Origin of the sequence: Paraburkholderia sprentiae WSM5005, assembly GCF_001865575.2 — a bacterium.
Taxonomy (GTDB): domain Bacteria; phylum Pseudomonadota; class Gammaproteobacteria; order Burkholderiales; family Burkholderiaceae; genus Paraburkholderia; species Paraburkholderia sprentiae.
In genome coordinates this window covers 113,464-228,806 of sequence record NZ_CP017562.2, presented here as the reverse complement: position 1 = coordinate 228,806, position 115,343 = coordinate 113,464, and the positions used below count along the sequence as shown (strand labels likewise).

Genomic DNA, 115,343 nt, shown 5'->3' with positions numbered 1-115,343 from the left:
GACCGTGTCGCCGCTGCGCACGAGGCCCGGGAAATGTCGCGCGGCCAGCATGCCGCCGCGTCGCGCGCGATATTCGATCGGCGCCGCGCCGGTGCGCTTCGCGTCGTAAATCCGCGCGATCACTTCGCCGCTGTCGACCATATCGCCGAGGTCCTTGCACAATTCGAGCAGGCCGTCGTGCTCGCTCGTCGTGTAGCAGGTGCCGTCGGGCATATCGAGCAGCGTCGTCGTGCGCGGCGCGTGGCGGGTTGCCTGGTCCTGCCCGATGATGCCCGCATGTTGCAGAAAGCCGCGCACGCCGCGCTCCGTAATCGCAACGCTCTGCACGGTTGCCGTGCCACCACCGCCAAGCTCGGTCGACACGAACACCTTGCCCGCTTCCTCGACGGCCGTGTCGTAGAGGCCGACGCTATCGAGTTCGAGCATCCGCATCGAGTACGGCGCACCGAACGCGCGCATCGCCGCTTCGCAGCGCGCCTGCTGCGTCGCGTCGGGCAGAAGGTGAATCGCGGCGAACGGCACGAAGTCGAGCGTGCGCCCGCCCGCATGCAGATCGAGCACATAGTCGGCGAGCGGCAGCAGATAGCGCTGAAAATAATCGGCGATCTTCTCGGTCACCGTGCCGTCCGGCTTGCCCGGAAAGCTGCGGTTCAGATTGCCGCGATCGATCGGCGACGTGCGCGTGCCCGCGCGAAATGCCGGGAAGTTCATGAACGGCACGATGATGACTCGCCCGCATACGTCGTCGGCCTTCAAGGTGGCGGCAAGCTTCGCCAGCGCAATCGGGCCTTCGTATTCGTCGCCGTGATTGCCGCCGCTCAGCAGCGCGGTCGGCCCCTCGCCGTTGCGGATCACGGTGATGGGGATCATTTCCGCGCCCCATGCCGAGCCGTCGTGCGAATGAGGCAGCTTCAGGAAACCGTGCTGCTCGCCGTCGGCGTTGAAATCGACCGTCGGTTGAATCGGGGATGCCCGCATCTGTGCTACTCCTTCGTGAGCCGCTGGTCGCGGCGTATTGCCGTTCGTCGCGCGTCACTTCACCGGCGCGTCGTTGCTGAATATCGTTCCCGCCCTCGCGGCACGCGCGCGCTGCAATGCGAGCGCGGCAATCGCGGTGTCCTGCGCGCCGGTTCCGGTCAGGTCGCAGATCGTCACGTCCGCGTCGCTCGTGCGACCCGTGGCCTGTTTCGCGATCACCTGACCCAATTCGACGACGGGCGCATCGTCACGCATCGCGCCCGCGGCGAGCGCGTGATGCAGTTCGCCGAGCACGCGCGTTTGCTGCGCGCGGTCGCACACGTAACGCGCCGCCGCCAATGCGGCCGGCGCGATTTCGTTCTTGTGCTCGGCGTCGGAGCCCATCGCCGTGATGTGGAGGCCCGGATGCAGATCGGCGGCTTCTATCAGCGGGGTGCGGCTCGGCGTCGTCGTGATCGCCACATCGGCTTGCGCGAGTGCGTCGTGAACGCTGGCCGCGACATCGCATCGCACGCCGAGCGTGTTGTTCACTTCCGCGCAGAAACGTAGCGCGCTCGCTGCGTCGCGTGCCCACACGCGCACGTGTTCGACGCGGCGCACCAGCATCAAGGCGTGCAATTGCAGACGCGCCTGCTCGCCCGCACCGATCACCGCCACTCGCGGCGTGTGCGGCTTCGCGAGCCAGCGCGCCGCGACCGCGCCGGCGGCCGCCGTGCGTATCGCCGTCAGATAGCCGTTGTCCAGCAGCACCGCTTCGGTTAGCCCAGTCTTCGCCGACAGCACCAGCATCAGCCCATTCAGGCTCGGCAAACCGAGCGACGGATTGTCGAAAAAGCCCGGACTGACCTTGATCGCGAAACTGTCGAGGCGCGGCAGCCAAGCGGTCTTCACGTCGACTTCGCCGTTGTGCGCGGGCAGATCGAGCCGCAGGATTGGGGGCATCGCGACCGCTTCGGTCGCGAGCGCGACAAAGGCGGCTTCGATCTGGTCGATAGCGGCGAGATCGAGCGGCACGAGTTTGCGAAGCTCGGCTTCGCCAAGGAGCGTGATCGAGGTCATGATGGGCTGGGTGAGTTCGATGGCGTCGCGGCTTGCGATGTTTCGTCGCCGACGATCCGCCGATGCAGATCCATATCGATGTTCGCGCCCGTCACGACGAGCACGAGCGGCCCGCGCGCGATGCGTTCAGCGGGCAGCCCGCGGTCGAGCACCGCGGCAATCCCCACCGCCGCGGCGCCTTCGACGACGAGCCGCTCCTGCTGATACGCATGCACGATGCCGCGCGCGATCGACGCTTCGTCGAGCAGCACCGTCTCGTCGATCAGATCGCGCGTCAGCGCAAACGTATAGTGGTTTTCGAGTCCGATGCCGCCGCCCAGGGAATCGGCGAGCGTGTCGAGCTCCTCGACCAGCACCGGCTGACCGGCCGCGAGACTCGCATGCATCGCAGCGCCGCGCGCCATCGTGACGCCGGTCAAACCGATCGCGCGATTCGTGGTCTTCGCCGCGAGCGCGATGCCCGCGAACAGCCCGCCGCCCGACAACGGCACGACGATGTTCGCGACATCGGGCAAGGCCTCGACGATTTCGAGGCCGATCGTCCCCTGTCCGGCGATCACGTGCGGATCGTCGAACGGCCGCACGTACGCATAGCCTTCTTCGCGCGCGAGCCGCAACGCTTCGTGCTCGGCTTCGTCCTGGCTTTGACCGGTAATCCGCACCTGCGCGCCGAGCGCGCGAACCGCGTCGACCTTGTTCGCTGGCACGAGGCGCGATAGACACACGGTCGCTTCGATACCGAGCGCACGCGCCGCATGGGCGACCGCGCGGCCGTGATTACCGGTCGATGCGGTCACGACCCGCGTGCAGCCCCCCTCGGCCAACTGCGCGAGCGCATTGGTCGCACCGCGCAACTTGAAGCTGCCGGTCGGCTGCACGGTTTCGAGCTTCAGATAAACCGGCGTGCCCGCGTGCGCCGACAGGCTCGGCGATTCGACGAGCGGCGTACGGCACACGCGGCCGTCGATACGGCGGCGCGCGCGGTAGATCTCGGCTAACGACAGATCGGCTGACGGTGGAACAGACATGCACGAGGCCCTGCATCAAAAGAGGTCGATTCGCTATTCGATGCGGGCGCGGCTGTCGTAGATACACGCAGTCATTCGTGGCCACATCGCTTTCCATGCAGCCCAGTCTAGTGTTCTAAAAAAGAATTTTTATTGTCCTAGTTCATTTCGGGCCACGCGTGACGCAATCCGCGCAGCTGCGATTAGTTGAAATCGTGCACCTGTGGGTATTGCTCGAACACGTCGCGCATCGTTTCGAGCGCGGCCTTATAGCTGTCCTCGCCGACCTCCGCGCCGACGCACACCCGCACCGCGTTGGGACGGTCCGCGTCGCGCACGAGGAACGGATCGGGCGAGGTCACCGCGATGTCGCGGTTGCGCAGCTCGCGCACCAGCCGATCGGTGCGCCAGTGATCGGGTACCCGCAGCCACGCCGACAACGCCTGCGGATGCGAGCCGAGCACGTATTTACCGAGCGTCTGCTGCAATTGCGCCTGACGCCGCCCGAGCCGTTCGCGCTGGATTTCGACGAGCCGCGCGGCGGTGCCATCGACGATCCAGCGCGTCGCCACCTCGGCCATCGGCGGCGTCGCCATCCAGCTGCTCACGCGCAGCACGCTTTCGGCGCGCAACGCGAGCCGGCGCGGCGTGGTCATATAACCGATGCGCAAGCCGGCCATCACCGATTTCGTCAAGCTCGTGCAGTAGAACGAAAGCTCGGGAATGAGGCTCGAAATCGGCGTGGAATGTTTGGCTGGCAACGGGCCGTAGACGTCGTCCTCGATCACGTATACGCCATAGCGTTCGGCGATTTTTGCAATCGCGCGACGCCGGGAGTCGGGCATCAACGCGACGGTGGGATTGTTCAGCGTCGGCGTGCAGACGAGCGCCGAGATGCGCTCGCTGTCGCACATCTCCTCGAAATGCTCGGGATGAATGCCGTACTCGTCGATTTCCAGGCCCTTTAACGTAAAGCCCAGTACGTTGGCCGAACCTATCACGCCGTGATCCGTCAAGCTTTCGCACAGCACGGTGTCGCCCGGCCCCACCAGCGAAGCGAGCGCGAGAAAGATGCCGTGCGCGGCGCCGTTGGTGACGAGCAGCGTATCGGCCGACGCCGGCATGCCGAGCGACGCGAGCCACGCGATGCCCGCCTGGCGATGGTGCTCGAAGCCAGCGATCGGCCGGAACGCGCGAATCCACGGTTGGTCGTCGAGCGTCGACAGCGTCGCGCAGACTTTGCGCCACATCGCATCGTGCTCGGATGTGTGAATGATGCGCGCGATCGAAAAGTCGACCACCGAGCGCTCGGCCGTGTCGAGCATGTAGCTCGACATCGTTTCGGTGACGCGCGCCGCGACGAAGCTGCCGCGCCCGACCTCGCAGCGGATCAGCCCCTGCCGCTCCAGTTCCTTGTACGCGTTGGTCACGGTCTGCACGCTGATCGCGAGCCCGGCGGCAACGTCGCGCTGCGGCGGCAGGCGCGCGCCCGGCGGCAGCGACGCGCTTTCGATATCGCCCGCAATCGCCTTGACCAGCCGCTTGTACTTCGATTCCACGCCGTGCACCGCGCGCACGGCCTCGCGCCATTGCTCGATCACTGCTGCTCCTCCGTTCTGGCTGACGCTGGCTCGGTGGGGAGTCGCGCGTCGTCTCGCTTGCTCTCCATAGTGAGCCCAAAACCGGGCGGAAAGTTATTGTCCTAGAGCAATTGGTGGAAAAATGCGAATGGGATGCGGGGGTTGCGGTCTTTCTTATCGCTGCTGCGCTGGCAACTAGGCCAGCAACCGCGAAATGTCTGCAGCGTCTTGAGCGTATTGGGTTGGCGGCAGGCCGACATGTCGCGTGAATGCGGCGCTGAACGCACTTGCTGAGCTGTAGCCGACGCGCGCCGCGATCGCCGCAACGCCGTCTTCGTTCCGACGCAGCAGGTTTTTGGCGATGGCCATGCGCCACGACAATAAATACGCCATCGGCGCGACGCCGACAGCGCGGCTGAAGCGATCGAAGAAAGAGGAGCGTGAAAGCGCCGCGGCTTTCGCGAGTTGCGCGATCGTCCAGGGCTTTTCCGGGCTTTCGTGCATCTGGCGAATGGCGAGCGCGAGGCGGGTATCGGCGAGGCCGCGGACGAGCCCCGGCGACGCCCCCGTTTGGGTCGATCGCAACGCTTCAATGAAGAGCACCTCGAGCAGGCGCGCCAGCACGACCTCGCGCGCGGGCCGCTGCGCGCGCGATTCGTCCCGTACCAGTTTGACGAGCGTGGCGAGCCTGCGATCGCCGCGCACGAGCACGAGTTCGGGCAAAAGCGACACGAGCAAGGCCGCATCCGGCGAGCCGAACGCGCAGAGGCCCGCGAGCCATTGCGCATCGGCCGCGACCGCTGCGTCGCCGAACCGAAAACTGCCGTCGGGCAATGCCATGGGCGCATCGCAAACATGGTCATCGTCGGCCGGGTCGATGCTCGTCATCGCGAAGCTGAAAACTTGCGGCGCGAGCACGAAGTCATCGGCCTGAAGAATGAGCAGTTCGGAACCATTGACGGATAAGCGCAGCGATCCTTCGAGGACCACGCAATAGAACGGCTGTCCGACTTCCGTGCGGCTCGCGCGCCAGCGCCCAGCGCCGCTGAGCACTTTCGAAAACGTGGGTGTCGGTTTGAGCAACGTGACGACATCGGCGAGCGGGTCGATCATGATCGGACGATCTCGAATGAACCATGGACGTTCGATTGTAGCGAGTCCGGCCGGTCGCGAGGTATCGTGACCGGACTGTCACCGACTACAGGAGTCGACATGAAGACCGTATTGATTACCGGCTGCTCATCCGGGTTTGGCCTCGAAATCGCGCGTTATTTTCTCGATCGCGACTGGCGCGTGATCGCCACGATGCGCACCCCGCGCGAAGACGTGTTGCCGCGCTCCGATCGTCTTTCGATCCTCGCGCTCGATGTGAAGGACCCGCAAAGCATTCGCGCCGCCATCGATGCGGCCGGTCCCATCGATGTGCTGGTCAACAACGCGGGCATCGGCTTTCTGAACGCGCTCGAAGGCACGCCGATGGACACCGTGCGCGAGATCTTCGAGACCAACACGCTCGGCACCATCGCGACGGCGCAGGCCGTGTTGCCGCAGTTCCGCGAGCGTGGCGAAGGCGTGATCGTGAACGTTACGTCGACCGTCACGCTCAGGCCGTTGCATCTGCTATCGGTCTATACCGCAAGCAAGTCCGCAGTGAACGCGTTTAGCGGATCGCTCGCGCTTGAATTGGAGCAGTTCAACGTGCGCGTGCGTGTCGTGCTGCCGGGACGCGCGCCTTCGACCCGTTTCGGCGAGAACGCGCGGACGCGCATGACAGCTGGCTTTCCCGAGCCCTACGCCGAACTCGTGCAGCAGATCTTCGCTAACTGGGAGAAAGAGACAACTGTCACGCACGCGTCGGATGTTGCGCAAGCCGTATGGCTCGCCGCGACCGATGCATCGAGTCCGTTCTACATCCCGGCCGGCGAAGACGCCGTCGAGTGGTACAACGCGCGCTAAATAGCGCTGAGACAGTGTGAAACGTTCCGCACCAAATGAGTGCGGCTAACGCTTCCATGCACAACGTTGATACGGAGATCTGACGGCACGTTCGGCAGTCCTCGCGGAGATGTAAAAAATCTGAACTGCAATCCAGCAAATCGTATGAAGAAACATTCCACGCTGCCGATAACCAGTTGAGTGCAGTAGTGCGTTCGCCGTTGCCGGATGCCGAGCCCACCGAAACGCGTCCTGCGACGTGCCATCGGGCTCCATTGCCGGCCAGCGGCGGACGCCGCAGCGTGGCTGGACTGCTTTTCCGTTCCGGTTTTTATTCTCAGCGAAGCGAACTATGAATTTCGGCAATATGAAACTCGGTACCAGGCTGATCAGCGCTTTCATCCTGGTTTCGATCATCAGCGCTGTCGTCAGCGGGATCGGTCTGCGCAACATGGCGCAAATCAGCGCGAACGCGGACCAGACGTATCGGCAGGATCTCGTCGGGCTCAACCTGATACAGCAGGCGAACGCCGACGTGCTGCGAGTCGGCACCTATCTGCGCAACGCAGTGCTGGCTACGACGGCCGCACAGCGGGCTGGCTCGCTGGATCAGGCTGACAAGGCCCTGGCCTCCGCGCGTGAACACCTCAATCAGGCGGAGCCCCTCGTCTATACCGACAAAGGAAAGGCGACCTTTGCCGAGCTCGATCAGGGCTGGCAGGACTACATCCAGGCCTTCAATGAAATGAAAGGCAAGATCAACGCTGCCGGATTGGAGGATCGGGATGGCCTGACCGAATATATGCTCGGCGAGTACCACCGGAAGGGTTTCAAGACTCTCGTCCTGATGGGCAACCTGGTTGCTCTGAAACAGAGCGACGCCCAAAGAACGGCCGAATCCAACGATGCGGTGTATGACGAAGGTCGCGCTGTGATGCTCGTCCTCGTCGCGATGTCGGTGTTGATCGGCGTCGGGATCGGCATATGGATGATGCGCAGCGTCACGCGCCAGCTGGGTACGGAACCCGCGACGGCTGCTGCTGTGGCGCGAAGCGTGGCGGCCGGCGACCTGAACATCAGCATTGAGCTGCGGCCCGGTGATACGAATAGCCTCATGGCGTCGCTGAAAGCCATGTGCGATGCGCTCGTGCGGGTCGTGTCCGACGTGCGTGAGAACGCCGAAGGCGTCGCGACTGCGAGTGCGCAGATCGCACAAGGCAATCTGGATCTGTCGAGCCGCACGGAGGAACAGGCGGCGTCGCTCGAAGAAACGGCTTCCAGCATGGAGGAACTGACTGCGGCGGTCCGTCACAACACGGACAATGCAAGCCAGGCTGCCACCCTCTCGGGTACCGCGTCGGGCGTCGCGCAACGTGGTGGCGAAATCGTCGGGCGTGTGGTCGAGACGATGCGCGATATCTCCACGAGTTCGGCCACGATGTCCGAAATTATCGGTGTCATCGAGGGCATCGCCTTCCAGACCAATATCCTCGCGCTGAACGCAGCAGTCGAGGCGGCTCGCGCCGGAGAACAGGGTCGGGGCTTCGCGGTCGTTGCGGGTGAAGTCCGCACGCTCGCGCAACGCAGCGCTACTGCCGCAAAGGAAATCAAGGAGCTGATCTCCGCCTCTGTCAGCCGGGTCGAGGCGGGCTCGATGCTCGTCGAAGAGGCAGGCGGTGCGATCAAGGAAATCGTGCAGTCAGTGAAGCGTGTGACCGACATCGTGGGCGAAATCTCGTCGGCCTCGAAAGAGCAAAGCACCGGCATCGAGCAGGTCAATCAGGCAGTCAACCAGATGGACCAGGTCACTCAGCAGAACGCGGCGCTCGTCGAAGAGGCTTCGGCGGCGGCTCAGACCATGGCGCAGCAAGCGGAAAGCCTGCGCAAGGCCGTCGCCTTCTTCAAGGTCAACGGCGCGAAGACAAGCTCCTCGCGGGCGACCTCACCCAAGGCAGCGCCGCAGCGGACGGCTCCGAACCGTTCCGCCTCCTCTCCTGCGGCACCGACGAAAGCCGCGAGGACGCCAGTCCCGTCTTCAGCCAGCAGCGAGTCGGTTGCGGCCCTCGATACGAAGACATCCGACTGGCAGACATTCTGAGCAGCTCCTGTTGCTGGACGACGTCGGTCCATACCGTCGGCGTATTCCAGCCGGGCGGAAGTCGAGCGGGCGCAGACCCGCGATCCCCGCGCGCCGGGTGATCAACAACAAGCCGCGACTGCCTCCGACACGGAGGCGGGTGCGCGGGATCAAGGATGCAGCCAGGGACGTGTGATTGTGGATGGAGACATGCGGGCCCGCCGGTCAGGCAGGTTCGAGGAAATAGCTTGATGGGCAACTGCGGACGATGTGCCGCAGCGCGCTGAAGGTAATCTCGCCGTCTCCACAAACTGGCTGTCGCCGACTTCGTCTCGTGCCGCCTCGACATGCAGCGCGCGACGTCCAGATGGACAGCGGTGAGATTCGATTAACGGTATCTCGTCAGATCGTCGCCAACACTATGAGATCAAACGTTCCGCTGAATGTGTCGAAAGTGGTTGTGAAGTCGTTGGAGTCCGCAGGAATAGATCACGTGTTTCTGGTCCCGGGGAAACTGATCTACCCGCTGCTGAACGCAATCGACAATTCCCCTTTAGTTCGTGGCATTGTAGGCGCGCATGAGACCGGCAGTGCTTTCATGGCCGATGGCTATGCCCGCGCCAGCCGAAAATTCGGGGTGTGTGCCGGCATTTCCGGCCCGGGCACGATGAATTTCGTGCCTGGCATGGCTGCCGCCCACGCAGACCGGATCCCGATGCTCTATATCGCCGGAGGGATCTCATCGCGCTCGGAAGGAAAAGGGGCGTTCCAGGATGCCACGTCTGGAGGCATCTTTGAAAGCGGTGTGGTCAAAAGTCTTGTCACGGATATCGTCGAGCTCAAGAACAAGGAAAATATTCAGGCAGAGATGCGCCGTGCGACAGATGGCTTGAACTGGATGCGTCGAGCGCAGTCGTTCATCAGTATTCCCGTCGACGTTCAAAAACAGGATGTCCTGCCGGGTCAGGACACCGCACGGCAACCCTACGCCCACGGTGAATTCAACGCATGCGAGGTGCCCGCGAATCGCGCCGCTCTCGATGTGCTCTGCGATCAGTATCTGCTCCAGCCGAAGAAAGTCGCGTTTCTGATCGGCAGTCGCGGTAACGATGCAGAAACGGCCAAGGTTCTGCTCGAGGTCGCGGAAAAATTTCATATTCCAGTCGCGACGACGCTATCGGGAAAAGGCGCGTTTCCTGAGGAACATGCCCTTGCCCTAGGCGTATATGGATTCTCGAGCCATTCGCGTGCTGCGCGTGTGATCAACTCGGACGAACTGGACGCGCTCGTCGTATTTGGTTGCGACCTGAACCAGCGAGACAGCATGAACTGGAGCGGGAAGCTGACGGGCGGCAAGGAACTGCTGATCTTCGACGACAGCTTCGATTCACCGGCGATGGGGCACATTGCGCGTCAGCAGATCTTCTCCGGAATTGGCGCGAGCTTCCGGTTGCTGGCCCGCAAGGGTACGGAGGATTACCCAGGATTCCCCGGAACGCTGCAACGACGAAAGGCGTGGGTTGCCGAGGTCAACCGAACCCCGCTGTACGACCCTCAGTTCGAGCAGTTGGCGGTACGAGTCTCCGGCGACGATGGTGCGGCGCTTTACCCGGGAGACGTCGTGAAGCGCTTGTGCTCAGTGCTGCCGAAGGACAGCAACGTCGTGGTCGACTCCGGCGCTCACCGCATCTTCATGGCTCACTACTGGCTGTCGTCAGGCATCGGCAACTATTTTTCGTCGAGCTCGCTGGCGCCGATGGGATGGGCCATCGCTGCTGGAATCGGCGTGAAGCTCGCGGCCCCGGAACGACCCTGTGTCGTCGTGACCGGCGATGGGTGCATGATGATGCACGGCATGGAGATCCAGACCGCGGCTCGATACCGCGTCAAGGTGATCTATGTGGTTCTGAATAACGCTGCGCATGGCGCAATCCATATCGATGCGATCAGCAGCGGTTCGATTTCGGAGCAGTTCACCCAACTGCCTCGTCATAGCTGGTCGGCTTTTGCATCGTCGATCGGGGTGGCCGCGCGCGCGGTCGAGCAAATCGACGAGCTCGATGATGTATTAAACGAAGCATGTCGATATGACGGCCCGTTCCTGATCGAGGTCATGACCGGGGTCTTTCCCGCGCCGAATCGGTACTATGCAGAAGCCGAAACCTGTCCGTGAGATGCGTACCTATCGTCGCGTTGGTGGCCGCAAAGCGCGGCCGTCGTCACCCGGCGGGCGTCATGCAGGCGCGCTTCGCGGCGACGATCCGGTCCGCGGCGCAACGCAGGAACGCCAGGAACTCGGCGGCAGGCAACGGGCGGCTCAACAGGAAGCCCTGCATCTGATCGCAGGCAAGCTCGCTGAGCGTGCGCAATTGCGACTCCGTCTCGACGCCCTCGGCCACGACCTCGATTTGCAACGCGCGCGCGAGCGTCAGGACGGCGGATAGCAATGCGCTACCGCGCTGGCCGTCGGCGTCGAGATCGCGCATGAACGAGCCGTCGATCTTGATCTGGTCGAACCTGAAGCGCTGCAGATAGCACAGGCTCGAATAGCCGGTGCCGAAGTCGTCGATGGCGACGGTATAGCCGCGCGAGCGCAGCGCTTCGATCGTGCGGCTCGTCTTCTCGACGTTCTGCATCGCTGTCGTTTCCGTAATCTCGAACATCAGGCGGCACGGTTCGACGCCGGCTGCCCCGGTCAGCGCATCGATGCGGGCCACCAGGTCCGGCACGCTGAACTGGATCGGCGAAAGATTCACCGCGACAGAGATCGCGGGCAGGCCTTGCGCGTCCCATAGCGCAATGTTGCGGCAGACCTCGCGCAGCACCCAGTCGCCGATCTCGACGATGAGGCCTGAGCGTTCCGCGATCGGGATGAATTCGAGCGGCGCAATCTCGCCCAGTTCAGGATGACGCCAGCGGATCAGTGCCTCGACGCCAGTCACCGATTGCGATGCCACGCTGAACTTCGGCTGGAACGACATACTGAGTTCGCCACCGCTCAACGCACGATGCAGATCGCGCTGCAGGATCAGCGACTTCAGCGCCGTGTGGTTCATCTGCGGCTCGAACACGCGGAACGTATTGCGCCCGCTTTGCTTGGCGGCGTACATCGCGGCGTCCGCGCTGTGCAGCAGTTCGTCGGCATTGCCGCCATCGCGCGGATAGATCGCGATGCCGATGCTCGCACTCACGCGCAACTGCAATCCGTTGACGACGATCTCCTGGCTTAGCCGCCGCAGCACCGCGTTGGCGACCGCCACGGCGGACGACCCATCGGCCACGTTGTCGATCACGATCACGAATTCATCTCCGCCAAGCCGCGCGACCATGTCGGTATGGCGCAGGTCCTCGCGCAGACGCTCGGCGCACACTTGCAGCAAGTCGTCGCCGACGCGATGGCCGAGCGAATCGTTGATTGACTTGAAGCCGTCGAGATCGACGAAGAGCACCGCGAACGGCGATTCCTCGCGCGCGCATTCGGCGACCGCCTGTGCGATGCGCAACGAAAGTTGCTGGCGGTTCGGCAGATTCGTCAGCGCATCGTGCGTGCCGAGATAATGCAATTGCCGGTTCGCGCGCTTCAGCGAGATCGAAAGGCTGCTCGTCAGGAAGCCGAGCAAGGCGAGCGTACCCACTAGCACGGTGAACGAAGTCGCCGTGACCACGAGCGCAAGCCAGTTCGCATCCAGCTTACCGCCGGAGAGACACAGGCTGCCGGCGGCGAAGTTGGCCGCGCTCATGCCGAGATAGTGCATGCCGGTGATCGCGACCGCCATGATGACGGCCGCGCCGAGCCGCTTGACGACGAGATTTTCCACGTCCGACGTGCGCAGCCTGAAGGCGAGCCAGAGTGCCGCCATCGAAGCGGCGATCGCCACGCCCACCGAGAGCACGACTTTCCAGGTCGTGTACTCGATTGCCGGCGACATCTGCATCGCGTGCATGCCGGTGAAGTGCATCGCGGCTACGCCGATGCCCATGATCGTTCCGGCAACGCACAGGCGCCCTCGCGACAACGCGCCGCGGCTCGCGGTGGCAAGCGCGATGAGTGATACGCCGATCGCGAGGAACAGCGACGCCGCGGTGACGGAAAAATCGTAGCCGACCGTAATCGGGAGCGAGAACGCGAGCATGCCGATGAAGTGCATCGACCAGATGCCGACTCCCATCGACACCGCGCCGCCGACGAGCCATAGCGGCCGCCGTTTTGCGCTCGCGAGGGCATTCAGGCCACCGGACAGCTCCACGGCCGTGTAGGACGCAAGGAATGCGACCACCAGCGACAGGCAGACCAGCAGCGGGTTATAGACACCGGTCATCGACCCTCTCTCTCTTATTTTGTCTCTAGTTTGCGACTGTTTTTTTTCTTGCGCTCCGCCTTGGCTTCGGTGAGCCGCGCCGTGTCAATGCGCGGCACGTGCGTGCCGCTGCTTTATCGGCAGACTGACGGATAACTTTATGCTTTCGCCCGCATTTTTAGCGGTTTTCCTTTAATAGTCACCGTTTTATGCTAGGCGCATACGCAGCCGAGGCTGCCCGATGCAGCGATCGAGCCCGCTTCTTACTGCCCCATCGCCCGACATTCCTTCGCGCGACTACTGCCACGAGCCATGGCAGCGGAAGCCAGGCGGCAAATGTCCGCGCAGTCCATGTCTAACTTGATGCATTCGGCCATTTCAGCAACGTTCTGTTCCGAAAGGCATGCCGTTGCGCAATGGTCGCCCGCAAACCGAACCGCGGCCTTCACATCTTCTCCTTCACACCGGAACGGATCAGCCACCAGTTAACGGGATAGCTGGTCGCGAATCCCGCGAACATGGCGAGCTGCATCGCAAACCAGAACTCAGGGCTTGCAACCATCGCGATTCCCCCGTAAGCCCGCTTGAACCATAGGAATTGGACGATGGCCATGAGTCCATACATGCCGACCTGCCACGCCGTAATGGAGGCGACGTCCGCTTTGACGGCCGCCAGCACACCCGCGCGGACGGACAGGCCGCGCATCGGTTTGATCGTGAAGTACTGGAACACGATGCCGAGCAGAAAAGCGACGATGAAATCGGGGATCCAAACCGCAAACGTTTTTTCGTTGAACAGCGTGTGCCACCCGAACCAGACCGCCAACGCGGGGAAAGCGAAAGCTGACCATTCGACGATGATGTCGCCAAGCGTACAGCCGGCACCGCAGTGACTCGTTCCTTTCATGACTATCGCTGCGAACGGCTGCGCCTCGGTCTTGTTCCGGGCGCCCGGAACATTGCGTCCCCACGCGTAGTAGGCAGCAAGCCATAGGACGGTACCGAATAACGCGGTTAGCGGCCAAACGAGATTCATGATCCACATCTTCTGCGGGTGTCGAACTTCGTCGACTGCGATCGCCAGGGCACAGATGGCGCCGACAGCGACCGATACGAATGAAAGGGCATGCAACCAGGTTGGGAAAGTTCCGATGGTCATCGCTGTCCATGCTGTCGGGTTTATCGAGCCGATAGCAAGGCGCGTTCCGCACTGGTGACCGGTACAGTCACGATCGAAAAAGCCCACTCGGACAGCGACCCGTGCGCCACGCCTGAATCCACCATCCACGCGCACATTCCCCGCCCCGTGCGCTACAACAAGCCGGCAAAATGCACCAGCACGAACACGATCGCGCCGCCCGCGATCAATATCAATGCATTGATACGCGTCCACATCACGAGCACGGTCGCGACGGCCGCGGTGAGCCACGCGACCCAACCGCCTTCGAGTTCCTTGATCAGCACGTAGACGGCCGCGAGAATCAGCCCGGCGGCCACAGGTCGCAATCCGGCCTGCAACGCGTTCAGCCAACGCGCACCTTCGTGCCGGTTCCACACGTGCACGACGCCGTACATCAGAAACGCGGTCGGCCCGAATAGCGCGACGGTTGCGACGAGCGCGCCGCCGAGCCCGCCGACCTGATAGCCGATCAGCGTCGCAAGCAGCGAGCCGGGGCCCGGCGCGAGCCGCGCGATCGCGAAGTCGCTGAGGAACTGCGCGTGACTCATCCAGTGATGGACGTCGACGACCTGGCGCTGCACCTCGGCGATGATCCCCTGACCGCCGCCGACGGTGACCATGGACAACGGCGCGAAAACCGAAAACAGGGTGATGAGAGTTCGAGACACGACAGACGCTTTCCGGAGTTGGTCTAACGGCCATCCATGGCAATCAGGGCTGGCGCGCCTCGCGCAGGTACTCGCAGCCAACGCTCAATGCGCCCGCGATCAGCACGGTCCACACCAGCGACACGCGAAACACCGCGGCGGCCACGAACGTCCCCGCCAGCACCAGATAGGGGAACACCCGGCGCGGCAGCCGCCGCGCGGCGGTGATCGCCATCGACAGCGACAGCCCGATCGCCCCGGCCGCGGCGCCGGCGAGCGCGATATGCGTGAGCGGAAACGAGGCGATCGCCGAGAAGAACACGCCGAGCAGAATGATCACGACGGCCGGCGGAAAAATGATGCCGCAGAATCCCGCGACGGCGCCGCGCCAGCCGAGCAGCCGGTAGCCGATCCAGATCGCCAGATTCTTCACATTGACGCCCGGCAGCGCCTGCGACAACGCGAGGCCGTTGAGAAATTCGTCTTCGCCGATCCAGTGCCGGTCGTGCACGAACTCGCGCATGAACCAGCCGCTCAACCCGCCGCCGAAACTCGTCAGACCGATGCGCGCGAAGATCAGGAAGAGGCCGAGCGAGGTCACGTCGCGCGGCGCTGGTGCGTCGTGTCGCGCGTCGTGTTCGGATCTCGGTACCGGGTCGCTGACGTCTTGCCCGTGGGTGCCTTTGGCCAATGCTCGTCCTTAGTCGTTTTGATCGTGCCGCGCTGGCCGCGCGCCCGGCACGATTGCCGCAGACGTCGCCGCCGCCGGATGCCGCGGATCATGCAACTCATCGGTCGACCACCCGCCACCCAGATCGCCGAACAACGACGCCGCGTGCAGCAGCCGCGATTCCTGCACGTTCAGCGCGGTCTGCCGCGTGGTCAGCTGCGTCGCTTGCGCGACCGCGACCGTCGTGTAATCGACGGTGCCTGCCTCGTACTCGTTGAACGCGATCGCCGCGCCACGGTTCGCGTCGCGCACCGCCGCTTCGAGCACGACCGCCTGATCGGCGAGAATGCGCAGGCCGGACAGGTCATCCTCGACGTTCTGGAACGCGCCCAGCACGGTGCCGCGATAGCTGGCGACCGCCGAGTCGTAGGCTGCCTTCGCGGCGTCGACGTCGGCGCTGCGCAGGCCGCCGTCGAACAGCGTCTCGGTCGCGCTGCCGCCGAGCGACCACACGTAGTTCGCGGCCTTCAGCAGACCGGACAATGGCGACTGCGTGAAACCCGCCACCGCCGACAGCGAGACATCCGGATAGTACGCGGCCACCTCGACGCCGATCGCCGCATTCTGCGCGGCCATCTTGCGCTCGGCCGCAGCGATGTCGGGGCGACGTTCGAGCAACGTCGACGGCACGCCAACCGGCACCGACGGCAGCGCCGGCAGCGCGGTGCTATGGGTGATCGCCAGCTCCTCCGGATTCTTGCCGACCAGCACCGCAATCGCATGTGCGTACTGCGCGCGCGAAACGCCGAGCGCGATCAGATCGGATTTCGCGGTATTCAACTGGCTGCGCGCGGTGATCACGTCGCTCGGTGGAATCGTGCCCGCGCGATCCTGTTCGCTGACGACGTCGAGATAGTGCTGATACGCGACAACCGTTTCCTGCAGCAGATCGATGTTCGCATCGGTGGTGCGCAGCTCGATGATCGCGGTCGCGAGCGCGACCTGCTCGGAGAGCGTCGCATTCGCGAGCGTCGCCTCGGTGGATTGCGCGGTCGCGGCGTTTTCCTCGACCGTGCGGCGCACCTGGCCCCATAGGTCCGGGGACCAGCTCACGTCGCCCTCCAGCGAGCCCGAATTGATGATGCGCGCCGTCGTTCCATTGATGAAGCTTCCCGATGCACTGGTCGAACCGCTGCTCGCGCGCTCGCGCGTCGCCGAACCGGTCGCGCCGATCGTCGGAAACAGGTTTGCGTGCGCGGCGCGCACCTCGGCGAGCGCTTCCTGATAGTTCGCGTAGTCCGCGCGCACGGTCTGGTTCGACACCGCGACGAGCGGTTCGAGTTCATCGATCAACGGATCGTTGAATGCGGTCCACCACGTGCCCTTCGGGCCGGTCGCGTTCGGCTCGGCCTGGGTCCAGCCCGGCAGCTCCGAGTAAGTGGCGGGCACGCTGACCTGCAGCCGGTGATAGTCGGGGCCGACCATGCAGCCCGCGTTGAACAGCGCCAGCAACGCGACGGCGAGCGTCGCGACGCTCGGCAACCCGCAGCGCGACGCCCGCAAGCGGGCCGTTATCGATCGTTCAGTGGAAGTCTTCATCGTCATGCCATCGTATCGGGTTGTCCCGGCTTCGCGTCCCGGTTCCAGCGCAGACCCGCGGACCACCTGACCAGCCGCGCACGCAGCCGGTCGAGGTATAGATAAATCACCGGTGTCGTGTAGAGCGTAAACATCTGGCTCAGAATCAACCCGCCCATCACGGTGATACCGAGCGGCTGGCGCAGCGAGCCGCCCTGGCCGATGCCGATCGCGAGCGGCACCGCGCCGAGCACGGCCGCGAACGTCGTCATCATGATCGGCCGCAGACGGATCAGCGCGGCCTCGTGGATCGCGTCACGCGCGGTCATCTGTTGCTGGCGCTGCAACTGGATCGCGACGTCGACCATCATGATGCCGTTCTTCTTGACGATACCGATCAGCAGGATGATGCCGATCATTGCGATCACCGAGAACGGCGTGCCGAAAATCAGCAGCGCGAGCGTCGCGCCGATGCCCGCGGACGGCAGCGTCGACAGGATCGTCAGCGGATGGATCGAGCTTTCGTATAGCACGCCGAGCACGATGTAGACGACGGCGAGCGCCGCGAGAATCAGCAGCGGCACCACGCCCATCGACTGCGAATAGGCCGCCGCCGCGCCCGCGAACGAGCCGTGGATGCTGGCGGGCATGCCGATCTCGCGGATCGTGTCGTTGATCGCCGCGCCCGCCTGACTCAGCGACCCGCCGGCCGGCAGATTGAACGAGATCGTCGCGGCGACCAGCCCGCTCTGGTGGTTCACCTGCGTCGACGTATGGCTGCTCGCGTACGACGCCATCACGGCAAGCGGCACCATCGTTTCGGCGGCCGTGCTGTCCGCGCTGCCGGTCGAGCTGCCGCCCTTGCTGTTGGCGATGCTGTTGTTGGTCGCGTTCGACTGCGCGTCGGAGTTGCGCGAGTTCGTGGTCGACGACGTGCTGCTCGTGCTCGCGTTGGTCGAGCTCAACGCCGACACCGTGCCGTGCGGCATCTGCGTCGCGGCCGTGCCGCTCGGATTGCCCGCCGACTTGCTCAGATAGATCTGGTTCAGCGTCTGCGGATACTGCCAGTACTCGGGCGCGACCTCCATCACGACGAAGTACTGGTTCAGCGGGTTATAGATCGTCGACACGGTGCGCTGGCCGAATGCGTCGTACAGCACGTTGTCGACCTGATTGGGCGCGAAGCCGTAGCGCGCGGCGGTCGCGCGATTGATCGACACATAGGTCTGCAGGCCGTTCTGCTGCAGGTCGGAGTTCACGTCGAGCAGCCGTCCGCGCTCCTTCGACAACGCCGCGACGAGCTTCGGCGTCCAGGTAAACAGCGCGGCGGAATCGTCGCTGGTTAGCGTGTACTGATATTCGGCCGCCGACTGCCGCCCGCCGATGCGTAGGTCCTGCTGCGCCTGCAGAAACAGCCGGGCGCCCGACACCTGGTTGAGCTTCGGCCGCAGCCGGTTCACGATCTGGGCGGCGGTGGCGTGCCGCTGCGACAGCGGCTTCAGCTCGATGAACACGTTCGCGGTATTGAGCGCACGTCCGCCGGTAAAGCCCGCGACCGACTGCACCGCCGGATCTCTCTGCACGATCGACTGCAACTGCGCGAGCTTCTTCTGCATCGCCGAAAACGAAATGCTCTGGTCGGCGATGATCTGGCCGATCAGGATGCCGGTGTCCTGCTCGGGGAAGAACGTGGCCGGCACCAGCTTCAGCAGGAACACGTTGCCGACCAGCAGCGCGAACAGCAGCAGAATCACCAGCAGCGAATGATCGAGCACGGCCGTCAGCGAGCGCGCGTAGACGCCCTTGAAGCGGTCGAACTGCCGCTCGATCCACTGCGCCCAACGCGCTCGCGAATGACCGGCGTGGTCGCGGCTCAGCACGTACGCGCACATGGCGGGCGTGACCGTCAACGAGATCACCAGCGAAATCAAAATCGCGATCGACAGCGTGATCGCGAACTCATGGAACATCAGCCCGACGATGCCCGGAAACAGGATGATCGGCAAAAACACCGCGATCAGCGACAGGCTCATCGAGATCACCGTGAAGCCGACTTCGCCGGCGCCCTTCAGCGCGGCCTCTTTCGGACTCAGTCCCTGCTCGATGTAGCGCACGACGTTTTCGAGCACGACGACCGCGTCGTCGACGACGAAGCCGGTGCCGATGGTCAACGCCATCAGCGACAGATTATCGATGCTATAGCCGAGCAGATACATCGGCCCGAACGTGCCGACGATCGACAACGGCAATGCGACCGCCGGCACCAGCGTCGCGCGCGGCGACTGCAGGAAGATGAACACGACGCCAACCACCAGTAGCACCGCGATGAACAGCGTGCGCTCGGTGTCGCTGACCGACGACGTGACCGACTGCGAGCGGTCGATCGCAACGTCCACGTGCACGCTGCTCGGCAAGGTGGCCTGGATCGACGGCAGCACGTTGCGTATCTGCCGCACGGTGCTGACCACATTGCTGCCCGGCATTGGATAGACGATCACCAGAATCGCCGACTTGCCATTGAAGAGTCCCGCGTTGCGGATGTTTTCGTTCGAGTCGCGCACCTGGGCGACGTCGCGCAACTGCACCGGCGCGCCGTCGCGATACGCGACCACCAGATCCCGATACGGCGCCGCGTGCGTGATCTGATCGTTCGACGTGACCACATAGCGCTGATCGCCGACATCGAGATGACCCTTCGCGCTGTCGGCATTGGCCGCGCTGATCGCCGCGCGCACGTCTTCCATGCCGATGCCGTAGCTATTGAGCTTGCCCGGCTGCAGCTCGACGCGCACGCTCGGCAACGCGCCGCCGCCGAGCGTGATCTGGCCGACGCCCCGCACCTGCGACAACTGCTGCTGGATCACCGAATCGGCGGAGTCGTACAACTGCGCCTTCGTCAGCGTGTCGGAGGTCAGCGACAGCACCATGATCGGTGCATCGGCCGGGTTGTACTGGCGGTAGCTCGGATTGCTGCGCAGCGTGGTGGGCAGATCGGCGCGCGCGGCCTGGATCGCCGCCTCGACGTCGCGCGCGGCGCCGTTGATGTCGCGCTTCAGGCCGAACTCGACGATGATCATCGACGAGCCGACGTAGCTGATCGAGGTCAGCTCCTCGACGTCGGCGATCGTCGCGAGGCGCCGCTCGAGCGGCTCGGCGACCGTCGACGCCATGACGCTCGGGCTCGCGCCGGCCATGTTCGCCTGCACGACGATCACCGGAAACGCGATGTTCGGCAGCGGCGCGACCGGCATGCGGAAATACGCGAGCGTGCCGGAGATCAGGATCGCGATTGCGAGCAGCGTCGTCGCGACCGGCCGCCGGATGAAGATCGCCGGGATGTTCACCGGGTGCCCCCCGCGCCGCCTTCCGGCGGGCGCCCGCCCGGTTCGTCGCCGCCGTTGCGCTCAGCGCGTGCGGCGCGCCAGCGGTTCACGCGCGCGGCCATGCGGTCGAAGAACAGATAGATCACCGGCGTCGTGAACAGCGTCAGCATCTGGCTCAGCGTCAGACCGCCGATGATCGCGAGACCTAATGGCCGGCGCAGTTCCGAACCGGTGCCGGTGCCGAGCAGCATCGGCAGTGCGCCGAGCATCGCGGCGAGCGTCGTCATCAGGATCGGCCGGAAACGCAGCAGCGACGCCTCGAAGATCGCATCGCGCGGCGCCTTGCCGTGATTGCGTTCGGCGTCGAGCGCGAAGTCGACCATCATGATCGCGTTCTTCTTGACGATGCCGATCAGCAGCACGATGCCGATGATGCCGATCACGTCGAGATCCATGCCCGCGAGCATCAGCGACAGCAAGGCGCCGATGCCCGCGGATGGCAGCGTCGACAGGATCGTGACCGGATGGATGAAGCTCTCGTACAGCACGCCGAGCACGATATACACCGCAACGAGCGCCGCGATCAGCAGATAAACCTCGCTGGAGAGCGAATCCTCGAACGCCGCGGTCGCGCCTTGCAGCGACGACGTGATCGACGGCGGCAGGTCGATCGCCTGCTCGGCCTGGTGAATCTCCTTGACCGCGGTGCTCAGCGACGCGCCCTTCGCGAGATTGAACGACACCGTCACCGCCGGAAACTGCGCGAGATGGCTGATCACGAGCGGCGCCTTCCTGATCTCGATCTTCGCAATGCCGGAAAGCGGCACCTGACCGGTGCTGCTGGTCTGGCTCGGCAGATAGAGATCGCCGATCGATTGGAGAGTCGGCATCGTTTCCGGCTTCGCGACCAGAATCACCCGGTACTGGGCCGACTGCTCGAAGATCGTCGACACGATGCGCTGACCGAGCGCGTCGTACAGCGCATTGTCGATCGTCGCGGGCGTGATGCCGAAGCGCGCCGCCAGTTGCCGGTTCACTTCGACGTTCACGCTGAGGCCGTCGCTGTTGAGATCGCTTTGCACGTCCGACAGCGACGGAATCCGTTTCAGGCGCGCGACGAGTTCCGGCACGTACTTCTGGAACGCCTGCTGACTCGGTCCGCGCAACGCGAAGCTGTACTGGTTCGGCGACACGGTCGTGTCGAGCGTCAGGTCCTGCTCGGGCTGCATGAACAGCTTGACGCCCGGCACGTGCGCGACTTCCTGCGCCAGCCGTCGCGCGATTTCTTGCGCGTTGTCCGAGCGCTTGTCGCGCTCGCGCAGATTGATCAGGAAGCGGCCGTTGTTCAGTGTCGCGTTGGTGCCGTCGATGCCGACGTACGACGTCAGCGACACCACGTCCGGGTCCTTCAGGACGGCATCGGCGAGCGCGCTCTGGCGCTGCACCATCGCCGCGTACGAGACCGAGTTGTCGGCGACGCTGATGCCCTCGATCACGCCGACGTCCTGCACCGGAAACAGGCCCTTGGGAATGACCACATAGAGGATGCCGGTCAGCACGACGGTGGCGATCGCGACCATCAGCGTCAGCGTCTGATGATCGAGCACCCAGCGCAGGCCGCGCTCGTAGGCGGCGAGCGTCTTGTCGAAAAGGCCCTCGCTGATTCGCTCGAAGCGGCTCGGATGCCGCTCGGCCTGTGCGCGCAGCATCCGGGCGCACAGCATCGGCACCACCGTCAGCGACACGACCGCCGAAATCACGATCGTGACCGCGAGCGTCACTGCGAACTCGCTGAACAGGCGCCCGATCACGCCGCCCATGAACAGCAGCGGAATCAGCACCGCGATCAACGAAACGGTCAGCGACAGAATCGTGAAGCCGATCTGCCCCGCGCCTTCGAGTGCGGCTTCGAGCGGCGACATGCCCTCTTCCAGATAGCGCACGATGTTCTCGATCATCACGATCGAGTCGTCGACCACGAAGCCGGTCGCGATGATCAGCGCCATCAGCGACAGGTTGTCGATCGAATAGTTGAGCTGGTACATCACCGCGAGCGTGCCGATCAGCGAGACCGGCACCGAGATGCTCGGAATCAGCGTGGCGGGGACGTTGCGCAGGAACACGAAGATCACCGCGACCACCAGCACGATCGCGAGGATCAACTCGAACGCGGCGTCCGCGACCGACGCGCGGATCACGCCGGTGCTGTCCGACACGACGGTCACTTTCATGCCGGCCGGCAGCGTCGATTCGAGCTGCGGCAGCTCCTTCATGATCTGGTTGACCGTCTTGATCACGTTCGCGCCCGGCTGGCGCTGCACGTTCAGCACGATCGCGGGCGAGCCGTTGTACCAGGCGCCGCGCTCGACGTCCTGCGCGGCCTGGCTCACGCGCGCGACATCGCGCATGAACACCGGCGAGCCGTTCTGGTAGGCGATCACCGTGTCCAGATAGTCCTTCGGATCGGTGATCTGATCGTTGCCGTTGATCGTGTAATCGAGGTCGGGGCCGTCGAAATTGCCCTTCGGCTGGCTCACGTTCACGTAACTGAGCAACGTGCGCAGGTCGTCGATATTCAGGCCGTAGGCGGCGAGCTTGTGCGGATCGGCCTCGACGCGGATCGCGGGCACGTTGCCGCCGCTCGTCGTCACGACACCGACGCCCGACACTTCCGAGATCTTCGTGCCGAGGCGATTGTTCGCGACGTCTTCGAGTTGCGTCAGCGACATCGACTTCGACGTGACCGCTAATGTCAGGATCGGCTGGTCGGCGGGATTGACCTTCGCGTAGGTCGGCGGCGCCGGCAAGCCCGACGGCAGATAGCTGTTCGCCGCGTTGATCGCCTGCTGCACGTTCTGCTCGGCGATATCGAGGTTCAACGACAGATCGAACTGCAGCGTGATCACCGACGCACCGTCCGAGCTGTACGAGGTCATCTGCTGCAGGCCCGGGATCTCGCCGAGCTGCACCTCGAGCGGCGCGGTGACAGTGGTCGCCATCACGGTCGGGCTCGCGCCCGGATAGAAGGTCTGCACCTGAATGGTCGGATAGTCGACATTCGGCAGCGACGACACCGGCAACACCCGCATCGCGATCAGACCGACGAGCACGAGCGCGATCATCAGCAGCAGCGTCGCGACCGGGCGAAGAATGAACAGGCGGGAAATATTCATCGGCGCGGCGGTCCGTTACGACGAAGCAGCTTCGGACGTGGCGGCGGGCGCCTTCGGGCGGGTGACGGCCGCGCCGCTCGCCGCGGCGGCGGGCTTCGGATGCGCCGGCTGGATCTTCGCGCCGTCGTTCAGACGATCGGTGCCGTCCGTCACGACCTGGTTGCCGGCCGCGAGACCCGACAGGATCACCGTGTGCCTGCCGTCGCTCGGCCCGATCTTGACCTTCCGCACGGACACGGTGTTATCCGGATTGACCAGATAGACGAAGTCGCCCGGCGCGCCGGACTGCACCGCGACGGTCGGCACCAGCACCGCGTTCTGCATCGTGTCGACGAGCAGCTTCACGTTCACGAACTCATTGGGGAACAGCGCTTCGTCGTCGTTCGCGAAGGTGGCGCGCAACGTGACGGTGCCGGTCGCGGTCGCCATCTGGTTGCTGAGCGCGTACAGCGTGCCGGTCGCGATCTCGCGCGAGTTGTCGCTCGAATACGCGGTAACCGGCAGCTTCGCGCCGCTGTTCACACGCTGAACGATCGACGCGAGCGAATCCTGCGGCACCGTGAACTGCACCGTGGTCGGCTTGACGGTCGTGATGACGACGATGCCCGTCGACGACGACGCGGTCACGTAGTTGCCCGGATCGACGAGTCGCAAGCCGACCTTGCCCGCGATCGGTGCGGTAATGCGGCAATAGGCAAGGTCGAGATCGTATTGGGCGATGTTGGCGAGGTCGACCTTCACCGCCGCTTCATCCTGCTGCACGAGGAACTGCTGATCCGCGAAGGTTTGCTGCGCGATCGACTTGCGCTCGTTCAATTGCGTATAGCGCTCGAGATCGGCGCGCGCCTGCGCGAGTGACGCGCGGTCTTTCGCGAGCGTTGCCTCTGCCTGCTGCTTGCTGATCTGATACTGGCGCGGATCGATCTGCGCGAGGAACTGGCCTTTCTGCACCTCCTGGCCTTCGTGATAGCCGACCTCGGTCAGATAGCCGCTCAACTGAGGTAGCACGGTCACGGTTGCGGTGGGGGTGACCGTGCCGAGCTCGCTCAGCGTGACGGGCATCGAACCGAGGCTTGCCTGCGACACGGTGACGACGATCGCCGCGTTCTCGCGCACCGGCTTCTTGCGCGTCAGCAGATGAACCGCGACGAGCGCAACCAGTACGAGCACGATAACCGCGAAGAGGATGAGCCCGCGTCGCGAGCGCTTCGGCGGCGGGGACACGGTTTCGCTCATGTTGCTCTCCGGGAACGGATGTTGGCTTTGATATTCGGTTGGAAGGTCGTCCTCCGAGCGGACTGCGCAAAAGTGCCACGGTTCATGCGCGTTGTCATCAGTCGAGATCCATTGGACGTGTTGTTATGAAGACGTAAGGAAGTGGGCGGGGGCTTGAGCACGGGCATGCGCCAATGTACCCGGCTCGCGCCGGGCTTGAGTTACAGCGGTGCAACATGTTGGCGAGTGGAAGAGTCGGGGCATCGATCGGAGCAGCACGCGGGGGCGGGCATCCCGATGGCTCGCGTGTTGGGCGCGGCGGGTCATCGCAATACGCGGTAACAGACGACAGCCAATTGAAAAGCGGATCGTCCGTGCAGAATCGTCACAATCGTTCGCTATCCTCCCAAGCCAGCGTCGCGCGCGCCGCGACCATCACGACACTTCACAACGTCACGCCGATGTCCATCACCGTCAATTTCCCCGCCGAGGTCCGCGACTGGATCGCCGCCAATCTCACGCGAGGCGTTGCGCCGCAAGCCATCGTCAACGAGATGGTCGCCCGCAACAACGCGGCCGAGCTCGCTTCGGCGATGGTCGATGCGGTCTCGTCGGCGTTTCTATATGGCGCGCCGCTGCCCGGCGACAAGCTGGAAGTCGGCGGCGCGCCGCTCAGCTATGAGCCCGAGCCGCTGCGGGTGGCCGACGGCCCGCTGATCCAGCTCGGCGAGCGCAAGGTGCGCGTGCTGTCGCGATTGCAACGGCCCGCCGCGGTGCATCTGGCTAATTTTCTGAGCGGCGACGAATGCGAGCAGCTGATCGCGCTCGCGCAGCCACGGCTCGACCGCTCGACCGTCGTCGATCCGGTGACCGGCCGCAATGTGGTCGCCGGTCATCGCAGCAGTCACGGGATGTTTTTCCGTCTCTGCGAGACGCCGCTGATCGCGCGCATCGAAGCGCGCATCGCGTTGCTTACCGGCACGCCGGTCGAAAACGGTGAAGGTCTGCAAATGCTGCATTACGAGGTAGGCGCGGAGTCCACGCCCCATGTGGACTATCTGATCACCGGCAACGCGGCGAATCGCGAGTCGATCGCGCGCAGCGGCCAGCGCATGGGCACGCTGCTGATGTATCTGAAAGATGTCGAAGGCGGCGGCGAGACGGTGTTTCCGCAGCTCGGCTGGTCGGTCGCGCCGCAGCGGGGGCATGCGCTGTACTTCGAATATGGGAACCGCTTCGGGCTGTGCGATCCGAGCTCGCTGCACGCGAGCACGCCGCTGCGCGCGGGGGACAAGTGGGTGGCGACCAAGTGGATCCGCAATCGGCAATTTGTGCCGCGGAATCCGGGGTGACGATTTGAGCCGGCGAGTGTCGACCATACAGGTCGATTTTCGCCGCGAACGTCCCTCATCAAGCCGTTTTTAAGTGGATCGGCGCCATCGGTTGCCGAGCAGCCTGCCCGGATCGCACCCCTCCTACGTAGGCTCATATTACAATGCCGGGCCAAAACGCTGCCCGGAACGGCGGCACACAGACCAAAAGGTTCAATGTCGACCCAGCTTTCGAATCCCACGTCGCTCGCCTCGGCCTCCGACCAACCTGCCGCCGCAGGCATCGCATCACTCGGCTGGCTATTACCCTTCCACGCGCTGATCTGGACGCTGGCCGCCTGGCTGGCGCGCGGCAATCTCGACATTCAGGGCGACATGGTCGAGACCTATGTCTGGGGCATCGAGTGGCAGGCCGGTTACGCGAAGCATCCGCCGCTGTCGTCGTGGGTCGCAGCGGCCTGGTTCAGCGTGTTCCCGCATACCGATCTCGCGTATTTCGCGCTGTCGGCGGTGAACGTGCTGGTTGGCCTGGCCGGGATCGTCGCGCTCGCCGGGCGCTTCATGCCGCGCCAGATCGCGATCCTCGCCGGGCTTGCGATGGCGGTTTCGCCGCTTTACTCGAATCTCGCCATCAAATTCAATCCGAACGCGATCCTGCTGTCGGTCTGGCCGTGGACCGCCTACTTTTTCGTCCGCTACGTGCAGCCGGGCAGCCGCCTCACGCGCAGCGGCGCGGCGCTCGGTCTCGGGGCGTGCGCGGCGCTTGCCGTGCTGGGCAAGTACTTCACGATCGTGCTGCTGCTCGGCCTCTTGCTGGCATTGCTCGCGCGTCCCGCATGGCGTGCGCGCCTCGTCAGCGTCGATTCGCTGCTCGCGGTGGCGGCGGGCGTCGCTGTGCTGGCCCCGCACGTGCACTGGATGATGGTTAATCATTTCCCGACGCTCGAGTATGCCGCGCAACGCACCGGCGGCACGCTGCTCGCCGCGGTCGGGCGCTTTGGCATCTATACGCTCGCGCAAATCGGCTATCTCGCGCTCAGTTTCGTTTTCGTGCTGTTGATGGTGCGCACGCGGGGGGCTGCGCGGCTCATGGCGCTGAGCGTTGTTCGGAGCGCGTCGTACCCGGATCTCTGGTGGCTCGCGCTGGGGCCACTGTTCGCGGTGGGCCTGCTATCCGTGATCGGCAAGACGCAGATGGCCTCGGTGTGGGGCATGGCGCAGTGGTTCGCGATGGTGCCGCTCTGGCTTGCCGTGCTCGTGAAAGCGCGCTTCGAGTTCGCGCCGCAGCGTGCCATCCGCGTCATGGCGGTGTACTGGGCGCTGGTGCTCGCGGTGTCGGCCGTGGTCGGCTACACGGGGGCGCGGCGCAATACCGACGACGCGGCCGAGCCGCGCGCGGAACTCGCGGCAGCCGCGCAGGCGGCGTGGCATCAACGCACCAGCCAGCCGCTGTCGATCGTGGCGGGCTCGACGCATGAGGCCGCTTCGATGGTGTTCTATGACGGCGGCCGCGCCCGCTTCTGGGATCTCCACTGGCCGGCGGCAACGCCCTGGGTCACACCCGCCGATTTCGCGCGCCAAGGCGCGTTGATTGTGTGCCGCGGCGACGACTCGGACTGCATCGCGACGGCATCGTCGCTAAGCCATGCCGCGCCGATTGCGCTTGAGGTGAGCAAGACCCGATGGGGACGGGAGTTGCCTGCGCGTCCCTACCAACTGTTCGTGATCGTGCCGCAGTCGTGAGCCACGCGCGCACCGCGCCAACGAGGTCCATGCCACCGAGGGTCAACCTGACCGAGCGCGTGGAAAGGGGTACCATGAGTGCACCATCGAACGCTCCGCTCATCTGTGCGTGAGCGTCTAAAAGAAAAGAGGAGCACATGACGAAGCGAGTAATCGTGACCGGCGGCAGCGGCCTGGCCGGAAAATGGGTCGTCCAGAACCTGGTCGAGCATGGCTACGAGGTGATGAATCTGGATCGCGCGCCGATGGCAGCGCGCACGGCGCGCACGTTGATAACGGACATCACCGATGCGGGCCAGGTATTCAATGCGCTCGCATCGAGCACGGCGCCCGGAGAATTCGCCGACGACCTCGAGCCAAAGCCGATCGACGCGATCGTGCATTTTGCGGCGATCCCTCGCATCATGATCACGCCCGACAACGAGGTCTACCGGATCAACGTGATGGGCACGTACAACATCCTCGACGCAGCGTCGAAGCTTGGCATCCGCAAGGTGATCGTGGCATCGAGCGAAACCACGTACGGCATGGTGTTCGCGCACCGGGATCGCAGTCCGGAGTACTTCCCGCTCGACGAGGAATATCCGGTGAACCCGATGGACAGCTACGCGACGTCGAAGGTTGTCAACGAAGTGACGGCGAAGGCGTTCCACACGCGCACCGGCTCCGACATTTACTGCTTTCGTATTGGCAACGTGCTCGAACCCGACGACTACGCGAAGTTTCCGGCGTGGCTCAAGGATCCGGCACTGCGCAAGCGGATTGCGTGGAGCTATATCGACGGCCGCGATCTCGCGAACGCCTGCCGGCTCGCGATCGAAAAGGACGGCCTCGGCTTTCAGGTCATGAACGTCGCGGCCGACGACGTATCGTCCGACGTGCCCACCGCGGAACTGCTCCGACGCTACTACCCGGGCGTGCCGGTCAGGAAGCAACTCGGCGAGTTCGAGACTCTGCTCAGCAATGAAAAGCTCAAGCGCCTGCTTGGGTGGAAACAGCAACACTACTGGCGCGACGAAGCGAAAAACATCGTCCAGTAGCAGGCTTTTCGATGAGGGCTTGGGTCCACCAAGTCCCTCATTGAACCGCCACCCTCAGCGCTGGAAAACCTCATCGGCAACCCAGCCCTGGTCGGTCAGATGCACGCCTTCACGCAACTGCATCGTGCCCGCACCTTCGATCACCCGCTTGACCATCGGAAACACACGCTGCGCGTCCTGGTCCTTCGCCCACGGCGCCGGGTCGATCTTGTACGTGTAGACCACCGACGTCACCGTCTTGCCGTCCATCTGCATCGGCCGTTCCCAGCCGACCACTTTATCGAGCGACAGCGAAGCCGCGCAGAAATCGGCCGGATGCGTGACGCGCGACGCCGCGGTCGCGACCACTTCCGGAATGTGCAGATAGTACTTCTGGCCTTCCGGCGTCAGCTGATACTGCCGCGCGGACGCGGTGATCTTCTTGCCGTCCGCATCCACGCGTTCGACCAGCATGTCCTTGCCCACCACCAGCCCGAGCTTTTCGAGCACCGGCATCTGGATCGCGTCGCGCGTGCCGTTGGCGCGGTCTTCAGTCGTCGTATAGATCGGCCAGTCGTATTTGGCGAGGCACAGATGGCCGCGCTTGGCCAGATAGTCGTTGATCGTAGCCGTGAAGTTTGCCTGATTCGCGTCCTGGCTCTTGTCGTGGCAGCCGGCGAAAAGCGTCAGGGCCAGCAGGGAAAGCGCGCCGCCTGCAAGGCGGGCGGCGGTGGAGCGTCGCATCATGTCGTCGTTGCTCAGGTTGAGTTGCGGTATTGAAAGTCGTCAGTTCACGCAGGCACCGCTCGTCGGCGGCGTGGCGGGCGGTTGATAACCGTCCGTCAGCGTATTCAGGAAGCAGACCAGATCGGCGATGTTCTGCTGCGTCAGCTGCGGCGTCGAGTGAACCGGCCGCGCCTTCGCGCCGTCGGCCGCGGTCGTGCCGCCCGCATCGGTCTGGCCTTGGCCCATCGGCAGTTCTTCGTCGATGTTGCCCCGGTACGCGCTGGGCAGATCGTTGAACGGCGTGGCCGTCGCACCGGACGCGGCGCTCGGGAACAGCGCGAACGACGGGTTCTGCACCATGTTGCTGCTATCGCCGCCGCTGCTCGGATACCAGTACTCGGGGTTCGTATCGCGCGTGTTGTAGAAGTCGAGCACCTGCACGAGCGAGTGGAATACGCCGTTGTGGAAGAACGCAGTGCGCGTTGCGACGTTGCGCAGCGTCGGCACCTTGAAGCGGCCGCAATACGGATCGGGCACGTTGACGCCGGTGAACGAATCCGGACCCGCGCCGCTCGTCGCGCTACCAGGCGAGTGGATCGTGTTCAGCGGACCGCACAGACCCAGGTCGTAGTACGCGGTGTTGGTATTGCTCGGGATCGGATCGGGATTGTCCGGTATCGACGTATCGTTGCGCGGCACACCGATCGCCTGATACGTGAAGTCGGTCATCAGACCCACCGAGCCGTTGAAGTTCGCGCCCGCGTAGTGGCAGGCCACGCAACCGGCGCCCTTGTCGGTGTCGTTGAAGAGTTCGAGGCCGCGCAGTTCGGCCGCCGTCAACGTGCCGCCCACCTTGTTGGACTCGAACAGGTCGAACTTGCTCGAATATGGCGCGAAGCTCGGGTCTTCCGTCTCAAACGCCTGCAGAGCGAGGCCGATGTCGGCGAACGCGGTGTCGGCGTTGGCGAACACGCCCGAGCCGAACGCCTGCTGGAACAACGATGCATACGACGCGCCCTGCACGACCTTCACGACATCGGCTGCCGACGCGTTGTTCATTTCGAGCGGATTGAGCAGCGGCATCGACACCTGGGTGGCAAGCGTGGTCGCGCGTCCGTCCCACATGAAGCCGCCGCCGGGCGCATTCTGCGTGATGCCGTCGGGGTTGTCGGCGACGTCGTTGTACGGAGGCGTCATTGACTTGTAGCGTAGCGAGGGCACCGCGCGCTGACCCGCCAGCGACGGATCGGAGCCGAGCTGCACGGCGAGGCTGTTGGGCGGCCCGTACGCATATTGCGGGTTATGGCAGCTCGCGCAGGACATGTTCTTGTTGCCTGACAGGTTCTGATCGAAGAACAGCTGTTTGCCGACCTGCGCCGCGGCGCTCAGCGTGACCGTCGCGGGCGGCGCGATACTCGCCGTGCCGCCGCTGCCTGACGACGACGAGGTCTGGCTCGAGCCGCCGCCATCGCTGCCACCGCCGCCGCATGCGGTCAATATCAGGGAGAGCGCGCACAGCACGCTCGAAGTAAGTGTTCGCATGACGATGTCGTGGTACCTGAATCCGATTGCCGGGCGGTCCTGGCTGGGCCTCGTGCAGGGCCTGGCTACCTGCGCGTACCGCTAAGGCCGCGCGGCAATGGGACGAACGGAATGGAAAACTGCCGGACCACTCGATACGTGGGCCGGCAGCAAGCGCTGCTCGCGTCTGGCTGCGATACAAGACGGCGAACCGGCTTGTATCGCATGCGGATCGGCTCCTTACTTCGCCGACTTCAGCGACCAGATGTTGGTCTGGGTCGCGTCGGGGCCAGGGCCGCGCGATGCCAGCGACGTGCTCGTCACGTCAACCATGTTGAGCTTCTGCGTGTAGGTCGCCGGCGTAACGTACGCGTGGTTCATCGGACGGACCGAGTCGAAGTGCGTGTCGGAACTGCCCGCGAGTTCCGGCAGATTCGCGATGTTCGCAGCGATGAACGACTCCGTGTACTTCGCACGAGCGAGGTACGTGTTCGGCTGCTGCGGATCGGCGATCTGGAACATGTCCTGCAGCGTGCGAACGAACGAGAAGTGGCTGTACTCGTCGCTATCCACGACGTTCGGGTTCGCCTGGTTCGTCGCGACACCGAACACCGAGTTGCCGTGACCATGGTTGCCCTGGTTGTACAGCGTCGTCGTGACCGGCGTGTACTTGCCGCTCGCGAACGACAGCGGTTGCTGGTTCACGTTCGAGGTAACCGGATTCCAGCCGCAGCACGCGGTCGAGCTGCCTTCGCCTTCGTCGAACATCACGACGATCGCGACCTTGCGATTCGGGTTGGTCCAGATCGGCGAAGCCTGGATCTTGGCGACCACCTGACGCACGTAGTCGTCACCGCGCTGCACGATCGCGGTGCTGCCGCCCGTGCATGACGGATCCGAGCCGGTGCCGTGCATGTCGTCGCACTGGTCGGGCATGATGAAGTTCACGTTACCCACGTCGCCGGTCGCGAGGTCGGTGCTGAACTGGTCGTAGTTGTAGTTCGCCGGGATCGGGTAGGCCTGCGACTTCGCCAGGTCGGCGGCCGAGTACTGCGTGCCGAACATCGTGCGGTTGTCGGCGTGGAACTCCGGCAGGTTACGCGTCTGCTGATAGGCCATGCCCGGATGGTGCTTGGTCTTGTACAGCGCGCCCGGCATCGCGAAGGCCGTGCCGGTGCTGCCCGGACCCTTGTAGGTGTCCGAAATCGTCGGCTCGGCAACGCTGTCCGCGCGCGGGTCCTGGCCCGGGTTCATCGACTCGCTATAGGTACGCCACGTCATACCCGCTTTCGACAGCAGCGTGAAGAGGCTCGGCGCCGAGACGTTGTGATTCGCGATCGAGGTCGTCGATGCGCACGCGCCGGTCGTCGTATAGCCCGACAGGTGCGAAGTGTCTTGCGGCGGCAGTGCGCCGGTCGCAGCGAGCGGCTGGCCGTCCGAAGCGGTACCGCCGGCGAATGCCGCGTCGGTCGGTGCGTTGGCGCCGCTCGTGCCTGCGCCGCAGCCCCACCAGTTGTCGTCGACGATACCCCAGTCGTCGGCGCCGCCGAGTGCCGTGTAGTTCGGCTCGCTCGGATTGCCGGTCGAGTAGTAGGTCGTGAACTGCGCGTTGCTGCTGAGGAACTGATTGATGAACGGCGCGTTCGTCGAACCGAGAATGCCCGGCGTGCCCGTGACCGGACCCACGCTGTGGTTCTCGAGCATGATCACGAACACGTTGTCGTAACGCGGAATGCCTTCGACGTTGAACGCGGCTTGCTGCGACTGCGCGTACGTGATCGGTGCTTGCGTCTGCGTCGACTTCACGGCCGTCGACGCGCTCACGCCCGTTACGCCGACGATCGACGGATCACCGCCCGTCACCGCCAGGTTGTCCGGGTACAGGTCGCCGCGATCGAGCTTGGTCGTCGCATACGTGTAGCGGTTCGCGAGCTGGTTGTCTTCGAACAGCACGGTCTGCTGCTCGACACCGGACAGCTTGTTCACGTCGCCGAGCGCGTCGGCGGCGGTGACCGTCACCGACGAGGCGCCGAGTGCCGGACCCGTCAGGCGCGCTGCGACATTGGCCTTCTCGGTTGCGTAGCTGGTGCCGTTCGCTTCGACCAGACGCTGCACTTCGGTCGACATCGGGCTGATCACGATGTTCGCCGCGCCCTGATCGGCGATCTGCGCAGCCGAGGCGCGCAGGATCACGTGGCTCGCGACAGCCGCGCCGCTTGCGGTGTTGGTTGCCTTCGTGCTGACGTCGGCGATCAGCTGACCGCTCGCGCTCGATTGCAGCGAGAAGTGGCCGTTGCTGTCGGTCGTCGCGCTCGCTTCACCCGAATCGCACTTGCCGTTGCCGTTCGTATCGAGGCAGACGGTTGCGCCGGCGTAATAGCCCGCTTTGATGGTCGGGTTACCGGACGCGTTGCCCGGCACGAAGTTGGCGGCCGTCACGACACCCGCATAGGTCGTCGGTTGAGTGGTACCGGTGCTCGCCGTGTCGTTGTGATCGGAGCCGCCGCAGGCTGCGACAACGCAGGCTGCCGCGATTGAGGTAAGAATCAGCGTGGTGCGTGATGTGGGACTGACCGACATTGTGGGACCCCTGTTGGTTTCGATGACGACTTTCCGCCCTAATGAAACAAATCCGTATTTTTTTACGCAGCGGGATTATCTAGCGGCAATGTTCCCTTTTTATGACATGGAACTTTTGCTGAATTTTCCTATCGCCTAGTCCCATTGAATGGAAAAGCGTGGGTTTCATCGAACTGAAATGCCGGTCTGATAGCCGCGCATGCTCGCGCGCGCACGACGTGCGTCGCCGGCGCGGATGTCGCGTGAAGGGGTGTGGGTGATCGGCTAAAGCCGGGACGGCTCGGGCGAGCCGTCGTTGTCAGCGACGCGCTGCTAGCCGTGACGGGCTGCAGCGCGAAGCCGGCAGGAGGATGGGCGCGTCAGATGCCGCGCCCGGGTAGCAAAGTAGTCAGAACTGCTCGATCCACGTGGCAAGGCGATCGGCGGCGAACTCGGTGCCGTGCTGCGCCGGCCGGAACGCGATCGCATCGCCTTCGCGTGCTGGCTGCAGTGCAGCGTCATTGCCGTCGAGCCACAGAAGACTCGCCAGCCATGCGGCGTGTGCGCTCGACACCGCGTTGTTGCCCGGCTCCGCGAGAAACTCCGCGAGTGCGGCCGGCTGGTCAAACACGAGACCATCGCCTTCACCGCGCACCTTGATGCCTGCGTCTGCAAGCGCCCCGGTCAGCGCCGTCAGCGCGCCGCTCGCGCTCGCGCCGCCGTGACGGTTACGCAGCGCGGCGAGGTGCGCCGCCACCGTATGACCGAACGCGCCGCTGCGGGCACTTTCGGCCGCGATCAGATCGGAGTAGTCCTGCAACAGCCAGTCGGGCTCGGAAGTCGGCACGTCGGCGAGTACCGCCGCGGCAAGATAGGTCTCGACCGGCTGGAAGCGCTCGGGCCCGATCAGCGTGGCCGACAGCGTGCGCAGCAGACCGATGCGCGTGGCGACCACCTGCTTTTGCAGCACGCCCAGCTTCTCGCGCACCAGCGTATCGCGCTCCTTGCGCAGCTCGGCCAGCTCGAGCGCCTGCTTCAATTCCATGCGCAGCGCCGTGATGTCCCACGGTTTCTTGATGTAGCGATGGATATGACCAAGGTTGACGGCCGCGACGGTCTGGTCGATCTCCGAATACGCGGTGGTCAGAATCCGCACGACATGCGGAAAGCGCTCGCTCGCATAGCGCAGCAGCTCGTTGCCGAACTCGCCCGGCATGCGCTGGTCGGAGACAAGCACCCCCACCCTGTCGCCATGCTCGTCGAGCAGCGCCTTGCCCTCTTCCACCGAGCCGCCAGTCAGGACCGGCGCGAGGCTTCCGATGGCACGCTGGAAGTACTTGACGGCGGTCGCCTCGTCATCGACGAAGATGATCGCCGGCGCCAACTCCTCTGTGGCTTTTGCTTCGTTCATCAACAACTCCTGTGCGTTTGACCTTTGATATGGGGGAAATCCAGCACTACGGTGGTGCCTCCCCCCGGCGTGGACTCGATCCTGAGTCCGCCGCCACAGGACTGCATGACACGGTTGCATAGAATCAGGCCCAAGCCGTTCCCCCCGGATTTCGCGTGCGTCGTAATTGGGTCCGTCAACAGGCGGTCTTTGATTTCCGGCGGAATTCCCGGGCCGTTGTCGCAGATGCCGATGCTCGGATGGGGCTCCGTCGTCACGGTAAAGCGCACCGACGGCGAGCGCACCTCCGCGAGCGCGCGCAACGCGTTGGACAACAACGACGACAGCACGAGCGCCACGCAATTCGGTTGCGCGAGCACGGCAAAGTCGCTGTCGACGTCGACCTGCACCCACGAGCGCTGCGCGGTCGTAAACGGATACGTATCGAGCAACGCCGAGATCAGCCCATGCGCGGTGCTTTCGATGCGTGCTTCGTCGCCTTCCGGTTGCCGGCGCCCGTTGTGGACGGAGCGCCAGAAGGACGACACCACCGCCATGCAGTACTGCGCGCTCTCGCGCATCGATTTCGCGGCGCCGAGAATTTCGCCCTCCGCATCGCGCTGCGCGTCGGTGCGATCTTCGATACTGTGCGCGTTCAGCGCGATCGCCGCGAGCGGCGTATTCAGTTCGTGCGCGATGAACGCGAGGGTTTCGTCGATGGCGATCAGACGCTGGTTCTGCATCGCACGTTCGTGATAGCGCTCAAATGCCAATTGCAGCGTATCGCGCACCGCAGCCGGCTTCAGCGGCTTTTCGAGGATGCGGAACACCTCGCCGGTGTTGACCGTACGCAATAGCATCTCGACGTCGGCGTAAGCGGTGACCAGAATGCGCACGATATGCGGGTATTCCAGCGCGACCTGACGCAGCAGGTCGCCGCCGTCGCGCCCCGGCATGCGGAAGTCCGTGACCAGTACCGCGATGCGGGCATTCTCCTGCTCGAGGATAGCGATTGCCTCGTCGCTGCTGGTGGCGAGCAGGACCTCGTAATCCGCACCGACCGTGCGCGCGAAATATTTGCAGGCCAACTCTTCGTCATCGACGTAGAGAAGAGTGGGCTGTGTCTGTCGGATGTCATTCATGGCGTTTCTCAGGGCGCAGGCGACAGATCGAAACTGAATGCCGCCCAACTTCCCAGTTCGCTTTCAGCAAACAGCAGACCGCCGTGGCGCTCGATCACCGCATAGCTGATCGACAGCCCCAAGCCCAGGCCCTGTCCCACTTCGCGGGTCGTAAAGAACGGCTCGAACACGCGCGCAATATTTTCCGGCGCGATGCCCGGCCCGTTGTCTTTGACCGTCACGTGCAGGCGACCTTCCGTCCATCTCACGTTGATGTGAATCGCCGGCGCGGGCGTGGCCGCCTTGCGCATCGCCAGCACTGCATTCGACAACAGATTGATCAGCACACCGATGATGGCCGCCTCGTCGCCTTGCACGAGCGTATCCACGGGCAGTTCGCGCGTCACCGTGACGCCGCGCAATTCATGGCCGACGAGCCGGATCGCCGAATCGAGCGCCTTTTCGAACAGGAACGGCGTACCCGACTCCGCTTCGGCCCCGGGCTTGCGATACGCGAAAGTCTTCAGGTCCGACACGATGTGCTGAATCCGCTGCATGCCCTGCCGCGCGTCGACCAGACATTCCTGCAGCGTCGGCTCCTGCTTCGAAATCGGCTCTTCCAGTGCAACCTCGATCGCCATCAGGCAGAAGTTCACCGGGTTATTCACTTCATGTAGCAAGCCCGCCGCGAGCGTACCGATCGCCGCCATTTTTTCCTGCTGCAGCAGTTGGCCCTTGATGTCGAGCAACTGGCGATTAATCACTTCGAGTTCCGCATTCTTCGCGGACACCTCCGCGTTTTTCGCGGACACCTCGGCCTTCAGGCGAAACAGCATGAAGCGCACGCGTTCATTGAAGAACGTGTAGACGGCACTGGCGGCAGCGGCGAACAGCAGGAGCAGAACATTGACGGTCAGCGTGCCGAGCGGCATGCCGTCATGCGGGGGCAGCAGACACGCGACCAGATAGAGAAAGCAGGACAACACGCCGAACACGAGGTTTTGCCACAAGCCAAATGGCAACGCAATGCCGGACGCGAAGATGGCCAGATTCAGGCCCATGTAGTAGGGCGACAAAACACCGTCGGTGCGCCAGATCATCCATGAAATCATCGCCTGCGGCAGCAATAGCCACGACAGCGTCAGCCACGGAGTCAGGCGCCGCCCCATGTCGGTATCGAGCAACGCCACGATCCCGCCGATCATCAACGACACGAGCAGACGCGCGAGCGCGAAGGACGTCTGATACTGCGGATACTGCGCGTAATCCAGCCCCACGCCGAGCAGCACGAGCGCAATGGCGGTGCACGCGCCACCCCGGCTGAACGTGACGCGAAAGTCGGCCAGCTCGGTTTGATAGCCGCTCTGCAGGGGACTGGTAGTCATGGACAGGGTTGTCGACACGGTTTCAGAGGATCGTGGCTTGCGCGAACACATTCACCCCGGTCTCGTCGACGTAGAGCTTCTGGTCAGTGGAGTTGGACGGAAGCAGTGAGCTCATGCCGCTCTCGTTCCGATAGATCAGATACCACTCGAGCAAATGCTCCATCCCGTACTTCTCGGGATTCGCCGAATGGACATTGGTGACCAGCAACTGGCCGCCGGGTCGCGTGCGAGCGGCGAAGTAACTGAGAAGGCGCGCGCAGACCTTGTCCGATAGATAGTCGAACAGACCCGCGCAGTACACCGCGTCGAATTCGCGCGCGGACGGGTCGGTTGAGATCTTACGCTTGAGCAGATCGTGCACCGACTGATGCACCATCTGCACCGAGGTTTTATGTCCCGCGGCGTGCGCCGAGCTTTCGATCGCGTCTTTCGTGAACGCCAGCGTTTCCTCGCTGAAGTCGACCAGCTCGAACGACAGCAGCTCAGGATGCGGATATTCCCGCACGAAGCGCTGGATCTCGAAAGCGGGCCCGCAACCGACGTTGAGGATGCGGAACGGTCTGCCAGCCGCGCGCGCTGCCTCGGCCTGACGCGTCAGAAAGTCGATCAGCAGCGTGATGCGGTTGCGGTGCGCGGTCGCGACGGCGGCCTGCAGGAACGCCGTATTGACGATCTGGAAGTAAGTGGTCGGTCCCTGCTGCGGATCGCTGAGGATCTGGTTGACCATCTCGTAGTCGCCGGCGTAGCCGAGCGGCTTCGTGAATGTGCGGTAGACAAACGGCGCGCGCAGCAGCAACGGATGCAGTGCCGATTGCGCATAAGTGCGATGCACGGGTGCGGTCTCGGCATCGACACGCTCGGCCTCTTCCTCGAGGCGGTCGAGGAAGAACTTGATCTTGAGCATGATCGGCGTGGCAAGCTCGTAGAACAGGTCCTCGCGCAGCCTGCCTCCTTCGGCCTTCGGCAAGCTCTCGGTCAGATCGACCTGCTCGACCCAGCGCGACACTTCCGACAGGAATGCGCGCATCTCGTTCACGACGATCTGATAGTCGCGCCGGATGTTGAAGCGCGCGTCCCAGTCGCTAATAAAGAGTTCTGCTTCCCGTCCGACCGACTTCGCTTCATTGGGCAGAACGCTAAGCTCTCGCCATTCGTCGATGAGCGCCAGAGAAACCACCGCGGTGAGACCGGTGTTCACCAGACTCACGACCACCGCCTTGCCGAGATAGGCATTCTTGGTGCCCATGCGCACGCTCAGCTCGCTTAGCACCTCGCTGACCTGCACGATGGAGTAGGGGTTGTAGACCTCCATGACCAACGACTTTCTCTGGAGGTTAATGATCGTCCCACGCACATGCTCGCGCTGCGAGTTGCGGAAGCTGACCACCGGGTCGATTTGCGTTTGAGAGTACACGGTATAAGTACCTGAGGAATCCGGGAACGCAGCAGGCTATTGGAGAAGTCCAGTGAATGGCTGCCGCACGCACGGCACCGCGACAAGTCGTGGACGCGTTTCAAACCACAGTTGAACTGGAAACACCAAAGCCCTTTGCCAGAATGGCTCCAGCGCGTTGCAGTGTAACATCAACAGGTTCAATTCTGACTAATGTCAAATTCAGAATGAAATGTATGCGCAAGGTATTCTTGCGAGCATGTACGTGCCGCAGAAGGCCGTTTTTGCAAACAACCATTTGGAACGACTTGGCGGCCGCGCCGGTGCAATCGCCGACAATTCGTTTCTCGACAAAGACTTGCAGTCGCATTGCCACGATGACGACACGCTCCGCTATTGAGCGGATGCGCTACTTTCGCCTGCCGCATCTATGCCCTTTGGATAGACCGGCGCTTTGACGCGATACCGCTTTGAGACTCGCAACGAAGTGAAGCGATGCGGGAATTGATGCCACGTGCATTCGCCGAATAACATTTTTTGTTTTAATGCAATTCAAGTGCGGCGCGGCAAACGTTTTTATTTTTGATCTTCAGCGCGAGTAGCGTCGGCAATTGAGCGGCTCGCGCACGCGCCGACTCGTCATTCGTGCAAGGCCAAACCTTTCACGGCTTTATCGACGGCTTTCTTCGGTCCGTGCAGCGCGAGACCGACGAGGTCGAGATTCGCCGCCTCTTCGGCAAGAAAGACTGCGCGGTTCGCCGCGTCATGCCCCGTCGAAAACATCGCTTGCACATACGGCACGATTGCGAGCTCGCGCGACAGCGCCTGTCGATGCGCGTTCTGCAGACCGGAGCGGTCGGCGGCGAACACCATCATCGGCTGGCCGAGCATGCGGCCGTAGCGGTTGCCCGCGGCATCCTCGTAGGGCTCGCCCAGCGCATCGGGTGCCGCGGCGGCGACGCCGGTCGCGAGAAACGCGACCACATTGAGCTTCTGCCAGACCGCGAGATCGGTGCGCACGATCAGCGCTACTTTGGTATCGAACATGATGACTCCTGGTTGAGCCGCTCATGATCGACGATGCCGCGCGATCGGTCTGGAACGTTTGTGCACATCTGCCGGTACGCTGCCGGCGTCATCCGGTACGCGCGACGAAACCAGCGGCCGAGATGACTCTGATCCGCGAAGCCGACTTCGGCAGCGACCTGCGCGGGCGTGCGGCCGGTTGCGAGCAGGCGCCGCGCGGCGCGCAGACGCAAGCGCACCAGATACGCGTGCGGCGGCGTGCCGAACGCGCGCTGAAACAGACGCGTCAAGCGGAACCGGTCGATGCCGGCAAGCTCGGCGAGTTCGTCGAGCCCGGGGTTGCCGTCCATACGCTCGTGCAACAGATCGCGTACCCGCGCAATCGCGGGTGACGCGGCGGCTTCACCGCTCAGCGGCGCGCCGCGCAGTTGGGCGCCCAGTTGCAGCAACAGACGATCGAGCGTCTGGTCGCGTGCGAGCCGGCCCTCGTTGCCGTGAATCGCGACAAACGCCTGGCGGATCGTCTCGACGAGCGCGCGGTCGTCGACGAGCGTCTCGCCGAACGCCGCCTCGACGCCGGCCAGTCCTGGCAGATCGAGCCGGCGCGCCGCGTGCTCGACCCAGGCTTGCGGCAGATACAGCATCGCGTACGTGAAGCCGCCTGCCTCGGGCGCGTGGCCATCGTGCAGCGCGCCGGGCTCGATCAGGATCGCGCGGCCCGGCACGCTCGTGTGCAACGACCGACGGCACTGGAACCGCTGCACGCCCTGCTCCGTGTAGCCGATCAACATGTCGTCGTGATCGTGCGGATCGTAGGCATGGCCGCTGAAATGCGCGCGCAGGCTTTCGATGCCGGTTTCGGCATCGCGGCGGGCGGTTAGCCAGTTGTCGCGACTGAGCGGGCTGGGCATGAGGATGGGCTGGCGGATAGCAGGTGATGCGGCTTCCGGACAGTGTACGGCAGCAGGAGAATCGGCATGCGCGAACGCTCCCGTGAGCGAACCGTGATCGGCCGTGCGCGGTTTCGCGTCGACGAAGGCGCACCGGTTTCACGGCTTTTTCGAACGCGGGGGCTGTGCGTTGACGAACGGGTTATAGCTGCGCGGACTCGCCGGCGCGTCCTGTCGGGTTGCGCGACGGCGCTTGCCGGATCGTCCGTCGCCCGACAATTGCGCAAGCAGTTCTTGCGATTCGGGCTCCGACTCCGCTTCCCTATCTTCCAGCGGCGGCGCGGCTTTTTTGCGCCGCGCGGGTTTTGGCCGCGCGCCTTCCTCGCTCGTCTCCGACGCGCCGCCCGCGATGTGTTCGATCACGGTCATGAACGATGCCGACGCCGATTCGACGGGTTGTCCCGGCAGCATCGTCAGCGCGACGATGTCGTGCAGTGAACGGCCATCGACGGCGCGGCCTTCCACCGTGTCATGCCAGTCGACTTTCGCTTGCGCGAAAGCGCCGATCACACGTTCGAGCACGGCCGGCGACAGGACGCCGCCGTCATACAAGCGGATAACGACGCTTTCGAACATCTGGAGCGGGGTGATACCGGTTGCTTTTGCCGCCACGGTTTGTCGCCTGGTGGGTGTCTCTTCCAGCAGTCAGCAAATCACATGCCGATGCGACCGGCGACGCCGAATCGTTGCTATCGGTCTACGCGAGCAACCGTAACGCATCCGCGAGCGACAGCACCGTCGTGCGTGAATCGAATGCGGTACAAAACAGATGTTCATGTACCACCGAGTCGGGGTCGTAACAGCAGTCCTTGACCGTATATAGGCGGAAGTCCGCATCGCTCGCGTACGCGACCGAGGAAAGCACGACCCCGGTCGATGCAATGCCGACCATGATCAACGAGTCGATACCTTGCCTCAATAGTTGCGCCTCCAGATCGGTGCCGAAGAACACGCTCGCACGATGCGCGATGACGAGCGGTTCGTTTGCCTGCTGGCCCAACTCTGGCGAGGTCCGGTCTTCGAGAAAAAGACCAAGGCTTTTGATTCCCTGCCCATTCCGGTTCAATGGGCTGACCTCCGGATAGCCCGGACTGAACCGCAGATTGATGAAATAGACCTTGACTCCTTTGGCCCGGGCCGCGTCGCATAACCGGCGCGTATTGGCGAGCAACGCCGGCGCGACCGATGGAAAGAGTCCGAGAATGTCGGTCTGGTAGTGCATAACCAGAAGTGCGGTTTGCGATGGCACGATTGCGGCAATCCGTGCACTCGTGCGCTCGCCGCTGAGCCCGTCGTTCGCGATGCCGCGAGAACCTGCGTTGGATGTCATTACGCCACCTTTATCCGGATTCCACGTCCTATTGTGTGAGCGGCTGCTTCGAGACCATCGAGATCATACTTCAGGGCATCGCGCCGGCCGCCCTGCCCACTTGCTACACTGCGTACAGACGTCGCCCGCACGCCCGCAACGTAATGAAACACCTGCGACGTCACTTCGCAAACATAGAGGATGAGCATCCAGATGACGCTTTCGAAGAGAAAATTGGGTCGTACCGGCTGGAACGTGTCGGAAATCGGTTTTGGCGCATGGGCAATCGGCGGCTCGTGGGGCAGTGTTGCGGAAGAGGATGCCAAGGCGGCGCTCAACGCCGCGCTCGATGGCGGTGTCACGTTCATTGACACAGCCGACGTCTACGGCGACGGCCGCTCGGAACGGATCATCCGTGACGTATTGCGGCAACGAGGCGGCGAACGTCCCATCGTCGCCACCAAGCTCGGACGCCGACTCGACCCGCATGTGACCAGCGGCTATCTGAACAAGCGCGAGCTCGAAGCCTTCATCGACCGGAGTCGCTCGAACCTGGGCGTCGACTCGCTCGACCTGGTGCAACTGCATTGCCCGCCGACGGAGGTTTATTACCGTCCCGAGGTGTTCGACGCAATGGACGACTTCGTGGCCGACGGCAAGATCCGCTACTACGGCGTGTCGGTCGAAAAGGTCGAAGAAGCGCTAAAGGCGATCGAATACCCGAATGTGGTTTCAGTGCAGATTATTTACAACATGTTCCGTCAACGTCCTGCCGAGCTGTTCTTCAGGCAGGCGCAAAAGAAAGACGTGGCGGTCATCGCGCGCGTGCCTCTGGCCAGCGGCATGCTCACTGGCAAGCTGTCCGCCCATTCGATTTTCGCGTCGGACGACCACCGCGCGTTCAATCGGCACGGCGAGGCGTTCGACGTCGGCGAAACGTTCTCTGGAGTGCCTTACGACATCGCGTTGAAGGCGGTCGACGAACTGCGCGGCCTCGTGCCTATGGACGCCTCCATGGCGCAACTGGCTCTGCGCTGGATCCTCATGGAGGAGGCCGTCTCCGTCATCATCCCAGGCAGTAAAAACGCGGCCCAGGCCGCGTCGAACGTCTCGGCCGCGAGCCTCGCACCGCTGTCGGATGAGGTCATGGAACGCGTCCGGGAAGTCTATCAGCGCCATATCGCGCCTCACGTCCACCAGCGCTGGTAAAAAAGGCCTAGCGAGCCGCGCTACCCGCGCGGCTGCGCGAAAGCGCTATGGCTTCGCGTTGCGCCGGCCCGGGCTCAGGGCCAGCATCGTGAATCGATGGCTCGCCAGCGCGCCGCGGTGGGGTACTCGGAATCGCGCGGTGCCCGCGCATAGGTCAGGCGCGCGGCGATGAACGTGTCGACGGTGTCAAGCAATACCTCGATCGAGGCTGGCTTGCGCAGGAACGCAGTCCAGCAACGAACGTCTCCCGTCGGTTCCGGCAAAGCCGACAGCAGCACGACCGGTATGCCGGACAACACGGCCCGACACTTGAGACGCCGGCAAAGCTCCCTGCCGTCCATCTCTGGCATCTCGAAATCGGTGATCACCAGTTCCGGAAAATCTGCGTTGGCTTTCTGCAGTGCGTCCCGTCCGTTTTCCGCGAGCACAACCCGGTGTCCGCGACTCTCCAACGCCAGTTGTAGCGCCCAGCGGTTTTCAAAGTCATCGTCGACGAGCAGTACAGTAGGCATGACGCGACAGGGCGGACCGATCCTAACGGATTTCGCAAGCGCCGTACCCAGGAAGCGCTCGTCGCGTCGCGCTCGGCCGCTTTGCTCGTACGAAAGCAGCGCTGCAAGCGCCGAACGCTCGCAGTGCGCTCAGTGACTGCTGGCACATGCGTTGCGCATAAGCCTCTGCCAATTACAACGTGGAGGACATCATGAGCACATTGGACCCCGAAGGCACCGCACCGGGAACCGGGGGTGCCGACATTGTCGGTCTGGGTACCGGGGAGGGCCCCGGCCCAGAGGTGATGGCTGCGGCGACGCTGGACGACACGCAGGTGATCTCATCGGACGGCCAGGACGTCGGCAAGATTTCGGACATCATGCTGGACGTGCGCCGCGGCAGGATTGCGTACGCAGTGCTGTCCGAAGGCGGTTTTCTCGGCATGGGCGCCAACCTGCATGCGATACCGTGGAACGCACTCACGCTGGATACGGACGCCAAGTGTTTCCGTGTCAGCATCGATGCGCAGCGCATCAAGGACGACCCCGGCTTCGACAAGGACCACTGGCCGTCGATGGCGGACGTGACATGGGGTACCACCGTCCATCAGTACTACAACCGCGACCCATACTGGTCGTCGGCGCGCAGCGTGGAAGATTTGCCTCCGGGTGATATCTGAAATACGCGTCATCAACGCCGGCCGCAACGCAAGGTGAGCTAGCGTTGGGTGGCGAAGGGTGCCGGCCCGGGCGGTGCACGCTCACCCGGCACCCGCCCAATCGTGTTGCGTGGGTAGGCCGTACTGGATTCGAACCAGTGACCAACGGATTAAAAGTCCGCTGCTCTACCAGCTGAGCTAACGGCCCATCTCGCCCGATGTTCGCCGCGACGAGAGCGCTGCTTGCCTATCTGCGCTAGCCGATATCGATCGTCCGACTCGTGGCTCGCGTCGGTTCCGATTTCGGTACGGTCAACGTGAGCACACCGTTGTCGAACTTTGCCAACGCGTGATCGGGCTCGGCGTTTTCCGGCATGGGGATCGTGCGCACGAAGCTTCCATAAGCGCGCTCGAGCCGGTAGCAGCCGTCTTCCTCGCTGCGCACGTCCTGTTTCTTCTCGCCGCGCAACACGATCGCCCCATCCTCGACGCTCACATTCAGCTCTTCGCGTTTCATCCCGGGCAGCTCGGCGGTCACGCGCAACACCTGCCCTTCGTCGACCACGTCGATGCGCGGCTGAAAGCGCGATGAGCTGAAGTCGCCAAACCATCGTTCGAGCGCGCCGCGACCTGCAAACGGGTCATGGAAGAACTCTTCCACAGCACGCCACGGTTCGCGTGAGAACAGCCGTGGAATGTCAGGCCACGCGGCACGCCACTGCTCGTTCGCCGGGGGGCTTTCCGGGCCGTCCGAATCGGATTTGCGGGCCGCCCCGCGCAGGAACTTGAAGGGATTCCACTTCTTCGGGTCGGTGTTCATCGTATCCTCCTCTACAGTCCGGCAGGAGAACCGGATTCCAGTCATTGCGCCGAAGCCGCGCCTCGGCCGTCGACATTCGCGGCTGCGGCCGCGGAGCGCTTTCCCGGCCGCCTCGCGATTTCAGCGCATTCACCTACGACGCCCCGCATCGGGGCCGCCACGGTCGCAAGATGGCGGCCGGACAGCCGCCACCGGTTTGCTTCCTGTCGTTGCTGCTCGCCTGCCGCCGTCAGTCTGTCCGCACCTCGATGCGGCGCGGCCGGGCCTCGTCGCGGCGCGGTATGGTCAGCTTCAGCACGCCGTCCTTCAGGTTCGCATCGATTTTCGATGCGTCGAACTCAGCGCCAAGCGAGAACGCCCGCGCGAAGTGGGGCTGGCGGATCTCCGCATGCTGCAGGCGCAGCCCCGCCGGCGTGGGCACCACCGCCTCGGCCTCGATGTAGAGATTGCCATCGTGTACCTTCACATCGAGGCGGTCCTTGGTCACGCCGGGCAGATCGGCCCACAGGGTGATGCCCTGGCTGTCCTCGAAGATGTCCACCGGCGGCGTCAGCGTGATCGGCCGTTGCGACTGGTCGTCTTCGCGATGGGCCACCGCCGTTTCGTTTTTCCTCGCAAGTTCTGTCGTGTCGTTCATGATGTCCTCCTCAGTTCTGCGACCGCTTTCATTGAACAGTGATGGCCCGGGGCTTCGACGTCTCTCGCTTGCCGATGCTCACGGTCAGGCAACCATTGGTGTACTGCGCCGTGACCTTGTCAGGGTCCGCATGCTGCGGCAGTTCGATGACGCGCCGGAACGTGCCGACGAACCGCTCCTGCGCATAAGTACGCACGTCGTCGCCGGCCGCTTCCGGCTGTGCCGTCTCGCGCTCGCCGCTGATGGTCAATAGCCCTTTGTCGATGGATACGTCGAGACGCGCCGGATCGATACCGGGCGCGAACGCAACGATCTCGATGGAGTCGTCGGTCGAACCGATGTTGACCTGCGGGAAGGCGCCCAGGCGCCCCGAGCGGATGCTGGACGGGAAACCGCCGAAGAGACTTGCCATCTGCCGTTGCAGACGGTCGAATTCGCTAAACAGGTCGGTTCCGAAGTAGAGATCACTCATGATCGTTTCCTCCTTGGATGCAGCAGGGAAACGAACCGGCATACGCGCTCCAGTCCGTCTGCCATGCTGCGGCAAACAAATCGAAACACGCAGCGCGCCACTGTGCTGGCGCGGCTGCCCGAGCGATATTTAAGATAGGACTGGAAACGGAAATTTCAAGTGGGCCATGGCGACTTTCGTTCTTGAATTTGGATCGTCACACCCCTACGTTCACGACTCCTGCAACACCATGCGAGGACACCATGGAATTCGAATACGACTGGCTTACTCTTGGGCGTCACCGTATCCGGTTGCGCTCGACAAAGGGGTTCCCCACCGAGACGATGCACACCGCGGTCGAAGTCATCCGGCTGGCGATCGACAGCAACATGAGCGCCCGGGCGCGGCTGGTCGAAGTGGTGTTCCGGCAGGAATCCGCTTACGAGATTGCTGTCGGCACCACGTTCGCCGACGACCGGCTATGCGCGCCGCAGCTGGAAGCGGCGATCGCGACGGTGCTGGGCCTGCAGCTCGCGCAGATCACTATTTTAGTGACCGTGGTCACCCAGGAAGAAGTCGATCTGCACTTCGGCGTCTACGAAAGGATGCTGGCTGAAAAGCTCGGCGTGGTGCCACCGATCCAGTGACGCATCGCGGCAGGCACGCAGCGGACGGTGGACAACGATAGAACTCGGCGCCTGCCGGGCGCTCGGGTGGCTACCGGCGTGCACTGCGGCGGCGGTGCCTTTGCTGCAATGCAATGAGGGCATGCCTAGCGGCCAACGCCAGCCCACTGCGCCAGTGCATCGCCGCGCGGCCTACCAGACGTAGCGCACGCCGAGATCGCCCTTCACACCACTTCGGCGGACATTGCTGTTGCCACTCACCGCGAACTGATAGCCGAGCTGCCCGTACAGGTTCAGCCGATCCTTGATCTTCGCGGTAACACCGCCGGCGAACTCGAGTCGCGTGGCCTGCACATTCAGCGGCACCGGATCGTTGGCGAAGGTCGTGGTGGCCTGCGCATTGAAATCCCGCCACAAGTTGGCGCGCACGTACGGCTGCCACACCGCCCCGTGGCTGCCTTCGATGCTCCACTTCCCGCGCACGCCGAGCCGGCCACTCGCGCCCGAAGTCGAGCCGAGGGCGACGTCACCCAAACCATCGTTCGCATCATTGAACGACACGTGCTGCCAGACGATCTGCGCCTGCGGCTCCAGCTCGAACCCTGGGCCGAGCGGCAGCGGGATCGGATAGCCCCCCTCGAGGGAGGTCGCGAAGCCCGTGCCCCGGACCGGCAGACTCGCAAACTGCGTGGTCGCGCCGCCGTCGTAGTACGTACCCTGCACGACCGCGTCGAGATACCAGCCGGTGGGGCCGTAATGCGTCCAGTAGCCACCGCCGCTATACGCATTCAGATGCATCGAGCCGGTGCGCTCCAGCGCGTATCCGGATGACGCCGCGTTGGTGACCAGACCATCGACGTCCGCACTGCCGTAGGCATAGGCAAAGTAGACGCCTGCCGCGTCGCGATGACCGGGCGAGAAGCTTCCGCGCCAGACGTCGAGTCCGGTCTGCAAGCCTCCGACGCCGCCGCTCACGCGCGGGTCGGCGAAGGCCCCATAGCGGTTGTCGATCTGCCCGCCGAACACGCGTCCCCACGCGGAGCTTGCCCAGCCCGAGCCGCCGGCGCCACCGCTCTGCGTCGTGAGCGTGTCGCCGATGCGCTCATGCAGCGTACCGAGCATCTCGACCCCCATCTGCCGGGCGACCGGTTGAACGACGCCATAGGTCGCCAGTTCCGGCCCGATGATCGGATAGACGCCTGGCGGCAGCGGTTCCGGCGGGGGCTCCGTGCCGATTCCTGTCCCCGGCTCTTCTTCCGGTTCTCCCGGAGCGGGCGGCACGACGAAGGCCGAGCGCAGGAACCAATCCTCGGGACTGCTGCCGTTCAGGCCGCCGCGATACAAACGATAGTCGTCGGCGCCGCCGCGCGCCTCGCCGGCGAGCGTAAAGGCGTCCGGCGCCGTGGTGCCGCCGTTGGTCGTCTGGACGACGAGAATGCCATTGCCGGTCGTCAACCCGCCGGAGCCGCCCGCGTTCGTGACGTGCACTGCTGAAGGGTCCGCGCTGCCGCCATTGATGACGAGCCGGTCCGACGGCGAGCCGTCCACACCGAGAAACGTGCGTAGCGCGAGCGTGCCGCCGTCGCCCACATAGTCGTTGACGGTCAGCGCACCGAATTGCCCCTGCGGGAGCCCGAAACCCGGCTCAACGGTTCCGGCATTGGTGACCGTGTTGAAGACCGTGCCGGTACTGCCCAGGGTTCCGTTTGCCTCGACGTTCACCGGCGACTGCAACGAGCCGGTGAGATTAAGGACGCCATTGCGGACGATGGTTGGACCGGTAAAGGTGTTATGGCCGGATAACGTGAGCACGCCGTTGCCGACCTTGGCCAGCGCCCCGCTTCCCGATAGCACGCCGGACCAGCTCGCGCCGATGCCGTTGGTATCGATGGCCGACGTCGTGCCGCCGACCAGCGTCGCGTTGACGCCTGCGCTCAGCGCCGAACCCACCACCTGTATCGTGCCGCCGCCGAGATTGAATGCGTAGGTGCCGCCCAGATTGTTGTAGTCGCCAAACAGCGAGCTGCCGCCGATCTGCAGCGTGCCGCCCGACAGGTTATAGGTGCCGTTGCCCGCTGCCGCGAGGTACAGCCTCGACGCGCCGCCGATCGCGAGGGTCCCGCCGGTCTGGTTGATCGTGCCAGTGCCCTCGCCCGCCGTCGATACGAGGTTCGAGCCGAGGAACAGCGCGCCGTTCGCCACGTTAAAGGTGCCGCCGCTCAGGTTGAGCGTGCCGCTGCTCGGCGCGCTGCTTCCCGAGTTTCGGCCGAGCGTCATGAAGTCGGTGGCACTGTTGCCGAACGTGACCGTTCCGCCCGACAGGTTGTAGGTGCCGGTTCCGCCCTGGTTGCCGAGGTTCACCGACACCGGCGTGCCCGGCATACCGAAGACGACACTGCCACCGGTTTGTGTGACCGTGCCGGTACCGCCGAAGTCGCCGACCTGCAGCGCGGAGTTGAACGTGAGCGTGCCGCCGCTGACGTTCAAGCTGCCCGACGAGGTCGAACCGGGCACCTGCGTGGCCAGCGTATTGCCGATGCCTAGCGAAAGATAGTCGATCGCGGCGTTGCTGCTGGTGATTGCCAGACCACCTCCCACCACGAATGCGGAGCCGCCCTGGATTCGGGCGCCGTCGATCGTGAACGTCCCCGCGCCGGTCTTGACGAAGATCCCCTGCTGGGTGTCGCTTGCCGTGCCGGTATTGATGATCGTGCCCGAGAAATGGGTGCTCGTGCCGTCAGTGCCGATCACCAGTATGTTCGTGCCGTCGATCACGGTGCCGCTACCCGACAGGTTCGGCAGCGGAACGACGCCCGTCGGGACGCCGGGAATCGGGGTGGTCGTGACGCCCGAAATATCGAATGTGCCGTTGTTGATCATCCCGCTGGTCGAATTGATGCCGCCGCTGCCCGTCAGTGCCAGCGTGCCGGCAGAGATGATGGTCATGCCCGTATAGGTGTTCGCATTGGTCAGCGTCAGTACGCCGTTGCCGACCTTGGCCAGCGCTCCGCTTCCGGACAGCACGCCGGACCAGCTCGCGCCGATGCCGTTGGTATCGATGGCCGACGTCGTGCCGCCGACCAGCGTTGCGTTGACGCCTGCGCTCAGCGCCGAACCCACCACCTGTATCGTGCCGCCGCCGAGGTTGAACGCATAGGTTCCGCCCAGATTGTTGAAGTCGCCAAACAGCGAGCTGCCGCCGATCTGCAGCGTGCCACCCGACAGGTTATAGGTGCCGTTGCCGGCAGCCGCGAGGTACAGCCTCGACGCGCCGCCGATCGCGAGGGTCCCGCCGGTCTGGTTGATCGTGCCAGTGCCCTCGCCCGCCGTCGACGTGAGGTTCGAGCCGAGGAACAGCGCGCCGTTCGCCACGTTAAAGGTGCCGCCGCTCAGGTTGAGCGTGCCGCTGCTCGGCGCGCTGCTTCCCGAGTTTCGGCCGAGCGTCATGAAGTCGGTGGCACTGTTGCCGAACGTGACCGTTCCGCCTGACAGGTTGTAGGTGCCGGTTCCGCCCTGGTTGCCGAGGTTCAGCGACACCGGCGTGCCCGGCATACCGAAGACGACACTGCCACCGGTTTGTGTGACCGTGCCGGTACCGCCGAAGTCGCCGACCTGCAGCGCGGAGTTGAACGTGAGCGTGCCGCCGCTGACGTTCAAGCTGCCCGACGAGGTCGATCCGGGAACGGTTGGCGCATTGCCCAAGCCCAGCGAAAGATAGTCGATCGCGGCGTTGCTGCTCGTCACCGCAAGTCCACCGCCAATCACGAATGCGGAGCCGCCGCGGATCGTTGCGCTGTCGAGCGTCAGTGTGCCGGCTCCGGTTTTGACGAACTGGCCTTGCTGCGAAGCGGGATCGCTCGCGGTGCCGGCGTTGTTGACCGTGCCGGAAAAGCTGGTGCTGGTGTTATCGGTGCCGACGAACAGGACGGTGTTGGCTTCGGTGTTGATCGTTTCGCTGCCAGACAGATTGGGCCGTTCGGTGACCGTCTGCTGCGCCAATGTCGGCACGGGTGACAGGCCTAGGAGCCAGATCGCGTGAAGGATGCTGAAGCGGTTGAGCCGCTTGTGCCGCGCCCTCAGCGGACTCGCCAATTGCCGGCGCGCGCCGCCGGCAAGAGCGTTCAATGATGCGCCGCGAATCGATCTTGCAGCCATGACAGCCTCTCCTTTATACGCCGGGGGAAGCTTGCCAGGTCACACGTTGCGAGCTCGACTTCGCAAGACGATCCATCGGCGGTGGATTGGGTACTGCACCTCCCCGAACAGTCGTGGCCTTAATGGTTGTATGCGCAGGCGATTCAGATGTTGCTAAGCTTTGGTAAGCGTAGGAAGGCGGATCGAATTGTCAAGAATAAACTTCGGGAATTGGCAGCTTTCGCTCGCGATCACGTCGTTTGCGCGGCCGCCAAAGTTTGCTAACCCGTTACCTCGACTCTGGAGAGCTTGATGACAGACATCGCACTGGCACGCAAAGACGCTTGCCTCGCAGTCGTTCATGCGGTACTGACGGACTTGATCGACGACAGCAATCTGATCGACGCGGCTGTACGGGTCGCGGATTACTTCGCGAATGATCTCGAAGGCAAGATCACCGAGACCGACGCCGTCCTACTCGCGGTCACCGCACTAACAAAAGTCAATCGCGCGATTCGTGAGTGGTACGACGTGGACGGTAACTCGATCGACGCGATGAGAGTCGCGGACTTCATCATCGACGAGCAAATGAACGGGTACGACCGCGCCACCCATCCACACGAAACGACTTCGTCCGCGGCAAGAATCGAGGCGCGTGCGGCCGCGGTGATTCGGCCGATGAGATCGCCGGCGCGGCACGTTCGTCACTGAGTTTCGTATCTCACTCCGGACGCGCTATCGCTGCGCGTTTCAGCGGCTGGATGGTGAGCATTGCAAGACCCGATCCAGCGAACGCACACGCGGCGCAGACGAGCGCGACGGCGCGCAACGCGTCGGTCATGGCATCGGCTTGCGCGCGCGCCACGGATGCCTCGCGCGGCGTATGAGCGGCGCGCGCTGCCGTTGCGGCTTGCTCGACCGGCTCCAGCAGTTGCCCGCTCTGGTGTGCGTCCTGCGGCCTATGCAGTTTGTCGAGCCGCGCCGAGAGCGCCGCGTGATGCGACCACACGAAGACGACACCGAGCACCGCAATCGCCAGCAGGCCCGCCACCCGCGCAACGGCGTTGTTGATGCCGGACGCCACGCCTGTGCGGTCGCTCGGCACCGCGCCCATCACGGTCGTGGTAAGCGGCGCGACGGTGATCGTCATGCCGAGCCCGACTACGACGAGCGCAGGGAAGAATTCCGCCCAATAGCTACCGCGCGCGAACGGCAGCGCCAGCAACATGAAGCCGATTCCGGCGACGCCGGGCCCAACGCTCAGCAGCACGCGCGAACCGAAGCGGCTCGTCAGGCCGCCAGTGAAGCGCGATAGCAAGCCGATAATCAAGGGCACCGGTAACAGCGCCGCGCCCGCTTCGGTCGCGGTGTAGCCATGCGCGCGGATCAGCGTGAACGGCAAGAAGAAGAACGCGCCGCCAAGGCCGAAGTAAAGCAGCAGTGTGACGAGGTTGGCACCGGTGAAGTCGCGCGAGCGAAATACGTCGAGCGGCACCATCGGATTAGAGCTGCGCGCTTCAATGATCACGAATGCGGCGAGCACGAGCACGCCTGCGCCGATCGAACAGAATACGAGAGGATGCGCGAAGCCTCGCGCCGATGCCTCGGTCAGCCCGAATGTGAGCGCGGCGAGTCCCGCGGCCGCGCTCAGTGCGCCGGGCCAGTCTAGCTGTTGAGGCGCATCGGGCTTATGGCTGTTGGGCACCGCCACGATGGCGAGCGCGATCGTTAGCGCTGCCAGCGGGAGGTTCAGAAAGAAGATCGCGCGCCACGACCACGCGTCGACGAGCCAGCCGCCCGCCACCGGCCCCACTGCCGACGTGATCGCGCCGACGCCCGCCCAGGTGCCGATTGCCCGTCCGCGCGCTTCGTCGTCGAACACCGCGCCGATGATCGCGAGACTACTCGGCACGAGCAATGCCGCACCGATGCCTTGAACCGCGCGCGCGGCGATCAGCACGAGCGCATCCGGTGCAAACCCGCAAGCGGCCGACGCCAGCGTGAAGAGTGCGACGCCCGCGATGAACACCGTGCGCCGGCCGAGCTTGTCGCCAATCGATCCGCCGACCAGCACGAGGGAGCCGAGAAAGAGCAGGTATGCGTTGACGACCCACTGCATCGCCGCGACGCTCGCGCCGAGTTGGCTCTGAATGGACGGCAATGCGACGTTGACGACGGAGCCATCGATGAACGCCATGCTCGAACCGGCGATCGTCGCGGCGAGCGCGAGCCGCTTGCGCCGGCACGGGCTATCGATCGCGGTGAGCTGCGTGCGGATGACGAGTTCGTCACACGGGCTCGCCTGTGCGGCGATGACGCGCGCCGTGTTCGGCTTGCTGCCAATATGATCCGGATTGGCCACGTTCGCTCCCATGCTCTGCGCTGGCAAAAAAGCTTGCGCTCAAGCAAAGGTAGTCGGACGCCGCCAAGCTGGCAAGCTCGCCGGCAGTCAGGTGTGGGCCCGTAGAACACTGTCGGCAGCGCAACATCGCGGAGCGGACTTGCCCATTCGGGGCGCCCCGCGCCGCCAGGCGGGACGCCAAGGACTTCGCGGCCGAACGGTTACAGGCGATAATCGGTCGGAACCGATCAATCTGAACATGCGGAGCAAGAATGGACAAGCAAGGTTTCACCACTGGCATCGTTCACGGCGACAGAATCGCCGGCACTGAGCACGGCGCGTTGCGTCAGCCAGTTCATACGTCCGTGCAATATGGTTTCGAGCGCGTCGAAGACCTGATCGGCGTGTTCCAGGGCACGAAGAAAGGCGGCTTCAATTACGCACGGCAAGGCACCCCCACGACCGCCGCGCTCGAGCGCAAGATCACCAGCCTCGAAGAAGGCATCGGCACGATCTGCTTCAGCACCGGCATGGCTGCCATCACCGCGACGTTCCTCACGCTCCTGCGCGCGGGCGATCATCTGCTGTCGAGCCGTTACGTGTTCGGCAACACCAACAGTCTGTTCGGCACCTTGCGGGCACTCGGCGTCGAAGTCACGACTGTCGACGCGTGCAACGTCGACGACGTGAAGAACGCCGTCCGGCCGAATACGCGCATGGTGTTCGTCGAAACCATCGCGAATCCGGGCACGCAGATCCCCGACCTGCAAGGTATCGGTGACCTGTGCCGTGAGCGCGGCATCGCGTACGTCGTCGATAACACGATTACCTCGCCCGCAGTGTTCAAGCCAAAAGCCGTCGGCGCGAGCCTCGTCATCAACTCGCTGACGAAGACTATCGCGGGTCACGGCGCTGCCCTCGGCGGCGCGGTGACGGATACCGGTCTGTTCGACTGGAGCGCGTATCCGAATATCGCCGACGACTATCGGCGTTCGGCGGCGAAGGACCAAGGGCTCCTGCAGATCCGCAAGAAAGGCCTCAGGGACATGGGTGCGAGCTTGTCGTCAGAGCAGGCCCACTCGATCGCAATGGGCGCGGAAACGCTCGCCTTGCGCATGAAGCAAAGCAGCGACAATGCGCTCGCGCTCGCGCAGTTTCTCGAAGCGCACGAAGCGATCGGCAAGGTGTTCTATCCTGGCCTGAAGAGCCACCCGCAATACGAAGTTGCGCAGACGCTGTTCAAGGGCGCATCGTGGCTGTTGGCGTTCGAATTACTCAACGCGGATCGCATGGTCGAAGTCGTCAACGCGCTCAAGCTGCCGATCAAGGCGACCGGTCTCGGCGACACGCGCACGCTGATCATTCCCGTCGCGCCGACGATCTTTTTCGAAGCCGGACCGCAAACGCGCAAGGCGATGGGTATTTCCGACGGTATGCTGCGGCTCTCGGTGGGCATCGAGGATATCGACGACCTGATTGCGGATTTTGCGCAAGCGCTCAAGTTCGCGGCGTAGTTTTCGGGGCTTTGACAGGCTGAGCGAGGCAACGTTACATCCCCATGCTCATCCCTGCGCCTGCGCCTGCGCCTGCGCCTGCGCCTGCGCTTGCGCCCGCGCCTGTGCCCATGTTCGTGCCTGAGCTCGGCGTTGTATTCAGATCGATTCTTCCGTAGACGCCATCGGCTTCGTCATTCGGGCCCGCTGCGAAAAACAGCGTGTTGGAAGGCTGATTGTCGAGGTCGTTGCCAAACGCGATGCCCCACGCGCCGTGTTCGACGATCGGACTGCCATTCGGTCCATTGATCGCTCCCACCGACTGGCCGTTCGATGCGTTGAACGCGTTGATCATGCCATCGCCGAAATTGCCGATCAGTATTGCGCCGCTCAGTGAGCCGAAGCTCGCGGGCGCTTGCGCAATGCCCCACGGCGCGTTTAACGGACCGCCTGTCGCAAAGCGTTGCTTCAGGTTACCCGCGGTGTCGTACACATCGACGATGCCGAGTCCCGCGCCCGCGACATCGTCGTGTTTAGCCGCGTCTTGCATCGCGTAGGTGACGAACAGATTCGCGCCGATCGCCTGAATGCCGAACGGCGCGAAGCCGGCGGGCATCGCCGGGTCCGTGAATGCGCCGGGCATCGCGACCTTGGTGAAAGCGGTGTCGAAGACGTCGATCTTGTTGTTGTGGAAGTCCGTCGCGTAAAGGAAGTTGCCGTTGTTCATCGCGGCGAGCGCGAGACCTTTGTAGACGGCGCCGCCCGGGCCATCGTCGTACATGACGAACGCAGTGGTCGGCCCGACAGCGGGCGCCCACGCGGTGATGGTGCCGCCTTCGCCCGTGAAGATGAATGCAGCGACTCCAGACTTGCCGTTTTCCGTGACGCGGAAGCTTTGCGTTCCGTTGAAAACGATGCCCGTGGGCGATGCCGAGCCGTTCTTGCCGTCGGGTATCGTGACGACCAGCGATTGCGGAACGCCATTGCCGTCATAGAGCGTCGCGACATTGGTGCCGTTGTCCGCGACCCAGACGAAACCTTTGGGATTGAAGGCGACGCCCCAAGGGTTTTTCAGATTCGCGTCGGTGTGGGCAGCGGGCACCGCGCCATCGGATACGAGAGCCGTCGCTGTGAACGACGACTGCGCGGGCGGGCTTGCGCTGCTCGAACTCGAGTCACCGCCGCCGCATGACACGAGAGTCGTGATGGCCGCGCCGCATGCAAGCGCGCTGAATACAGCGAGTAGAGACTTCATGGCCGCACTCCTTGTTCTGCCCAGACGATCTAACGGTCAATGAACGAGAGCGGTGCAGCGTTTATTCCAGCGCAAACGGCTTATTTGCTCGGCAGATCTCGCGCGATCGCAATGGCGGGAGTCGCTTGAACCTCAGTGCGACGCAACTCGTTTCGTTATGGATGAGCGCACGCGGCACGATGTTTGCGACACTGCTTAGCGCGCAGGCGGCCACTGTCTGCGTCTATCTTCCAGTTCAGTTAAGGAGGGGCGGATCATGAGCAAGGCAACCATTACACTCGTCGCGGCCGTCGCCGCGCTCACGCTGTCGGGGGGCGCTTATGCGCAGACAGCCGGAGGCCAGAGCAGCAGCGGTTCGGCTGGCAGCACGGCTAGCCCGTCAAACCAGATGAACGGTGCGACGACGGGCGGCTACGGCATGCCAGGCGCCACCAATTCGGACAGCGGCATGAGCGCCAAGGCGCCGAACTCGGGCCTGCCGAGCAACAACAGCAACTCGTCCGACACCGCCCCAGCTCCGAAGACCAACAACACGCTGGCGACGCCGAGCGTGGTGTCGCCAGCCGCGACGGGCCATTAACGGCTGTTAAAGATGAGAGTCGCACGGGGCAGTAAGCGTAATTGTGACCGGCGCCGCAGTTCCGCGAATAGCACGCGCTAGCTAATACGAACGACCGATACAGTCCCATGCTGTCGCTATTCGACGTTTCGCCAACGTGAACTACGGGCCGGGTGCCGAAGGCAGCGCGTGAACTCGAGGATTTGCGGTTCACATTGCCAGCCGCAGAGCCGGTGGGTTGCGCGTTGCCGAGACCCGACAATTGTCGCAACACGGGAGCCACGCTTCACAAAACGGACGCGAGTTTGGGCAATCGAAGCACAAGTCCGGCAACCAGATAACACAACGCGCAAGCAACGCTACCCGTGATGACGAACTTCAGCAGAGGGGCGGCCGGCACGTTTCTCCACGCCAATGCGACGGCGACCAGTACGGGCGGATGGACGATGTAGATCGCATACGCGCGTCGCGATAATGGCTGCCACACGCCCACCAGTGTTTCGAAGCGTCGCTGGAAAACGCTGGCGAGAAACAATATCGTTCCCCACGCGACAAACGGCTCCCAAAACGCGTACACGATTGCGAGCGGCCGGCCGCGTAACGCATGAAGGTAGCCGCCCATAAAGTAGACGAGCGGTAATACAGGTAACGCGATGAGGGCGACGCGCCACCATAACCTTATTTGCCGTTCCGGCAAACGTTCGATCCAATGCGATCGGGCTGTACAGCAACCCGCTGCATATAACACGACATAGCTGGCGAAGTACCCGAGTTGAAGACCCCATACGTTGATCCCCACAGGCCATTTCGATCGCAACGCGAGAGCCGCCATACCCGTAAGCAATGCCGCAACGAACAGCATCTGATTGGAAGGAATGAGTTTCGGAGCCGACCGGTTCATCTTGTGATCCACGAGGCGCGAAAAGGCAATGTTCCAAAGCGCGGCAGCAATACTGAAGATCAACAAGGCCTGGGCAAACCACATCGGGCCGTTTTCGAACGTGCCTTTTCGCAGCAGAGACACCAGCGTGCCCGCAAACGAATGGCCCCGGCCCGTCTGCGCTAATGCGATTGTCGCTGGCCCGATCAGAAAGCCGTACACGAGTAAGGGCACGCCGAGCCGTAGAAAACGGTCGGCTATGAAACGGCCCGGTCCCTTGCGATCAATGGATCTCGACGAGTAGTGGCCCGCGAGGAAAAAAAACAAACCCATGAAGAACGCCTGATTGACCGTGCAGAAGAGCACCAACACCACGGATTCGAGCGATTTATTCGGCGCTACCTCATGGTAGTACCACCCGCCGATAGCGCCGTACGTAATGGCGCAGTGATGAAATACGACAAGCAGCGTCAGGCAAGCCCGCAACGCGTCGAAACCGGCATTTCGAACCGTCGTCGTTTTGATCGACGTGGCTGTGAAGTCGAGCGAAGCGTTTTGAGTGCTCATTGCACGTCCTGATCGGGGTGGCGACGATGAGAGTTGGGCTGCGAGGTGAAACAGCTCGTGAAAAATACGCCTTCGTTCTTACAGATGCCTAACCCGTTCCGCCTGACTCGCGCCGGTCGACTGAAGACGCCGCGCGTCGTTCCGCGAGCGGCGCCCCGCATCCGTGCGCGGCGAACCGCCCCTCCATCGAAGCGTCATAGCGAGGCTCAAAGCCACGTGCCTCCTTGCCGCTCGCTCGGTTCTTGCGCGAGTGCGTCGAAATCGTGAATCCAGTCGAGGTGATGCAGCATGCTCTCGCGCGCCCCTAGCCGCGCGTTGCGTTCCTGCGCGGCGGGCCCGTCCGGCAGATGCAGCACGTCCGCGGTACTGATCGACGCGTACTGCACCTTGCGCGTGCGGCCCCGGCGCAGACGCTCGTAGGCTTCCTGCGCTCCCCGCCAATTGCCGGGGCCCGCCTTGGCCAGCTGCGCGGCCAGCACAACGGCATCTTCGATCGACTGGTTGGCACCCTGGCCGTGATGCGGCACGAGCGCGTGCGCGGCATCGCCGATCAGCGTCACGCGGCCTTTGCTCCAGCGGCCAAGCGGCGGACGGTGAAACAGGCCCCAGCGCTGACTGATCGGCACGGCCGTGATCATCTGAACGACGGCCGGATGCCAGTCCTTGAACAGGCGCAGTTGCTCGCCTTCGGTCGACGGCATCACCCAGTCGCGCGACGGCCACGGCGACGGATGGCGCTCGACCAGCAGGAAGTTCTGGTCGCCCTTGTCGCCGATCGGATAATGCAGCAGGTGGCCGCCGGGCCCGACCCAGAACTGGATCGTTTCCGGGTCGGGCAACAGGTCCATGCGCTCGGCCGGCACGATGCCACGAAAGCCCGAGCAACCGGAATACAGCACGTCGTCGTAGCCGAGCATCCAGCGTCGCGTGATCGAGCGTGCGCCATCGGCGCCGATCACGAGATCGGCGTCGATGCGTCGACCGTTGTCGAACGCGAGACTCACGCGGTCCGGATGCTGCACGAGATCGACCAGCCGATGGCTAAGCGCGATGTGCTCGAGCCCGACCGCCTTCGACAGCACCGCCTGCAAATCGGCGCGATGAACGCCCCAGTACGAGCCGCCGAACTGCTCGCGATAGCTGGGCATGCCGCGATGATGTCCAATCACGCCGCCGCTGCGGCCGTCACGATAGATAAGCCCGGGTACGTCAGCGCACAGATTCGCAAACGCGGAGCGAAGTCCCATGCGCTCGTAAAAGCGCGTCGCGTTGGCCGACAGTGCGACTGCCGCGCCCACCTCGCGCAATTCTTCGGTCTGCTCGTAGAGTCGCGCATCGATGCCATGTTCGCGTAGCGCGAGCGCCAACGTCAGGCCGCCGATGCCGGCGCCGACGATCGCGATGCTCAGATCCATTCCACTCATGATTGTGTCTCCGATATGCGGGTTTATCGATCGGCTTGCTGTGCAACGCCCGGGCGGCGCGTCGCATGCGGATACCGTGTCGGTATTTTCAGCACTAGACCTTCATTGCTCAATAAGATGAAATGAATCTCCTTCATCACTGATATGAATGACCATTGGTCATGCCGACTTCATGGAACTAAGCGATCTCGACCTCAATCTGCTGCTGCTTTTCCAGCGGCTGATGCAGGAGCGGCGCGTAGCGAGCGTCGCCGAGCAAATGAACATGAGCCAGCCGGGCGTCAGCAACGCACTCGCGAACCTGCGCCGGCTGCTGGGCGATCCCCTGTTCGTGCGTGCGCCGGGCGGTGTGGTGCCTACCCCGTTCGCGCAGCGTCTCGCGGAGCCGGTCTCGCAGGCGCTCGCCACCTTGCACGCCGCGCTCAATCCGGTGACGGGCTTCGATCCGCTGCGCGCGATGCGAACGATGACGATCGGTATGACCGATATCGGCGAAGTCGTGTTTTTGCCCGCACTTCTCGAACGATTGTCACGCGTTGCGCCAGGCATCGTGATGAATACGGTCCGCAATACGAGCGTCAACCTCAGCAACGAGATGGCCGACGGCCGCGTCGATCTGGCGATCGGTCTGTTGCCGCAGTTGAAGGGTGGTTTCTATCAGCGGCGTCTGTTCGATCAGCGCTACGTGTGCCTGTTCAGACGCGGCCACCCACTCGAGGACACCCCGCTCACGCTTTCCCCGTGGCGCGAAGCCGAGCATCTGGTGGTCGTGTCGGCCGGCACCGGCCACGGTCAGGTGGACGAGTGGCTAAAACGGCGCGGCGTGCGGCGTCAGGTGCGGCTGACGGTGCCGCACTTCATGAGCGTGGGCTACATCCTGCAACGCACCGATCTGATCGCCACGGTGCCCGAGCGCCTCGCACTGGAGTTGGCCACGCCGTTCTCGCTCAGCCTGCGGGCGCTGCCGATGGCGCTGCCCGCGGCACCGATCCATCTGTTGTGGCACGAGCGCGTCCATCAGGATGAAGGCAATCGCTGGCTGCGCGAGGTCGTGATCGATCTGTTCGCGGATACGGCGGCGAGTGGCAGGCGGGCGCGGGACCCGAGGAAAAAATAGTCTCCGCTTGAAAACGTCGATCCGAAGCTTCGCGCTTACTCGAACGCTCCGGTTCGCACCTCGCCGTTGCGCACGTAGCGGGAGATCAGCACGCCGCCGGGGGTGCTGGTCGCGTGCGTCACTGTGAAGGCGGACGCTAGTGCGTCGTTGCCGAACAGGCGTTTGCCGGGCCCAAGTATCACCGGATAAGTCAGAAGCTGGAGTTCATCCACGAGGCCGGCCGCCAGCAGTTGGCGCACCATGTCGCCGCTGCCGAACGTCACCAGATCGGCACCGTCCTGAAGTTTTAGCGCGCGTATCGCGTCGGCAAGGTCGCCCTTCAGCGCGTGACTGTTGTGCCAAGGAAGCGTATCGGGTCGATGTGTGGCCACGTGCTTGCGGACTCGATTGAACTGGTCGGCAATGCCGCGGCTGCGTGAATCGGCCGGTACATGTGGCCAATAAGACGCGAATATGTCGTATGTGCAACGCCCGAGCAGCAACTCGAACGGCTGCGCGAGCAGCGCGCGCACACTTGCGCCGATCGCCTCGTCGGCATAAGGGACGGTCCAGCCGCCCAGGCGAAAATCGCCACTGGCATCTTCCTCGGGCGCGCCCGGGGATTGCGTGACGCCATCCAGGCTGAGGAACATGGAAACGATGTGCTTGCGCATGATGTGCTCCTGGTCAATGAACCCGATCGGTTTATCTATACGACGAACGAGTCAGGTGCGGATCGACAATCGGCGAGCTGGCGAAAACCGCGTGAGTGGGCGAGCGTGGCCCGATTGGCGCAGAATGATCGAACCCACGGGTGCCTGCGCCGCAGGTGTGAAGGTGCGCACCACTCGCCAGCGCATGGTCGGAAGATCGCCCGACACAGTGATGCGGACATAGCAGCCGGCGTAACGTCCGGTCGCCCGTGGCATTTGTTAGTGGCCGATGGGTGTCAGCAAATGCCGCCTGAACGAGAACATCATGGAATTGAAGAATCTCGTCGCGCTGGTGCTCGGGTGCGGGGGAATCGGCCTGGTGACGCGGTCGGCCCAGCGGGGTAGCGTTTATGCGAAAGTCGGTGCCGCTTTGGGTCAGGGTCGAGGCCGTCGGCAAAGCCAGGGTTGAGCTCGCCCAGGTTCTGTAGCGTCGACTCCGCCTCAAACACTATCCGACGCTACCGGCAGCCCCTCCGTCCTCCACCGCAGCATCCCACCGGCAAGATTCGCCACCTTGCCGAACCCGGCCTTCGTCAGCAATACGCTCGCCTGCGCCGAGCGTACGCCAGAGCGGCACACCGCGACCACCGGCCGCTCGCGATCCAGTTCTTCGAGCCGCCCTGTCAATTGCGACAGCGGCACCAGCTTCGCGCCCGGCAGATGACCCAAACGATCGATGAACTCGGGTGCCTCCCGCACGTCGACGATCTGAAACGCCGCGCCACGCTCGAGCAGCGCCATCGGCTCAATTTCCCATACGCCGCTAAAACGCAGCGTCAACGGCGCCCAATCCGGCGTTTCGGTCGCCACTTCGGCGCTGCCTTCGGGCTGCCCGCAACGCATGTTTGCGGGCACCGCGACCGCCATCTGCTTCGGGTGCGGCAAGTTCAGGTTGTTCATATACCCGGCGAAATCGCCAACGTCGACACCACCGCCCAGGCGTGGATTGAAGCGCCGTTCCTCGGTCACACTGGTCACGGTGATGCCGCGATAGTCGTGCGCGGGATAAAGCAGGCAGTCGTCCGGCAGCGACAGGATCTGCTCGCGCACGGACGCGAACAACTGCTGCGGACTGCCTTGCTGAAAATCGGTGCGGCCACAGCCGCGAATCAGCAGGCTATCGCCGGTAAAGGCCATGCTCTGATCGTCGAGCACGTAGGTCAGGCAGCCGTTGGTGTGGCCAGGCGTTGCGCGCACGCTCAGATGACGCGTGCCGAAGTCGATCCGATCGCCATGACCCAGCGGCCGCGTGACGCCTGTCGCCTCGACGACCGCGGCAAGCGCGATCTCGCTGCCGCAACGCAAACGCATGCGCCATGCGCCGGTAACGTGGTCGGCGTGCACGTGGGTATCGAGCGTCGTCAGCAACCATAGGCCCAGCTCGCGCAGCAGCGCCTGATCGCGCGGCACCTGTTCGTAGACCGGGTCGATCAACACGGCCTCGCCGCTGTCGCCGAGCAGGTAGGTATAGGTCGACGAAACGGGATCGAACAGCTGACGAAAAATCATCGGTATGCCTTCGGAAAATCGGCGCGGCGGCCGCCAACAGCCGCCGTGACATGCCTATCAGCCGGGTTGCTTGGTGGTGCGCAGATACGGTTTGATGGTCTTGAAGCCAGGGAACGTCTGCTGTGCCTCTTCGTTGCTGACCGCCGACGTGATGATCACGTCTTCGCCCTGCTTCCAGTTGGCCGGCGTGGCGACCTTGTGTTTCGCGGTGAGCTGGATCGAGTCGAGCGCGCGCAGGATTTCGTCGAAGTTGCGGCCGGTGCTCATCGGGTAGGTCAGTGTCAGCTTGATCTTCTTGTCGGGACCGATGATGAACACCGAGCGCACGGTCGCGTTGGTCGCGGCGGTGCGGCCCTCGCTGGTGTCGCCCGCGTCGGCCGGCAGCATGTTGTACAGCTTGGCGATCGCGAGATCGGTGTCGCCGATCATCGGGTACTTGACGGCGGCGCCCTGGGTTTCCTCGATGTCCGCGACCCATTTTTCGTGGTCTTCGACCGGATCGACCGACAAGCCGATCAGTTTCGCGTTGCGCTTCGCGAACTCCGGCTCGATTTTCGCCATGTAGCCCAGTTCGGTCGTGCAAACCGGCGTGAAGTCTTTCGGGTGAGAGAACAGGATCGCATATTGGTCGCCGATCCAGTCGTGGAAATCGATGGTGCCCTGTGTGGTGCGCGCGGTGAAGTTGGGCGCGACGTCATTGATACGAAGTGACATATGGCCGTCCTGTGCAGTCGTGGTTAAGCGGAAGACCCGAGCGAGGCCTGTTTGCAACGGTCCGACACGGGCCCGGATAGTCTCGGGTTTGGAAATCACCAAAGCTCACAACGATAGATGAAGCTTTCGCGCCGGGTACTCGCGCGGCAAGTCGAGCATCGCCCTGCAGAAGAAGCTCGCGATGCCACTGCTGGGTCGAGACGAGCATTGCCGCATCGCGCAGTGAGACTTCAAATATAGCGCGTTAAGCGCGAAACGATGTTGACACCCGTCCAAATCAGCCCGGCTGGCCACATCCGGGCTTCGGGGCGTGACGGCTATCGGTAAATCATGCACGTCCGACGCGCCGGCCTGTGTGCGCTGGCGCACAGATTTACCGGGCCTTGATTCGATCGGACCGGGGATAAGCGGTTGTTAAGGTTGCCGGCGTAGCTTGACGCTCACGCCGTGAACGCCGCGCGAGCGGCGCTCGCTGCAGTTATTGCGCTTCATTCGAATCGTCGACACTTGCCTACATTGATATGAAAAAGCTGATGCACTCGATCGACTTGATTCTATTGACCGCTGCGTCGGTAGGCCTCGTCATGTTCGTCTTATGGCGGGTCGCGACGGTAAAGGGTTGGTTTTAGGCTCGCGCACGACTCTCGTCCGATAGCGCCACGATATCTGATATCGCTTAGTAGGTCGCAACAATGCCGTCATAATTCGCCCGCACAATCCGACGCCACCGACAACCACAACAAAATCTCGTCATGCGTCATCTTCGCGTCTCTCTCCCGCTGCGCCTCACGGTGCTCGCAAGCGTTGCGGCGCTAGCCGCATGCGGTGGCAGCAACGATTCTTCCCCGCCGTCCGCCTCGAATCCTTCGACGACGACCGCGACGGCCTCGATTCCCGCGCCGCCTGCCGATCCCGGTTTCGTCGACAACGCTGCGATTCCGGACGTGCCCGCATTCGTCGACACGATCGCGACCAACCAGCGCGGCGATGCGAGATATGCGACGCTCGCCACGAATGCGGGTGTGCGAGTCGTCTCCCGATTCCTCGACATCTGGCAACCGTTGACCGAGATTGTCGATGCGGGCGTCTCCGCCCCCGCCAATGGTTCCTTTCCGGCTGTCGTTCAGTCCACGTGGACGGGACTACCCAATGACGGTACGCCGGGCGGGGCTATCGTGAATAGCGCCGTCCATGCCGCCAACATTCAATTCGTGGTCACTGAGACGACCAACCGAACCCAGGCGCAGGCCGATGCAGCGTACTACGACGACCGGCGCGGCAAAGGTTATAGCGTGACCGATGGCATGGGACCGCTCACCAATGCGTGGCGCGCGGCGGCGCAGCAGACAACGACCATCACGTCGATTCCGGCGGATGCGACGACAGTGCTGTACAACGACAGCGGCAACAACATCGGCGTCAGCAGCAGTGGCGGCAACACCAATTTCGGCAAGGTGGTCGACCTGCTTAACAGCATGGGCAACAACGCGTCCACGGAGCCGGCCAAACGCTTCTACAAATATGCGCGGCCATACCGCTGGAGCACGAGTGTCGTCGTAGATCCGACTCTGGTGCCTGCCGAGAGCACCACGCCTTCTACCGATGGCGGATATATCAGCGGTCACGAGGCGGAGGCCATGCGTGACGCGATGACGATGGCCTACGTGCTGCCGGAGCGGTTCCAGGAGATGGCAAGTCGCGGCCTCGAACTTGGCGAAAACCGCATTTTCGCCGGTATGCATTCGCCGCTCGACGTCATCGCAGGTCGAATGTTTGCGCTTGCAGCGAGTGCCGCCAATCTTTCCGATCCGAACAACGCCACGCTGAAAAGCGCCGCATTCAGCCAGGCGCACGCGGCCCTGATGCAGTCGACGAACACCGATTCGACGACCTTCGCTGCTTTCGCCCACTCCGGCACGGCAGCGACGGACCGCTTCGCCGACTATGCAACGAACAAAGCGGATTTCATCCGCCGCATGACGTTCGGCTTCGCGCCGATCGAATCCACAAATGCGCCTGCCGTTGTGCCGAAGGGTGCGGAGGTGTTACTGGAGACGCGCTTTCCGTATCTGAGCGCTGCCCAGCGCCGCGTGGTGCTCAAGACGACCGAGCTGCCTTCGGGCTATCCGGTCATGGATGATGCGGAAGGTTGGGGTCGCCTGAACATGTTTGCAGCCGGGGACGGATACGGTGCGTTCGATGGCAGCGTCATCGTATCGATGGATGCGTCCCAAGGCGGATTCAACGCGTCGGATCTGTGGCGCAACGATATATCGGGTGCGGGCAAGTTGACGCTTCAGGGTAGCGGTACGTTGAAGCTCGGCGGCAACAACACCTGGTCCGGCGGTTCTCAGGTAAGCGGCGGTGTGCTCGAGGCCGATTCCCCGAATGCGTTCGGCGCTGGCGACGTGTATCTGGGTGCGGGCGGTGTCACCATTGCTGCGTCTTCGCCGGTGTCCATCGTCGGCAAGTACACGCAGCTCGCCGGCACCACGCTCGAACTCGACATCGACGGTAACGGCGCCGGGCAACTGCGGGTTGGTAATCAGCTGACCATCGCCGGCGGAACGCTGCACGTGAAGTTCGTGAACGGTTATGCGCCCAAGGTTGGCGACACCATCGATCTCATCGATGGCAACGGGGCGACGAAGCAGTTCACGACGATCACGGTCGACGGCCACAAAGCGACGCCCGTCTATTCACCGACCGGCGTCTCGGTGCACATCGACTCTTAATTCAGCTCGAGCCATATTGGCTTCCTGACATAGTCGAAGCGGGGTCTCGACTCAACTGCGTTGCACCCAACGCTGCGCGTGTCAGCCGTCCAGACACGCCCGCAACGTTCTGGCGAGACGGCCCGCTTCACCCGCATCGGCGATGTTCGCGAAGCCCATCACGAGACCGCGCGGCGTGTGCCGCGTGCGGTCGTTCGCGTACCAGATCGACAGCGGCAATACCCCGAGCCCAGCCTCGCGGGCACGCGAGGCGACCGCGACGTCGTCGGCCGGGCCACCCGGACCTTCGGCGAATCGCACCGCGAACTGAATTCCACCGGGCGGCAAATCGACCATCAGCCGCTCCCCGAACGCCTGTTCCAGCGCGCGCACGATCAGCATGCGCCGCTCGGCGTACAACGCGCGCATTCGCCTCAGATGCCGCGCAAAATGTCCCTGCCTGATGAAATCCGCCACGGCCGCCTGCCATATCGACGGCGAGCCGGCGTTCATGCTATGCGCCACCCGGCCGACACGCTCGACGGCCCGCTCTGGCACTACCGCATACGCGAGCCGCAAACCGGGAAACATCACCTTGCTGAAAGTGCCGCAATAGATCACGCGATCGCGCCGGTCGAGGCTCTTCAACGCGGGTAACGGCCGACCCGCATAACGGAACTCGCTGTCGTAGTCGTCTTCGATGATCCAGCCGGAGGCTTTTTCCGCCCAGTCCAGCAACGCCAGGCGTCTTGCGAGCGATAGCGTGTGCCCGAGCGGGCTCTGATGCGACGGCGTGACCAGTGCGAAGCGCGCCTGCGGATCCAGCTGTGTGCCGCGCTCGACGACGATCCCTTCGCCATCCACCGGCACCGGCACGAGCTGCACGCCGGTCTCGGCCAGAAAACCGCGTGCGAGCAGATAGCCCGGATCCTCGAACCACATGCGATCGTCCGGGCGCGCGAGACTGCGCAACACGAGTTCGAGCGTCGCGCGGTAGCCGCCGGTAATGAACACCTGTTCCGGCAGGCAGGTCACGCCGCGCGACAGCCCGAGATAGGTCGCAATGTGTTCGCGCAGCGGCCGGTAGCCGGCCGGATCCGGGTATGCGAGCATCGCGCGTTCACCGCTGCGCGCGCGCTGCGCAACGAGCCGGTTCCATACCTTGCTCGGGAACGCGTCGAGCGCGGGCAGCCCGGGTTGCAATGGCCGCGGCTCGCCGCTCATGGCGACGGCGATGGCCAACTGGCGCGTCGCAGGTTGAGCACCGCGCGATGCGTCTGGCGTAGTCGGCGTGCCCGTCGCTTCGTTGCGCAGCGGACCTTGCCTTTCCCGAAGAACTTGACCAGGCGAAGCCTGCATCACCGATGCCGGCAGCGACGGCGATACGAACGTGCCCGCCGCGCCACGCATCTGCAGGTAGCCTTGGTCGACGAGGATCGTGTAGGCCAGCTCGACCGTGCCGCGCGCCGTGTTCAGCTGCGTGGCGAGACCGCGCAGCGCGGGCACACGATCGCCGGGACGCAAATGCCCCGAAGCGATCGCGGTCCTGAAACGGTCGCAAATCTGCAGATAGATCGGCAACGACTGCCGCCGATCGATTTCGATCTTCAATTTGGAAATCGGCAAGGTCATGGCAGGCTCGCGGGCAACGGCAGCGGAAACAACATGGACTAGTCGGATCGATAATTCTTGGCACTTATCGGTAGGGCATGATTCTTCCACAATAAGCGCATGCGATGGGACGGCGGCGAACACTTTCACGCCATCGAACGCCGGCCAGGCGCACCCGCGCGTTCATTGTTTTCTCTGGAGAATCTGTCATGAAGATCGTCGTAATGGGTGGTTTCGGCCTGATCGGGTCGCGCCTCGTCACGCTGCTCAGCGAAGCGGGCCATGAAGCGCTCGCCGCGTCGCCACGTACCGGCGTCAACGCCGTTTCCGGCGAAGGACTGAACAACGCGCTCGCGGGAGCGGACGTCGTCGTGGATGTGACGAATGCGCCGTCATGGGAGCCCCAGGCAGTGCTCGACTTTTTCCGCAGCTCGGCGCGCAACCTCGGCAAGGCTGAAGTGGCCGCGGGGGTACGCCATCACGTCGCGCTTTCCATCGTCGGATGCGACCGCACGCCCGAGAACGCGTACTTTGTTGCCAAGGTCGCGCAGGAAGAGGCGATCGAAGCGGCGGGCGTGCCGTACACGATCGTGCGCGCGACACAGTTCATGGAGTTCATCGGCGGTATCGCGGATTTCAGCACGGACGGCGGCACGGTGCGCGTCGGCGACGGACTGTTTCAGCCGATCGCCGCGGACGACGTTGCGGCGTTCCTCGCGCAGATCGCGCTCGCCGCGCCGCTGAACGGCACAGTCGAGATCGCCGGCCCGGACCGTGCGCCCTTCGCGGAGATCGTCGCACGTTATCTGAAGTCGGTCGGCGACGCACGCCCGGTAGTGACGGATCGCGAGGCGCGGTACTACGGTGGCCGTGTCGAGGAACAGTCGCTCGTGCCGCTCGGCGACGCGCGGATCGGCCGCGTCGGCCTGGACCAGTGGCTGGCGCAGGCCAGCAAGAGTTGATTGCAGGTCTGTGCGACACCTGAATCATTGCATCGACTTTCGCTTTGGATCGGTGTCGTCAGCCCGATCGGCGTTGAAGCTGAACAATCATTTCCAGGGCAAAGCATGCGCACGTCAAAGGTTGTTGTCGTTACCGGTGCATCGCAGGGCATTGGTGCGGAAGTCGTCAACGCGTTTCGCAAGCTCGATTACCGCATTGTTGCGACTTCGCGTTCCATCAAGCCGTCGGACGACCCGAACGTCCTGACCGTTGCCGGTGATATTGGCGATCCGGCAACCGCCCAACGGGTCGTTTCCGAAGGTGTCGCACGATTTGGCCGGATCGATACGCTCGTGAACAACGCCGGCATCTACATTGGGAAGCCTTTTACCCAACATTCCACCGAAGACTATGCCGCGGTGGTCAATGTAGATATCGCGGGTTTCTATCACATCACACAGCTTGCCATTGCCGAAATGGAAAAGCATTCGAGCGGCCACGTGGTTAGCGTGACCTCCAGCGCGGTCGACGCTGCGATCAGCGGCGTGTATTCCGTACTGGCAGCCCTGACCAAGGGGGGGCTGAACGCTGCCACGAAGTCATTGGCGATCGAATACGCAAGAAAAGGTATTCGCGTCAATGCGGTCGCGCCGGGGATCATCAAGACGCCGATGCACGCGCCGCAAACGCATGAAGCGCTGGGCGCCTTCCATCCGCTCGGGCACATGGGCGAGATGAGCGATATCGCCGACGCGATTCTGTTTCTGGACTCCGCACCGTTCATCACGGGGGAGATCCTGCACGTCGATGGCGGCCAGAGCGCCGGTCACTAGTATGCCTCGGAGCACCGTAAGCCGGTGCCCTTTCTTATCCCTAAGGCAAATCACATCAGCCGCCGTCGTGCGATCGACCAGGCAAGCAAAACCAGGTCAATCAGCGTCAAGCCGCCCCGCTCTACGCAAATGAGAGCAACATCGCCTAGCGATCCCGACAACGCGGGTCCTGGAGCATCGGCTACTGTCTGCCCCTGAACCGCCAGACGCCTCGACAGTCAATCAATGCCGGCGTGCGTCTGCCGCGGCAGAAGTGGCTACTGCACCCCGCGTTGGCAGTCAGGCAGCTTTCGATGGAGCACCTTTCCGATAAGCGTCCGGACTGTGCGCGGCGCGCTCGGCGTGGGCCTCGCGCTGGCCGTCGCGGCGTGCCGGACGTGTGCGGTGCGCTCAACAGGACGCGGGCGGCGCATCGCTGATCCTGGAAATAAAACTGTCAGAACAGCGCCGCATCTACGCTGAACCTTAAGATTCGACCAAAAATGTCAAACGGCGACTTGTAGGCCACCTTGATCGATGAATGAAAAACTAAAAGCGTGAACCGGCGACCCTTCATAACATCAGCAGCGAGGCGATTTTACGGCCAGATGTCCCACGCTGCATGCGGTGAGACTGCGTTAGTGGCGATCACGCGCGCCTAGATTCTTCCTCCCACAGATCGGCAAGTGCCCGACGATACATCGCATCGTGATCTCAACAAGGCGAGTCAAGGACCTGAGGACTGGCTAAGACCGGACGCTCTTCGACCCCTTGAATCTAAGCAAGATTTGAATTTCTCTGCATTCAAGTTTGCAGAAGATCGCCTGGCGTGTGCTCGGCGTGATTTGCCAGCATGGCATCGATAAGAGCGCGAGCCTCGCGGTCGATGCACGTGAGAGCAACGCTTTCCGATTCGTATGTAACGGGATCGGCGAAGTCACCGGCGACGTATTGTTTTCGCGTCCTTCTACGTAACGACCACGTGACGCGATATGTCAGCGCGATTCCATCGGACAAACGGGCCGTTCGCGGCTCCATGTGCGCTTCGATAACGAATCCGCGATAACGCCCGACAATGTGATGTTTCATTGATTGACTTCACCGTTTTTGGAGCAATGGTCTCTGCCGCCTGGAACTGCAGAGCGCCAATTGTTTCATGAAGGGCTGAATCGATCGGATGGATGCAGCCCGCGGCGAAGGCATGGTCGTGCCAGTCGCTGAGCCACGCGCGCAGCTTGCTGAACGGCCAGGCAGCCAGGCGGCCTATCCCCATTTCCGGAAGGCGCTGGCCCGGCGGAAACACGTGCCATGTGGGGTCGGCATGGCGAAAAAAGAAGAGTGAACATGTCCCGGTCGGCCGATCGAATTGAATGTACACGCGGCATGTTCCATCCGAGCGGGAGCGGTCCAGCAGACGCACGCACGCCCCGCGGCACCGCGTCGGGCCAACGAGTTTTTCAACCTCAGAACGCAGTGATCTGTTGCCAGCCATGATTTCCCTTCGATATACGATGAATCGATGCTATGGAGATCGGTGCGTGCGTCCAATCGGCGCCGGCCGGAATGTCGTCTCAGGAAGCGCTGGTTTCAGCCGTCAGGACTTTCTGAATGAGAACCAGCATGCAGAACTGCATTCAAGGATTTTTGCCCCTCGGCGGGGGCTTTTCTAATTGGGCGCGCTGGAGGCCATCAAGCGACGCTCGCGGCTGATGCCGGGATTCAAGGTGTTTTTCTGCGTCCGAGCGACGACCCCCAAAACGCGTCGAGCGGTGCTAGACGCGTTCGTACCGCGCCGGCGATACTCAAAGATCGAGAACCAGCTCCGCGGATTTCGCACGCGACACGCAAACCATGATCTGCGTTTCTTTCTTGTGGATCTTGTCAGTCTGCGAGTCCGCGATGTCACGCACGGCAATCAGATCCTGTCGAGGGCGCGAGTGATTCAGCGAAAGACACTACGCCCCGTCCAGTTTTAACTAACCGAGTCGACCCGGAAGGCGGTCGGCGCGTGGCTTGAGAAGGCTGCCCTGAAGTCGGAGCAGTATCTCTTCCCAAGTCGACTATCGGCGTGCCCGCATCTTGCAACCCCGCAATACGCCAGAATGATACGTCGATGGGCGGACGCCGCGGGGCTTGATCCGACAGCTTATGGCACGCATTCGATGCGCCGTACCAAGGCAACCCTGATTTACAAACGCAGCAAGAACCTGAGGGCGGTGCAGCTACTGCTCGGCCATAGCAAGATCGAAAACACAATCAGGTACCTTGGCATCGAAGTCGACGACGCGCTTGAGATTTCGGAGCAGACTGAAATCTAGCGCAGCTAGTTCAGGCCGCGCGAAACGATGCAACTCCCGGTTCGTGCGGCCACTCTCCGGCGCAGCGCTCCTAGGGCAAACCCGGCGGACTGGTGCGGGCGGTCGTCGCGGCTGGACAATCATTTGCCGCCACCGTAGGCATCGATATCTGCGACAGTCAATCCGTGCCTGTCCATCAGGTCGCGGATCTTGCCAATAACGGCCGACGACTGCTTCTTGATGAGCGCATCTGCGTGACGCCTGCCGTTTTGCGATTTGGGTCTGTACCTTATCAAACGTCGCCACGATCCCCCGGTTGAATGTGTAACGCTCACACTATGAAGCACGATTCAATTTGCATACTAGTGCAACAGGAGTCAAAACGTCAGGAATAGATGCATTGCCGACGATACGGTTCATTTTCATTGAATTGAACCGCACGCATCGCACTTGTGTGGATGAGTGCGCTAAAGACGCACGACTTTATGCCGTTAACCCATATTCGTGTGCTGAGACCCACAAATCAACTCCGGTCTAGCGCCTGCTGGTTGGACAGGTAGAGAGGCCTGGCCTTCGGATCTATATAAGGACTTGAATGACGATTCGCAGCCCCATCGTGCTGGGCGTGGCTCTGTGTGTTTCGGGATGTGCCATTAACCCGCAAACCGGTCAACCGGAAGTTGCTGCTTCCGTTAAGACCCAGTTCAACAGCATTTTCAATAACGAAAACCCCTGCTCAAACAATGACCGCAATATTGGCATTGCCGTTGGTGCCGTAGCCGGCGGTGTAATCGGCTATCTGGCGCACGGCGCAAAAGGAGCTGCAGCTGGCGTCGTGATCGGGGCGGGCGGTGGCTTTCTGGTCGGCCACGCGTTAGACGCTCGCCGCTGCGAGCTGTACAGGATCGCGCAGGCGAATGGCCTGAAACTGGCGTCGGCCCCAATCACTCAGGCTAAGTCAGGCGGTGCCAATTCCGCCGACAAACCAGCGACAGTTGGCCTCGACGTCCAGCTCGAAAACAAATCCGACGAGTTCGTCGCGGGCACGGCGCAATTGACTCCGCAGGCACGCAAATACCTGGCGCAAATCGCCAACCAGTACTCACCGAAAACACTACTGGCAGCGCTGCCGTCTAACGCTACGCCCGAGCAGCGCGCGCAGGCAGGCTCGCACAAAGTGCTGATCGTCGGACACACCGACGAAAACGATTCGTCGCTCGGCGCGGATCCTGCGGCGCTCTCACAGGAACGAGCGAAAGCTGTCGCCAAGGTCTTTGTAGATCAGGGCGTGCCTGTCCAGAACATGTTCTACCAAGGTGCGGGCGACACGCTACCGATCGCGCCGAATACGACAGATCAGGGACGCGAGGAAAACCGGCGCGTGCAGATTGTTGATGTTCCAACGGAAGCGGACCTGCAACAATTCCTGTCTGCCCGCACGGCTGACCCGGCCAACTATCGCTTCGCCAACCTAAACACGGCGTCACCGCAAGAGACGCCCTTGGGCGAGCGCACTAACACGGTCACCCCCACGGCCGCTACCCACGCGACAACGGGCAAAACAACCATCAAACCGCGATCGAAGCCGACAACCGTCGCGAAAACAGGCAGCCCGGGCAACATCAAGACGGAAGTTAGCGCAAGCTCACGGGCCGCAGCCACTGCTGCGCCTGCATCCGTAGCCCCGTCGCAGGCCACAGCAGGTGCTACCGATGAACGATCGGGTTACGACTTCGGCGGCACGCCGACTGCGGGTGGCGGGATTCCGGTGCGCCTCGGTTCGGCTCCCGCAAAGTCGTCGTCGTTCAGTCTGATCAGCAATGCGAACGCCGGCTCGCCCATGACTCTCAACTCGTGCCTGGGGGATCGCCCGCACGTCGCATCCGCCGTGCGCAATCTCGCCACTGACCAAGCGCTGAACGTTCGCGACTACCTGCCGGGCTTTTACGGCGCTCCATGGGCAGCGGGACTCGGCGGCAACCTGATCGCACTGCTCGACGTACGCGTGCCTAGTGATGCCGGCAGCCCTGTACCCGAGCCAGAACTCAAAATCTATAAAGACTACCTCGGCAATGTAAGCCAGAAACCCTCGTACTCCGCCCGGGTTCCCGTCAACGTGTATCGCGGCAGCGACGCTACGCTCTATCGGGTTTTCGTAAGCGGACCGATGCAGTGCATGGATCTGGTCGTACCGGTCAGCAAGCCTCGCGCGACGGGCAATGTGTACTACACGAACCGATCGGTGGACTACACCGCGTCGGGCAACTTCGCACTTCGCTAAAAACCAACTAACAACTAACAACCAATAACCGCGGGGCTCGAACGTGATAACCGATTTTCTCCAGGCTTTTGTCTCCACGATCGTGTGGTCGCTGCCACTTCTGATTGCGGCTGTCGTGACACTCTTTTTCGTGTGGAAGCGCTATACCGACGACCTCTGGTGGGCTGACTTCTGGGTTTGCGTCCCGCTGGTTGGCAAAATGCGCCGCTGGAAACAGCAAACCCACGGCATTGAAAATGTGGCGACGTGGAAGGACGCTGGCCTGCCACCCGCGGAAGAGTCGCTGTGCTCCACCTATATCGACAAGCTGCCGAAGGTGGATCAAAGGGTGTTCGAGCGCGCGAGCGAGTATCTCAAGATTACTCACCAGAATGGACGCTCGCCGATGTCGGCGTTCATGTTTGTCGCACTGATCCTGTTGACGATCGCGGAAGCGGCCGGTACAGGGATGCTCATTGCGCCTTTCGTGGCCAGCGAAATCACCGGCAACCAGATGGTCTGGATCGGCTATGTGATCGCAACCGTGATGGCCGTCGGTCTGCTCGGGTTGACTCACGCGGCAGGCGCCGCGGTGTACAAGCGCTCAGCTATCAAAAAGGCGCTCGGTTCGGTCAATGCGACGGTTGAAGGTTATACGGGTCACAAGATCAGCAGCGGCGACGACCAGCAGGTCGACAAAGACGCATCGCCCAAGGTGCGCTTCGGCAGCCGCGTGCTGGAAGGTGCGCATGATCGCGGCAGCCTCGTCGTGCCGATCGTCGCCATCACGTTGCTGGCCGTTCTTCTGATCGGCATCACGTGGATGCGGATCAAGGGCCTGCAGATCGAGATGACGAATCATGTCGCCGATCACGGCCAGTTGGCAACAAGCGGCGGCAGCAATCCCTTCGCTGCCGTGCCGGGTCTCGATGCGTCGACACCGATGCCGACCGATGTGGCCGACTCGTCGCGCGCTGCACAGCAGACCGTCGACCACGAACTGAGCAGCGAGATGTTCAGTCAGGGCATCGCTGGCGCAATCGTCCTCGCGATCATCTACGTGATCACACAGGCTCTTGGATTCTTCCAGGCTTTCGGCAGTTCGTTCATCGGTGACGGCAAGAACGCCTATCGGCAGACATTCGGCCACACCAGCTTTCAGAGCTACCAGGCGAAGCACATCAAGCCTGCCCTCGATCGGGGCAACATGCGGTTGACAGAGCTTCGTTCGCACCTCGGTCGTGAAGTGCCGAAGTACCGCGAAAACGTATCGAAAGTCAGTTGCAACGACTACTACAGACGCAAGGTGGAAGAGGAAGCAGCTCTCACGCCAGCCGCTCGCCACACGCAACAAACCGATGCCGCTGCTGTATCCCCTGCTTTGGGGCAACCCGCGCAACGGTCCGCTTCGCGGGAATCCGTCAATGTGGCACAGGTGGCAGAAGCACTCCCGCTCTTCAGTGACGTCGCACGAATCGCGGAACGTATTCTCGATGAGCCCGATCAGGAGCGCCGCAAGGTGATTCTCGACATCGCCGCCGAGGATTCGGCCGAACGTCGCAGTTCGATCCTCGCCGCCGTCCAGGCCCTCAAGGCGCACCGCAAGGCTGCCGCCGAACAGGCGCGTCTCGAAGACGACATCCTCGGAGACATCTGATGCGCCGATCGATCCAGGTACTGCGCTCCTTCGCCTTCACCTGCCTCGCGCTATCGGCTGCACTGCCCGCTCACGCGGGCCTGACGAACGACGTCCCCAGTTGCTATGCAGCCAACAAAATCGCGCCGCCGCAAGCCCCGTACGATCAACTCATCTATGTGCTGATCGACCAGACTGTGTTGCTCGACGCGACGTTGCAGAAATCCGTGCTCGACAACGTTCAGTCGATGCTGAAGGCCGGTACGAAGTTCGTCATCGCTGAATTTTCGGCATTTTCGCAAGGGCACTATCTGAACGTGCTGCATACAGGCGTCATCGAGCGTCCGATTCCTCCGGCCGAGGAAGGCAATGTCGTGATGAGCCGCCTCCGGGACTTCCACACCTGCATGCTGCAGCAACTGGTGTACGGCCAGCGACTCGCGGTGGCAACGACCGCACAGGTACTGAAGTCAGGGACATCGAACCTGGATCAGTCGGACATTCTGATGGCGCTGAAGAGCGTGTCACCCGCCGTCGCCCAGGAAAAGGTCGCGCGCAAGCTGGTCTTCGTCGTCACGGACGGGCTGGAGAACTCAAGTGTGACCAGCTTCTATGCACGTAATGCCGTGCGACACATCAATCCCGACGTCGAACTGAAGAAGGCGCAGGACAACAATCTTTTTGGTGATTTCGGCTCGGCGCGAATCTATGTCCTGGGAACCGGTGTCATGCAGCCGGCCGCCAACGGATCGACGTCCGCGCGTAACGGCTATCGAGACCCGAAGACATTGCTGGATCTGAAGCAGTTCTGGAGCGGGTATTTTTCGCGCTCGAACGCGCGGCTCGTCGAGTTCGGCGAGCCTGCGCTGCTTGAGCCACTGTCCTGGTAATTGCCGAGTGGTAACGATCAAACAAATGCGCCTGCCAGAAGACGTCGCACTCGCGCTTCGGGCCAACGTCGCGGTCATCACGACGCTCTCCGGGCAGATCGCTATCGTGGAAAAGCGTCTTCAACAAAAGCTCGCGCCAGACGCGGACTACAACCTGCTGACCACGGTGCCGGGCATCGGCCAAACCCTTGCGACTGTCATTCTGCTGGAGGTTGGCACCATCGAGCGTTTCGCCAACGCCGGTAACTTCGCGTCCTATGCGCGGTGCGTGGACAGCCAGCGCATAAGCAACGGCAAAAAGAAAGGCGAAGGCAACGCAAAGAATGGCAACCCGTATCTGTCCTGGGCGTTCATCGAAGCGGCCAATTTTGCGCGGCGCTATTGCGCCGAGGCCAAACGTTTCTACGAGCGAAAGAAAAGCAAGACCAATACCATCCTGGCGCGCAAGGCCTTGGCGCACAAGCTCGCCCGCGCATGCTTCCATATGCTGAAGGAGCACAAACCATTCGATATGACGCGCTGCTTCTCATAAGAGTTTCGACGGCGACCGGCAAGCCCTGATCGTTGACTGGCGAACAGCCACCGAGATTGAATGGGATGCCGTGCCGCCGTCCCCGATATGCAGTAAAAGCGGATCGGAATGCGAGCCAGCTGTGGATTGGCGCCGACAACCCGGCAGCCCGCGCAATTGTGCGAACCCCATGGACGCATTACGGCACCAAAGTTCTTCCGGGGCGGCATGGCCGCCGAGGCGAAAGGCACCCGCAGTATTGCCCTTCGCTTGATCCAGATGGGTGTCTGGCGCGTTCCGTCGCAGCCAGCAAACGAAGAAACGGGCGCGGTTGGCTGCTGCATTCGGAGAACTGGGAAACGGCTACTGGTGCAGCCGGGGATGTGGATTGCTCACTTGACACCGGCCCACTAATGGGTGCCGACAATTGCTCTCTTAGTTCCTTGCCGGGTGCCGTGACGCTCTTTATGCGCCAGTGACACTTTTTATTTCCAGGATCATCGCTACCAGTCGTGCTGATACTCTCATTCAAAGTTTACTTGACATCTAAACTATCAAAACCTAAATTAATCGCATAGCAGAGTCCATTTTTTGGGGAATCAGCATGCGCATAGTCTGTATCGGCGGCGGTCCGGCCGGTTTGTACTTCAGTCTGTTGATGAAAAAACGCAACCCCGGCTATGACGTCACCGTCATCGAGCGCAACCGCCCCTACGACACCTTCGGCTGGGGCGTCGTATTCTCCGACCAGACCCTAGGCAATTTGCGCACCGCCGACGCGCCGAGCGCCGACGCGATTCTCGGCGCGTTCAATCACTGGGACGACATCGAGATTCATTTTCGCGGCCGTAGCGTGCGTTCGTCGGGCCACGGTTTTTGCGGCATCGGCCGCAAACGACTGCTGAATATCCTGCAGGCGCGTTGCGAAGAACTCGGCGTGAAGCTCGTGTTCGAAACCCAGGTCATGGACGACAGCACGTATGAAGCGGACCTGATCATCGCGAGCGACGGCCTGAACAGCCTCGTGCGCCAGAAATACGCCCACACCTATCAGCCGGACATCGACGTGCGCGACTGCCGCTTCGTGTGGCTGGGCACGAAGAAGCTGTTCGACGCATTCACGTTCGCGTTCGAGCAAACCGAATTCGGCTGGTTCCAGGCGCACGCATACCGCTTCGACGATCAAACGTCGACGTTCATCGTCGAAACGCCGGAACGCGTATGGCGCGCCGCCGGTCTCGACGAAATGAGCAAGGAAGACAGCATCGCGTTCTGCGAGAAGCTGTTCGCGAAGTACCTCGACGGCAACGCGTTGATGTCGAACGCGGCGCATCTGCGCGGCTCGTCGCAATGGATCCGTTTTCCGCGCGTCGTCAACAGGGAGTGGGTGCATTGGCGCGCCAACCCGAACGGCACGCAAACGCCGATCGTGCTGATGGGCGACGCCGCGCATACCGCGCACTTTTCGATCGGCTCGGGCACCAAGCTCGCGCTCGAAGACGCGATCGAACTCGCGAACAGCATCAGCGCGCATTCGGCTTCGCATCCCAACGATCTTGCCGCCGCCTTGAAGCACTACACCGAAGTGCGCAGCGTCGACGTGCTGCGCATCCAGAACGCCGCGCGCAATTCGACCGAATGGTTCGAGCACGTCGACCGCTATACGTCGTTCGAGCCGGAACAGTTCGCGTATTCGCTGCTCACGCGCTCCCAGCGCATCTCGCACGAGAACCTGCGCGAGCGCGATTCGCAGTATCTGTCCGGTTTCGAAGACTGGCTCGCGAAGCGCGCGGGCGTCGAGCGCGCCGCCGACAGGCATTCGATTCCGCCGATGTTTACGCCATTCAAGGTGCGCGGCGTCACGCTGAAGAATCGCGTGATGGTGTCGCCCATGGCGCAGTACTCGGCGGTAGACGGCGTGGCCGGCGACTATCACCTGATGCATCTCGGCGCGCGTGCAATGGGCGGCGCCGCGCTTGTGATGACCGAGATGACCTGCGTGTCGCCCGAAGCGCGCATCACGCCGGGATGTCCCGGCATGTATGCGACCGAGCATCTGGCCGCGTGGAAGCGCATCGTCGATCTCGTGCACCTGCAATCGGATGCGAAGATCGGTATCCAGCTCGGCCACTCGGGGGCGAAAGGCTCGACGCGCGTCGCGTGGGAAGGCATCGATCAGCCGCTCGACGAAGGCAACTGGCCACTCATTTCGGCGTCGCCGCAGCAGTATCTGCGCGGTATCAGCCAGCATTCGCGCGAAGCCACGCATGAGGAGCTGCGCGCCATCGAGGAGCAGTTCGCCGAGGCGACCCGCATGTCGATCGAAGCGGGCTTCGACTGGCTCGAACTGCACTGCGCGCACGGCTATCTCCTGTCGAGCTTCCTGTCGCCGCTTACGAATCACCGTACCGACGCATACGGCGGCTCGCTCGAAAACCGTCTGCGTTATCCGCTGCGAGTATTCAACGCGATCCGTGCGGTGTGGCCGCAACATAAGCCGATATCCGTGCGGATTTCCGCGCACGACTGGGTCGAAGGCGGCAACACGCCCGACGACGCCGTGAAGATCGCGCAAGCGTTCAAGGCGGCGGGCGCGGATATGATCGACGTGTCGTCGGGCCAGGTCAGCAAGGAAGAAAAGCCCGTGTTCGGCCGAATGTTCCAGACGCCGTTCGCCGATCGCGTGCGCAACGAAGCTGGCATCGCGACGATTGCGGTCGGCGCGATCTCGGAAGCGGACCACGTGAACAGCATCATCGCCGCGGGCCGCGCCGATCTGTGCGCGATCGCGCGTCCGCATCTCGCGAATCCGTCGTGGACCTTGAACGAAGCGGCAAAGATCGGCTATCTCGACGTCGCGTGGCCGAAGCCCTACACCGCCGCGAAAATACAGCTCGAACGCAACCTCGAACGTGAGCGCGCGCAGGCCATCGCCAACGCCGGCCTCACGGCGCAACAACGCGCGCAGCGCGCCGAAGGAACTGTGTGAACATGTCAGATACCGCTCTTGCCGGACAACATGCGGTCGTCACCGGCGGCGGCAGCGGCATCGGTGCGGCTATCGCGCACACGCTGCTGCACGCCGGCGCGCGCATCACGCTGATGGGCCGCAACGTGCAACGCCTCGACGCTCAGCGCGAACAATGCGCGGCGCTGGGCGACGTCGCGTGTATCAGCGTGGACGTCACGCAAGAAGACTCGGTGGCGCGCGCATTCGATCAGGCGGGCGCCGTCGATATCCTCGTCAACAACGCGGGGCAGGCGCAGGCCGCGCCGTTCACGCACACCGATATCGCGCTGTGGCAACGGATGCTCGACGTGAATCTGACCGGCGTGTTCCTCGGCACTCGCGCTGTACTGCCCGGCATGCTAGAGCGCGGCTATGGCCGCATCGTCAATGTCGCGAGCACCGCGGGGCAAATCGGTTATGCGTACGTCGCCGCGTATTGCGCCGCGAAGCATGGCGTGATCGGTCTCACGCGCTCGCTCGCGCTCGAAACCGCGACGCGCGGCATCACGGTCAATGCGGTGTGCCCCGGCTATACCGAAACCGAGCTACTGCATGCGTCACTCCAGCAGATCACGAGCAAGACCTCGCGCACCGAAGAACAGGCCCGCGAAACGCTGCTGCGCTCGAACCCGCAGCGCCGCGTCGTGAGTCCGGAGCAGGTCGCAAACGCGGTGTTGTGGCTGTGCCGCCCCGGCTCGGATGCGATCACCGGGCAAGCCATTTCCATTTCCGGTGGAGAAGTGATGTGAGCAAATCAACGCAAGCAAAAAAGCCGGCGGCGGCAGCGCATCCGAAACCGTCGCGCAAAGGCATCGCCGAACCCGCGGAGAACGTCGTGGACCTCGAAATGAGCACCGGTGCGGACAGCCACATGGGCCTGCGATTGTGGCTGCGTATGTTGACTACCACCAACCTCGTGCAGGCTGAATTGCGCAAACGCCTGCGTACCGAATTCGACACCACGTTGCCGCGTTTCGATTTGATGGCGCAACTCGAACGCCATCCCGAAGGCCTGAAGATGACCGAGTTGTCGCGCCGTTTGATGGTGACGGGAGGCAACGTCACGGGCATCACCGATCAGCTCGAAAAAGAAGGACTCGTCGCGCGCGATACCGATCCGAGCGACCGCCGCTCAATCAGCGTGTGCCTGACGCCCGCTGGCCGCAAGGCGTTCGACAGGATGGCCGTCGCGCACGAGCAATGGGTGGTCGAAATGTTCGGCGGCCTGAGCCTCGACGAGAAGATGCATACCCATCAGGATCTCGGCAAGCTCAAACAGCATCTGCTCGACAGCCTGAAAGGCTGACTTCGCACCGGAGGAACACATGACACGATCCAACGCCGACGCACTGTTGGCCGGCAACCGCCTGACCCTGGCTGGCTATGACGCGAAGCATGTCGGCTGGTCGGTGACCGACAAGGTCGCGACGATCACGCTGAACCGCCCCGAGCGCAAGAACCCGCTGACCTTCGAATCGTACGCGGAGCTGCGTGACCTGTTTCGCGATCTCGCCTATGCGACCGACGTCAAAGCCGTCGTGCTGCACGGCGCGGGCGAGAACTTCTGCTCGGGCGGCGACGTGCACGACATCATCGCGCCGCTGGTCGATTTGCCGATGCCCGAGTTGTTGCTGTTCACGCGCATGACCGGCGACCTCGTCAAGGCCATGCGCCATTGCCCGCAGCCGATCATCGCAGCCGTCGACGGCGTCTGCGCGGGCGCCGGCGCGATCCTCGCGATGGCTTCCGACCTGCGCCTCGGCACCGCGCGCAGCAAGCTCGCGTTCCTGTTCACGCGCGTCGGCCTCGCCGGTTGCGACATGGGCGCATGCGCGATGCTGCCGCGCATCATCGGCCAGGGACGCGCCGCCGAGCTGCTGTTCACCGGCCGCTCGGCAAGCGGCGAAGAGGCTCACGCATGGGGCTTTTACAACCGCCTGTGCGACCCGGCCGCGCTCGTCGAAGAAGCGCACACGCTCGCCGCCGATCTCGCGGCTGGCCCAAGCTTCGCGCACGGCATGACGAAGAAGATGCTGCACCAGGAGTGGAGCATGAGCATCGACGAGGCGATCGAATCCGAAGCGCAAGCACAGGCGATCTGCATGGGCACGCGCGATTTCGAGCGCGCGTACAACGCGTTCGCGGCGAAGACCCGTCCCGCGTTCGAAGGAGACTGAGTTGAGCGCCGACCAGCAGAACGCCCCGATCGACATGCATAGTCCGCTCGCGTGGCCGTTTTTCGAGCCGCGCCATCGCGAACTCGCGGCTGGCATCGACGCGTGGTGCCGCGCGCACCTCACGCATGACGAACATGGCGACACCGATGCCATCTGCCGTCTGCTGGTGCGCGAACTCGGCCGGGCCGGCTGGCTGAAATACGGCGTGGGCGGCCTCGCGTACGGCGGCCACGGCGACATGATCGACACGCGCGCCGTGTGCCTGCTGCGCGAAAGGCTCGCGCGCCATTCGGGGCTCGCCGATTTCGCACTGGCGATGCAAGGCCTCGGCTCGGGCGCGATCTCGCTCGCGGGCACGCATGAGCAGAAAGCGCGCTATCTGCCGCGCGTCGCGAGCGGTACGGCGATCGCCGCGTTCGCGCTGTCGGAGCCGCAAGCGGGCTCGGACGTCGCGGCGATGGCGCTCGCCGCGCGCGAAGAGGGCGACCACTTCGTGCTCGACGGCGAGAAGACGTGGATTTCGAACGGCGGCATCGCGGACTTCTACGTGGTGTTCGCGCGCACCGGCGAGGCGCCGGGCGCGCGCGGCATCAGCGCGTTCGTTGTAGATGCGCAGACGCCGGGCCTCGACATCGCAGAGCGCATCGACGTGATCGCACCGCACCCGCTCGCGCGCCTGCGCTTCACGAGCGCGCGCGTGCCTAAAAGCCAGATGCTCGGCGTGGCCGGCGAAGGCTTCAAGATCGCGATGCGCACGCTCGATATTTTCCGCACGTCGGTGGCGGCCGCATCGCTCGGCTTCGCCCGCCGTGCGATGGCCGAGGGGCTCGCGCGCGCCGCGTCGCGCAAGATGTTCGGCCAGACGCTCGGCGACTTCCAGTTGACGCAAGCGAAGCTCGCGCAGATGGCGCTGACGATCGACAGCAGCGCGCTGCTCGTCTATCGCGCCGCGTGGCTGCGCGACCAGGGCGAAAGCGTCACGCGCGAAGCCGCGATGGCGAAGTGGCACGCGAGCGAAGGCGCGCAGCAGGTCATTGACGCGGCCGTGCAGCTCTACGGCGGCATGGGCGTGCAAAGCGGCACGGCGGTCGAAGTACTGTACCGCGAGATCCGCGCGCTGCGCATCTACGAAGGCGCGACCGAGGTGCAACAGCTGATCGTCGGCCGCGATCTGTTGAAGGCGCATGCCGCCGCGAACGGGAACGCGCAATGAGCACGTCGTTCGAGCGGCCCGTACGCATCCGCTTCTCGCACTGCGATCCCGCGGGCATCGTGTACTTTCCGCAGTACCTCGTGATGACCAACGTACTCGTCGAAGACTGGTTCAACGAGGGCCTGCGCATCGACTACGCGCAGATGATCGCGCAGCGCCGCATCGGCCTGCCGATCGTGAAGCTCGACTGCGAGTTCTCGCGGCCGAGCCAGATGGGCGAGACGATCCTGCTCACGCTGTGCGTCACCACCATCGGCCGCAGTTCGATCGGCATCGAGATTCACGGTCATTGCAACGGCGAAACGCGGTTCCGCTCGCAACAGGTGCTCGTGTTCATGTCGTTCGACAGCGGCAAATCGATCGCTATTCCCGGCGACATCGCGAGCGCGCTCGCGGCGTATGCCCCATCGTCCTCCTCCATCGAGGCGCATCGCTGATGAAAAAAGCTCTCCTCCCCGCCGGCTGGGTCAAACCGCGCGGCTACGCGAACGGCGTCGCGGCGACCGGCACGCAGGTGTTCATCGCCGGTCAGATCGGCTGGGACGAACAGGCGCAGTTCCATACCGACGACTTCGCGCGGCAATCCGAGCAAGCGTTGAAGAATCTGCTGGCCGTGCTGCGCGAGGCGGGCGGCAAGCCGGAGCATCTGGTGCGCCTCACGTGGTACGTGACCGACAAGCGCGAGTACCTCGCGTCGCTGAAGGAAATCGGCCGCGCGTTTCGCGAACTGATCGGCGACTACGACATCGCGATGAGCGCGGTGCAGGTCGTTGCCCTGATGGAAGACCGCGCGAAGGTCGAGATCGAAGCCACCGCGGTGATTCCGTACTGAACGTCGCACAGGTAGCGCAAACATAGACCAGTCCTTCACACCAAACGAAGCGTATTTTCCGGCACAACGCCTCGGGAGACCATGATGGAACCGTCAGCACACGTCGATACTTTCGCGCGCGACAATCTTCCGCCGCAGGATCAATGGCCCGTCTTTCTGCTCGACAATCCGGACGTCGCCTATCCGCCGCGGCTGAACTGCGCGACCGAACTGCTCGAGCGGACCATCGAGACGGGGCATCGCGACCGGCCGGCGATCTGGTCCGACGTGGACGGCAAGCCGCAGGCAACCACATACGGCGAACTGCTCACGCTGGTGAACCGCAGCGCGCATGTGCTCGTCGATGAAATGGACTTGCGGCCGGGCAATCGCGTGCTGCTGCGCGGACCGAACACCTTGCAGATGGCCGTCACCGCACTCGCGGCGCTGAAGGCCGGGCTCGTCGTCGTGCCGACCATGCCGCTGCTGCGCGCGAAGGAGCTCAAGCAGATCATCGAGAAAGCGCAGGTCGGCGCCGCGCTTTGCGACGCGCGTCTGACCGCGGAACTCGAGCGCTGCACGAATCCGCAGGACGAGTGCTACTGCCCGGTGCTGAAGCAGACGCGCCGCTTTCACGACGACTCGGCCGATTCGCTCGACACGCTCGCCGTCAACAAGCCCGAACACTTCACCGCGTGCGACACCGCCGCCGACGACGTCTGCCTGATCGCATTCACGAGCGGCACGACCGGCGCGCCGAAAGGCTGCGTGCATTTCCATCGCGACGTCATCGCGATGTGCGATCTGTTTCCGCGTCATGTGCTGAAGCCGTCCGCGAGCGACATCTTCTGCGGCACGCCGCCGCTCGCGTTCACGTTCGGGCTCGGTGGGCTGCTGTGCTTTCCGCTGCGCGTCGGTGCGTCGACGGTGCTCGTCGAAAAGCTCACACCGCAGGCCTTGCTCGACGTGGTCGAGCGTTTTCATGCGACCGTGATGTTCACCGCGCCGACGTTCTACCGGCAGATGGCGCCGCTCGTCGCGCAGTATGACGTGGCGTCGCTGAAGAAGACCGTGTCGGCCGGCGAGGCGCTGCCCGATTCGACGCGGCGTTTGTGGCGCGAGGCGACCGGCATCGACATGATCGACGGCATCGGCAGCACCGAGCTGATCCACATCTTCGTTTCGTCGCAAGGCGCGCAGATCCGCCCGAACGCGATCGGCCGCGCGGTGCCGGGCTACGTCGTGCAAGCCGTCGACGACGACATGCAAGCCGTGCCGCCCGGCACGATCGGCAAGCTCGCGGTGCGCGGCCCGACCGGCTGCCGCTATCTGGCCGACGAGCGGCAGCTGCGCTTCGTGCGCGACGGCTGGAACCTGCCGGGCGATTCGGTCTATCTCGATGCGGACGGCTACGTGTTCTACCAGGCGCGCGCAGACGACATGATCGTGTCGGCCGGCTACAACATTTCCGGTCCCGAAGTGGAAAGCGCGCTGCTGCAGCACGAGGCGGTGGCCGAATGCGGCGTGATCGGCGTGCCCGACGAAACGCGTGGGCAGATCGTGCGGGCCTTCGTGGTGGTCAACCCCGGCTACACGGCCGACGATAAACTGGTCGCGCAACTGCAGGATTTCGTTAAAAATAACGTGGCGCCGTACAAATATCCGCGCGTCATCACGTTCGTCGGCGCGCTGCCGCGGACCGAAACCGGCAAGCTCAAACGTTTTGAGTTGCGCACGATGACGTAACCCCTATCTTTCGTGAGACTGGAGGCAGACTGCATGGCCGGCTCTTTCATCGAAGTCATCGCCCACGATGGTGGCCGTTTCAACGCATACGTCGCGCGCCCCGCGCAGGGCTCGGGCCCGGGACTGGTGCTGCTGCAGGAAATCTTCGGCGTCAACGAGACGATGAAGGCGAGCGCCGATCGCTACGCCGAGGAAGGCTACGTCGTGCTCGTGCCCGATCTGTTCTGGCGTATCAAGCCCGGTATCTCGCTTGGCTACGGCGACGCCGACATGAAACAGGCGCTCGGCTATCTGGCCCAGTTCGACGCTGATGTCGCGGTGAAGGACATCGCCGCCACCATCGCCACGTTGCGCGAACTACCCGAGCAGGCCGGCAAGGTGGGCGTGGTGGGCTACTGCCTGGGCGGCAAGCTCGCGTTTCTGAGCGCGGCGCGCACCGACGTCGATTGTGCGATCAGCTATTACGGCGTGGGCCTCGAAGCGCATCTCGACGAAGTATCGGCAATCCGCTGCCCGATGGTGTTCCACTTCCCCGAAAACGACGCGCACTGCCCGCCTGACACGCGCGAGCGCATTGGCGCGGCACTGCGCACGCGGCCGCAAGTCGAGCAGTACGTGTATCCCGGCTGCGATCACGCGTTTGCCGCGCCGCAGCGCAAGCAGTACGACAAGCCCGCCGCGATGATGGCGTACTCGCGCACGCTCGCGCTGCTACGCAAGGTGCTCGGTCCGCTCTACGATCTGAACGCGCTTTGGGAGGCGCATTGCTATCACGAGTTCGCGACACGCAACGTCGACGCGGTGATGCCGACGATGGTCGCCGAGCCCTACGTCAATCACGTGCCGACGATGACGGGCGGTGTCGGACACGACAATCTGAAGCGCTTTTACACGCACCATTTCGTCAACTCGAATCCGCCCGACACGAAGCTGATTCCGATTTCGCGCACGATCGGCTCCGACCGCATCGTCGATGAATTCATTTTTAGCTGCACGCATAGCTGCGAGATCGACTGGCTGCTGCCGGGCGTCGCGCCGACCGGCAAGTACTTCGAGGTGCCGATGCTCGCCGTGGTGTGCTTCCGCGGTGACAAGCTTTATAACGAACACATCTATTGGGATCAGGCTTCGGTGCTCGTGCAGGTGGGGCTGCTCGATCCCGAGGGCTTGCCGGTGGCGGGGATCGAAAGTGCGAGGAAGCTGCTGGATGAGACGTTGCCGTCGAATGGGTTGATGGGGGGTAGGTCGAAGGTTTGAGGGAAGCGGTGCTGCGGTCGCGGTGTGTTATCTGAATGACTCGCGCTGGCAGCGCGTATTGACGGCGGCACGCAAGACCGAAAGCTCGTCAATCTCTCGATGAAAGTCTGGCCATCGTCCGGTCATAGAGTGACGGTGGCAGCTTCACGAACGACGCGTCGTCGCCGCCGCGGGAAAATGAAACGCCATCGTCGTCCAGCCAAATCAGTTCAGGAACGGGTGTGCTGAAGGTTCTGCGTACTAGCAGTGTGCCTGACGTGGCATCGTAGACCTGGCCGAGATAATCGGGGTTATTGCCACCTCTCCATTGGAGCAGGCATCGCTGCGCAGTGTAGCGGCCGTTTTTTGACGTGCTTTTGATGCATTCGCTCGCATCCCGGCTATCGGTGTGCGTGGCGACGAGAAACACGGTAAACCCGGCGGCAAGCACTGCCACGCTCCGTCCGATCAATCGCCTCGGTTTCACAAATTCACCTTGATCGGTGGGTCGATTCGGACAAACCTTCGGTCCGAGTAGATCACAAAGTCACCTCCTCGCTGGTGCTTTGTCGCCCACTCCTTAAAGTCCTTATTGTGAACCGGGTAGTACACATTGCCCTTGACCTTCGAGTTCCCCAGCGCAACAGGATAGGAAAAATATAAGTACGGTTGGTTCAGATATGACATCGCGCCGTTGTACGCCAGAACGATCACCCCGTTTACGCTCCAGTGACCAAGATACTGCGACACTTCGCCCTGTTTGTCCGTGAAGTCATAACTATCCTTAACGTATACATAGATAGCGGAGATTTCGGCGACCCTGGTAGTGCCTTCCCTGCGAAAGTCGGCGTACCCAAAGGCCGCGTATATGTTGAACGATCCCAACGCGCCCGTCAGATCGTCAGGAACCCCGTTATTGTGGAAGTCAGCATAGAGAAGCTCTCCGATCTTCTGAGACAGCGAGCTTCCGACCTTCACATACTGGAACTGGAAATGCCGGTGAAGCGTCGAGGGGTTTCCCGCGCACTCGCTGTTCGCGTCAAGACATGGCCTCCCGGCATATGGCAGGAGAATCTCCTTCAGTGCTTGTCTTGCGCGTGCTGTGTAGATCTGCGTCTTTATCAAGTCGCCGTATGGGTCTTTAGCTCGTCGATGCTTCAATACCCAATCGAGCTTGATCGTCGTCGTGTCATACATTTCCGCAGGATAAGGCACTCCTTTCTGATTCATTTCGGCCGCAACGTCTTTATCGGTGGGCCCGTAGTTGAGTTCCCCGGCAAACCAACGTTCCATTAACTTTGCCGACACTGGCATAAGTTCCTTGCGCATTGCGCCGGGAATCTCCTGAATGTCGAACGGCGGGACGATCTGTTCTTGTTTCTGCCTCGTATCCGGTACGGCTTGCTGTTTTTCCGGCGGGCGCGGCGTGTTCAGCCACGAATTGAAACGCGTAAAGGCGTCGGATATTTACTCGATGTCGTCGATAAATTTGACCAATGGGGCCGGTCGATGCGACTCAGGCGCGGGCCCGTTCGATGTCACCGTCAGTTCCGGTTGTTTTGACAGCGGCGGTGGGGCTTTATCTATCGAAAGCTGCCCTTCGCGGACAACGGTGCAACCTTCCGCTCCCTCGCATCGCGTCCATCTCCACAACAGCTTGTTTACCCTGAAATACGCGATTTTGTCTTCGTCGCTCATAACTGGATCGTCTCATTCTCGGATGCGCGATTCTCCGGATTGGAGCTTTCCTCGCTCATTTGATTTTTGACGCTCAAGTTAGCTGATCGCAATCAGAGGATGCCGAAAACGGCTCAGAATTCACCGCCGAGCCGTCAAAGGCGCCACCGCCTTGCGCCACCCCGCCGCCCAGGATTTCGTAGTTGGACGCCAAATGCACTGGTGCTAGACTCGAAAACCCATCGTCGATAGTCGCCAGAACGCGAGCAAAGGGGCGCCCGCATGACCCATTCCCTCCACGGCAAACAACGTTGGCTCGCACTGATCGTGCTCTGCCTGGGCGTGCTGATGATCGTGCTCGACACGACCATCGTGAACGTCGCACTGCCGTCCATCGCCGCCGATCTCGGCTTCAGCGAAACCTCGCTCGTGTGGGTCGTCAATGCATACATGCTGACGTTCGGCGGCTGTCTGTTGCTCGGTGGACGGCTTGGCGACCTGTACGGACACCGCAAGCTGTTTCTCTGCGGCATTACGCTCTTCACGCTCGCTTCGCTCGCCTGCGGCCTCGCGAATTCGCAAATCCTGCTCGTCGCCGCGCGCGCCGTGCAGGGCTTGGGCGGGGCGATCGTGTCCGCCGTGTCCTTGTCGCTGATCATGAATCTGTTCACCGAATCCGGCGAACGCGCGAAAGCGATGGGCGTGTATGGCTTCGTCTGCGCGGGCGGCGGCAGCATCGGCGTGCTGCTTGGCGGACTGCTCACTAACCTGCTGAGCTGGCATTGGATCTTTCTGGTCAATCTGCCGATCGGCATTGCGGTGTACGCGCTGTGCGTCGCGCTTCTGCCCGACGCGCGCGGACACGCGCACGGCGAACGGCTCGATGTGGCCGGCGCGCTCAGCGTCACCGCATCGCTGATGCTGGCGGTCTACGCGGTCGTCAACGGCAACGAGGCGGGCTGGACTTCGACGCAGACGCTCGGCCTGCTGTTCGCCGCGCTGGCGCTGCTAGCCGCATTCCTCGCGATCGAAGCCAGAGTCCAACATCCGTTGATGCCGCTCGGTCTGCTGCGTTTGCGCAATGTCGCGACCGCGAACGTAGTGGGCGTGTTGTGGGCGGCCGCGATGTTCGCGTGGTTCTTTATTTCGGCACTGTATCTGCAGCGCGTGCTCGGCTATCGGCCGTTGCAGGTGGGGCTGGCGTTTCTGCCCGCGAACCTGATCATGGGACTCTTCTCGCTCGGCGTGTCGGCGCGTGTGGTGATGCGCTTCGGGCTGCGTCGGCCGCTCGCGGCGGGCCTGTTGCTCGCGGCCTGCGGGCTTGCGCTATTCGCACGCGCGCCCGTCGACGGCAGCTTCGTGATCGACGTGTTGCCCGGCATGATGCTGCTCGGCTTCGGCGCGGGCATCGCGTTCAACCCGCTGCTGCTGGCCGCGATGAGCGACGTCGATCCCGCCGATTCGGGCCTCGCGTCGGGCATCGTCAACACGTCGTTCATGATGGGCGGGGCGCTCGGGCTCGCGGTGCTCGCGAGTCTTGCCGCGGCGCGCAGCGAGGCGATGCAGGCGTCGTCGAGTGCGGCGGTTGCGCTGAACAGCGGGTATCACGTCGCGTTTCTGTTTGGGGCGGTTTTTGCGGCGACGGCCGGCGTGGTGGGCGGGCTGTGGCTGAGGCCGGGGCAGGTGGGCGCTGCTGCGGGCGTGGATGGGGAGGCGGCGGATTCGACTCGGCCCACGGCCGCCACTGCAAAACCGCAAGCGCGATCAAATGCCTGAGTTCGCCACCGACTATGCTGGCTTCATGCTGACATGAGAGCCGAGACGAATCCGGCTGGAAAAGCGCTCTGGTTTATCGAAAGCCACTTCGCCGGCGACTTGACGCTCGACGACATCGCCCGCTGCGCATGGGTGTCGCGTTTTCATCTGGCGCGCGCGTTCGAAGCGGCAACCGGGCTTTCGGTGATGCGCTACCTGCGCGCGCGTCGCTTGAGCGTCGCCGCGCAGCGTCTCGCCGACGGCGCGCCCGACATTCTGGCGCTCGCCATCGATGCCGGTTACGGCTCTCACGAAGCATTCACGCGCGCGTTTCGCGAGCAGTTCGGGCTCACGCCCGACGCGCTGCGCGCGCGGGGTCATCTCGACAACCTGAGCATCGTGGAGCCGATCAAAATGGACGAAACCCTTTTGACCCATCTGGACCCGCCGCGCTTCGAAGACGGCACGCCGTTTCTCGTCGCTGGACTGAGCGAGCGCTATACCTGCGAGACCAGCAAGTCGATTCCATCGCAGTGGCAGCGCTTTGGCGCCTGGTACGGCAAGGTGCCGGGACAGGTCGGCCAAGTGGCTTATGGCGTTAGCTACAACGCCGATGAACTGGGTAACTTCGACTACCTGTGCGGCGTCGAAGTCGGCGACTTTTCGGCGTTGCCGCCGGAGCTGAGTCGTGTACGCATCGCCGCGCAACGTTATGCGGTGTTCAGCCATCGAGAGCACATCTCGGGCATTCGCCGCACGATGAATACGATCTGGAATCAGTGGTTGCCCGCATCAGGGCACGTGCCTGCCGATGCGCCGAATTTCGAACGGTATGGCGAGCAGTTCGATCCGGTGACGGGAATGGGCGGAGTCGAAGTCTGGCTGCCGTTGAAGAGTTGAAGAGTTGAAGAGTTGATGGTTGATTCGGCGGATGGCCGCGGTGGGCGCCCATCCGCCTGACCGATCACGGAGTAGCATGTCTCTCGTCATGCACCGCATGCACGTCGTCGTATTCCCGCGAAATGTCCTTATTCGTGCGATCGCCCAATCGCATGGCAGCCGCCACGCTAATCACCCCACACGCGAACACATACCACGCCACCGCAAAGCCCGAATGGAAGTAAGCGTAGAGCGCCGTCGCAATCAACGGCGCGGGACCGCCAGCGATGACGGAGGCCAACTGGTAGCCCATCGACGCACCGCTGTAACGCAAGCGCCCCGTGAACGACTCGGCGATCAACGCGGCCTGCGGACCATACATCATTGCGTGCGGAAGCAGCGAAAGCACGATGGCCACAAAGATCAATGTCGGGTTACGGGTGCCGAGCATAAAGAAGTACAGGAAACCGAATAGCCCGGCAGCAGCAGCGCCGATCACGTACATGCGTCGCCGCCCGATCAGATCAGACACGTGACCAAAGAACGGAATCGTAAATAATTCCAGCACCGCAGCGGCCAGCACCGCCGTGAGCAACAGGTCGCGTGTGACGCCCAGCCGCATCACGCCATAGGTGAATATAAAGGCCGTGAAAATATAGAAAGGCGCCTGTTCGGCCATGCGCGCGAGCGCCGACAGAAGAATGTCTTTCGGTTGCCGGCGCAATACTTCGCGCATCGGCGCCTTTTCAATCCTGCGCTCAGCGAGGAGCTTCGCGAAGATCGGCGTCTCGAGAATACTCAAGCGAATGTAAAGGCCGATCGCGACCAGCACGATGCTGAGGAAAAACGGCACCCGCCAGCCCCACGTGAGAAATGCGCTGCCAGACATCTGGCTGGTGGCCAGCACTACCAGGTTTGCAATGCACAATCCCGCCGGTACGCCGAACTGCGGCCAGGACGCGACGAAACCGCGATGCTTGTTGGTGCGTGCCCATTCCATCGACATCAGCACCGAGCCGCCCCACTCGCCGCCAACGCCCACACCCTGAATGAAGCGCAGCACCGTGAGCAGAATCGCTCCCCAGATGCCGATCGTCGCGTAGGTCGGCACAAAGCCCACGGCAAACGTCGCGAGTCCCATTAGCAACAGCGTCACGATCAACGTGGCTTTTCGCCCGATGCGATCGCCATAGTGACCGAAAATCGCCGCGCCCACCGGCCGCGCGATAAAGCCGACCGCGTAAATCAAAAAAGCCTGGAGTGTGCCGACAAGCGGGTCCGATTCCGGGAAATACAGCTTCGCGAATACCAGACCGGTCACGATGCTGTACAGGAAGAAGTCATACCATTCGATGGTGGTACCGATCGTGCTGGCGATGACAGCCCGGCGCAACTGGCGCCGAGCCTCGTCATCCGAGAGGGATATTGATTCCGATTGGGCGACAGTCATTTGATATCTCCCCAAATGCGAATGGACGGCGATATGTTTGACAATCGGTGTATTGCGCGGTTCCGATGATGACGCGAGGCGCGGACCGATAAAAGCCGCGCTCGAACCCGCTATTCGCAGAGATCCGCTTTACTTTCGGAGTTGGGTTTCGACAAATCGCCTTTTTTACTCAAAAGACGATCATGCATTCATCGTTTCAATGCAATTGATACCGACTCCGAAGCATTTCGACGATTCGTCACCCGTCGGAACGGCGTGAAGACAGCAACGGAAGATAAATATCCGTCTGCCACTGGTCCAGCGGCGTCTCGGGAAAAACGCTCAGATAGTGGAAAAAGAGCGGTTGGTCTCGCAATTCTTCTCCACTCGAAGGGAGCCAGTCGCGAAAGATCGGATAGATCGTCTCGCCGATGTGGTCGGTCGATCCCGTGTGCCGAATCACCGCGCACCGGCCGCCTGGAATCACCCGTTCACGCACACCATAATCATTCGGCGCGACAGGCTCGTCGATCTCTGCGCAGATCTCGAAGCGGAAGGCTTCTGCCGGCACCGTGTCCGGATTGCCGTGCGGAATGCCGAAGGTCCTGCTCGACGCCACCGGCGATTGTCCGCTTTGAATACGCCAGTCGATGAACTTGCGTGCACTCGCGTTGACGAGTCCAGGTGGACCCCGATGTTCGAGCGCGGCAACGCGGGTTTCAGCAAAATCGACGATTTGCACTTGCATGGTCAGTTTCCTCGAAAGGTAGGGAACGATAAAACTCGCACTCCAGAATTGCCATGTTGGATGCCGCCGGAACGCGCTCGGCGCCGTGCCGAACGCCCGCTTGAACGCACGACTGAAGGCTTCGGGACTGTCGAAGCCGGCGTCGAGCGCGGCATCGAGCACCGAGCACGACGCTTGCGACGCGAGACGGCGGGCCGCGCGACGCAAGCGCATCAGCTGCACATAGCGTGCGACGGGCACGCCCACATACGCGACAAACTGCCGATGAAAATGGAACATCGAGAAGTTTGCGATGCGGCTTAGCGCGTCGACCGACAGATCGCCCTCGAGGTTGGCATCGATATAGGCGAGAACGGCTTCGAAGCGCTTCGTGTAGGTAGCGGTGGCGTCTGTGTAAGCTGGCATGGTCTGGATCGTGCGAGTGCCGATATGGTCGCCGAGGTTGGGCACATCTTACCTAGCCGGACTTGCTCGATCTTCGATCGGCTCGCTGCCGAGCCCAGAGATTTACGTACACTTATCTTTATCCGCTCGCCTATCAGGATTTTCCGCCGATGCCCTCTTCGATCAGCAATTCGCTCCTGTGGATCTTTGACGCGTTCGAACGCGATCCGACTTATGTGCGCCGACGGATGTTCGGTAGCGACGCTGCGTATATCGATGGGCTGTTGTGTCTGGTTGCCGCCGATCGCGATAAGCCATGGAACGGGTTGCTCGTCTGTACGTCGCGAGAGCGCCATGCTGCTCTGATTGCCGATATGCCTGCGCTGCGGCCTCACCCGGTGCTGGGCAAATGGCTTTACGTGCCACAGGAAGATCCGGCGTTTGAAGGCGCGGTGCAGCAGTTGACGGCGCTTGTGCTGCGACGCGATCCGCGGGTGGGAGTGGAACCTAAGCCGAGGAAGCGGCGTAGCGAGTCTGGATTGCCGACGTTCCTTCAATAGCCTCGGTGCGTGCAAGGCCGGACCGGCCACGAGCCTTCGGCTCTTTGCTACGATGTGAGTTCGATTCACCACCGAACTCACCGAGCAATCAGCCTTGACCATCCACATCCGCCCCGCCACCGCGTCCGACGCCACCCTGATCCTGCGCTTCATCACCGAACTCGCGGTCTACGAGAAAGCCGAGCACGAAGTCGTCGCCGGCGTCAAAGATATCGAAAAGAGCCTGTTTGGCGCGGGCGCCCCCGCGAAGGCACTGATCTGCGAAATGAACGGCGAGCCCGTCGGTTTTTGCGTGTACTTCTTTTCGTATTCGACGTGGCTCGGCAAGCAGGGACTTTACCTGGAAGACCTGTACGTATCGCCCGCATCGCGCGGCAGCGGCGCGGGCAAACAGATGCTGCGCCATCTCGCGCAAATCGCCTGCGAAACGGGCTGCGGCCGCTTCGAGTGGAGCGTGCTCGACTGGAACGAGCCGGCCATCGGCTTCTACAAGTCGATCGGCGCGAATCCGCAAAGCGAATGGGTGCGTTACCGTCTCGCTGGGGATGCGCTCACAGCATTCGCCGAAGGCGAAACCGAACGGAACGCATAAGCGCGTCACTGCGCGCGGGCCGCGACCGGCGCCACCTCGAACGCATCGCCCGCCGCGAACAAGCCGATAGGCCGCCGCTCGATCAGCCTTCACGCGAATGTCGATGGACCCTCAATGCGGCGCCTTGCCATTCGGCATCGCATTGAGCGGCTTGTGCTGCTCTTCGCCGAGTCCCGGGAAGAACGCGTTCCAGGCGGCGCGCACGCCCTGCGCCGCAGTGGCTTCGGCATTGACCGACTCCGCCGCGCCATCGGCGGCTTGCGTCGGATCGGCAGACAGGCCGCGCCAATGCGTGAATACGAGCAACGGCTTTTCGGTCCATACGCCATCGCCAAATTTTGCAAACGCGGTGTCCCCGCTCGGCAACTGCACCTCGTACCAGCCCTCGCGTACGGGCGTATGAATGGCAAGGTCAAACCACGGGGTCGGTTCGATTTCCTTCATGTCGTCTCCGGTCTGATAGATCGTCATCGATAACCACAGTCAACGCCTTGTCCGTGCCCGGCGCCGGCGCCACGCCCGCGATGCGGCGAGCCGGGCAACCGCGGCACATGCGGGCAAACCAGCACGTCGGAACTACGAAGTCGCCGCGCATACGACACGATAGCGCGACATGGGCTGGGCGGACAAACGCAAAACTTCAGGTTGCCGGGGCGGCGGGCGGGCGGCGTTGCGGGGCGGGCTTTTTGCGGGGCCGGGCGGCGGGCTTTGCCGCGCGCTTTTCCGCGCGCTTTTCCGCGCGTTTTGCCGAGCGTTTCGCAGCCGCTCGCGCGTCGCCCTCCATCTCCCGCACCAACTCCGCCAGCACTCTGACCGCAGGCTCCAAGCGCTCTGCCTCCGTGTTGCCATACCCGATCACGAGCCCGTTGTTGTCCCCCGGCTCCCCGATCGCGAACCCCGACAGCGCGCGCGGACTGAGCCCCCGCGTCTGCGCCCGCGCCGCGACGGCGCGATCGTCGAACGACGCGGGCAGCCGCAGCGTCAGATGCATGCCGCAATCGCCGCCCAAAATCGTCGCCGCGGGAAAATGCTCGGCCAGCGCGTCGCGCAGCGCCTGCTGGCGCTCGCGGTAGAGCCGCCGCATCCGCCCGAGATGCCGCCCGAACTCGCCACTTTCGATGAACTGCGCGAGCGCCAGTTGCTCCAGCCGATGCCCGCCGCGCAGCATCTCTTGCAGCGCAACAGCGGCGCGCGCGGCGATCGCGTGAGGCAGCACGACGAAGCCGATGCGCAACGCCGGAAACATCGTCTTGCTGAACGAGCCGACGTACAGCACGGGTGCCTCGTCGACGAGGCCCTGCATGCTCGCGATCGGCTCGCCGGTATGGCGCACCTCGCCGTCGTAATCGTCCTCGATCAGCCACGCGCCGCAGCGCCGCGCCTGCGCGATCAGCGCCAGCCGCCGCGCCACCGATAGCACCGCGCCCGTCGGATACTGATGCGCGGGAGACGTATAGATCAGCTTCGGCGGATGCGTGCGCCAGGCGTCGGCTGGCACCGCCATGCCTTCGGCGTCGACGGGGATCGGCAGCACGCGCAAATCGCCGGCGGTAAAGGCGGCCTTTGCGCCGCGATAGCCCGGGTCTTCGATCCATCCGATATGGCCGGGATTGGTCAGCAGTCGCACGCACAGATTGAGCGCCTCCTGCGCGCCCTCGGTGATCACGACCTGCGAACCATCGCAGCGTACGCCGCGCGCCATCCGCAGATGCGCGGCAATCGCGTCGCGCAACGCGAGCTCGCCAGCCGGCGTGCCGTAGCCGAGCGCGCGCGGCAATGCACGCTCCATCGCCCGGTCGAGCGCGCGCCGCCATGCGGCAAGCGGGAAACGGTCGAGCGCGGGCGTGCCGGGTGTCAGCGCGTCGGCGTTGTCGGCGTGATGGTGCGACGCCGCGAACTGCTCGACGCGTGCCGCGTAGACGACCTCCGACGCGGCCGACGCCGCCGCCCGCTCGCCACGCGCGGCGGGGCTCGATAGCGGGCTCACGCGCGTACCCTGGCGATCGGCGATCACATAGCCGACGGCGACCAGATGCTCGTAGGCGATCACGACCGTGTTGCGCGATACGCCCATTTCGGCGGCGAGCAGTCGCGACGACGGCAGCCGCGATCCGGCCGGCAGACGACCCGCGAGGATCGCCTGCTGCAGACGGTCGATCAGTTGCTTTTGCAGCGGCGCGGGCCGCGCGGCGTCGGCGGCGTCCGCGTGGACGAGCGGTCCGATGATTTCGATCATGGTTGGCTGGATCTATCGAATAAGCGTGTCGTGGATCTTTTGAACATACCACGTTTGCCGTATCGTGCCGGCATCAACAGGAGAACAAGACATGGAACCCACACGTGACGTCTACGGCCAGCCGATCGGCGTGCCCGTACCCGGCTGGCACGGCGCGCAGCCGCCGGGCCGCGAACCGCTGAGCGGCCGTTATTGCCGCCTCGAACCCGTCGACGTCGAGCGCCACGCGGCCGACCTCTTCGACGCGTACCGCTCGGCCACCGACGGCCGCGACTGGACCTATCTCGCGGTCGGCCCGTTCGAGAGCCTCGCGGCCTATCGCGAGCATTTGGCGCGGATGGCAGCATCGAAAGATCCGCTGCACTACGCGGTGATCGACCTGGCGACCGGCAAGCCGGTCGGCACGCTCGCGCTGATGCGAATCGATCCCGCCAATGGCGTGATCGAAGTCGGCCACGTTGTGTATTCGCCGCGGCTCAAGCGCACGCGCGTCGCGACCGATGTGATGTTCGTGCTGCTCGGCGAAGTGTTCGACAAGCTCGGTTACCGGCGTTTCGAATGGAAATGCGATTCGCTGAACGAGCCGTCGCGCAAGGCCGCACTGCGCTATGGATTCACGTTCGAGGGGATCTTCCGGCAGGCGATCGTCTACCGCGAGCGCAATCGCGACACGGCGTGGTTTTCGATCATCGACAGCGAGTGGCCAGCGTTGCGCTCGTCCTATCAACGCTGGCTCGACGCGAACAATTTCGATGCGCAAGGCCAGCAGGCCGAGCGGCTCGCCGATCTGATCGCGCAGCGGCGAGCGGCCGACGAGGCCCGCTAAAACCAGACGATCGAATCAGCGCGCCGCCGGGGAAATCGCGCCGCCGCGATCCGCGGATTCATCGGCGAACCGGGCGGCGTCCCTCCTACGTGATCTCGTATCCGCCTTCGTCGGCCGGCGAAGACGAGGCCAAGCGCGGTTCGCGCCGTGCATGGTAAATTCCAGCGACAGCAAGACAACTCCAGGAACGTTCGGGTGACCTGAACCTCTTCGTCCGGTCCACCCGCCACTGGCGAGACAAGGTAGATCGATGATCGACGTGAGTCAGCGTATTGTCTGGCGACGCATCTACGTTGCGCTGTGCGGCTGCGCGGCGCTGGCCGGCTGCATGGTCGGCCCCGACTACCACTCGCCACCCGCGCCGGCCACCAACACCTTCACCGCCACGCCGCTGCCCGACCAGACCGCCTCCGCGCCGGGCCCCGCCGGCTTGCCGCAGCGTTTCGCGCCGGCCCAGGACATTCCCGCCGCATGGTGGACGCTGTTTCATTGCGAGCCGCTCGACGCGCTGATCCGCGAGGCCATCGCCAACAGCCCGAACATGGCCGCGGCGCAGGCCGCTTTGCGCCAAGCCCGTGAGAATTTCTACGCGCAGGCCGGCGGCACCTTGCTGCCGAGCGTCGACGCGCAACTTGGCGCCACACGGGAAAAGGTCAACGGCATCGCGTTCGGCGAGCCCGGCCTCGTCGAGGAATTCAATCTCTACAACGCATCGGTCAACGTCTCATACAAGCTGGACGTGTTCGGCGGCGCGCGGCGCGAACTCGAAGCGCTGCATGCGCAGATCGACTATCAGCGCTTCCAGTTGCAGGCTGCCTACCTCGCGATATCGGCCAACCTCGTCACGGCGGCCGTCAAGGAAGCGTCGGTGCGCGCGCAAATCGATGCGACCGAGCGGATCGCCACCGAGGAACAGCAGCAGCTCGACGTGCTGAATCAGCAGCTCGCACTCGGCGGCGCGAGCCGCGTGGCCGTGCTGGCGCAGGAAACGCTGCTCGCGCAGACCCGCGCGACGCTGCCGCCCCTCTATCAGCAACTCGATCAGGCGCGCCATCAGCTCGCAGTACTCGCCGGCAAACTGCCAAGCGATACCTCGGTGCCCGACTTCACGCTCGACATGTTCTCGCTGCCCGACACGCTGCCCGTGAGCCTGCCGTCGTCGCTGGTGCGCCAGCGCCCCGACATCCTCGCCGCCGACGCCACGCTGCATCAGGCGAGCGCGCAGATCGGCGTAGCGACCGCGGCGATGTATCCGCAGATCACGCTGTCCGCGAGCTACGGCGCCGAGGCGTTGACGCCGGCCCAGGTCCTCAGGGCCGGCAGCACGATCTGGAGCATCGGCGCGGGCTTGCTGCAGCCGGTCTTTCACGGTGGCCAGCTGAGCGCGCAGAAGCGCGCTGCGCAAGCCGCCTACGAGCAGGCCGGCGCGCAATACCGCGAGACGGTGCTGCTCGCGTTCCAGAACGTCGCCGACGCGCTGCGCGCGCTCGAACACGACGCGACCGGCCTGCGGGCGCAGACCGACGCGTCGCGCGCCGCGAGCGATTCGCTCGAACTGACGCGCGGGCAGTATCGCGTCGGCGGCGTGAGCTACCTCGCGCTGCTCGTCGCGCAACGCCAGTATCAGCAAACGGTCGTGAGTCTCGCGCAGGCGCAGGCAGCGCGTTACGCCGATACCGCGGCGCTGTTCCAGGCGCTCGGCGGCGGCTGGTGGAATGCGGCCGCGCCGGATTCGTCGCCGTCATCGGCAGCAACAGCAACCGCCGCAACGCCGCACTGAGCGCGCTGACGCAACCCCAGCCCGCGCCCCAAGCCGAGCAAGGACATCACGATGGCCGAAAGAAAACCGATGACGAAGCGGATGGTGATCATGTTGATCTGCGTCGGCTTGCTGCTCGCCGCGCTGGTCGGCTTCAACCTGTTCCGCGCGCACATGTTCGCGAAGTTCATGGCAGCCAACACCGCGCCGCCCGCCACGGTATCGGCGGTGGTGGTCCACTATCAGTCGTGGCAGCCGCAGCTCGCGGCGGTCGGCAGCCTGCGCGCGGTGCGCGGCGTCGACGTGACGACCGAAGTTGCCGGTCTGGTGCGCGAGGTTGCGTTCGTGTCGGGACAGGAAGCGAAAGCCGGACAGATCCTCGTGCGACTCAACGCCGACAGCGACGTCGCGCTGCTGCGGTCGTTGCAGGCCGCGGCCGAACTCGCGCAGACCGTGTACGAGCGCGACCGCGCACAGTACGACATCAAGGCGATCGCGAAGGCGCAGCTCGACGCCGACGCGGCCGACCTGAAGGCCAAGAAGGCGCAAGTCGCGCAACAGCAGGCGCTGGTCGACAAGAAGACGATTCGCGCGCCGTTCGCGGGCCGCCTCGGCATCACGACGATCAATCCGGGGCAATACCTGAATCCCGGCGATGCGATCGTCACGCTGCAAGCCATCGATCCGATCTACGCCGACTTCTCCGTGCCGCAACAACAGCTCGGCCAACTCGCGATCGGCGCGACCGTCAGCGTCGATACCAACGCGTACAGCGGGCAAACCTTCACCGGCAAGATCCAGTCGGTGAGCCCGAAAGTCGATAGCGCGACCCGCAACGTAGAAATCGAAGCGAACGTCGACAACCGCGAGCGCAAGCTGCTGCCCGGTATGTACGCGAACGTGAAGATCGACTCGGGGGCCCAACAGCGCTACCTGACCCTGCCGCAAACGGCGATCACCTACAACCCCTACGGCGCGACCGTGTTCGTCGTGAAGCCCGGCACGCAGCCCAACGCGCAGGGCAAGACGCTGCCCGTCGCGCAGCAGGTGTTCGTGACACCGGGGCCGACGCGCGGCGACCAGGTGGCGATTCTCAAGGGCATCGACGACGGCACCCAGGTCGTGACGAGCGGCCAGATCAAGCTCAAGAACGGCACGCCGTTGATCATCGACAACAAGGTTCAGCCGTCGGACAGTCCGAATCCGACGCCACAGGAACAATAAGCGAGGCCGCCCGATCATGTTCACGGACATCTTCATCCGCCGGCCGGTCCTCGCTTCGGTCGTGAGCCTGCTGATCCTCGTGCTCGGGCTGCGTGCACTCGCGGTGCTGAAGGTCAGCCAGTATCCGCAGACCGAGAACGCGGTCGTCACGATCACGACGGCCTACTATGGCGCGAACTCGGACACCATCGCCGGCTTCATCACGCAGCCGCTCGAAGCGGCGATCGCGCAGGCGCAGGGCATCGACTACATGTCGTCGACGAGCATCACGGGCGTGTCGACGATCACCGCGACGCTGCGCCTGAACTACGACGCGAACCGCGCGCTGACCGAAATCAACACGCAGATCGGCTCGGTGCGCAACCAGTTGCCGCCGCAGGCGCAGCAGCCGGTGCTCACGGTGCAGACGGGACAGACCACCGACGCGATGTACATGGGCTTCTACAGCAGCGTGCTGCCGAGCAACAACGTCACGGACTACCTGTTGCGCGTGGTCAAGCCGAAGCTCGACTCGATCGAGGGCGTGCAGACCGCCGAGGTGCTCGGCGGCCGGCAGTTCGCGATGCGCGCGTGGCTGGATTCGGCGCGGCTTGCCGCGCACGGCGTAAGCGCGAGCGATGTGTACACCGCGCTCGGCAACAACAACTATCTCGCGACGCTCGGCTCGACGAAGGGGCAGATGGTCAGCGTCGACCTGCAAGCAGGCACGGACCTGCATACCGTCGACGATTTCAAACAGCTCGTCGTCAAGCAGAAGAACGGCTCGATCGTGCGTCTCGAGGATGTCGCGAACGTGGTGCTCGGCGCCGACAGCTACGACTTCAACGTCGCGTTCAGCGGCAAGCGGTCGGTGTTCATCGGCATCAAGGTCGCGCCGGACGCGAACATTCTCGACGTGGCCAAGCGCGTAAAAGTCGTGTTTCCCGAATTGCAGAGGCAGTTTCCGACCGGCATGACGGGCGACATCGTTTATGACGCGACCGACTTCGTCAACACCGCGATCGCGGAAGTGATCAAGACGCTGGTCGAAGCGCTCGCGATCGTGACGGTCGTGATCTTCCTGTTTCTCGGCAGCTTCCGCGCGGTGATCGTGCCGCTGATCGCGATGCCGCTGTCGCTGATCGGCACGTTCTTCGTGATGCAGGTGCTCGGCTATTCGATCAATCTGCTGACGCTGCTCGCGCTCGTGCTCGCGATCGGGCTCGTCGTGGACGACGCGATCATCGTGGTCGAGAACGTCGATCGGCACATGAAGCACGAAGGCAAGGCGCCGTTCGACGCCGCGCTGATCGCCGCGCGTGAACTCGGCGGCCCGATCCTCGCGATGACCGTCGTGCTGATCGCCGTGTATGCGCCGATCGGCTTCCAGGGCGGGCTGACGGGCGCGCTCTTCACCGAGTTCGCGTTCACGCTCGCGGGCGCGGTGACGGTATCGGGCGTGATCGCACTCACGTTGTCGCCGATGATGTGCTCGCGCTTTTTCCGCGCCGAGCAGGAGTCGGGGCGCTTCGCGCGTTTCGTCGATCGACAGTTCGAGCGCGTGCATCGCGGCTACGGCCGGCTGTTGCATGCGACGCTCGATACCTGGCCCGTGTTCGTGATCATGGGCGTGCTGTTGCTGTGCGGCACCGTGTACCTGTTCATGACCTCGAAGTCGGAACTCGCGCCGCAGGAAGACCAGGGCGTCGTGCTTTCGCAGGTCGTCGGGCCGCCGAACGCGACGATCGAGCAAATGCAGACCTACGCGGACCAGGTGTTCGATGCCTCGAAGACGCTGCCCGAATACTCGCAGATGTTCCAGCTCACGGGCTCGCCGAGCGTCAATCGGGGCATCGGCGGCGTGCTGTTCAAGACGTGGGATCAGCGCGACAGGAACGCGACCGTATTGCAGCAGGAGTTGCAGCAGAAGTGGAATCAGATCGCGGGCGCGCGCGTCGCGGCGTTCCAGTTTCCGCCGCTGCCGGGCTCGCAGGGCTTGCCGGTACAGTTCGTGATCAGCACGACCGAGCCGTTCGAAAACCTCGACGGGGTGTCGCAGGCGGTGCTCGAAAAAGCGCGCGAAAGCGGCATGTTCTTCTTCGTCGATACCGACCTGAAAATCGACAAGCCGGAAGCGACGCTCGTCGTCGATCGCGACAAGGTGGCCTCGCTCGGGCTGTCGCAGAGCGACGTCGGACAGGCGCTCGGGTCGGCGCTGGGCGGCGGCTACGTCAACTACTTCTCGATTGCGGGACGCTCGTACAAGGTGATCCCGCAGGTGTTGCAGATCGACCGGCTCAATCCGTCGCAGGTGCTCGACTACTATCTGCGCACGCCGGACGGCAGTGTGATTCCGGCGTCGACGGTCGCGCATCTGCAACACCGCGTGGCGCCCGAATCGATCAACCACTTCCAGCAGTTGAATTCGGCGACGATCTCCGGCGTGACGGTGCCGGGCGTGTCGCAGGGCCAGGTGCTCGATTTTCTGCGCAAGGCGACCGCGCAGGTCGCGCCGGCCGGCTATTCGGCCGATTACTCGGGCGCGTCGCGTCAGTTCGTGCAGGAGTCGGGCGGCTTCGTCATCACACTGCTGCTCGCGACGATCATCGTGTTCCTCGCGCTCGCGGCGCAATTCGAGAGCTTCCGCGATCCGATCGTGATCCTGATCTCGGTGCCGATGGCGTTGTTCGGCGCGCTGATCTTCATCAACCTCGGCCTGACGACGCTCAACATCTACACCCAGGTCGGCCTGGTCACGCTGATGGGTCTCGTCAGCAAGCACGGCATCCTGATCGTCCAGTTCGCCAACGAATTGCAGCGCGCGGGCCGCGCCAAGCGCGAAGCGGTCGAGGAAGCGGCGGGCGTGCGGCTGCGCCCGATCCTGATGACGACCGCGGCGATGGTGCTCGGCGTGGTGCCGCTCGTGATCGCCTCGGGCGCGGGCGCGGCGGGCCGCAACGCGATGGGGCTCGTGATCTTCACGGGGATGTCGATCGGCACGCTGTTCACGTTGTTCGTCGTGCCGGCGATGTACATGTTTCTGGCCGCCGATCATCAGCGGCATGCCCGGTCGCCAAAGGCCGGCGAGGCGGGTCAGGCGGGTTAAGGCCCGCGGCTTCGCACTGATGTCTTAGCGCGCGTCACTTAGACTACGGTGGATTCGCCGCACAACGCGGCGCAAGACCAACCGGAGCCCCGCACGATGAAAGCGATCCAGTTCAAATCCTTTGGCAGCCCCGAAGTGCTCGAATACGTCGATCTGCCGACGCCTCGAGCCGATGCGGACCACGCGGTCGTGCGGGTCATGGCGGCCTCGGTCAACCCGAGCGACGTGAAGAACGTGTCCGGCCATTTCGAACACACGGTGCTGCCGCGCACGCCGGGGCGCGACTTCAGCGGCGTGGTGGTGGACGGGCCGGCCGCATGGCTCGACGCCGAGGTGTGGGGCACCGGCGGCGACATCGGCTTCACGCGCGACGGCACGCACGCCGAATACCTCAGCATTCCGCTCGCGGCGCTGGCGCGCAAGCCGGTCGCGCTGAACCACGCCGAGGCCGCGGCGATCGGCGTGAACTTCGTGGTTGCGTGGCTCGGCACCGTCGAATACGCCAGCTTGCAGGCCGGCGAAACCATTGCCGTGCTTGGCGCGGGCGGCGGTGTCGGCGGCGCGGTCGTGCAGATCGCGAAAGCACGCGGCGCGCGCGTGATCGCCGTCGACCGCCGGCCGCTCGATCCGGCCACGCCCGCGGGGCGCCTGATCGACGCCTACGTGCCGTTCGACGAGCACGCGGCCGAACGGGTGCGCGAACTGACCGGCGGCGCGGGTGCCGAAGTCGTCTATGACACGGTCGGCGGCGTCGCGTTCGAGACCGCGCTGGGTCTTGCCAGGCGGCGCGGCCGCGTGCTCGAAATCAGCGGGACCGGCAAGCGCCGCGTCGAGTTCGATCTGATCGATTTCTATCACAACGAGACACAATTGCTCGGCGTCGACAGCGCGAAGCTCAGCGTCGCGGCATCGGCGCCTCTGATGACGGCGCTCGTCGAGGGCTTCGATAACGGCAAGCTGAGCGGCCCGGCGATCGCGCAGGAATTTCCGCTCGCCCGCGCGCGTGAGGCCTACGACGCCGTCGCCGGCGGCACGCGCGGGCGCGTCGTGATTCGCATGCAATAACCGCCCCTCTATGCGCTGTCTTGAAGCGGAGCCCTCGCCGCCCGCGACACGCTAAGATTGAGGCCGCCCGGCGCCCGCACCGCCCGGCGATGACGACAAAAGCATTGCCCCGGAGAATTCGATGTCTGAAGAATATGAAGTACACGGCCCGCACGACCATGCTGTCCAACACGCCGGCCACGCCGCGCATCACGACGCCGATCCGTTCGCGAGCCGCATGGCCGTGATGACCGCGATCCTGGCGACGATCGGCGCGCTCTGCGCATACCAGAGCGGCAACGCCGAAAACCTTGCGCTGTTCTTCAAGAACGAAGCCGCGATCAAGAAGACCGAGGCGTCGAACCAGTGGAACTACTATCAGGCGAAGGGCGAGAAGGAAAACCTCGCCGAACTCGGCGCGGCGCTGGCGGCGCCCAATAGCGACGCACACGCGAAATTCCTCGCCGACGTCGACAAATACAAGCAGCAGAAGGAGCCGATCCGCGCGAACGCCGAAGCGATCGAAAAACAGGTCGTCGCCGCCGACACGCGCAGCGAAGCGCTGCTGCACGGCCATCATCGCTGGGCCCAGGCAACGCTGCTGATTCAGGTCGCGATTGCGCTGTGCGCGATCACGCTGCTCACGCGCAAGAACTGGCTGCGCAATGTGGCGTACCTCGTCGCGGGGGCGGGCCTCGTGACCGCGGGCGCGGCGTTTTTCGGGCTATGAGCGCGGTGCTGACGTTACTTTTCATCCACAGTTTTTCAACCGGGAGGGTGTCGTGATCGATGGGTCCGCCGTGGTCGGCGTGTTTTCCGTGTATATCGCGGGCGTGATGAGCCCGGGTCCGAACTTCGTCGCGGTCGCGCACAAGGCCGCTTCGGCGACGCGCATCGAAGCGCTCGCGATGGTCGGCGGCATCGTCCTCGTCAATCTGTTCTGGGCGAGCTGCGCGATTCTCGGCGTCGGCATCGTGTTCGCCGCGTTCCCGTGGCTCGCGCTCGTGGTCAGGATCGCGGGTGCGTGTTATCTGCTGTGGTTCGGCGGGCGGCTGATCTTCAACGCGTCGGCGGCGCGCCAGGCGGTGCTCGTCAACGCACCGGCGGGCGGCTTTCGGCAGGCATTCGCGCAGGGCTTCGCGACCAACATCGCCAATCCGAAATCGATGGCGTTTTTTGCCGCGGTGTTCTCGTCGGCGGCGCCCGCGCATGTAAGCACCGGCACGTTCGCGGCGATGCTCGGCATGGTGTTCGTCGTCGCAAGCAGCTGGTATGGGTTCGTCGCGCTGGCGTTGTCGCATGCGCGGATCGCGTCGGCGTATCGGCGCGGCAAGATGTGGATCGATCGCGTGTGCGGTGGGTTGATCGTTGCGTTAGGGGTGCGGCAGCTGATTCGTTGAAGCGGCGTGATGCGCTCGCGAACAGCCTCAATCCGCAAGCCTGCGCGCACGCTCCAGCAACAACTCGCGCTCACGCGTGTTGCGCGTCATGGCCGCGGCGCGCTCGAACTCGGCGCGCGCTTCATCGACGCGTCCGAGCTTGACCAGCAGATCGCCGCGCACGCTCGGCAGCCAGTGATAATTCCTGAGCGCCGAATCGGCGGCGAGCGCATCGACAATCTCCAGTCCGGCCGCCGGTCCGAACGCCATCCCGACCGCGACCGCGCGGTTCAACTCGACCACCGGCGACGGCGCGACCTGCGCCAACGCGTCGTAAAGCGCGACGATCTGCGCCCAGTCGGTGTCCTCGGCGCGGCGTGCCCGCGCATGACAGGCGGCGAGCGCCGCCTGCAACGCATACGGCCCGCTCGCGCCCCCGAGCGCATGCGCGCTATTCAACGCAGCGAGACCGCGGCGAATCAGCAGCGGGTCCCAGCGGCTGCGATCCTGATCGAGCAGCAGCACCGGACGCCCCTGCGCATCGGTGCGCGCGTGGGTACGCGACGCCTGAATCTCCATCAGCGCGACGAGACCGTGGACCTCGCTCTCGCTGGACACGAGACCGCTCAACACGCGCCCGAGCCGCAGCGCTTCCTCGCATAACGCCGGACGCATCCAGTCGTCGCCGGCGGTCGCCGAATATCCTTCGTTGAAAATCAGGTAGATCACCTGCAGCACCGACGCGAGCCGCGCCGCGCGCGCGTCCGCCTGCGGCACCTCGAACGGCACGCGCGCCGCCGACAGCGTGCGCTTCGCGCGCACGATCCGCTGCGCGATGGTCGGCTCCGGCACAAGAAACGCGCGCGCGATTTCGTCCGTGCTGAGGCCGCCGAGCAGGCGCAGCGTCAGCGCGACGCGCGCGTCAGTGGACAGCACCGGATGACAAGCGGTGAAGATGAGCCGCAGCAGATCGTCGCCGATGTCATCGGCGCGCGCGGCATCGAGCGCATCGACGAAATCGGGCACCACGTGCGCTTCGATCGCGTCGAGATCGTGGCCGAGCTGCTCGCGCTTGCGCGCATGCAGCGCTTCCTGGCGCAGCCGGTCGAGCGCGCGGTTTTTCGCGGTCGTCATCAGCCAAGCCCCGGGGTTGTCGGGCACGCCCGCGTCCGGCCAATGCTCGAGCGCGGCCACCAGCGCGTCCTGCGCGAGTTCCTCGGCAAGCCCGACGTCACGCACGATCCGCGCGACATGAGCGATGACCTTCGCGGATTCGATCCGCCAGACAGCGTCGATCGCACGATGGGTGGCCTGTATCGTCACGGCGTTAGCCTTCGCCTGCGGCCGACGGTTGCGCGTTCAGGACCCTGTACGCGAGTTCGCGGATGTAGGCCATGAATCAGCGGCGATCTTCTTCGAGCTTGCGAAAACGCTCGACTTCCGGCCCCGGCTCGAAGTCGTCGATTTCGAACAGCTGCCGCACTTCGATTTCGCCATTGGCATGCTCACCGAACGGCGCCGGAAAACGCCGCGCCCACTCCATCGCCTCGTCGCGCGAGCGCACCTGGATCAGCGTGTAGCCGGCGATCAGCTCCTTGCATTCCGTGAACGGCCCATCGATGATCGTCCGCTTGCCGCCGCTATAGCGCACGCGCCAGCCTTTCGAGCTCGGCTGCAAGCCGGTCGCGTCGAGCAGCACGCCGGCCTTCGCGAGCTCTTCGTGGTACGCGCCCATCGCGGCGATCAGCGACGGTTCGGGCATCTCGCCGGCTTCGCTCGCGGCCGTGGCTTTGACGATGATCATGTATCGCATGTCGTTGCTCCTTGTTGTTAGTGGTTCGTGGTGAGTGGATTCGTGAGAATCGCGTGGCGGCGCGAAGCCAGCTCGCCCCTCACTCACACGACGCGCGATGCACGCCCGGATCGACATGCGCGGCAGCCCCGGCATCCCAGGGAAAACACCGAAGTGGCTGCGCGTGCGTGTAGCGCGTGGCTAGATGAAGCACGGCCCGAGCTTGCGCACCTCGACCGTGCACCACGCCGCCGCTGGGCAGGACTGCGCGATCGCCACCGCTTCTTCGCGGCTGTCGCAGTTCAACAGAAAGAAGCCGCCGATCATCTCCTTGACTTCGGCGAACGGGCCGTCGACGAGCTTCGACTGGCCATTGCGGACCTGCACGCGCACCGCGTCGCTCTGGGAGGTCAGCGACTCGACCGCGAGCAGCTTGCCGCGCGTTTTCAGGTCGTCGGCGAAACGCACCATCTGGTCGTAGAGATCGCGGCCCGCGGTTTCGCCGCGCTCCTCGCGTTGGTCGGTGGGTTCGAGGATCAGCAGCATGTAGGACATGGTCTCTCCGATAGGGCTCGGTTATGTGCGCGAGCCGGTGTGGCAACGACGACGGCCACGCCTCAGCTCGGCGCCGGGCGGGCAGCGAGCAGGCACGCGGGCGCAGCCAGTCTAGCAAGCGGGAATCGCAGCGGCAAACGCGCGCGGGCGCACCTCTACGGACACTCGTAACAGGCCGCGTCGTGCGAATCAGCCGGCCGTGCCGGATACGTCGATGCCGCCGTCAAGTGGTCAAACCGCCGCTTCGGCCAGCGCCCGCAGTTGCGCGGAGCGCATCAAACCTTCGATCATCTTCGCTTCCGCGCTCGCCAACTCGCTCAGCGACGCCGCCGACAATTGTTGGTCGAAAATGGCTAGCGCCGCGCACAGACAGGCGTAGTCGTCGTCTTCGAGCGACCAGCGGGCGGTCTCGCGCTCGCGCGCGTCGAGCCGCAGCATCGCCGCATGCGCGCTTGCGATGTCGACGCGCGAGTCCGCGCCCACTCCGGCATGCGCGAGTTCCTCCGACATCAGCAGGTGCCGGCTCAGCGTGGTGTGCAGAACTCGCGCGCCGCGGCCGCGGCGGAACGCATCGAGTGCGCCGTAGGCCTGCAACAGCATGGTCTGAGTGACCGGCGCGTGCGCGGTGCGGCTCAGGGTCAGGGAACGCAACAACGGGGACATGGCGGCGCGGCCGGGCTTGCGAACTCGCGATTTGCTGGACATGAATTCAATCTCCTTCTTGGCAGCGCGCCCGGACTCGGCACGCGACGACGGCGAACGCCGCGTTCGATGGTCCGACGCATTTCGCGCCCGACAGTTCACGCTATGCGACGCGCCGGTTTTTCGAACGTATCGAAGCATGCAATGTCCGCACATCGGTTCGAACTCGCCAGAAACAAGGAGCCGGCTTCGTACCGAACAAAAAAAAGCCCTGTTCCGCGAGGAACAGGGCTGACAGGATGGAACAATCGGGCAGGCGCGTGGATGCCTGCCGACCTATAACCACCTAACCTGCAAAGCTATTGCTTACGTGTACTGCTACGGCAATTCCTACCACTCGACAGCAACCTTCCAACCGTCGATTCAAACCATCACTTCAATTGCGACTGCATGTGGGCCGGTCCTCGTTATTTCCTGCATCTGGCCGCTACCCCTGTTGCTTCGCGCTCGTGCTCGATGCATGGCGCGCCTGTATTGCGTCTACTGCGAACTGCCAGCTACTCACTGCACTGCATATCAACGGTACGGTTCAAATCCGACACGAGGGGAATCGCATCGATGGAGTTCGGTGATTTGTCGCTCCATGTAAAAGAGTGTAGGCGCGCGCACGCGAATGCAATTGCGCGAAGCGAGGGGCTTTGGCGGGTTAATTTGGCGAATCGATGTAACAGCGGGATTTCGTCGGATAGACGAGCGATGACGCGCGCCGCACCCCGCAACTCAACCGCGCCGGGAGAAATCGTCGATTGTCAGCAAGACCTTTTCACCGGGACGCGCGAGCATTTTTCGCTCGGCGATCGCAGTAATACGTTTGCGCCCATCGGCGAAGGTCTTCAGAATGCGCGCTTCACCCGCACCGCGCTGCAGCCAGAAGTGCTGTTCGAGCGCCTCGCGCGTGACCGCGCATTCAAGGTCCCCTCCCCGCGACGAAAGCTGGAAAATCACCGCGCGTCCATCTGCCGAGACGCTGGGTACCGCCTCGATCATCGTCATAGCCCCACCTCGCAACGTTGATTACGACGTTCGCGGTACGACGCGAACGTCCCCGGAAAATCATCTGACGCGCGTTCAGCCTGGTCGTGTGGTTGATAGTGCGGATAGCGCGGGCGACGGATTGATGGCCGCGCCCTCGAAACGCGAGTCAACGTCAAGCAAAGCGCATGCCAAAGGCAGCACAGGTCGGCGCGAGCCGACATGCGGCCGCGCGAGCGCCGATTCGCCGCGTCGACCGTTCCCACTGCATCGCAAACTGCGAAGACTGCAACATCGCCGCGTGGTAAAAAAGCGCAGCCGGCGCGACAATCGACGACAATTCTTACCCGCGCTTTGCATGTTCACCGTGTGCCCGATCGCGCGCCACAACCTTGCCGACATGTCCGCCGATCTGCCTGCCCAACAATCCGCGCTGAGCTTGCGTCCCGCGCAAGCCGACGACGTAGCCTTCCTGCTCGAACTGCGCAAGACGACGATGACCGAACACCTGGCGCGCGCCGCCGAGCCGACCGATGACGCCACCCATCGCGCGCGCCTGCTGCACCGCTACGACGCGGCGCAGGTAATCTGCATCGATGGCGCGCCAGCGGGTCTGCTGAAGGCGCATCGCAACGAACACGAATGGTTGGTCGGCAGTTGCAGATCGCCCCCGCGCTACAGGGACGCGGCATCGGCGAGTGGGCGCTGCGCACGATCCTGCGCGCGGCCGCGGCCGAAGCACTGCCGGTCGGCTTGCAGGTGCTCAAGGGCAATCCCGCCAAACGGCTGTACGATCGTCTCGGCTTCCAGATCGTCGGCGAGGATCGAACACAGTTTCACATGCGCCTCGCCGCACGCGCGCTCGCGGAAAGCGAAGCAGAACGAATGGCGGATAAAGACTGACCCGGAACGAGGCTGCAATGAACTCTGATACGACCTTTCGCGGTGCTTCAGCGATAGAAAGCTGGCACGCACACATCTATTTCGACGCGGCGAGCCGCGACGCCGCGTGGGCGTTTCGCGAGCAGATCGACGCGCATTGGGGCGACAAGCTTCAGATCGGGCGCTTCCACGAACGACCGGTCGGCCCGCACCCGATGTGGTCGTATCAGCTCGCGTTCGCGCACGCGCAGTTCGCCGACGTGGTCGGGTGGCTCACGCTCAATCACGGCGCGCTCGATGTCTTTCTGCATCCGAATACCGGCGACGCGCTACGCGATCATCGCGACGCCGCCGTGTGGATCGGGCACTCGCACGCGCTCGTGCTGAAGGCGCTGATGTAGCAGCGATGCAGCGGCGCCGCGACGTATTCACATATTCGAGTACGCGCTGCACCAGCCGCGCGACGCGACCTGTTTGGTACCGAACAGCGTGCAGCCGCCGTAGGCATCCGCCGCCTTGCCCTGGAACAGCGAGCAGTTCGCACACGATTGCCCGGCCGCGAAGTTCGGAAATCTCGCCTTGTCGACCTTCGACGCATCTTCGGTATAGCCGACCGCCTGCGCCTGCGGATCGCTCTCGCTCAGCGCGTTGGGAACGGTCCCGGCAAATGCGGCGCGGGACAGTGCGAGCGACGAGCCGACGCCCGCACTCAACAACAGGAAATGGCGGCGCGATGTTTTCATTGCGATTTGTCTCTGGGTGGGACTGACAGCTGCGTTCAATCGAGAAAGCGTGCGAAGCGCTCGACCGGTTCGCGCTCGGTGCGCAGCGTGTTGACCGGCGCGCTCGGGTCGGCGAAGCCGAGCGACATGCCGCACAGGAACTGCTCGTTCTCGGGCAAGCCGAGATATCCGGCAATCAACCGATGAAACTGCATGAACGCGGCCTGCGGACAGGTGTCGAGGCCGCGCCCGCGCGCGGCCGTCATGATGGCCTGCAAGAACATGCCGTAGTCGAGCCAGCTGCCGCGCTCGAGGCTGCGATCGATCGTGAACAGCAGGCCGACGGGTGCGTCGAAGAAACGGAAATTGCGCGAGTGCTGTTCGTGCATGCGCGCCTTGTCGCCCTTGCCGATGCCGAGCAGGCCATACATGTCCCAGCCGATCTTGCGGCGCCGGTCGATAAACGGGGACTGCCATTGGCGAGGATAGTACGCGTACTCCTCCTGGCACAGCTCGTCGCGCTGCGGATCGTCGTATGCCGCGAGCAGATCGCGCGACAGGCGGCCGAGCGATTCGCCCGTCAGCACGTACACCTTCCACGGCTGCGTGTTGGTGCCCGACGGCGCGTGGCTGGCGGCGTCGAGAATGGCTTCGATGTCGGCGCGCTGCACCGGTGTCGGCAGAAAGGCGCGCACCGAGCGCCGCGTGATTAGCGCGCTGTCGACGGGGTTCGCGGGAGAGGTCATCGGCGGATGGCGGCAGAGCCAGCGAAGTGGGTCTGCACGATTCTAGCGCGTACCGCTTAAAGCCTGCCCGCGAGGGCACAGGCATCGCCCTGGCGTCGCGCCCTTACATCGTCCCCAACATCACCGCCGCCCCAATCGACCCCACCACGAGCACGAGCCCCACCGTCTTGCGCTTGTTCAACTCGGTCCACAACAGCACGCCCGTCAGCGACAGCAGGATCAGACTGCCCGCGAGCGTGTCGATCAGCAGCACCCAACCGACGCTCAAACCCACGCCCTTGTGCATGTTCGTGAGCATGGCAAGAAAGGTGTTCGCGCTGCGCTTGACCGTCACGGTGTGATTGCCGGCCCAGTATTCGACCGACGTGTTTTGCTTCGGCGACGCGAAGTTCAGCTGCCAGTGCTCGGGCTGCACGACGGTGCGATCGCCCCACGCCACCGGATGCTCGGGTTCCTTCAGCACGCGCCCCGGATTGCCGGCGATCTTCAGCTCCTGCTTGAGCCACTTTGCGAGCTCGCGCGGCGTTTGCGGCGCCGGTTGGGGCAGCGGAACCTGCATCACCGACACCTGCGGCTCCCCGGTCGAGACGCGCAGCGGGCCGCCGCGATGGTTCAGAAAGAACCCGGTCGTGCCGAACAGCAGACCGAGCGCCGCGCCCCACAGTCCGACCCAGCCATGCACGTTGCGCAGCCACTTGATGAAGGTCGCGCGACGCGAGCGCCGCTCGCGAGCTTTCAGCTCATCGCTATCGAGCCGCCGCGGCTCCTGCGCGCCCTGTTCGCCGGCTGCCGGCGGTTGAATGTCGACGGTGTCCGGTACGCTCACGTTTCACTCCAGCTACGCAACAGATTGTGATAACACCCGACGAGGCTGCGCCGCGCAGTCTCATCGGCATGGGTGGCATTGAGCCGTTGAATCGCGGTATCCATGTCGAACAGCAGCGCGCGATGCGTATCGCTGCGCACGAGGCTCTGCACCCAGAAGAAGCTCGCCACGCGCGCGCCGCGCGTGACCGGCGTGACCCGGTGCAGACTCGTCGCCGGATAGACGATCATGTCGCCGGCCGGCAGCTTGACCTGCTGCACGCCGTAGGTGTCCTCGATCACGAGTTCGCCGCCGTCATAGTCGTCGGGTGCGCTGAGAAACAGCGTCACCGACACGTCGGTGCGCAGCTTCACGCCGTTCGGCAACACGCGCACCGCGCCGTCGACGTGGCTGCCGAACTGCATGCCGCCCTCGTAGCGGTTGAACAGCGGCGGATAGACCTGGTTGGGCAGCACCGCGCTGATGAACAGCGGATTGCGCTCGATCGCCGCGAGAACCACGTCGCCGAGTTCGCGCGCGAGCGTGGTGTGTTCGGCGATCTGCTGATTGCGCTTGACCGGCGCGCCCTGATAGCCCGCGGTCGCGCGGCCATCGACCCATGCGTCGCCGGCTTGATCGAGCCGCTCGCGCATGAAGCGCAATTGCGCGGCGTCCAGTACCTTCGGAATGTGCAGCAGCATAGGGTGTCCTTCGCGTCGGCTTGCCGTTTTCAACTGCGGCAAGCCGCACGCATGCGCTCAGTGCGTATCGGAAGCGCGTATCAAAAGCGGTAGTTGAACGTCGCGAGCAGCGTGCGGCCGATGCCCGGCACCGAACGTCCGCCGTCCGACGGAATCAACGCGTCGTAGTAGGTCTTGTTGGTCAGGTTCAAGAGGTTCAGACGCACGTCGTACTTCTTAGCGTGATAGGCCGCGGTCGCGTCCCAACGCGTG

General features: G+C 63.6%; 95 protein-coding genes, 1 tRNA gene and 5 pseudogenes (2 of these 101 only partly in view). 44 read left to right on the top strand and 57 right to left on the bottom strand.

All coding sequences use genetic code 11. The annotated features are described in order from the left end of the window. The 5 genes from doeB to BJG93_RS17725 all read right to left on the bottom strand — a co-directional run. On the bottom strand, window positions 1-978 hold the 5' portion of the coding sequence (gene doeB / locus BJG93_RS17745; RefSeq protein ID WP_027195619.1) for a N(2)-acetyl-L-2,4-diaminobutanoate deacetylase DoeB. The gene continues 48 nt to the left of window position 1, outside the view; only the first 978 of its 1,026 coding nucleotides appear in the window; its start codon is at window positions 976-978; its stop codon lies beyond the left edge, outside the window. A 54-nt stretch (window positions 979-1,032) separates the two neighbouring features. After that, window positions 1,033-2,037 (bottom strand): cyclodeaminase, encoded by a 1,005-nt coding sequence (locus BJG93_RS17740; protein WP_027195618.1) that lies wholly within the window; start codon window positions 2,035-2,037, stop codon window positions 1,033-1,035. Beyond that, on the bottom strand, window positions 2,034-3,065 hold the full coding sequence (gene eutB, locus BJG93_RS17735; protein WP_027195617.1) for a hydroxyectoine utilization dehydratase EutB: 1,032 nt from the start codon (window positions 3,063-3,065) through the stop codon (window positions 2,034-2,036). The genes BJG93_RS17740 and eutB overlap by 4 nt, the downstream gene beginning before the upstream one ends. A 182-nt stretch (window positions 3,066-3,247) precedes the next feature. Then, on the bottom strand, window positions 3,248-4,645 hold the full coding sequence (ehuR, locus tag BJG93_RS17730; RefSeq protein WP_027195616.1) for a MocR-like ectoine utilization transcription factor EhuR: 1,398 nt from the start codon (window positions 4,643-4,645) through the stop codon (window positions 3,248-3,250). 174 nt (window positions 4,646-4,819) lie between these two features. Then, the gene (locus BJG93_RS17725; RefSeq protein ID WP_027195615.1) at window positions 4,820-5,737 is read right to left on the bottom strand and encodes an AraC family transcriptional regulator; all 918 of its coding nucleotides are present in this window, start codon (window positions 5,735-5,737) and stop codon (window positions 4,820-4,822) included. A 99-nt stretch (window positions 5,738-5,836) separates the two neighbouring features. On the opposite strand from BJG93_RS17725, the gene BJG93_RS17720 reads away from it, so the two are divergent. The 3 genes from BJG93_RS17720 (at window position 5,837) to BJG93_RS17710 (ending at window position 10,809) form a co-directional block, all read left to right on the top strand. Next, the gene (locus BJG93_RS17720; protein WP_027195614.1) at window positions 5,837-6,580 is read left to right on the top strand and encodes an SDR family oxidoreductase; all 744 of its coding nucleotides are present in this window, start codon (window positions 5,837-5,839) and stop codon (window positions 6,578-6,580) included. A 331-nt stretch (window positions 6,581-6,911) separates the two neighbouring features. Continuing rightward, window positions 6,912-8,657 (top strand): methyl-accepting chemotaxis protein, encoded by a 1,746-nt coding sequence (locus BJG93_RS17715; protein WP_027195613.1) that lies wholly within the window; start codon window positions 6,912-6,914, stop codon window positions 8,655-8,657. A 346-nt stretch (window positions 8,658-9,003) separates the two neighbouring features. Continuing rightward, complete coding sequence (locus BJG93_RS17710) at window positions 9,004-10,809, top strand: thiamine pyrophosphate-binding protein (RefSeq protein WP_231337553.1); 1,806 nt, start codon at window positions 9,004-9,006, stop codon at window positions 10,807-10,809. Window positions 10,810-10,855: 46 nt separating this feature from the next. Here BJG93_RS17710 and BJG93_RS17705 read toward each other — a convergent pair whose 3' ends face one another. The 8 genes from BJG93_RS17705 to BJG93_RS17665 form a co-directional block, all read right to left on the bottom strand. After that, window positions 10,856-12,955 (bottom strand): putative bifunctional diguanylate cyclase/phosphodiesterase, encoded by a 2,100-nt coding sequence (locus BJG93_RS17705; protein WP_027195611.1) that lies wholly within the window; start codon window positions 12,953-12,955, stop codon window positions 10,856-10,858. A 424-nt stretch (window positions 12,956-13,379) separates the two neighbouring features. Next, on the bottom strand, window positions 13,380-14,093 hold the full coding sequence (locus BJG93_RS17695) for a DUF4396 domain-containing protein (RefSeq protein ID WP_027195610.1): 714 nt from the start codon (window positions 14,091-14,093) through the stop codon (window positions 13,380-13,382). 152 nt (window positions 14,094-14,245) lie between these two features. Next, a complete protein-coding gene (locus BJG93_RS17690) occupies window positions 14,246-14,782 on the bottom strand; it encodes a chromate transporter (RefSeq protein WP_027195609.1) in 537 nt (178 codons plus the stop codon). Between the two features lie 43 nt (window positions 14,783-14,825). Then, on the bottom strand, window positions 14,826-15,452 hold the full coding sequence (locus BJG93_RS17685; RefSeq protein ID WP_027195608.1) for a chromate transporter: 627 nt from the start codon (window positions 15,450-15,452) through the stop codon (window positions 14,826-14,828). A gap of 9 nt (window positions 15,453-15,461) precedes the next feature. Continuing rightward, window positions 15,462-17,036, bottom strand: coding sequence for an efflux transporter outer membrane subunit (locus BJG93_RS17680; RefSeq protein WP_027195607.1), 1,575 nt, complete (start codon window positions 17,034-17,036; stop codon window positions 15,462-15,464). Next, window positions 17,033-20,353: an efflux RND transporter permease subunit gene (locus BJG93_RS17675; RefSeq protein ID WP_027195606.1), complete on the bottom strand. Its 3,321-nt coding sequence runs from the start codon at window positions 20,351-20,353 to the stop codon at window positions 17,033-17,035. Before BJG93_RS17675 ends, BJG93_RS17680 begins: the two co-directional genes overlap by 4 nt. Continuing rightward, window positions 20,350-23,505, bottom strand: a complete 3,156-nt coding sequence (locus tag BJG93_RS17670) for an efflux RND transporter permease subunit (RefSeq protein ID WP_071336623.1) — start codon at window positions 23,503-23,505, stop codon at window positions 20,350-20,352. The genes BJG93_RS17675 and BJG93_RS17670 overlap by 4 nt, the downstream gene beginning before the upstream one ends. Window positions 23,506-23,520: 15 nt before the next feature. Next, window positions 23,521-24,741, bottom strand: coding sequence for an efflux RND transporter periplasmic adaptor subunit (locus tag BJG93_RS17665; protein WP_027195605.1), 1,221 nt, complete (start codon window positions 24,739-24,741; stop codon window positions 23,521-23,523). 440 nt (window positions 24,742-25,181) lie between these two features. Here BJG93_RS17665 and BJG93_RS17660 point away from each other — a divergent pair, with 440 nt between their 5' ends. The 3 genes from BJG93_RS17660 to BJG93_RS17650 all read left to right on the top strand — a co-directional run bounded on the left by BJG93_RS17660 (window position 25,182) and on the right by BJG93_RS17650 (window position 28,834). Next, entirely contained in the window at window positions 25,182-26,072 is an 891-nt protein-coding gene (locus BJG93_RS17660; protein WP_027195604.1) for a 2OG-Fe(II) oxygenase, read from the top strand. 195 nt (window positions 26,073-26,267) lie between these two features. Continuing rightward, window positions 26,268-27,794, top strand: coding sequence for a glycosyltransferase family 39 protein (locus BJG93_RS17655; RefSeq protein ID WP_027195603.1), 1,527 nt, complete (start codon window positions 26,268-26,270; stop codon window positions 27,792-27,794). A 137-nt stretch (window positions 27,795-27,931) separates the two neighbouring features. Beyond that, a complete protein-coding gene (locus tag BJG93_RS17650; protein WP_027195602.1) occupies window positions 27,932-28,834 on the top strand; it encodes an NAD-dependent epimerase/dehydratase family protein in 903 nt (300 codons plus the stop codon). Window positions 28,835-28,888: 54 nt separating this feature from the next. Here the strand turns inward: BJG93_RS17650 and BJG93_RS17645 are convergent, their stop codons facing one another. The 7 genes from BJG93_RS17645 to BJG93_RS17615 all read right to left on the bottom strand — a co-directional run bounded on the left by BJG93_RS17645 (window position 28,889) and on the right by BJG93_RS17615 (window position 38,929). Then, window positions 28,889-29,560, bottom strand: coding sequence for a hypothetical protein (locus BJG93_RS17645; RefSeq protein ID WP_027195601.1), 672 nt, complete (start codon window positions 29,558-29,560; stop codon window positions 28,889-28,891). Between the two features lie 39 nt (window positions 29,561-29,599). Then, window positions 29,600-31,081: a cytochrome-c peroxidase gene (locus tag BJG93_RS17640; protein ID WP_027195600.1), complete on the bottom strand. Its 1,482-nt coding sequence runs from the start codon at window positions 31,079-31,081 to the stop codon at window positions 29,600-29,602. A gap of 219 nt (window positions 31,082-31,300) precedes the next feature. Then, entirely contained in the window at window positions 31,301-33,640 is a 2,340-nt protein-coding gene (locus BJG93_RS17635) for an alkaline phosphatase family protein (protein ID WP_027195599.1), read from the bottom strand. A gap of 388 nt (window positions 33,641-34,028) precedes the next feature. After that, the gene (locus BJG93_RS17630) at window positions 34,029-35,030 is read right to left on the bottom strand and encodes a response regulator (protein ID WP_027195598.1); all 1,002 of its coding nucleotides are present in this window, start codon (window positions 35,028-35,030) and stop codon (window positions 34,029-34,031) included. Then, a complete protein-coding gene (locus BJG93_RS17625) occupies window positions 35,030-36,151 on the bottom strand; it encodes a hybrid sensor histidine kinase/response regulator (RefSeq protein ID WP_027195597.1) in 1,122 nt (373 codons plus the stop codon). The genes BJG93_RS17630 and BJG93_RS17625 overlap by 1 nt, the downstream gene beginning before the upstream one ends. An 8-nt stretch (window positions 36,152-36,159) precedes the next feature. After that, window positions 36,160-37,515: a sensor histidine kinase gene (locus tag BJG93_RS17620; protein WP_027195596.1), complete on the bottom strand. Its 1,356-nt coding sequence runs from the start codon at window positions 37,513-37,515 to the stop codon at window positions 36,160-36,162. Between the two features lie 22 nt (window positions 37,516-37,537). Continuing rightward, window positions 37,538-38,929 carry a class I SAM-dependent methyltransferase gene (locus BJG93_RS17615; protein WP_027195595.1) on the bottom strand — a complete coding sequence of 464 codons (1,392 nt, stop codon included), beginning with the start codon at window positions 38,927-38,929 and terminating at the stop codon, window positions 37,538-37,540. A gap of 211 nt (window positions 38,930-39,140) precedes the next feature. Here BJG93_RS17615 and BJG93_RS17610 point away from each other — a divergent pair, with 211 nt between their 5' ends. Next, on the top strand, window positions 39,141-39,308 hold the full coding sequence (locus BJG93_RS17610; RefSeq protein WP_154671744.1) for a hypothetical protein: 168 nt from the start codon (window positions 39,141-39,143) through the stop codon (window positions 39,306-39,308). A gap of 239 nt (window positions 39,309-39,547) precedes the next feature. Here the strand turns inward: BJG93_RS17610 and BJG93_RS17605 are convergent, their stop codons facing one another. The 4 genes and pseudogenes from BJG93_RS17605 to BJG93_RS17590 all read right to left on the bottom strand — a co-directional run bounded on the left by BJG93_RS17605 (window position 39,548) and on the right by BJG93_RS17590 (window position 42,214). Then, on the bottom strand, window positions 39,548-39,955 hold the full coding sequence (locus tag BJG93_RS17605; RefSeq protein WP_027195594.1) for a DUF2000 family protein: 408 nt from the start codon (window positions 39,953-39,955) through the stop codon (window positions 39,548-39,550). Between the two features lie 47 nt (window positions 39,956-40,002). Beyond that, window positions 40,003-40,845, bottom strand: a pseudogene (locus tag BJG93_RS17600) (AraC family ligand binding domain-containing protein); the annotation flags it as partial. Window positions 40,846-40,983: 138 nt separating this feature from the next. After that, on the bottom strand, window positions 40,984-41,496 hold the full coding sequence (locus BJG93_RS17595) for a hypothetical protein (RefSeq protein ID WP_027195593.1): 513 nt from the start codon (window positions 41,494-41,496) through the stop codon (window positions 40,984-40,986). A gap of 85 nt (window positions 41,497-41,581) precedes the next feature. After that, on the bottom strand, window positions 41,582-42,214 hold the full coding sequence (locus tag BJG93_RS17590) for an isochorismatase family cysteine hydrolase (protein WP_027195592.1): 633 nt from the start codon (window positions 42,212-42,214) through the stop codon (window positions 41,582-41,584). 192 nt (window positions 42,215-42,406) lie between these two features. On the opposite strand from BJG93_RS17590, the gene BJG93_RS17585 reads away from it, so the two are divergent. Then, the gene (locus tag BJG93_RS17585) at window positions 42,407-43,402 is read left to right on the top strand and encodes an aldo/keto reductase (RefSeq protein WP_027195591.1); all 996 of its coding nucleotides are present in this window, start codon (window positions 42,407-42,409) and stop codon (window positions 43,400-43,402) included. A gap of 74 nt (window positions 43,403-43,476) precedes the next feature. On the opposite strand, the gene BJG93_RS17580 is transcribed toward BJG93_RS17585, so the two are convergent. Further along, a complete protein-coding gene (locus BJG93_RS17580; protein WP_027195590.1) occupies window positions 43,477-43,914 on the bottom strand; it encodes a response regulator in 438 nt (145 codons plus the stop codon). A 191-nt stretch (window positions 43,915-44,105) separates the two neighbouring features. Between BJG93_RS17580 and BJG93_RS17575 the strand changes: the two genes are divergently transcribed. Beyond that, window positions 44,106-44,573: a PRC-barrel domain-containing protein gene (locus BJG93_RS17575; RefSeq protein WP_027195589.1), complete on the top strand. Its 468-nt coding sequence runs from the start codon at window positions 44,106-44,108 to the stop codon at window positions 44,571-44,573. Between the two features lie 114 nt (window positions 44,574-44,687). Here the strand turns inward: BJG93_RS17575 and BJG93_RS17570 are convergent. From BJG93_RS17570 to BJG93_RS17555, 4 genes are all read right to left on the bottom strand, one after another. Next, a tRNA-Lys gene (locus BJG93_RS17570) sits at window positions 44,688-44,760 on the bottom strand. 48 nt (window positions 44,761-44,808) lie between these two features. Continuing rightward, window positions 44,809-45,372 (bottom strand): Hsp20/alpha crystallin family protein, encoded by a 564-nt coding sequence (locus BJG93_RS17565; protein WP_027195588.1) that lies wholly within the window; start codon window positions 45,370-45,372, stop codon window positions 44,809-44,811. 229 nt (window positions 45,373-45,601) lie between these two features. Continuing rightward, a complete protein-coding gene (locus BJG93_RS17560) occupies window positions 45,602-46,009 on the bottom strand; it encodes an Hsp20/alpha crystallin family protein (protein ID WP_027195587.1) in 408 nt (135 codons plus the stop codon). A gap of 28 nt (window positions 46,010-46,037) precedes the next feature. Continuing rightward, complete coding sequence (locus BJG93_RS17555; RefSeq protein ID WP_027195586.1) at window positions 46,038-46,481, bottom strand: Hsp20/alpha crystallin family protein; 444 nt, start codon at window positions 46,479-46,481, stop codon at window positions 46,038-46,040. A gap of 242 nt (window positions 46,482-46,723) precedes the next feature. Between BJG93_RS17555 and BJG93_RS17550 the strand changes: the two genes are divergently transcribed. After that, window positions 46,724-47,107, top strand: a complete 384-nt coding sequence (locus BJG93_RS17550) for a hypothetical protein (protein WP_027195585.1) — start codon at window positions 46,724-46,726, stop codon at window positions 47,105-47,107. A 171-nt stretch (window positions 47,108-47,278) separates the two neighbouring features. On the opposite strand, the gene BJG93_RS17545 is transcribed toward BJG93_RS17550, so the two are convergent. Further along, entirely contained in the window at window positions 47,279-51,241 is a 3,963-nt protein-coding gene (locus BJG93_RS17545) for an autotransporter outer membrane beta-barrel domain-containing protein (protein WP_051374265.1), read from the bottom strand. 291 nt (window positions 51,242-51,532) lie between these two features. On the opposite strand from BJG93_RS17545, the gene BJG93_RS17540 reads away from it, so the two are divergent. Next, entirely contained in the window at window positions 51,533-51,931 is a 399-nt protein-coding gene (locus BJG93_RS17540; RefSeq protein WP_027195584.1) for a hypothetical protein, read from the top strand. Window positions 51,932-51,941: 10 nt separating this feature from the next. On the opposite strand, the gene BJG93_RS17535 is transcribed toward BJG93_RS17540, so the two are convergent. Next, entirely contained in the window at window positions 51,942-53,582 is a 1,641-nt protein-coding gene (locus tag BJG93_RS17535) for an MFS transporter (RefSeq protein ID WP_027195583.1), read from the bottom strand. A 251-nt stretch (window positions 53,583-53,833) separates the two neighbouring features. Between BJG93_RS17535 and BJG93_RS17530 the strand changes: the two genes are divergently transcribed. Beyond that, window positions 53,834-55,075, top strand: coding sequence for a cystathionine gamma-synthase family protein (locus tag BJG93_RS17530; RefSeq protein WP_027195582.1), 1,242 nt, complete (start codon window positions 53,834-53,836; stop codon window positions 55,073-55,075). Window positions 55,076-55,109: 34 nt separating this feature from the next. Here BJG93_RS17530 and BJG93_RS17525 read toward each other — a convergent pair whose 3' ends face one another. Next, window positions 55,110-56,309, bottom strand: a complete 1,200-nt coding sequence (locus tag BJG93_RS17525) for a TIGR03118 family protein (protein ID WP_027195581.1) — start codon at window positions 56,307-56,309, stop codon at window positions 55,110-55,112. Between the two features lie 256 nt (window positions 56,310-56,565). Between BJG93_RS17525 and BJG93_RS17520 the strand changes: the two genes are divergently transcribed. Then, window positions 56,566-56,889 (top strand): hypothetical protein, encoded by a 324-nt coding sequence (locus BJG93_RS17520; RefSeq protein WP_027195580.1) that lies wholly within the window; start codon window positions 56,566-56,568, stop codon window positions 56,887-56,889. A 265-nt stretch (window positions 56,890-57,154) separates the two neighbouring features. Here BJG93_RS17520 and BJG93_RS17515 read toward each other — a convergent pair whose 3' ends face one another. Together BJG93_RS17515 and BJG93_RS17510 are read right to left on the bottom strand one after the other, a co-directional pair. Continuing rightward, window positions 57,155-58,315 (bottom strand): acyltransferase family protein, encoded by a 1,161-nt coding sequence (locus BJG93_RS17515; RefSeq protein WP_027195579.1) that lies wholly within the window; start codon window positions 58,313-58,315, stop codon window positions 57,155-57,157. 206 nt (window positions 58,316-58,521) lie between these two features. After that, window positions 58,522-59,739 carry an FAD-dependent monooxygenase gene (locus tag BJG93_RS17510; protein ID WP_027195578.1) on the bottom strand — a complete coding sequence of 406 codons (1,218 nt, stop codon included), beginning with the start codon at window positions 59,737-59,739 and terminating at the stop codon, window positions 58,522-58,524. A 172-nt stretch (window positions 59,740-59,911) separates the two neighbouring features. Between BJG93_RS17510 and BJG93_RS17505 the strand changes: the two genes are divergently transcribed. Then, window positions 59,912-60,856 carry a LysR family transcriptional regulator gene (locus BJG93_RS17505; RefSeq protein WP_027195577.1) on the top strand — a complete coding sequence of 315 codons (945 nt, stop codon included), beginning with the start codon at window positions 59,912-59,914 and terminating at the stop codon, window positions 60,854-60,856. 35 nt (window positions 60,857-60,891) lie between these two features. Here BJG93_RS17505 and BJG93_RS17500 read toward each other — a convergent pair whose 3' ends face one another. The 3 genes from BJG93_RS17500 to BJG93_RS17490 all read right to left on the bottom strand — a co-directional run bounded on the left by BJG93_RS17500 (window position 60,892) and on the right by BJG93_RS17490 (window position 63,771). After that, the gene (locus BJG93_RS17500; protein ID WP_027195576.1) at window positions 60,892-61,509 is read right to left on the bottom strand and encodes a dihydrofolate reductase family protein; all 618 of its coding nucleotides are present in this window, start codon (window positions 61,507-61,509) and stop codon (window positions 60,892-60,894) included. A gap of 480 nt (window positions 61,510-61,989) precedes the next feature. After that, entirely contained in the window at window positions 61,990-63,057 is a 1,068-nt protein-coding gene (locus BJG93_RS17495; protein WP_027195575.1) for a rhodanese-like domain-containing protein, read from the bottom strand. 57 nt (window positions 63,058-63,114) lie between these two features. Beyond that, window positions 63,115-63,771, bottom strand: a complete 657-nt coding sequence (locus BJG93_RS17490) for a peroxiredoxin (protein ID WP_027195574.1) — start codon at window positions 63,769-63,771, stop codon at window positions 63,115-63,117. 752 nt (window positions 63,772-64,523) lie between these two features. On the opposite strand from BJG93_RS17490, the gene BJG93_RS17485 reads away from it, so the two are divergent. Beyond that, window positions 64,524-66,506 (top strand): phosphatase PAP2 family protein, encoded by a 1,983-nt coding sequence (locus BJG93_RS17485; RefSeq protein WP_034478135.1) that lies wholly within the window; start codon window positions 64,524-64,526, stop codon window positions 66,504-66,506. A gap of 81 nt (window positions 66,507-66,587) precedes the next feature. Here the strand turns inward: BJG93_RS17485 and pdxR (BJG93_RS17480) are convergent, their stop codons facing one another. Beyond that, complete coding sequence (gene pdxR, locus BJG93_RS17480) at window positions 66,588-68,117, bottom strand: MocR-like pyridoxine biosynthesis transcription factor PdxR (RefSeq protein WP_027195572.1); 1,530 nt, start codon at window positions 68,115-68,117, stop codon at window positions 66,588-66,590. 188 nt (window positions 68,118-68,305) lie between these two features. On the opposite strand from pdxR (BJG93_RS17480), the gene BJG93_RS17475 reads away from it, so the two are divergent. After that, window positions 68,306-69,058 carry an SDR family oxidoreductase gene (locus BJG93_RS17475; protein WP_027195571.1) on the top strand — a complete coding sequence of 251 codons (753 nt, stop codon included), beginning with the start codon at window positions 68,306-68,308 and terminating at the stop codon, window positions 69,056-69,058. A gap of 105 nt (window positions 69,059-69,163) precedes the next feature. After that, entirely contained in the window at window positions 69,164-69,871 is a 708-nt protein-coding gene (locus tag BJG93_RS17470; RefSeq protein WP_027195570.1) for an SDR family NAD(P)-dependent oxidoreductase, read from the top strand. Between the two features lie 783 nt (window positions 69,872-70,654). Here BJG93_RS17470 and BJG93_RS17465 read toward each other — a convergent pair. After that, window positions 70,655-70,939, bottom strand: coding sequence for a hypothetical protein (locus BJG93_RS17465; RefSeq protein ID WP_231337552.1), 285 nt, complete (start codon window positions 70,937-70,939; stop codon window positions 70,655-70,657). Between the two features lie 160 nt (window positions 70,940-71,099). After that, window positions 71,100-71,342: pseudogene (locus BJG93_RS17460) on the bottom strand (hypothetical protein); the annotation flags it as partial. A 361-nt stretch (window positions 71,343-71,703) separates the two neighbouring features. Here BJG93_RS17460 and BJG93_RS17455 point away from each other — a divergent pair. The 14 genes and pseudogenes from BJG93_RS17455 to BJG93_RS17385 all read left to right on the top strand — a co-directional run. Then, window positions 71,704-72,168, top strand: a pseudogene (locus BJG93_RS17455) (tyrosine-type recombinase/integrase); the annotation flags it as partial. Window positions 72,169-72,742: 574 nt separating this feature from the next. Then, complete coding sequence (locus tag BJG93_RS17445) at window positions 72,743-74,428, top strand: OmpA family protein (RefSeq protein WP_027195569.1); 1,686 nt, start codon at window positions 72,743-72,745, stop codon at window positions 74,426-74,428. Window positions 74,429-74,471: 43 nt separating this feature from the next. Beyond that, window positions 74,472-76,064: a hypothetical protein gene (locus tag BJG93_RS17440; protein ID WP_027195568.1), complete on the top strand. Its 1,593-nt coding sequence runs from the start codon at window positions 74,472-74,474 to the stop codon at window positions 76,062-76,064. Then, window positions 76,064-76,933, top strand: coding sequence for a hypothetical protein (locus tag BJG93_RS17435; protein WP_027195567.1), 870 nt, complete (start codon window positions 76,064-76,066; stop codon window positions 76,931-76,933). Before BJG93_RS17440 ends, BJG93_RS17435 begins: the two co-directional genes overlap by 1 nt. 16 nt (window positions 76,934-76,949) lie before the next feature. After that, window positions 76,950-77,465 (top strand): annotated as a pseudogene (locus BJG93_RS17430) (transposase); the annotation flags it as partial. A 583-nt stretch (window positions 77,466-78,048) separates the two neighbouring features. After that, window positions 78,049-80,433, top strand: coding sequence for a bifunctional salicylyl-CoA 5-hydroxylase/oxidoreductase (locus tag BJG93_RS17425; RefSeq protein WP_027195566.1), 2,385 nt, complete (start codon window positions 78,049-78,051; stop codon window positions 80,431-80,433). Window positions 80,434-80,435: 2 nt separating this feature from the next. Further along, complete coding sequence (locus BJG93_RS17420) at window positions 80,436-81,203, top strand: SDR family NAD(P)-dependent oxidoreductase (protein WP_407675311.1); 768 nt, start codon at window positions 80,436-80,438, stop codon at window positions 81,201-81,203. Continuing rightward, window positions 81,200-81,760 carry a MarR family winged helix-turn-helix transcriptional regulator gene (locus BJG93_RS17415; protein ID WP_027195564.1) on the top strand — a complete coding sequence of 187 codons (561 nt, stop codon included), beginning with the start codon at window positions 81,200-81,202 and terminating at the stop codon, window positions 81,758-81,760. The genes BJG93_RS17420 and BJG93_RS17415 overlap by 4 nt, the downstream gene beginning before the upstream one ends. 19 nt (window positions 81,761-81,779) lie before the next feature. Then, window positions 81,780-82,631: an enoyl-CoA hydratase family protein gene (locus BJG93_RS17410; RefSeq protein WP_027195563.1), complete on the top strand. Its 852-nt coding sequence runs from the start codon at window positions 81,780-81,782 to the stop codon at window positions 82,629-82,631. Between the two features lie 34 nt (window positions 82,632-82,665). Beyond that, window positions 82,666-83,844, top strand: coding sequence for an acyl-CoA dehydrogenase family protein (locus BJG93_RS17405; protein ID WP_174566133.1), 1,179 nt, complete (start codon window positions 82,666-82,668; stop codon window positions 83,842-83,844). Beyond that, window positions 83,841-84,281 carry an acyl-CoA thioesterase gene (locus tag BJG93_RS17400; RefSeq protein WP_027195561.1) on the top strand — a complete coding sequence of 147 codons (441 nt, stop codon included), beginning with the start codon at window positions 83,841-83,843 and terminating at the stop codon, window positions 84,279-84,281. The genes BJG93_RS17405 and BJG93_RS17400 overlap by 4 nt, the downstream gene beginning before the upstream one ends. Next, on the top strand, window positions 84,281-84,676 hold the full coding sequence (locus tag BJG93_RS17395; RefSeq protein ID WP_027195560.1) for a RidA family protein: 396 nt from the start codon (window positions 84,281-84,283) through the stop codon (window positions 84,674-84,676). The genes BJG93_RS17400 and BJG93_RS17395 overlap by 1 nt, the downstream gene beginning before the upstream one ends. A gap of 84 nt (window positions 84,677-84,760) precedes the next feature. Then, a complete protein-coding gene (locus tag BJG93_RS17390) occupies window positions 84,761-86,401 on the top strand; it encodes an AMP-binding protein (protein ID WP_027195559.1) in 1,641 nt (546 codons plus the stop codon). A 33-nt stretch (window positions 86,402-86,434) separates the two neighbouring features. Continuing rightward, window positions 86,435-87,658: a dienelactone hydrolase family protein gene (locus tag BJG93_RS17385; protein WP_027195558.1), complete on the top strand. Its 1,224-nt coding sequence runs from the start codon at window positions 86,435-86,437 to the stop codon at window positions 87,656-87,658. Between the two features lie 88 nt (window positions 87,659-87,746). On the opposite strand, the gene BJG93_RS17380 is transcribed toward BJG93_RS17385, so the two are convergent. From BJG93_RS17380 to BJG93_RS17370, 3 genes are all read right to left on the bottom strand, one after another. Beyond that, complete coding sequence (locus tag BJG93_RS17380) at window positions 87,747-88,094, bottom strand: hypothetical protein (RefSeq protein WP_154671743.1); 348 nt, start codon at window positions 88,092-88,094, stop codon at window positions 87,747-87,749. A 26-nt stretch (window positions 88,095-88,120) separates the two neighbouring features. After that, window positions 88,121-88,966 (bottom strand): DUF6402 family protein, encoded by an 846-nt coding sequence (locus BJG93_RS17375; protein WP_051374264.1) that lies wholly within the window; start codon window positions 88,964-88,966, stop codon window positions 88,121-88,123. 138 nt (window positions 88,967-89,104) lie between these two features. Then, window positions 89,105-89,335, bottom strand: a complete 231-nt coding sequence (locus BJG93_RS17370; RefSeq protein ID WP_154671742.1) for a hypothetical protein — start codon at window positions 89,333-89,335, stop codon at window positions 89,105-89,107. Between the two features lie 261 nt (window positions 89,336-89,596). On the opposite strand from BJG93_RS17370, the gene BJG93_RS17365 reads away from it, so the two are divergent. Together BJG93_RS17365 and BJG93_RS17360 are read left to right on the top strand one after the other, a co-directional pair. Then, window positions 89,597-91,090, top strand: a complete 1,494-nt coding sequence (locus tag BJG93_RS17365; protein WP_027195557.1) for a DHA2 family efflux MFS transporter permease subunit — start codon at window positions 89,597-89,599, stop codon at window positions 91,088-91,090. A 33-nt stretch (window positions 91,091-91,123) separates the two neighbouring features. Beyond that, window positions 91,124-91,969, top strand: coding sequence for an AraC family transcriptional regulator (locus tag BJG93_RS17360; protein ID WP_027195556.1), 846 nt, complete (start codon window positions 91,124-91,126; stop codon window positions 91,967-91,969). Window positions 91,970-92,033: 64 nt separating this feature from the next. Here BJG93_RS17360 and BJG93_RS17355 read toward each other — a convergent pair whose 3' ends face one another. Together BJG93_RS17355 and BJG93_RS17350 are read right to left on the bottom strand one after the other, a co-directional pair. After that, window positions 92,034-93,398: an MFS transporter gene (locus BJG93_RS17355; protein WP_027195555.1), complete on the bottom strand. Its 1,365-nt coding sequence runs from the start codon at window positions 93,396-93,398 to the stop codon at window positions 92,034-92,036. A gap of 238 nt (window positions 93,399-93,636) precedes the next feature. Continuing rightward, the gene (locus tag BJG93_RS17350; RefSeq protein ID WP_027195554.1) at window positions 93,637-94,530 is read right to left on the bottom strand and encodes an AraC family transcriptional regulator; all 894 of its coding nucleotides are present in this window, start codon (window positions 94,528-94,530) and stop codon (window positions 93,637-93,639) included. Window positions 94,531-94,679: 149 nt separating this feature from the next. Between BJG93_RS17350 and BJG93_RS17345 the strand changes: the two genes are divergently transcribed. Together BJG93_RS17345 and BJG93_RS17340 are read left to right on the top strand one after the other, a co-directional pair. Beyond that, entirely contained in the window at window positions 94,680-95,069 is a 390-nt protein-coding gene (locus BJG93_RS17345; protein WP_027195553.1) for a hypothetical protein, read from the top strand. Between the two features lie 94 nt (window positions 95,070-95,163). After that, window positions 95,164-95,661: a GNAT family N-acetyltransferase gene (locus BJG93_RS17340; RefSeq protein ID WP_027195552.1), complete on the top strand. Its 498-nt coding sequence runs from the start codon at window positions 95,164-95,166 to the stop codon at window positions 95,659-95,661. A gap of 111 nt (window positions 95,662-95,772) precedes the next feature. Here BJG93_RS17340 and BJG93_RS17335 read toward each other — a convergent pair whose 3' ends face one another. Further along, the gene (locus BJG93_RS17335; protein ID WP_027195551.1) at window positions 95,773-96,105 is read right to left on the bottom strand and encodes a hypothetical protein; all 333 of its coding nucleotides are present in this window, start codon (window positions 96,103-96,105) and stop codon (window positions 95,773-95,775) included. Window positions 96,106-96,301: 196 nt separating this feature from the next. Further along, window positions 96,302-97,897, bottom strand: coding sequence for a MocR-like pyridoxine biosynthesis transcription factor PdxR (pdxR, locus tag BJG93_RS17330; protein WP_027195550.1), 1,596 nt, complete (start codon window positions 97,895-97,897; stop codon window positions 96,302-96,304). A 91-nt stretch (window positions 97,898-97,988) separates the two neighbouring features. Between pdxR (BJG93_RS17330) and BJG93_RS17325 the strand changes: the two genes are divergently transcribed. The 7 genes from BJG93_RS17325 (at window position 97,989) to BJG93_RS17295 (ending at window position 107,235) form a co-directional block, all read left to right on the top strand. Then, on the top strand, window positions 97,989-98,723 hold the full coding sequence (locus BJG93_RS17325) for a GNAT family N-acetyltransferase (protein ID WP_027195549.1): 735 nt from the start codon (window positions 97,989-97,991) through the stop codon (window positions 98,721-98,723). A 250-nt stretch (window positions 98,724-98,973) separates the two neighbouring features. Next, a complete protein-coding gene (locus BJG93_RS17320) occupies window positions 98,974-100,503 on the top strand; it encodes an efflux transporter outer membrane subunit (RefSeq protein WP_027195548.1) in 1,530 nt (509 codons plus the stop codon). Window positions 100,504-100,554: 51 nt separating this feature from the next. Next, the gene (locus BJG93_RS17315; protein ID WP_027195547.1) at window positions 100,555-101,706 is read left to right on the top strand and encodes an efflux RND transporter periplasmic adaptor subunit; all 1,152 of its coding nucleotides are present in this window, start codon (window positions 100,555-100,557) and stop codon (window positions 101,704-101,706) included. Between the two features lie 16 nt (window positions 101,707-101,722). Next, window positions 101,723-104,791 (top strand): efflux RND transporter permease subunit, encoded by a 3,069-nt coding sequence (locus BJG93_RS17310; protein WP_269217469.1) that lies wholly within the window; start codon window positions 101,723-101,725, stop codon window positions 104,789-104,791. Between the two features lie 96 nt (window positions 104,792-104,887). Continuing rightward, window positions 104,888-105,856 carry a quinone oxidoreductase family protein gene (locus BJG93_RS17305; RefSeq protein WP_027195545.1) on the top strand — a complete coding sequence of 323 codons (969 nt, stop codon included), beginning with the start codon at window positions 104,888-104,890 and terminating at the stop codon, window positions 105,854-105,856. A 121-nt stretch (window positions 105,857-105,977) separates the two neighbouring features. Continuing rightward, entirely contained in the window at window positions 105,978-106,565 is a 588-nt protein-coding gene (locus BJG93_RS17300; RefSeq protein WP_027195544.1) for a DUF4337 domain-containing protein, read from the top strand. Window positions 106,566-106,617: 52 nt separating this feature from the next. Then, window positions 106,618-107,235, top strand: a complete 618-nt coding sequence (locus BJG93_RS17295) for a LysE family translocator (protein ID WP_027195543.1) — start codon at window positions 106,618-106,620, stop codon at window positions 107,233-107,235. A 27-nt stretch (window positions 107,236-107,262) separates the two neighbouring features. Here BJG93_RS17295 and BJG93_RS17290 read toward each other — a convergent pair whose 3' ends face one another. The 5 genes from BJG93_RS17290 to BJG93_RS17270 form a co-directional block, all read right to left on the bottom strand. Next, window positions 107,263-108,537: an RNA polymerase sigma factor gene (locus BJG93_RS17290; protein WP_027195542.1), complete on the bottom strand. Its 1,275-nt coding sequence runs from the start codon at window positions 108,535-108,537 to the stop codon at window positions 107,263-107,265. Between the two features lie 76 nt (window positions 108,538-108,613). Further along, complete coding sequence (locus tag BJG93_RS17285) at window positions 108,614-109,027, bottom strand: YciI family protein (protein WP_027195541.1); 414 nt, start codon at window positions 109,025-109,027, stop codon at window positions 108,614-108,616. Between the two features lie 180 nt (window positions 109,028-109,207). Beyond that, window positions 109,208-109,561, bottom strand: coding sequence for a YciI family protein (locus BJG93_RS17280; RefSeq protein WP_027195540.1), 354 nt, complete (start codon window positions 109,559-109,561; stop codon window positions 109,208-109,210). Between the two features lie 231 nt (window positions 109,562-109,792). Next, window positions 109,793-110,266: a hypothetical protein gene (locus BJG93_RS17275; RefSeq protein WP_027195539.1), complete on the bottom strand. Its 474-nt coding sequence runs from the start codon at window positions 110,264-110,266 to the stop codon at window positions 109,793-109,795. A 717-nt stretch (window positions 110,267-110,983) separates the two neighbouring features. Next, window positions 110,984-111,256: a DUF1488 family protein gene (locus BJG93_RS17270; protein ID WP_027195538.1), complete on the bottom strand. Its 273-nt coding sequence runs from the start codon at window positions 111,254-111,256 to the stop codon at window positions 110,984-110,986. Window positions 111,257-111,635: 379 nt separating this feature from the next. On the opposite strand from BJG93_RS17270, the pseudogene BJG93_RS17260 reads away from it, so the two are divergent. Together BJG93_RS17260 and BJG93_RS17255 are read left to right on the top strand one after the other, a co-directional pair. Beyond that, window positions 111,636-112,138: pseudogene (locus tag BJG93_RS17260) on the top strand (N-acetyltransferase family protein). A 17-nt stretch (window positions 112,139-112,155) separates the two neighbouring features. Continuing rightward, window positions 112,156-112,518 (top strand): DOPA 4,5-dioxygenase family protein, encoded by a 363-nt coding sequence (locus BJG93_RS17255; protein ID WP_027195537.1) that lies wholly within the window; start codon window positions 112,156-112,158, stop codon window positions 112,516-112,518. A 27-nt stretch (window positions 112,519-112,545) separates the two neighbouring features. Here the strand turns inward: BJG93_RS17255 and BJG93_RS17250 are convergent, their stop codons facing one another. The 5 genes from BJG93_RS17250 to BJG93_RS17230 all read right to left on the bottom strand — a co-directional run. Further along, entirely contained in the window at window positions 112,546-112,860 is a 315-nt protein-coding gene (locus BJG93_RS17250) for a high-potential iron-sulfur protein (protein WP_027195536.1), read from the bottom strand. Between the two features lie 35 nt (window positions 112,861-112,895). Beyond that, window positions 112,896-113,585 (bottom strand): nitroreductase, encoded by a 690-nt coding sequence (locus BJG93_RS17245; protein ID WP_027195535.1) that lies wholly within the window; start codon window positions 113,583-113,585, stop codon window positions 112,896-112,898. Window positions 113,586-113,688: 103 nt separating this feature from the next. Then, window positions 113,689-114,411 (bottom strand): PepSY-associated TM helix domain-containing protein, encoded by a 723-nt coding sequence (locus BJG93_RS17240; RefSeq protein WP_027195534.1) that lies wholly within the window; start codon window positions 114,409-114,411, stop codon window positions 113,689-113,691. Continuing rightward, window positions 114,408-115,091, bottom strand: a complete 684-nt coding sequence (locus BJG93_RS17235; protein WP_027195533.1) for a Fe2+-dependent dioxygenase — start codon at window positions 115,089-115,091, stop codon at window positions 114,408-114,410. The genes BJG93_RS17240 and BJG93_RS17235 overlap by 4 nt, the downstream gene beginning before the upstream one ends. A gap of 80 nt (window positions 115,092-115,171) precedes the next feature. Continuing rightward, window positions 115,172-115,343, bottom strand: partial view of a TonB-dependent receptor gene (locus BJG93_RS17230; RefSeq protein WP_027195532.1) — the final stretch only. The gene runs 2,024 nt beyond the window's last position; only the last 172 of its 2,196 coding nucleotides appear in the window; the start codon falls outside the window, past its right edge — the gene reads right to left on this strand; its stop codon occupies window positions 115,172-115,174.

Bases quoted from the DNA above. Each gene is read 5' to 3' on its own strand.
- BJG93_RS17725 (WP_027195615.1), bottom strand. From the start codon at position 5,737: ATGATCGACCCGCTCGCCGATGTCGTCACGTTGCTCAAACCGACACCC.
- BJG93_RS17695 (WP_027195610.1), bottom strand. From the start codon at position 14,093: ATGACCATCGGAACTTTCCCAACCTGGTTGCATGCCCTTTCATTCGTA.
- BJG93_RS17465 (WP_231337552.1), bottom strand. From the start codon at position 70,939: ATGAAACATCACATTGTCGGGCGTTATCGCGGATTCGTTATCGAAGCG.
- BJG93_RS17365 (WP_027195557.1), top strand. From the start codon at position 89,597: ATGACCCATTCCCTCCACGGCAAACAACGTTGGCTCGCACTGATCGTG.
- BJG93_RS17645 (WP_027195601.1), bottom strand. From the start codon at position 29,560: ATGATGCGACGCTCCACCGCCGCCCGCCTTGCAGGCGGCGCGCTTTCC.
- BJG93_RS17510 (WP_027195578.1), bottom strand. From the start codon at position 59,739: ATGAGTGGAATGGATCTGAGCATCGCGATCGTCGGCGCCGGCATCGGC.
- BJG93_RS17410 (WP_027195563.1), top strand. From the start codon at position 81,780: ATGACACGATCCAACGCCGACGCACTGTTGGCCGGCAACCGCCTGACC.
- BJG93_RS17360 (WP_027195556.1), top strand. From the start codon at position 91,124: ATGAGAGCCGAGACGAATCCGGCTGGAAAAGCGCTCTGGTTTATCGAA.
- BJG93_RS17545 (WP_051374265.1), bottom strand. From the start codon at position 51,241: ATGGCTGCAAGATCGATTCGCGGCGCATCATTGAACGCTCTTGCCGGC.
- BJG93_RS17660 (WP_027195604.1), top strand. From the start codon at position 25,182: ATGTCCATCACCGTCAATTTCCCCGCCGAGGTCCGCGACTGGATCGCC.
- BJG93_RS17395 (WP_027195560.1), top strand. From the start codon at position 84,281: ATGAAAAAAGCTCTCCTCCCCGCCGGCTGGGTCAAACCGCGCGGCTAC.
- BJG93_RS17405 (WP_174566133.1), top strand. From the start codon at position 82,666: ATGCATAGTCCGCTCGCGTGGCCGTTTTTCGAGCCGCGCCATCGCGAA.
- BJG93_RS17245 (WP_027195535.1), bottom strand. From the start codon at position 113,585: ATGACCTCTCCCGCGAACCCCGTCGACAGCGCGCTAATCACGCGGCGC.
- BJG93_RS17235 (WP_027195533.1), bottom strand. From the start codon at position 115,091: ATGCTGCTGCACATTCCGAAGGTACTGGACGCCGCGCAATTGCGCTTC.
- BJG93_RS17580 (WP_027195590.1), bottom strand. From the start codon at position 43,914: ATGCCTACTGTACTGCTCGTCGACGATGACTTTGAAAACCGCTGGGCG.
- BJG93_RS17285 (WP_027195541.1), bottom strand. From the start codon at position 109,027: ATGCGATACATGATCATCGTCAAAGCCACGGCCGCGAGCGAAGCCGGC.
- BJG93_RS17740 (WP_027195618.1), bottom strand. From the start codon at position 2,037: ATGACCTCGATCACGCTCCTTGGCGAAGCCGAGCTTCGCAAACTCGTG.
- BJG93_RS17620 (WP_027195596.1), bottom strand. From the start codon at position 37,515: ATGACTACCAGTCCCCTGCAGAGCGGCTATCAAACCGAGCTGGCCGAC.
- BJG93_RS17710 (WP_231337553.1), top strand. From the start codon at position 9,004: ATGGACAGCGGTGAGATTCGATTAACGGTATCTCGTCAGATCGTCGCC.
- BJG93_RS17305 (WP_027195545.1), top strand. From the start codon at position 104,888: ATGAAAGCGATCCAGTTCAAATCCTTTGGCAGCCCCGAAGTGCTCGAA.
- BJG93_RS17350 (WP_027195554.1), bottom strand. From the start codon at position 94,530: ATGCCAGCTTACACAGACGCCACCGCTACCTACACGAAGCGCTTCGAA.
- BJG93_RS17605 (WP_027195594.1), bottom strand. From the start codon at position 39,955: ATGTTCGATACCAAAGTAGCGCTGATCGTGCGCACCGATCTCGCGGTC.
- BJG93_RS17345 (WP_027195553.1), top strand. From the start codon at position 94,680: ATGCCCTCTTCGATCAGCAATTCGCTCCTGTGGATCTTTGACGCGTTC.
- BJG93_RS17255 (WP_027195537.1), top strand. From the start codon at position 112,156: ATGAACTCTGATACGACCTTTCGCGGTGCTTCAGCGATAGAAAGCTGG.
- BJG93_RS17390 (WP_027195559.1), top strand. From the start codon at position 84,761: ATGGAACCGTCAGCACACGTCGATACTTTCGCGCGCGACAATCTTCCG.
- BJG93_RS17665 (WP_027195605.1), bottom strand. From the start codon at position 24,741: ATGAGCGAAACCGTGTCCCCGCCGCCGAAGCGCTCGCGACGCGGGCTC.
- BJG93_RS17670 (WP_071336623.1), bottom strand. From the start codon at position 23,505: ATGAATATTTCCCGCCTGTTCATTCTTCGCCCGGTCGCGACGCTGCTG.
- BJG93_RS17585 (WP_027195591.1), top strand. From the start codon at position 42,407: ATGACGCTTTCGAAGAGAAAATTGGGTCGTACCGGCTGGAACGTGTCG.
- BJG93_RS17335 (WP_027195551.1), bottom strand. From the start codon at position 96,105: ATGAAGGAAATCGAACCGACCCCGTGGTTTGACCTTGCCATTCATACG.
- BJG93_RS17515 (WP_027195579.1), bottom strand. From the start codon at position 58,315: ATGAGCACTCAAAACGCTTCGCTCGACTTCACAGCCACGTCGATCAAA.
- BJG93_RS17540 (WP_027195584.1), top strand. From the start codon at position 51,533: ATGACAGACATCGCACTGGCACGCAAAGACGCTTGCCTCGCAGTCGTT.
- pdxR (WP_027195572.1), bottom strand. From the start codon at position 68,117: ATGACCTTGCCGATTTCCAAATTGAAGATCGAAATCGATCGGCGGCAG.
- BJG93_RS17485 (WP_034478135.1), top strand. From the start codon at position 64,524: ATGCGTCATCTTCGCGTCTCTCTCCCGCTGCGCCTCACGGTGCTCGCA.
- BJG93_RS17555 (WP_027195586.1), bottom strand. From the start codon at position 46,481: ATGAGTGATCTCTACTTCGGAACCGACCTGTTTAGCGAATTCGACCGT.
- BJG93_RS17560 (WP_027195587.1), bottom strand. From the start codon at position 46,009: ATGAACGACACGACAGAACTTGCGAGGAAAAACGAAACGGCGGTGGCC.
- BJG93_RS17315 (WP_027195547.1), top strand. From the start codon at position 100,555: ATGGCCGAAAGAAAACCGATGACGAAGCGGATGGTGATCATGTTGATC.
- BJG93_RS17385 (WP_027195558.1), top strand. From the start codon at position 86,435: ATGGCCGGCTCTTTCATCGAAGTCATCGCCCACGATGGTGGCCGTTTC.
- BJG93_RS17310 (WP_269217469.1), top strand. From the start codon at position 101,723: ATGTTCACGGACATCTTCATCCGCCGGCCGGTCCTCGCTTCGGTCGTG.
- BJG93_RS17625 (WP_027195597.1), bottom strand. From the start codon at position 36,151: ATGAATGACATCCGACAGACACAGCCCACTCTTCTCTACGTCGATGAC.
- BJG93_RS17505 (WP_027195577.1), top strand. From the start codon at position 59,912: ATGGAACTAAGCGATCTCGACCTCAATCTGCTGCTGCTTTTCCAGCGG.
- BJG93_RS17400 (WP_027195561.1), top strand. From the start codon at position 83,841: ATGAGCACGTCGTTCGAGCGGCCCGTACGCATCCGCTTCTCGCACTGC.
- BJG93_RS17280 (WP_027195540.1), bottom strand. From the start codon at position 109,561: ATGTCCTACATGCTGCTGATCCTCGAACCCACCGACCAACGCGAGGAG.
- BJG93_RS17490 (WP_027195574.1), bottom strand. From the start codon at position 63,771: ATGTCACTTCGTATCAATGACGTCGCGCCCAACTTCACCGCGCGCACC.
- BJG93_RS17565 (WP_027195588.1), bottom strand. From the start codon at position 45,372: ATGAACACCGACCCGAAGAAGTGGAATCCCTTCAAGTTCCTGCGCGGG.
- BJG93_RS17550 (WP_027195585.1), top strand. From the start codon at position 46,724: ATGGAATTCGAATACGACTGGCTTACTCTTGGGCGTCACCGTATCCGG.
- eutB (WP_027195617.1), bottom strand. From the start codon at position 3,065: ATGTCTGTTCCACCGTCAGCCGATCTGTCGTTAGCCGAGATCTACCGC.
- BJG93_RS17650 (WP_027195602.1), top strand. From the start codon at position 27,932: ATGACGAAGCGAGTAATCGTGACCGGCGGCAGCGGCCTGGCCGGAAAA.
- BJG93_RS17325 (WP_027195549.1), top strand. From the start codon at position 97,989: ATGGAACCCACACGTGACGTCTACGGCCAGCCGATCGGCGTGCCCGTA.
- BJG93_RS17445 (WP_027195569.1), top strand. From the start codon at position 72,743: ATGACGATTCGCAGCCCCATCGTGCTGGGCGTGGCTCTGTGTGTTTCG.
- BJG93_RS17375 (WP_051374264.1), bottom strand. From the start codon at position 88,966: ATGCGCAAGGAACTTATGCCAGTGTCGGCAAAGTTAATGGAACGTTGG.
- BJG93_RS17500 (WP_027195576.1), bottom strand. From the start codon at position 61,509: ATGCGCAAGCACATCGTTTCCATGTTCCTCAGCCTGGATGGCGTCACG.
- BJG93_RS17275 (WP_027195539.1), bottom strand. From the start codon at position 110,266: ATGTCCAGCAAATCGCGAGTTCGCAAGCCCGGCCGCGCCGCCATGTCC.
- BJG93_RS17300 (WP_027195544.1), top strand. From the start codon at position 105,978: ATGTCTGAAGAATATGAAGTACACGGCCCGCACGACCATGCTGTCCAA.
- BJG93_RS17425 (WP_027195566.1), top strand. From the start codon at position 78,049: ATGCGCATAGTCTGTATCGGCGGCGGTCCGGCCGGTTTGTACTTCAGT.
- BJG93_RS17355 (WP_027195555.1), bottom strand. From the start codon at position 93,398: ATGACTGTCGCCCAATCGGAATCAATATCCCTCTCGGATGACGAGGCT.
- BJG93_RS17495 (WP_027195575.1), bottom strand. From the start codon at position 63,057: ATGATTTTTCGTCAGCTGTTCGATCCCGTTTCGTCGACCTATACCTAC.
- pdxR (WP_027195550.1), bottom strand. From the start codon at position 97,897: ATGATCGAAATCATCGGACCGCTCGTCCACGCGGACGCCGCCGACGCC.
- BJG93_RS17590 (WP_027195592.1), bottom strand. From the start codon at position 42,214: ATGACATCCAACGCAGGTTCTCGCGGCATCGCGAACGACGGGCTCAGC.
- BJG93_RS17640 (WP_027195600.1), bottom strand. From the start codon at position 31,081: ATGCGAACACTTACTTCGAGCGTGCTGTGCGCGCTCTCCCTGATATTG.
- BJG93_RS17630 (WP_027195598.1), bottom strand. From the start codon at position 35,030: ATGAACGAAGCAAAAGCCACAGAGGAGTTGGCGCCGGCGATCATCTTC.
- BJG93_RS17530 (WP_027195582.1), top strand. From the start codon at position 53,834: ATGGACAAGCAAGGTTTCACCACTGGCATCGTTCACGGCGACAGAATC.
- BJG93_RS17520 (WP_027195580.1), top strand. From the start codon at position 56,566: ATGAGCAAGGCAACCATTACACTCGTCGCGGCCGTCGCCGCGCTCACG.
- BJG93_RS17575 (WP_027195589.1), top strand. From the start codon at position 44,106: ATGAGCACATTGGACCCCGAAGGCACCGCACCGGGAACCGGGGGTGCC.
- BJG93_RS17525 (WP_027195581.1), bottom strand. From the start codon at position 56,309: ATGAAGTCTCTACTCGCTGTATTCAGCGCGCTTGCATGCGGCGCGGCC.
- BJG93_RS17420 (WP_407675311.1), top strand. From the start codon at position 80,436: ATGTCAGATACCGCTCTTGCCGGACAACATGCGGTCGTCACCGGCGGC.
- BJG93_RS17635 (WP_027195599.1), bottom strand. From the start codon at position 33,640: ATGTCGGTCAGTCCCACATCACGCACCACGCTGATTCTTACCTCAATC.
- BJG93_RS17655 (WP_027195603.1), top strand. From the start codon at position 26,268: ATGTCGACCCAGCTTTCGAATCCCACGTCGCTCGCCTCGGCCTCCGAC.
- BJG93_RS17715 (WP_027195613.1), top strand. From the start codon at position 6,912: ATGAATTTCGGCAATATGAAACTCGGTACCAGGCTGATCAGCGCTTTC.
- BJG93_RS17475 (WP_027195571.1), top strand. From the start codon at position 68,306: ATGAAGATCGTCGTAATGGGTGGTTTCGGCCTGATCGGGTCGCGCCTC.
- BJG93_RS17470 (WP_027195570.1), top strand. From the start codon at position 69,164: ATGCGCACGTCAAAGGTTGTTGTCGTTACCGGTGCATCGCAGGGCATT.
- BJG93_RS17250 (WP_027195536.1), bottom strand. From the start codon at position 112,860: ATGAAAACATCGCGCCGCCATTTCCTGTTGTTGAGTGCGGGCGTCGGC.
- BJG93_RS17270 (WP_027195538.1), bottom strand. From the start codon at position 111,256: ATGACGATGATCGAGGCGGTACCCAGCGTCTCGGCAGATGGACGCGCG.
- BJG93_RS17435 (WP_027195567.1), top strand. From the start codon at position 76,064: ATGCGCCGATCGATCCAGGTACTGCGCTCCTTCGCCTTCACCTGCCTC.
- BJG93_RS17705 (WP_027195611.1), bottom strand. From the start codon at position 12,955: ATGACCGGTGTCTATAACCCGCTGCTGGTCTGCCTGTCGCTGGTGGTC.
- BJG93_RS17610 (WP_154671744.1), top strand. From the start codon at position 39,141: ATGTATGCGCAAGGTATTCTTGCGAGCATGTACGTGCCGCAGAAGGCC.
- BJG93_RS17720 (WP_027195614.1), top strand. From the start codon at position 5,837: ATGAAGACCGTATTGATTACCGGCTGCTCATCCGGGTTTGGCCTCGAA.
- BJG93_RS17320 (WP_027195548.1), top strand. From the start codon at position 98,974: ATGATCGACGTGAGTCAGCGTATTGTCTGGCGACGCATCTACGTTGCG.
- BJG93_RS17680 (WP_027195607.1), bottom strand. From the start codon at position 17,036: ATGACGATGAAGACTTCCACTGAACGATCGATAACGGCCCGCTTGCGG.
- BJG93_RS17370 (WP_154671742.1), bottom strand. From the start codon at position 89,335: ATGAGCGACGAAGACAAAATCGCGTATTTCAGGGTAAACAAGCTGTTG.